The organism is Streptomyces sp. MGP-BFMKR1, from assembly GCF_057766585.1.
Genome location: NZ_CM173408.1, coordinates 5,802,994 through 5,917,922, shown reverse-complemented (window position 1 = coordinate 5,917,922; position 114,929 = coordinate 5,802,994). Strand labels below are relative to the sequence as shown.

General features: G+C 74.3%; 92 protein-coding genes and 4 tRNA genes (2 of these 96 only partly in view). 47 read left to right on the top strand and 49 right to left on the bottom strand.

The features are described from left to right. A protein-coding gene (locus tag AC3CHW_RS23465) for an FG-GAP-like repeat-containing protein (protein ID WP_488471146.1) crosses the window boundary here: on the top strand, positions 1–1,354 show its 3' portion. 1,088 nt of this gene lie to the left of the window's left edge; 1,354 of the gene's 2,442 nt are visible here — the last part of the coding sequence; its start codon lies off the left edge, out of view; the stop codon is at positions 1,352–1,354. A gap of 127 nt (positions 1,355–1,481) precedes the next feature. Here AC3CHW_RS23465 and AC3CHW_RS23460 read toward each other — a convergent pair whose 3' ends face one another. The 5 genes from AC3CHW_RS23460 to AC3CHW_RS23440 form a co-directional block, all read right to left on the bottom strand. Further along, positions 1,482–2,975: a CoA-acylating methylmalonate-semialdehyde dehydrogenase gene (locus AC3CHW_RS23460; protein ID WP_398607402.1), complete on the bottom strand. Its 1,494-nt coding sequence runs from the start codon at positions 2,973–2,975 to the stop codon at positions 1,482–1,484. 133 nt (positions 2,976–3,108) lie between these two features. Continuing rightward, the gene (gene iolD, locus AC3CHW_RS23455; RefSeq protein WP_488467756.1) at positions 3,109–4,986 is read right to left on the bottom strand and encodes a 3D-(3,5/4)-trihydroxycyclohexane-1,2-dione acylhydrolase (decyclizing); all 1,878 of its coding nucleotides are present in this window, start codon (positions 4,984–4,986) and stop codon (positions 3,109–3,111) included. Further along, positions 4,983–5,954, bottom strand: coding sequence for a 5-deoxy-glucuronate isomerase (gene iolB, locus AC3CHW_RS23450; RefSeq protein WP_488467755.1), 972 nt, complete (start codon positions 5,952–5,954; stop codon positions 4,983–4,985). Before iolB ends, iolD begins: the two co-directional genes overlap by 4 nt. A gap of 278 nt (positions 5,955–6,232) precedes the next feature. After that, positions 6,233–7,120, bottom strand: a complete 888-nt coding sequence (locus AC3CHW_RS23445) for a Cgl0159 family (beta/alpha)8-fold protein (protein WP_488467754.1) — start codon at positions 7,118–7,120, stop codon at positions 6,233–6,235. A gap of 126 nt (positions 7,121–7,246) precedes the next feature. Beyond that, the gene (locus tag AC3CHW_RS23440) at positions 7,247–8,302 is read right to left on the bottom strand and encodes a 5-dehydro-2-deoxygluconokinase (RefSeq protein ID WP_488467753.1); all 1,056 of its coding nucleotides are present in this window, start codon (positions 8,300–8,302) and stop codon (positions 7,247–7,249) included. 274 nt (positions 8,303–8,576) lie between these two features. Between AC3CHW_RS23440 and AC3CHW_RS23435 the strand changes: the two genes are divergently transcribed. The 7 genes from AC3CHW_RS23435 (at position 8,577) to AC3CHW_RS23405 (ending at position 16,267) form a co-directional block, all read left to right on the top strand. Further along, complete coding sequence (locus tag AC3CHW_RS23435) at positions 8,577–9,500, top strand: sugar phosphate isomerase/epimerase family protein (protein WP_176161756.1); 924 nt, start codon at positions 8,577–8,579, stop codon at positions 9,498–9,500. Positions 9,501–9,679: 179 nt separating this feature from the next. Further along, complete coding sequence (locus AC3CHW_RS23430; protein WP_488467752.1) at positions 9,680–10,699, top strand: Gfo/Idh/MocA family protein; 1,020 nt, start codon at positions 9,680–9,682, stop codon at positions 10,697–10,699. 72 nt (positions 10,700–10,771) lie between these two features. Continuing rightward, positions 10,772–11,788, top strand: coding sequence for a Gfo/Idh/MocA family protein (locus AC3CHW_RS23425; RefSeq protein ID WP_488467751.1), 1,017 nt, complete (start codon positions 10,772–10,774; stop codon positions 11,786–11,788). 188 nt (positions 11,789–11,976) lie between these two features. Beyond that, positions 11,977–12,177: a helix-turn-helix transcriptional regulator gene (locus AC3CHW_RS23420; protein WP_176161759.1), complete on the top strand. Its 201-nt coding sequence runs from the start codon at positions 11,977–11,979 to the stop codon at positions 12,175–12,177. 423 nt (positions 12,178–12,600) lie between these two features. Next, a complete protein-coding gene (locus AC3CHW_RS23415) occupies positions 12,601–12,858 on the top strand; it encodes a heavy-metal-associated domain-containing protein (protein ID WP_176161760.1) in 258 nt (85 codons plus the stop codon). Positions 12,859–13,752: 894 nt separating this feature from the next. Beyond that, complete coding sequence (locus AC3CHW_RS23410; protein ID WP_488467750.1) at positions 13,753–15,297, top strand: MFS transporter; 1,545 nt, start codon at positions 13,753–13,755, stop codon at positions 15,295–15,297. A 406-nt stretch (positions 15,298–15,703) separates the two neighbouring features. Then, positions 15,704–16,267 (top strand): TetR/AcrR family transcriptional regulator, encoded by a 564-nt coding sequence (locus tag AC3CHW_RS23405; RefSeq protein ID WP_387590374.1) that lies wholly within the window; start codon positions 15,704–15,706, stop codon positions 16,265–16,267. A gap of 270 nt (positions 16,268–16,537) precedes the next feature. On the opposite strand, the gene AC3CHW_RS23400 is transcribed toward AC3CHW_RS23405, so the two are convergent. Together AC3CHW_RS23400 and recD2 are read right to left on the bottom strand one after the other, a co-directional pair. Beyond that, on the bottom strand, positions 16,538–17,827 hold the full coding sequence (locus tag AC3CHW_RS23400) for a citrate synthase (protein WP_176161763.1): 1,290 nt from the start codon (positions 17,825–17,827) through the stop codon (positions 16,538–16,540). A 102-nt stretch (positions 17,828–17,929) separates the two neighbouring features. Continuing rightward, positions 17,930–20,221: an SF1B family DNA helicase RecD2 gene (recD2, locus tag AC3CHW_RS23395; RefSeq protein ID WP_488467749.1), complete on the bottom strand. Its 2,292-nt coding sequence runs from the start codon at positions 20,219–20,221 to the stop codon at positions 17,930–17,932. Positions 20,222–20,943: 722 nt separating this feature from the next. Here recD2 and AC3CHW_RS23390 point away from each other — a divergent pair. Further along, on the top strand, positions 20,944–22,119 hold the full coding sequence (locus AC3CHW_RS23390; RefSeq protein ID WP_488467748.1) for a LacI family DNA-binding transcriptional regulator: 1,176 nt from the start codon (positions 20,944–20,946) through the stop codon (positions 22,117–22,119). 327 nt (positions 22,120–22,446) lie between these two features. Then, positions 22,447–23,325: a sugar phosphate isomerase/epimerase family protein gene (locus tag AC3CHW_RS23385; protein ID WP_488467747.1), complete on the top strand. Its 879-nt coding sequence runs from the start codon at positions 22,447–22,449 to the stop codon at positions 23,323–23,325. Here the strand turns inward: AC3CHW_RS23385 and AC3CHW_RS23380 are convergent. Beyond that, positions 23,282–24,307 carry an EamA family transporter gene (locus AC3CHW_RS23380; RefSeq protein ID WP_488467746.1) on the bottom strand — a complete coding sequence of 342 codons (1,026 nt, stop codon included), beginning with the start codon at positions 24,305–24,307 and terminating at the stop codon, positions 23,282–23,284. The two genes, AC3CHW_RS23385 and AC3CHW_RS23380, sit on opposite strands and share 44 nt — an antisense overlap. A gap of 158 nt (positions 24,308–24,465) precedes the next feature. On the opposite strand from AC3CHW_RS23380, the gene AC3CHW_RS23375 reads away from it, so the two are divergent. Next, positions 24,466–25,374 carry a LysR family transcriptional regulator gene (locus AC3CHW_RS23375; RefSeq protein ID WP_187063242.1) on the top strand — a complete coding sequence of 303 codons (909 nt, stop codon included), beginning with the start codon at positions 24,466–24,468 and terminating at the stop codon, positions 25,372–25,374. Positions 25,375–25,501: 127 nt separating this feature from the next. Here AC3CHW_RS23375 and AC3CHW_RS23370 read toward each other — a convergent pair whose 3' ends face one another. Beyond that, a complete protein-coding gene (locus AC3CHW_RS23370) occupies positions 25,502–26,953 on the bottom strand; it encodes a S28 family serine protease (protein ID WP_398607415.1) in 1,452 nt (483 codons plus the stop codon). Between the two features lie 168 nt (positions 26,954–27,121). Between AC3CHW_RS23370 and AC3CHW_RS23365 the strand changes: the two genes are divergently transcribed. Further along, positions 27,122–27,580, top strand: a complete 459-nt coding sequence (locus tag AC3CHW_RS23365) for a hypothetical protein (protein WP_187063240.1) — start codon at positions 27,122–27,124, stop codon at positions 27,578–27,580. 61 nt (positions 27,581–27,641) lie between these two features. On the opposite strand, the gene AC3CHW_RS23360 is transcribed toward AC3CHW_RS23365, so the two are convergent. Beyond that, positions 27,642–31,940, bottom strand: a complete 4,299-nt coding sequence (locus AC3CHW_RS23360; RefSeq protein WP_488467745.1) for an ABC transporter ATP-binding protein — start codon at positions 31,938–31,940, stop codon at positions 27,642–27,644. A gap of 251 nt (positions 31,941–32,191) precedes the next feature. Beyond that, complete coding sequence (locus tag AC3CHW_RS23355) at positions 32,192–32,479, bottom strand: helix-turn-helix domain-containing protein (protein WP_488467744.1); 288 nt, start codon at positions 32,477–32,479, stop codon at positions 32,192–32,194. A gap of 188 nt (positions 32,480–32,667) precedes the next feature. Between AC3CHW_RS23355 and map the strand changes: the two genes are divergently transcribed. Further along, positions 32,668–33,435, top strand: a complete 768-nt coding sequence (gene map, locus AC3CHW_RS23350; RefSeq protein ID WP_398612043.1) for a type I methionyl aminopeptidase — start codon at positions 32,668–32,670, stop codon at positions 33,433–33,435. Positions 33,436–33,489: 54 nt separating this feature from the next. Here the strand turns inward: map and AC3CHW_RS23345 are convergent, their stop codons facing one another. The 4 genes from AC3CHW_RS23345 to speB all read right to left on the bottom strand — a co-directional run bounded on the left by AC3CHW_RS23345 (position 33,490) and on the right by speB (position 40,223). After that, positions 33,490–34,935 (bottom strand): extracellular solute-binding protein, encoded by a 1,446-nt coding sequence (locus AC3CHW_RS23345; RefSeq protein WP_488467743.1) that lies wholly within the window; start codon positions 34,933–34,935, stop codon positions 33,490–33,492. A 95-nt stretch (positions 34,936–35,030) separates the two neighbouring features. Further along, the gene (locus AC3CHW_RS23340; protein ID WP_488467742.1) at positions 35,031–38,201 is read right to left on the bottom strand and encodes a substrate-binding domain-containing protein; all 3,171 of its coding nucleotides are present in this window, start codon (positions 38,199–38,201) and stop codon (positions 35,031–35,033) included. 5 nt (positions 38,202–38,206) lie between these two features. Beyond that, entirely contained in the window at positions 38,207–38,596 is a 390-nt protein-coding gene (locus AC3CHW_RS23335) for a hypothetical protein (protein WP_187063214.1), read from the bottom strand. Positions 38,597–39,248: 652 nt separating this feature from the next. Next, positions 39,249–40,223: an agmatinase gene (gene speB / locus AC3CHW_RS23330; RefSeq protein WP_488467741.1), complete on the bottom strand. Its 975-nt coding sequence runs from the start codon at positions 40,221–40,223 to the stop codon at positions 39,249–39,251. Between the two features lie 404 nt (positions 40,224–40,627). On the opposite strand from speB, the gene AC3CHW_RS23325 reads away from it, so the two are divergent. Further along, entirely contained in the window at positions 40,628–41,437 is an 810-nt protein-coding gene (locus AC3CHW_RS23325) for a phosphatase (protein WP_277324278.1), read from the top strand. A 51-nt stretch (positions 41,438–41,488) separates the two neighbouring features. Here AC3CHW_RS23325 and AC3CHW_RS23320 read toward each other — a convergent pair whose 3' ends face one another. Then, complete coding sequence (locus AC3CHW_RS23320; RefSeq protein ID WP_398612012.1) at positions 41,489–42,385, bottom strand: acyl-CoA thioesterase; 897 nt, start codon at positions 42,383–42,385, stop codon at positions 41,489–41,491. 19 nt (positions 42,386–42,404) lie between these two features. Beyond that, positions 42,405–43,562, bottom strand: a complete 1,158-nt coding sequence (locus AC3CHW_RS23315; protein WP_398612013.1) for an acyl-CoA dehydrogenase family protein — start codon at positions 43,560–43,562, stop codon at positions 42,405–42,407. 407 nt (positions 43,563–43,969) lie between these two features. On the opposite strand from AC3CHW_RS23315, the gene AC3CHW_RS23310 reads away from it, so the two are divergent. Beyond that, positions 43,970–44,212 carry a helix-turn-helix transcriptional regulator gene (locus AC3CHW_RS23310; RefSeq protein ID WP_187063209.1) on the top strand — a complete coding sequence of 81 codons (243 nt, stop codon included), beginning with the start codon at positions 43,970–43,972 and terminating at the stop codon, positions 44,210–44,212. 98 nt (positions 44,213–44,310) lie between these two features. Here the strand turns inward: AC3CHW_RS23310 and AC3CHW_RS23305 are convergent, their stop codons facing one another. The 4 genes from AC3CHW_RS23305 to AC3CHW_RS23290 form a co-directional block, all read right to left on the bottom strand. Further along, complete coding sequence (locus tag AC3CHW_RS23305) at positions 44,311–44,592, bottom strand: DUF7848 domain-containing protein (protein ID WP_488467740.1); 282 nt, start codon at positions 44,590–44,592, stop codon at positions 44,311–44,313. Next, positions 44,589–45,197, bottom strand: coding sequence for a hypothetical protein (locus AC3CHW_RS23300; protein WP_488467739.1), 609 nt, complete (start codon positions 45,195–45,197; stop codon positions 44,589–44,591). Before AC3CHW_RS23300 ends, AC3CHW_RS23305 begins: the two co-directional genes overlap by 4 nt. A gap of 67 nt (positions 45,198–45,264) precedes the next feature. Then, a complete protein-coding gene (locus tag AC3CHW_RS23295; RefSeq protein WP_488467738.1) occupies positions 45,265–46,509 on the bottom strand; it encodes a helix-turn-helix domain-containing protein in 1,245 nt (414 codons plus the stop codon). A 349-nt stretch (positions 46,510–46,858) separates the two neighbouring features. Beyond that, positions 46,859–47,473, bottom strand: a complete 615-nt coding sequence (locus tag AC3CHW_RS23290; RefSeq protein ID WP_488471145.1) for an SACE_7040 family transcriptional regulator — start codon at positions 47,471–47,473, stop codon at positions 46,859–46,861. Between the two features lie 116 nt (positions 47,474–47,589). Between AC3CHW_RS23290 and AC3CHW_RS23285 the strand changes: the two genes are divergently transcribed. The 7 genes from AC3CHW_RS23285 to glmS all read left to right on the top strand — a co-directional run bounded on the left by AC3CHW_RS23285 (position 47,590) and on the right by glmS (position 57,266). Further along, on the top strand, positions 47,590–49,236 hold the full coding sequence (locus tag AC3CHW_RS23285) for a carboxyl transferase domain-containing protein (RefSeq protein WP_187084888.1): 1,647 nt from the start codon (positions 47,590–47,592) through the stop codon (positions 49,234–49,236). Between the two features lie 217 nt (positions 49,237–49,453). Continuing rightward, a complete protein-coding gene (locus AC3CHW_RS23280) occupies positions 49,454–51,583 on the top strand; it encodes an acetyl/propionyl/methylcrotonyl-CoA carboxylase subunit alpha (RefSeq protein WP_488471144.1) in 2,130 nt (709 codons plus the stop codon). Positions 51,584–51,595: 12 nt separating this feature from the next. Beyond that, complete coding sequence (locus AC3CHW_RS23275) at positions 51,596–52,561, top strand: hydroxymethylglutaryl-CoA lyase (protein ID WP_488467737.1); 966 nt, start codon at positions 51,596–51,598, stop codon at positions 52,559–52,561. Positions 52,562–52,563: 2 nt separating this feature from the next. After that, positions 52,564–53,730: an acyl-CoA dehydrogenase family protein gene (locus tag AC3CHW_RS23270; RefSeq protein ID WP_488467736.1), complete on the top strand. Its 1,167-nt coding sequence runs from the start codon at positions 52,564–52,566 to the stop codon at positions 53,728–53,730. A 73-nt stretch (positions 53,731–53,803) separates the two neighbouring features. Next, the gene (locus AC3CHW_RS23265; protein WP_488467735.1) at positions 53,804–54,733 is read left to right on the top strand and encodes a DUF4429 domain-containing protein; all 930 of its coding nucleotides are present in this window, start codon (positions 53,804–53,806) and stop codon (positions 54,731–54,733) included. Positions 54,734–54,852: 119 nt separating this feature from the next. Then, entirely contained in the window at positions 54,853–55,152 is a 300-nt protein-coding gene (locus AC3CHW_RS23260; RefSeq protein WP_398612017.1) for a hypothetical protein, read from the top strand. 296 nt (positions 55,153–55,448) lie between these two features. After that, complete coding sequence (gene glmS / locus AC3CHW_RS23255; RefSeq protein WP_488467734.1) at positions 55,449–57,266, top strand: glutamine--fructose-6-phosphate transaminase (isomerizing); 1,818 nt, start codon at positions 55,449–55,451, stop codon at positions 57,264–57,266. Positions 57,267–57,899: 633 nt separating this feature from the next. On the opposite strand, the gene AC3CHW_RS23250 is transcribed toward glmS, so the two are convergent. Further along, a complete protein-coding gene (locus tag AC3CHW_RS23250) occupies positions 57,900–58,421 on the bottom strand; it encodes a universal stress protein (RefSeq protein ID WP_176161785.1) in 522 nt (173 codons plus the stop codon). Between the two features lie 1,416 nt (positions 58,422–59,837). Here AC3CHW_RS23250 and AC3CHW_RS23245 point away from each other — a divergent pair. The 3 genes from AC3CHW_RS23245 (at position 59,838) to AC3CHW_RS23235 (ending at position 61,952) form a co-directional block, all read left to right on the top strand. Further along, entirely contained in the window at positions 59,838–61,172 is a 1,335-nt protein-coding gene (locus AC3CHW_RS23245; protein WP_176161786.1) for a helix-turn-helix domain-containing protein, read from the top strand. A 4-nt stretch (positions 61,173–61,176) separates the two neighbouring features. After that, the gene (gene orn / locus AC3CHW_RS23240; RefSeq protein WP_488467733.1) at positions 61,177–61,785 is read left to right on the top strand and encodes an oligoribonuclease; all 609 of its coding nucleotides are present in this window, start codon (positions 61,177–61,179) and stop codon (positions 61,783–61,785) included. Between the two features lie 94 nt (positions 61,786–61,879). Next, a tRNA-His gene (locus AC3CHW_RS23235) sits at positions 61,880–61,952 on the top strand. 157 nt (positions 61,953–62,109) lie between these two features. Here the strand turns inward: AC3CHW_RS23235 and AC3CHW_RS23230 are convergent. The 6 genes from AC3CHW_RS23230 to AC3CHW_RS23205 form a co-directional block, all read right to left on the bottom strand. Further along, positions 62,110–62,334, bottom strand: a complete 225-nt coding sequence (locus tag AC3CHW_RS23230; protein ID WP_488467732.1) for a hypothetical protein — start codon at positions 62,332–62,334, stop codon at positions 62,110–62,112. A gap of 215 nt (positions 62,335–62,549) precedes the next feature. After that, entirely contained in the window at positions 62,550–63,605 is a 1,056-nt protein-coding gene (locus AC3CHW_RS23225) for a LacI family DNA-binding transcriptional regulator (protein ID WP_398612046.1), read from the bottom strand. A 721-nt stretch (positions 63,606–64,326) separates the two neighbouring features. After that, entirely contained in the window at positions 64,327–65,121 is a 795-nt protein-coding gene (gene fabG, locus AC3CHW_RS23220; RefSeq protein ID WP_488467731.1) for a 3-oxoacyl-ACP reductase FabG, read from the bottom strand. A gap of 66 nt (positions 65,122–65,187) precedes the next feature. After that, a complete protein-coding gene (locus tag AC3CHW_RS23215; RefSeq protein WP_488467730.1) occupies positions 65,188–65,955 on the bottom strand; it encodes an MFS transporter in 768 nt (255 codons plus the stop codon). A 53-nt stretch (positions 65,956–66,008) separates the two neighbouring features. Continuing rightward, positions 66,009–67,049 carry a spermidine synthase gene (locus AC3CHW_RS23210; RefSeq protein ID WP_488467729.1) on the bottom strand — a complete coding sequence of 347 codons (1,041 nt, stop codon included), beginning with the start codon at positions 67,047–67,049 and terminating at the stop codon, positions 66,009–66,011. A 75-nt stretch (positions 67,050–67,124) separates the two neighbouring features. Further along, on the bottom strand, positions 67,125–67,547 hold the full coding sequence (locus tag AC3CHW_RS23205) for a hypothetical protein (protein ID WP_398612047.1): 423 nt from the start codon (positions 67,545–67,547) through the stop codon (positions 67,125–67,127). A gap of 610 nt (positions 67,548–68,157) precedes the next feature. Between AC3CHW_RS23205 and AC3CHW_RS23200 the strand changes: the two genes are divergently transcribed. After that, positions 68,158–69,948 carry an NsdA family TPR-like regulatory protein gene (locus AC3CHW_RS23200; protein WP_488467728.1) on the top strand — a complete coding sequence of 597 codons (1,791 nt, stop codon included), beginning with the start codon at positions 68,158–68,160 and terminating at the stop codon, positions 69,946–69,948. Between the two features lie 89 nt (positions 69,949–70,037). Here the strand turns inward: AC3CHW_RS23200 and AC3CHW_RS23195 are convergent, their stop codons facing one another. Further along, positions 70,038–70,655 carry a histidine phosphatase family protein gene (locus AC3CHW_RS23195; protein WP_488467727.1) on the bottom strand — a complete coding sequence of 206 codons (618 nt, stop codon included), beginning with the start codon at positions 70,653–70,655 and terminating at the stop codon, positions 70,038–70,040. 273 nt (positions 70,656–70,928) lie between these two features. Here AC3CHW_RS23195 and AC3CHW_RS23190 point away from each other — a divergent pair, with 273 nt between their 5' ends. The 4 genes from AC3CHW_RS23190 (at position 70,929) to AC3CHW_RS23175 (ending at position 76,615) form a co-directional block, all read left to right on the top strand. After that, a complete protein-coding gene (locus AC3CHW_RS23190; RefSeq protein WP_488467726.1) occupies positions 70,929–71,966 on the top strand; it encodes a phosphatase PAP2 family protein in 1,038 nt (345 codons plus the stop codon). After that, positions 71,911–73,287, top strand: coding sequence for a hypothetical protein (locus AC3CHW_RS23185; protein WP_488471143.1), 1,377 nt, complete (start codon positions 71,911–71,913; stop codon positions 73,285–73,287). Before AC3CHW_RS23190 ends, AC3CHW_RS23185 begins: the two co-directional genes overlap by 56 nt. Then, positions 73,278–75,176, top strand: a complete 1,899-nt coding sequence (locus tag AC3CHW_RS23180; RefSeq protein ID WP_488467725.1) for a hypothetical protein — start codon at positions 73,278–73,280, stop codon at positions 75,174–75,176. The genes AC3CHW_RS23185 and AC3CHW_RS23180 overlap by 10 nt, the downstream gene beginning before the upstream one ends. Before the next feature lie 155 nt (positions 75,177–75,331). Continuing rightward, positions 75,332–76,615: an AAA domain-containing protein gene (locus tag AC3CHW_RS23175; protein ID WP_488471142.1), complete on the top strand. Its 1,284-nt coding sequence runs from the start codon at positions 75,332–75,334 to the stop codon at positions 76,613–76,615. A 46-nt stretch (positions 76,616–76,661) separates the two neighbouring features. Here AC3CHW_RS23175 and AC3CHW_RS23170 read toward each other — a convergent pair whose 3' ends face one another. Further along, positions 76,662–77,459, bottom strand: a complete 798-nt coding sequence (locus AC3CHW_RS23170) for an SDR family NAD(P)-dependent oxidoreductase (RefSeq protein ID WP_488467724.1) — start codon at positions 77,457–77,459, stop codon at positions 76,662–76,664. 147 nt (positions 77,460–77,606) lie between these two features. Between AC3CHW_RS23170 and AC3CHW_RS23165 the strand changes: the two genes are divergently transcribed. From AC3CHW_RS23165 to AC3CHW_RS23150, 4 genes are all read left to right on the top strand, one after another. Beyond that, positions 77,607–78,215, top strand: coding sequence for a TetR/AcrR family transcriptional regulator (locus AC3CHW_RS23165; protein WP_459249136.1), 609 nt, complete (start codon positions 77,607–77,609; stop codon positions 78,213–78,215). 236 nt (positions 78,216–78,451) lie between these two features. Continuing rightward, the gene (locus tag AC3CHW_RS23160; RefSeq protein ID WP_187059542.1) at positions 78,452–78,820 is read left to right on the top strand and encodes a hypothetical protein; all 369 of its coding nucleotides are present in this window, start codon (positions 78,452–78,454) and stop codon (positions 78,818–78,820) included. A gap of 945 nt (positions 78,821–79,765) precedes the next feature. Next, positions 79,766–80,566, top strand: coding sequence for a bifunctional DNA primase/polymerase (locus AC3CHW_RS23155; RefSeq protein ID WP_488471141.1), 801 nt, complete (start codon positions 79,766–79,768; stop codon positions 80,564–80,566). Between the two features lie 65 nt (positions 80,567–80,631). Further along, positions 80,632–80,705, top strand: a tRNA-Lys gene (locus AC3CHW_RS23150). A gap of 84 nt (positions 80,706–80,789) precedes the next feature. On the opposite strand, the gene AC3CHW_RS23145 is transcribed toward AC3CHW_RS23150, so the two are convergent. Continuing rightward, positions 80,790–82,070, bottom strand: coding sequence for a M6 family metalloprotease domain-containing protein (locus AC3CHW_RS23145; protein ID WP_488467723.1), 1,281 nt, complete (start codon positions 82,068–82,070; stop codon positions 80,790–80,792). Between the two features lie 421 nt (positions 82,071–82,491). Between AC3CHW_RS23145 and AC3CHW_RS23140 the strand changes: the two genes are divergently transcribed. Next, positions 82,492–84,525 carry a putative bifunctional diguanylate cyclase/phosphodiesterase gene (locus AC3CHW_RS23140; protein WP_488467722.1) on the top strand — a complete coding sequence of 678 codons (2,034 nt, stop codon included), beginning with the start codon at positions 82,492–82,494 and terminating at the stop codon, positions 84,523–84,525. Positions 84,526–84,670: 145 nt separating this feature from the next. Here AC3CHW_RS23140 and AC3CHW_RS23135 read toward each other — a convergent pair whose 3' ends face one another. The 3 genes from AC3CHW_RS23135 to AC3CHW_RS23125 all read right to left on the bottom strand — a co-directional run bounded on the left by AC3CHW_RS23135 (position 84,671) and on the right by AC3CHW_RS23125 (position 87,828). Then, positions 84,671–85,762: an LLM class flavin-dependent oxidoreductase gene (locus AC3CHW_RS23135; RefSeq protein ID WP_488467721.1), complete on the bottom strand. Its 1,092-nt coding sequence runs from the start codon at positions 85,760–85,762 to the stop codon at positions 84,671–84,673. A 213-nt stretch (positions 85,763–85,975) separates the two neighbouring features. Then, positions 85,976–86,710, bottom strand: coding sequence for a maleate cis-trans isomerase family protein (locus tag AC3CHW_RS23130; protein WP_488467720.1), 735 nt, complete (start codon positions 86,708–86,710; stop codon positions 85,976–85,978). Between the two features lie 242 nt (positions 86,711–86,952). Continuing rightward, entirely contained in the window at positions 86,953–87,828 is an 876-nt protein-coding gene (locus AC3CHW_RS23125) for a maleate cis-trans isomerase family protein (RefSeq protein ID WP_488467719.1), read from the bottom strand. 203 nt (positions 87,829–88,031) lie between these two features. On the opposite strand from AC3CHW_RS23125, the gene AC3CHW_RS23120 reads away from it, so the two are divergent. Both AC3CHW_RS23120 and AC3CHW_RS23115 read left to right on the top strand, forming a co-directional pair. Beyond that, the gene (locus AC3CHW_RS23120) at positions 88,032–88,976 is read left to right on the top strand and encodes a D-2-hydroxyacid dehydrogenase (protein WP_488467718.1); all 945 of its coding nucleotides are present in this window, start codon (positions 88,032–88,034) and stop codon (positions 88,974–88,976) included. 83 nt (positions 88,977–89,059) lie between these two features. Then, complete coding sequence (locus AC3CHW_RS23115; RefSeq protein WP_488467717.1) at positions 89,060–90,472, top strand: amidase; 1,413 nt, start codon at positions 89,060–89,062, stop codon at positions 90,470–90,472. A gap of 13 nt (positions 90,473–90,485) precedes the next feature. Here the strand turns inward: AC3CHW_RS23115 and AC3CHW_RS23110 are convergent, their stop codons facing one another. Next, the gene (locus AC3CHW_RS23110) at positions 90,486–91,025 is read right to left on the bottom strand and encodes a DUF3830 family protein (protein ID WP_488467716.1); all 540 of its coding nucleotides are present in this window, start codon (positions 91,023–91,025) and stop codon (positions 90,486–90,488) included. Between the two features lie 130 nt (positions 91,026–91,155). Between AC3CHW_RS23110 and ehuB the strand changes: the two genes are divergently transcribed. The 6 genes from ehuB (at position 91,156) to AC3CHW_RS23080 (ending at position 95,651) form a co-directional block, all read left to right on the top strand. After that, positions 91,156–92,064 (top strand): ectoine/hydroxyectoine ABC transporter substrate-binding protein EhuB, encoded by a 909-nt coding sequence (gene ehuB, locus AC3CHW_RS23105; RefSeq protein WP_398612039.1) that lies wholly within the window; start codon positions 91,156–91,158, stop codon positions 92,062–92,064. After that, the gene (gene ehuC / locus AC3CHW_RS23100; protein WP_488467715.1) at positions 92,061–92,828 is read left to right on the top strand and encodes an ectoine/hydroxyectoine ABC transporter permease subunit EhuC; all 768 of its coding nucleotides are present in this window, start codon (positions 92,061–92,063) and stop codon (positions 92,826–92,828) included. Before ehuB ends, ehuC begins: the two co-directional genes overlap by 4 nt. Next, complete coding sequence (ehuD, locus tag AC3CHW_RS23095; protein WP_398612041.1) at positions 92,825–93,475, top strand: ectoine/hydroxyectoine ABC transporter permease subunit EhuD; 651 nt, start codon at positions 92,825–92,827, stop codon at positions 93,473–93,475. The genes ehuC and ehuD overlap by 4 nt, the downstream gene beginning before the upstream one ends. Positions 93,476–93,497: 22 nt before the next feature. Then, positions 93,498–94,268 carry an ectoine/hydroxyectoine ABC transporter ATP-binding protein EhuA gene (ehuA, locus tag AC3CHW_RS23090; protein WP_398612051.1) on the top strand — a complete coding sequence of 257 codons (771 nt, stop codon included), beginning with the start codon at positions 93,498–93,500 and terminating at the stop codon, positions 94,266–94,268. Positions 94,269–94,595: 327 nt separating this feature from the next. After that, entirely contained in the window at positions 94,596–95,357 is a 762-nt protein-coding gene (locus AC3CHW_RS23085; protein WP_488467714.1) for an IclR family transcriptional regulator, read from the top strand. A 220-nt stretch (positions 95,358–95,577) separates the two neighbouring features. After that, positions 95,578–95,651, top strand: a tRNA-Lys gene (locus AC3CHW_RS23080). Between the two features lie 154 nt (positions 95,652–95,805). On the opposite strand, the gene AC3CHW_RS23075 is transcribed toward AC3CHW_RS23080, so the two are convergent. The 5 genes from AC3CHW_RS23075 to AC3CHW_RS23055 all read right to left on the bottom strand — a co-directional run bounded on the left by AC3CHW_RS23075 (position 95,806) and on the right by AC3CHW_RS23055 (position 102,542). Next, positions 95,806–96,396, bottom strand: coding sequence for a lytic polysaccharide monooxygenase auxiliary activity family 9 protein (locus tag AC3CHW_RS23075; RefSeq protein WP_176161807.1), 591 nt, complete (start codon positions 96,394–96,396; stop codon positions 95,806–95,808). 130 nt (positions 96,397–96,526) lie between these two features. Next, positions 96,527–97,360, bottom strand: coding sequence for a nucleoside/nucleotide kinase family protein (locus AC3CHW_RS23070; RefSeq protein WP_488467713.1), 834 nt, complete (start codon positions 97,358–97,360; stop codon positions 96,527–96,529). A 179-nt stretch (positions 97,361–97,539) separates the two neighbouring features. After that, positions 97,540–99,051, bottom strand: a complete 1,512-nt coding sequence (locus AC3CHW_RS23065) for a hypothetical protein (protein WP_488467712.1) — start codon at positions 99,049–99,051, stop codon at positions 97,540–97,542. 5 nt (positions 99,052–99,056) lie between these two features. Next, positions 99,057–100,745, bottom strand: coding sequence for an SPFH domain-containing protein (locus AC3CHW_RS23060; protein ID WP_488467711.1), 1,689 nt, complete (start codon positions 100,743–100,745; stop codon positions 99,057–99,059). Between the two features lie 366 nt (positions 100,746–101,111). After that, complete coding sequence (locus AC3CHW_RS23055; RefSeq protein WP_488467710.1) at positions 101,112–102,542, bottom strand: peptidoglycan-binding protein; 1,431 nt, start codon at positions 102,540–102,542, stop codon at positions 101,112–101,114. A 504-nt stretch (positions 102,543–103,046) separates the two neighbouring features. Between AC3CHW_RS23055 and AC3CHW_RS23050 the strand changes: the two genes are divergently transcribed. Then, positions 103,047–103,120, top strand: a tRNA-Lys gene (locus AC3CHW_RS23050). A gap of 101 nt (positions 103,121–103,221) precedes the next feature. After that, complete coding sequence (locus tag AC3CHW_RS23045; protein ID WP_488467709.1) at positions 103,222–103,947, top strand: FadR/GntR family transcriptional regulator; 726 nt, start codon at positions 103,222–103,224, stop codon at positions 103,945–103,947. A 311-nt stretch (positions 103,948–104,258) separates the two neighbouring features. On the opposite strand, the gene AC3CHW_RS23040 is transcribed toward AC3CHW_RS23045, so the two are convergent. From AC3CHW_RS23040 to AC3CHW_RS23030, 3 genes are all read right to left on the bottom strand, one after another. After that, positions 104,259–105,278 (bottom strand): glycoside hydrolase family 6 protein, encoded by a 1,020-nt coding sequence (locus tag AC3CHW_RS23040; RefSeq protein WP_488467708.1) that lies wholly within the window; start codon positions 105,276–105,278, stop codon positions 104,259–104,261. Between the two features lie 401 nt (positions 105,279–105,679). Next, positions 105,680–106,351, bottom strand: coding sequence for a class F sortase (locus AC3CHW_RS23035; RefSeq protein WP_459249121.1), 672 nt, complete (start codon positions 106,349–106,351; stop codon positions 105,680–105,682). Positions 106,352–106,365: 14 nt separating this feature from the next. Next, positions 106,366–107,010 carry a hypothetical protein gene (locus AC3CHW_RS23030; RefSeq protein WP_488467707.1) on the bottom strand — a complete coding sequence of 215 codons (645 nt, stop codon included), beginning with the start codon at positions 107,008–107,010 and terminating at the stop codon, positions 106,366–106,368. A 340-nt stretch (positions 107,011–107,350) separates the two neighbouring features. Here AC3CHW_RS23030 and AC3CHW_RS23025 point away from each other — a divergent pair, with 340 nt between their 5' ends. Together AC3CHW_RS23025 and AC3CHW_RS23020 are read left to right on the top strand one after the other, a co-directional pair. Beyond that, positions 107,351–107,482: a hypothetical protein gene (locus tag AC3CHW_RS23025; RefSeq protein WP_261801446.1), complete on the top strand. Its 132-nt coding sequence runs from the start codon at positions 107,351–107,353 to the stop codon at positions 107,480–107,482. Beyond that, positions 107,479–108,624 carry a methyltransferase domain-containing protein gene (locus AC3CHW_RS23020; protein WP_488467706.1) on the top strand — a complete coding sequence of 382 codons (1,146 nt, stop codon included), beginning with the start codon at positions 107,479–107,481 and terminating at the stop codon, positions 108,622–108,624. Before AC3CHW_RS23025 ends, AC3CHW_RS23020 begins: the two co-directional genes overlap by 4 nt. 108 nt (positions 108,625–108,732) lie before the next feature. On the opposite strand, the gene AC3CHW_RS23015 is transcribed toward AC3CHW_RS23020, so the two are convergent. The 6 genes from AC3CHW_RS23015 to AC3CHW_RS22990 all read right to left on the bottom strand — a co-directional run. Then, positions 108,733–109,512, bottom strand: coding sequence for an HAD-IIA family hydrolase (locus AC3CHW_RS23015; RefSeq protein WP_176161815.1), 780 nt, complete (start codon positions 109,510–109,512; stop codon positions 108,733–108,735). Positions 109,513–109,662: 150 nt separating this feature from the next. After that, entirely contained in the window at positions 109,663–110,631 is a 969-nt protein-coding gene (locus tag AC3CHW_RS23010) for an alkaline phosphatase family protein (protein ID WP_488467705.1), read from the bottom strand. Between the two features lie 170 nt (positions 110,632–110,801). Then, positions 110,802–111,875 carry a 2-aminoethylphosphonate ABC transporter substrate-binding protein gene (locus AC3CHW_RS23005; RefSeq protein ID WP_488467704.1) on the bottom strand — a complete coding sequence of 358 codons (1,074 nt, stop codon included), beginning with the start codon at positions 111,873–111,875 and terminating at the stop codon, positions 110,802–110,804. A gap of 164 nt (positions 111,876–112,039) precedes the next feature. After that, on the bottom strand, positions 112,040–112,837 hold the full coding sequence (locus AC3CHW_RS23000; RefSeq protein ID WP_398610729.1) for an ABC transporter permease: 798 nt from the start codon (positions 112,835–112,837) through the stop codon (positions 112,040–112,042). Continuing rightward, a complete protein-coding gene (locus AC3CHW_RS22995) occupies positions 112,824–113,846 on the bottom strand; it encodes a 2-aminoethylphosphonate ABC transporter permease subunit (protein WP_488467703.1) in 1,023 nt (340 codons plus the stop codon). Before AC3CHW_RS22995 ends, AC3CHW_RS23000 begins: the two co-directional genes overlap by 14 nt. Beyond that, positions 113,839–114,929: the 3' portion of an ABC transporter ATP-binding protein gene (locus tag AC3CHW_RS22990; protein WP_488467702.1), read on the bottom strand. 154 nt of this gene lie beyond the right edge of the window; the window shows 1,091 of its 1,245 coding nt (coding positions 155–1,245); its start codon lies beyond the right edge, outside the window; it ends in the stop codon at positions 113,839–113,841. The genes AC3CHW_RS22995 and AC3CHW_RS22990 overlap by 8 nt, the downstream gene beginning before the upstream one ends.

The window sequence follows — 114,929 nt, the reverse complement described above, 5'->3', positions numbered from 1 at the left end:
CAACGTCATCACGCTCATTGCCGGCGGCAACGACGTGATCTACAACATTCAGATGGATGGCGCGATCGGCCGGCTGGAAAAACTGATTGACCAGATCACCGATGACGTCCCGGGGGCCACGGTGCTGGTGGCTGGAATGCAGCCCTTCCACGACCCTGCCAAGAACGCGAGGGGAGAGGCGTTCACCGCCCAGATCCCCGCTCTCGTAGACCGGTTCGTGGCACGCGGTCTGTCGGTGGTGTACACGGACACCACCGCACTGGAACCCGCCGACATCCACACCTATGACGGCATCCACCCCACCGATCGGGGCTACGACAAGATCGGCGCGGCCTTCATCAAGGCGGCCAACGTGGCCAACGACCGGGGTTGGATCCTGGAACCGGTGGGACAGGATCCTGAAACAGCATCCGACGCCTGTCCGACAAAGGACGACGGCACCGGCGTCGGTGACAACGGCTCCAGCCAGCTGGGGCCTGACTGGGAGGACCGCGGCGTCATCCAGGCCCAGCAGTTTCCCTCCACGAATCGGTTCTTGATGGTCGACGTGAACAAGGACCGCAAGGCCGAGTTCGTGACGGTCGACGAGAAGCAGAATTTCCGATTCTGGTGGAACAGCGGCCCCTCCGGCAAGAACTGGATGCCTTTCGTTGAAGGCAGTAACTCCTATACACCCCCCGCCGGGGCGGTCGGCAATCAGCTACGCTTCGGCGACCTCGACGGTGACGGATTCCCGGACTGCGCCGTAGTCGATTTGAAAGGGCGGATACACGCCTACACCTGGAAGGCCGAGAACCCGGCTGGTCAGCGCATGTGTATGAACAAGTACAACGGCCACGCCCATGTCTATGACGAGGGGTCGCAAGGGGAAATCCTTAACACCGACCCGACCACCAAGATCCGGTTCGCCGATGTCACGGGGGGAGGCCGGGACGACTATCTGCTGATCAAAGCGGACGGCACGACGACCGCCTGGCTCAACAGGGGCTTCCAGAGCGAAACTGGCCGTACATGGCTGGACTGGACGCCTCCCCAAACCATCGGCCGCGCCCTGCAGAAGCCCAGGGAGATCAGATACGCCGACATCAACGGGGACAGTCGCGCCGACCGGATACTGATCACTCCCAGGGGCGGCGCCAGAGCTTGGATCAACGAAGGGGCAACAGGCGCGAGCGGAACCTACCGCGACATCGGCAAAATCGCCGCTGACGGGGATCTTCCGCCGAAGGACATCCAGTTCGCCGACCTCGACGGCGACGGCAAGGATGACTTTATGCGCATCGGCTGGACCGGCGTCACCCACGCCTGGCTCAACAAACTCCCGGCAAACTACTTCAACTCCTTCCACCCGTAAGGCACGCCTCGCCCCGCCGACCGGGGGGACGGGTCGGCGGGGCGAGGGGGGAGGGCCCGCCGCCAGCGGCAGGGGCGCTGCGGCGGCGGGCCGGGGAGCCGGTGGGTGAGCGGGGGGCTCGGGCGGGTCAGCGGTGGCTGGGGAAGCCCAGGTCGACGCCGGCGTCCTCGGGGTTGGGCCAGCGGGTGGTGATGACCTTGCCGCGGGTGTAGAAGTGCACGCCGTCGTTGCCGTAGATGTGGTGGTCGCCGAAGATCGAGTCCTTCCAGCCGCCGAAGGAGTGGTAGCCGACCGGGACCGGGATCGGCACGTTCACGCCCACCATGCCCGCCTCGATCTCCAGTTGGAAGCGGCGGGCGGCGCCGCCGTCGCGGGTGAAGATCGCGACACCGTTGCCGTACGGGGAGGCGTTGATCAGCTCGACGCCCTCCTCGTAGGTGTCCACCCGCAGCACGGACAGGACCGGGCCGAAGATCTCGTCGCGGTAGGCGTCGGAGTCCACGGAGACCTTGTCGAGCAGGGACAGGCCGATCCAGTAGCCGTCCTCCTTGCCCTCGACCGTGAAGTCCGTGCCGTCCAGGACCACTTCGGCGCCCTGGGCGCTGGCGCCGTGCACGTACGAGGCGACGCGGTCCCGGTGGGCCCGGGTGATCAGCGGGCCCATCTCGGAGGTCGGGTCGCCGCCGGGGCCGATCTTGATCTTGGCGGCGCGTTCGGTGATCTTCTCGATGAGCGGGTCGGCGGTGGCGCCGACGGCGACGACCGCGGAGACGGCCATGCAGCGCTCGCCGGCCGAGCCGTAGGCCGCCGAGACCGCCGCGTCGGCCGCGGCGTCCAGGTCCGCGTCGGGCAGCACGAGCATGTGGTTCTTGGCGCTGCCCAGGGCCTGTACGCGCTTGCCGTTGGCGGTGGCGGTGGCGTGGATGTGCCGGGCGACCGGGGTCGAGCCCACGAAGCTGACGGCCGCCACGTCGGGGTGCTCCAGGAGGCGGTCGACGGCCACCCGGTCGCCGTTGACGATGTTGAGCACGCCGTCCGGCAGGCCGGCCTGGGCCGCGAGTTCGGCCAGCCGGTACGCCGCCGACGGCACCTTCTCGCTCGGCTTGAGCACGAACGTGTTGCCACACGCGATCGCCAGCGGGAACATCCACAGCGGCACCATGGCGGGGAAGTTGAACGGCACGATGCCGGCCACCACGCCCAGCGGCTGTCGGATCGCCGCCACGTCGACCCGCGTGGCGACCTGCGAGGACAGCTCGCCCTTGAGCAACTGCGGGATGCCACAGGCCAGTTCGACGATCTCCAGGCCGCGGGCCATCTCGCCGAGGCCGTCCGCGTGCACCTTGCCGTGCTCGGCGGTGATCAGGTCGGCGATCTCGTCGCGGTGCGCGTCGAGCAGCTCGCGGTAGCGGAAGAGGACCGCGGTGCGCTGCGCGAGCGACGAGGTGCCCCAGGTGGCGTAGGCGGCCTTGGCCGCGGCGACGGCCGTGTCCACCTCGGTCGCCGACGCGAGCGCCACCCGCGTGGTCTGGACGCCGGTGGCCGGGTCGGTGACCGGCCCGTACGTGCCGGACGTGCCCTCCACGGGCTTGCCGTCGATCCAGTGGTCGATGGTCTGCATACCAGGGAGACCTTTCTCGTGAGGCGGCACGCGGGGCGGGAGCGGGGCGCCGCGGGTCGGGGGTGGGTCGCGGGTGCGCGGGCTGTGGGGGGACGGCTGGCGGGTCGGGACGGGGGCGGCGGGCGGGGCGGGGTCACAGGTGGCGGCGGCGGGCGGTCGCCCGGCGGTCGTACTCCTCGCGTGCGCTGGCCGCCGCCGGTCGGGTCGCCGTCTCGGCCACCGGAACATCCCACCACGCGTGGGTGCCGGGCGCGCTGGACACTGTGTCGGCCGTTTCGGTCTCCACGTAGACACATGTGGGCCCCGCCGTCTCGCGCGCGGTGGCCAGCGCGGCGCGCAGCTCGCCGACCGTGGCGGCGCGCAGCACCCGGGCGCCCAGGCTGGCCGCGTTGGCGGCCAGGTCCACCGGCAGCGGCGGGCCGGTGAACGAGCCGTCGGCGGCCCGGTAGCGGTAGGCGGTGCCGAACCGCTCGCCGCCGACCGCGTCGGACAGGCCGCCGATGGAGGCGTAGCCGTGGTTCTGGATCAGTACGACGTTGATGTCGACGCCCTCCTGGACCGCGGTGACGAGTTCGGTCGGCAGCATCAGATACGTACCGTCGCCGACCAGCGCCCACACCGGCCGGTCGGGGGCGGCGAGGCGGACGCCGATGGCGGCCGGGATCTCGTAGCCCATGCAGGAGTAGCCGTACTCCAGGTGGTACTGGCGCCGGGAGCGGGCGCGCCAGAGCTTGTGCAGGTCGCCGGGGAGCGAGCCGGCCGCGTTGATCACCACGTCGTCGTCGCCGACGACCGCGTCCAGCGCGCCGATGACCTGCGTCTGGGTGGGCCGGGCCGCCGCGTCCGGCGCGGCGTACGCCCGCTCGACCACCCGTTCCCAGCGCCGCTTGCCGGCCGCGTACTCCGCCTCGTACGCCGCCTCCACCCGGTACGCGGCCAGCGCGGCGGTCAGCGCCTCAAGACCCGCGCGGGCGTCGCCGAGCAGCGGCAGCGCGGCGAGCTTGTGCCCGTCGAAGGAGGCGATGTTGAGGTTCACGAAGCGGACGGCGGGGTCGGCGAAGAGGGTGCTGGAGGCGGTGGTGAAGTCGGAGTAGCGGGTGCCGACGCCGATGACGAGGTCGGCGGCGCGGGCCAGGTCGTTGGCGGCGGCGGTGCCGGTGTGGCCGACGCCGCCGACGTCGGCCACATGGTCGTGGCGCAGCGATCCCTTGCCGGCCTGGGTCGAGGCGACCGGGATGCCGGTGGCGTCGGCGAGGGCGCGCAGCGCGTCCTCGGCCTCGCTGTGGTGCACGCCGCCGCCGGCGACGAGCAGCGGGCGGCGGGCCCGGCGGACGGCCTCGGCGGCCTCGGCCAGCGCGGCGGGGTCGGGCGCCGGGCGGCGCACGTGCCAGACGCGTTCGGCGAGGAACTCCACGGGCCAGTCGTACGCCTCTACCTGCACGTCCTGCGGCAGCGCGAGGGTGACCGCGCCGGTCTCGGCCGGGTCGGTCAGCACCCGCATGGCCGCCAGCGCGGCCGGGATCAGCGCCTCGGGGCGGGTGACGCGGTCGAAGTAGCGGCTGACCGGGCGCAGCGCGTCGTTGACGGAGATGTCGCCGGCGTAGGGCACCTCGAGTTGCTGGAGGACCGGGTCGGCGGGGCGGGTGGCGAAGGTGTCGCCGGGCAGCAGCAGCACGGGCAGCCGGTTGATGGTGGCCAGCGCCGCGCCGGTGACGAGGTTGGTGGCGCCGGGGCCGATCGAGGTGGTGACGGCCTGGGCGGCGAGCCGGTCGCACTGTCGTGCGTAGCCGACGGCGGCGTGCACCATGGCCTGTTCGTTGCGGCCCTGGAGATAGGGCATGGCGGTCGGGCCGGACTCCAGCAGTGCCTGGCCGACGCCGGCGACGTTGCCGTGCCCGAAGATGCCCCAACAAGCCGTGATGAGGCGGCGTCTGTGACCGTCGCGCTCGGTGTGCTGGGCGGCCAGGAAGGCGATCAGGGCCTGGGCTACGGTCAGCCGGCGGGTGCTCATCGGGCCTCTCCCGGGGGTGGTGTGGCGGGCCCCGTGCCGTCGGCGTGGGGCGCGGCGTACAGCGGCAGTCTGGGGTCGACGGGGGTACTGGGCCAGGTGTCCCGGATCCAGGCGTGTTCGGGGTGGTCGCAGATCAGCCAGGCGCGCTCGGCACCGGGGCCCGCCATCACGTTGAGGTAGTACAGGTCGTGGCCCGGGGCCGCGATGGACGGGCCGTGCCAGCCGTCGGGGATGAGCACGGCGTCGCCGGTGCGCACCTCGGCGAGCACGTCGGTCTCCTTACCCGGCCCAGAGGGCGTCACCCGCTGGTAGCCGAGCCCCGGGGTGCCGTGCGCGGCGGCGACCTCGAAGTAGTAGATCTCCTCCAGCTCGGACTCCTGGCCCGGGCGGTACTCGTCGTGCTTGTGCGGCGGGTAGGAGGACCAGTTCCCGCCGGGGGTCAGCACCTCGACGGCGATGAGCTTGTCGCACGCGAAGGCCCCGGCCGCCGCGAAGTTGTTGACCTGTCGGGAACAGGCGCCGCTGCCGCGCAGCTCCACGGCCACATCCGCGGCGGGCCCGTAGCGGGCGGGCAGCGCACGCTCGCAGCGGGCCCCGGTCAGCGCGAACCGGCCGCCGGCGGCGCTGGTGACACGGGCGTGGGCGTCGCGCGGCAGGTAGGCGAAGTCGGTGACGCCGCTGAACACGCTCTCCCGGCCGTGCAGGGTGAAGAGTTCGCCGCTGTCGTTGCCGTCGTTGCTGGCACTGCTGGCACTGGCGACGGCCACGGTGCACGCGCCGGCCAGCGGCAGCACGATCCACTCGCTGTCGCCCGTCCCCCACGCGTGCTCGCCGCCGGCCGGCAGGTCGAGGACGCGCAGCGACGAGTAGCCCCAGCCGGCTCGCTCGGGGTCGATGGCCAGCGCGTACGGGCCGTCGGCCGCGCTGCCGGCCGGCAGGTGGAAGGTGCGGGGGGCGGTGGGGGTCATGGGCTCGGCGTCTCCTACGGAAGGCGGTGGTGGCGGCGGTCGTACGAGGGTCGTACATCGGTCGTACGACGGGTGCGGCGGCTCTGCGCGGCGGCGGCTACGGCGGAGGTGTTACGGGTCCTCCGGCGGTCGTACGGGGGGGTCGAGCGGAGGTCGTACGGGGTCGCCGGCGGGGTAGCGCCAGCGGGGGGACGTACGGAGATCGAGCGAGGGCCGTACGGGGATCGCCGGCGGGGTGGCGCCAGCGGGGGTTCGTCGGTGGGGCGGCGGCGGTGGGGTCACAGCAGCCCCACGGCGGTGTCGACGGCGGCGGCCACGTCGCCGTCGGCCGGGTAGAGCAGCGCGCGCCCGGCCACCAGGCCCTGCACGGTGGGCAGCTTCAGGGCGTGCCGCCACTTCTCGTACGCCCGCTCCTGGTCCCGCGCGCCCTGGCCGACGTCGCCGCCGAGCAGCACGGCGGGCAGCGTGGAGGTCTCCATGACGCGCGCCATGTCCCGCGGGTCGTCGGTGACCGGGACCTTGAGCCAGGTGTAGGCGGAGGTGCCGGCGAGTCCGGAGGCGATGGCCAGGGAGTGGGCGACGGCGCCGGCGGAGAGGTCGGTGCCGACCGTGCCCGCCGTGCGGTGGCAGATGAACGGCTCCACGAAGACCGGCAGTTGGTGGGCGGCCATGTCGTCGATGGCGCGGGCGGCGGAGAGCAGCGTGTCGAGCGAGCCGGGGTCGTCGTAGTCGATGCGTAGGAGCAGCTTGCCGGCGTCGAAGCCGAGCCGGGCCAGGTCCCGGGCGCGGTGCCCGGTGAACCGGTCGTCCAGCTCGAACGCGGCCCCCGCCAGCCCGCCCCGGTTCATCGAGCCCATCGCCACCTTGTCCTCAAGGGCGCCGACGAGCAGCAGGTCCTCCAGGATGTCGGCGGTGCCGAGCACCCCGTCGACGCCGGGCCGGGACAGCGCGAGGCACAGCCGTTCCAGCAGCTCCGTGCGGTTGGCCATGGCCAGCTCACGGCCGCCGACGGAGAGCGCGCCGCGCGCCGGATGGTCCGCGGCGATGATCATGAGCCGCCCGTTGGCCCCGACGAGCGGCCTGCGGGCCCGGCGCGCGGCGGCCTCCGCGATGGCCTCGGGATGCCGGGCCCGCACCTTCGCGAGGTCGGAGATACGAATGGTCAAGGGGGTCGCTCACTCTCAACTGGTCAGAACGGGCCGCGGGCGGGTGGCGTACGTGGGGGGCGTGCGGGCGGGACCGAGGGGGTGGGGCGTGCGCGGGGGCGCGGGTGAGGGGGCGGGCCGGGGCCGTTACGGGGTGGCGAGGAGGTCCGTCACCTCGTCGGGCGTGGGCATCGCGGACGAGCAGGCCAGGCGGGAGGCGACGATGGCGCCCGCGGCGTTCGCGTACCGCATGACGCGCTCCAACTCCCAGCCCGCCAGCAGCCCGTGGCAGAGCGCGCCGCCAAACGCGTCGCCCGCACCGAGCCCGTTGACCACCTCGACGGGGACCGGTGGCACCTCGGCGGTGGTGCCGTCGCGGTGCACGGCGAGGACGCCGGCCGGGCCCTGCTTGACGACGGCCAGCTCCACGCCGGCGGCCAGCAGCGCGTCGGCCGCCGCGCGCGGCTCCCGCTGGCCGGTGGCCACCTCGCACTCGGCGAGGTTGCCGACGGCGACGGTGGCGTGTTGGAGCGCCTTGGCGTAGTACGGCCTGGCCTCGTCCGGGTCGCGCCAGAACATGGGCCGCCAGTCGAGGTCGAAGACCGTGGCGCGCGGGGCGTGGGCGCCCCCGAGGTCGGCGGGGCCGGGGGCGGCCGGCTGGCCGGGGGCTGGTCGGGAGGTATCTGGCTGGCCGGGGGCTGGTCGGGACGCGGCCGGCTGGTCGGTGGAGCGGGCGGCGAGGGCGGTCAGCGTCGCCGCGCGGCTGGGCTCCGCGCACAGGCCGGTGCCGGTCATCCAGAAGATCCGGGCCGCCCGCACCGCGTCCAGGTCCAGTTCCTCCGGTCGGATCTCCAGGTCGGGGGCCTTGGGCTGGCGGTAGAAGTACAGCGGGAAGTCGTCGGGCGGGAAGATCTCGCAGAAGGTGACCGGCGTCGGGTACGCGGCGACCGCGCTGACCCACCGGTCGTCCACGCCGAAGTCGCGCAGCGCCTCGTGCAGATAGGTGCCGAACGGGTCGTCCCCGGTACGGGTGATCACGGCCACCCGGCGCCCGAGCCGGGCCGCCGCCACCGCGACGTTGGTCGCCGAGCCCCCCAGGAACTTGCCGAACGTCTCGACGCGCGCCAGCGGCACGCCCGTCTGGAGCGGGTAGATATCGACTCCGATCCGGCCCATCGTGATCAGGTCGTACGGCTGCGTCATGCTCGCCCTTCCGCTCCGGCCGGCAAACTCAACAACAGGTCTAACGGCGGCTCACGCAGCCTGTCAACATTTTGTCCTGACATACTGACGTCTTCCATGAGGACGCACGACGCGGGGGGTTTTGACGTGACGTCCTTATGTCAGGACGAAGCCTTGACAGGGTGTGGGGCGGCCGGAAAGCTACCCAGCGAGGCCGTCCGTCCCCGATACGCCCCGGCCCCGCCGGGAACCCCACGGTCCGGTCAGCGCCGACCGGCGAGAGGAGCGCGCGCCCATGGCCGCTGCCCACCAGCCCCTCCCCACCGCCCTGGACCGCATCCGCGTCGGCTCGGCGCCCGACTCCTGGGGCGTCTGGTTCCCCGACGACGCGCGCCAGGTGCCGTGGCGGCGCTTCCTGGACGAGGTGGCCGAGGCCGGGTACGCGTGGATCGAGCTGGGCCCGTACGGCTACCTGCCCACCGACCCGGCGCGGTTGACCGACGAGACCGCCCGGCGCGGCCTCACCGTCTCCGCCGGCACCGTCTTCACCGCCCTGCATCGCGGCCCGGCCGTCTGGGACGCCACCTGGCGGCATGTCGCCCAGGTGGCCGAGCTGACCCGCGCCATGGGCGCCCGCCACCTGGTCGTGATCCCGGCGTTCTGGCGCGACGACAAGACCGCCGAACTCATCGAGAGCCCCGAGCTGACCTCGGCCCAGTGGCGCGACCTGGCCACCGGCATGGAGCGCCTGGCCCACCAGGTGCGGGAGACGTACGGCCTGGAGATCGTCGTCCACCCGCACGCCGACACGCACATCGACGGCGAGGCCAACGTGGCCCGCTTCCTCGACGCCACCGACCCCGACCTGGTCCGCCTGTGTCTGGACACCGGGCACTACGCCTACTGCGGCGGCGACAGCGTGAAGCTGATCGAGACGTACGGCGACCGCATCGGCTATCTGCACCTCAAGCAGGTCGATCCGGCGATCCTGGCGACCGTGGTCGAGCAGGGGGTGCCGTTCGGACCCGCCGTCCAGCGCGGGGTGATGTGCGAGCCGCCCGCCGGGGTACCCGCCCTGGAGCCCGTGCTGACCGCGGCCCAGGGGCTCGGCATCGACCTGTTCGCGATCGTGGAACAGGACATGTACCCGTGCCCGCCCGACCAGCCCTTCCCCATCGCCCAACGCACCCGCCGCTACCTCCGCGGCTGCGGCGCCTGACCGGCCCCGCTCCCTCACCCGTCGCCCCCGCTTCCGCTTCCGCTTCCGCTTCCGCCACCTCCGCCGTACGCCCGCGCATCCGCGCCCCGCGTACGCGCCCGTGGGCCACGGCGCACGCGCCCGCAACCGCACCCGCCTTCGCACCGCACCACACCCGCACCACAGAGGAGCACCAGCACATGCCGCAGCAGCCACCGCTCGGGGTCGCCGTCATCGGCACCGGCCGCATGGGCGCCGACCACGTACGCCGCATCGACGAGGTCATCCACGGCGCCCGGGTCGCCGCGGTCGTGGACGTCGACGCGGAACGGGCCAAGGCCGTCGCGGGGCGCGTCGAGGGCTGCGCCGCGTACACCGAACCCGCGGCGGCCATGGCCTCCTCCGACGTGGACGCCCTCCTCATCGCCTCCCCGGGGCCGGCCCACGAGGCGGCGCTGCTCCAGGCGTTCGAGCACGACCTGCCCGTGCTGTGCGAGAAGCCGCTGACCCCGGACCCGGCGGCGGCCCTGCGGGTCCTGGAGGCCGAACAGCGCCTGGGCCACCGCCGCGTACAGGTCGGCTTCATGCGCCGCTACGACGCCGGGTTCATGCGCCTCAAGTCGGTCCTGGACGCGGGCGAGTTCGGCCGCCCGCTGATGCTGCACTGCCAGCACCGCAACGCCAGCACGCCGCCCGGCTTCACCAGCCAGATGATGATCAACGACTCGGTGGTGCACGAGATCGACACCACCCGCTGGCTGCTCGACCAGGAGATCACCGCCGTCACCGTGCTGCGGCCCGCCCCCTCCACCGCCGCCCCCACGCACCTGAGCGACCCGCAGCTCGTGCTCTTCGAGACCTCGGGCGGCGCGGTCGTGGACGTCGAGATCTTCGTCAACTGCGGCTTCGGCTACCAGGTGCGCTGCGAGGCGGTCTGCGAGTCCGGCAGCGCCCGCACCGGCGAGGAGGCCGGCCTGGTGACCCACTCGGCGGGGCGCTGGGGCGGAACGATCCCGCAGGACTTCGTGCCCCGCTTCGCCGAGGCGTACGACCGGCAGGTGCAGCGCTGGGTGGACGCCACCCGCCGCGGCACGGTCGAGGGCCCGAGCAGTTGGGACGGGTACGCCGCGGCGGCCGTCTGCGAGGCCGGCGTGACCGCCCAGGCCACCGGCCGGCGCACCACCACCGAACTCGTCGAGCGCCCGGCCCTGTACACCTGACGCCCCGTCGCCCGGCCACACGGCGGCTGGCCCCGACGCGACCGCCGCCGCCCACGGAGGGACGCTCACCCCATGCGCATCGGATTCCTTGGCGCCGGCCGCATCGGCGCCTTCCACGCCGCGACGCTGGCCACCCTGGACGGCGTCGGCGACCTGGTGATCGGCGACGCCGACGAGGCCAGGGCCCGCGCGCTCGCCGAGGCCGTGGGCGCGCGGGCGGCCAGCGTGGACGGGGTGTTCGCGGCGCGGCCGGACGCCGTGGTGATCGCCACCGCGACCGCGTCGCACGCCGAACTCGTCACCCGCGCGGCCCGCGCCGGGCTGCCCGCCTACTGCGAGAAGCCCGTCGCGACGGACCTGGCCGGCACCATCGCCGCCCTGCGCGCGGTGGAGGCCGCCGGCACCCTGCTCCAGGTGGGCTTCCAACGCCGGTTCGACGCCGGGTACCTGGCGGCGCGTGCGGCCGTGCGCGCGGGCGCGTTGGGGCGGCTGCACACCATCCGCGCCGTCACCTCGGACCCGACCCCGCCGCCGCCCGCGTTCCTGCCGCTGTCCGGCGGGCTGATCCGGGACTGCCTCGTGCACGACTTCGACGCCGTGCGCTGGCTGACCGGGCGCGAGGTGCGCGAGGTGTACGCCACCGGCTCGGCGGGCGGGGCCGACTTCTTCCGCGCCGCGGGCGACGTGGACACCGCCGCCGCCCTGCTCACCCTGGACGACGGCACGCTGGTCACGGCGACCGCGACGCGCTACAACGGCGCGGGGTACGACGTGCGCACCGAACTCGCGGGCGAGCGCGCCCAACTCGTGGTCGGGCTCGACGCCCGTACCCCCTTCGCCTCCGCCGAACCCGCCGGCCCGAGCGGCCCGGCCCGCCCGTGGGCCGGCTTCTGGGACCGGTTCGAGGCCGCCTACCGGGCGGAGCTGGCGACCTTCGTCCGGGCGGTACGGGGCGAGGTGGCCAACCCGTGCTCGGGCGAGGAGGCGCTCAACGCCCTCCTGGTGGCCGAGGCGTGTGAACTCTCACGCGCGGAGCACCGCCCCGTACGCCTCACCGAAATCAATGAGCGCGTCCGTGACGTTTCGTAGCGTCCGTCGCCTCTTGGTCACATTCGTCACGCTTACCCGGCCCTTCTGTCACAGACCATCAACAGGTGTTCGCGGACGGTCACTCAGTGTCGTTCACCGGGCGCAGCTCAAGTGATCAACGACAGTTACACCGCGACTCCCCCGACGGTTCCCCCGCCGTGGCCGCGGTGCTCTGGGAGGCGCGAGACATGACTGATCGCAGGCTCTGGTCGTACAAGGAAATCGCGGCACACATCGGCGTCCAGACAGACACCGTGCGCTCCTACCGCAAGCACGGGCTGCTGCCGGCGCCCGACGTCGTGGAGGGCGGCAAGCCCTACTGGCTCGCGGACACCATCCGGGCCTGGGTCCTGCGCCGGCCGGGCAACCGCTCGCGCCGCGACACCTGACGCCCGGCGCGCACCGCCGCCCGGGCCGGCCCCACGCCGAACGCCCACACCGAAGCCCATGCCCATCAAGGCCCCGCACCCGCCCCATGGAGTGCGGGGCCGTCGCGTGACGCGCGCCGGGAGGGGGCGGCCCGGGGGCGCTTCGCGGGTGGGGTCGGTGCGGCGGCGGGCGGAGTCGGGGGCCGAGACGGGGCCGGTGGCGGGACGAGGCGGGGGTGCACAGGGGGCGGCGTCGCGGGTCGAGGTGGGGCCGGCGACAGGCGCGGGCGGCGACACCGGGTGCCACTCTGAGGCGGTACGCGTTTCCGTGGCGAGCCCCCCTGTCGTCATACCCCCCTGGGGTATAACATGACGCTTGTGGGGGCGCCGGACGAGACTCCGGGGCTCCGACGCCAGCAGGCCACCTTCCCCAAAGGAGAACCCATGACCTCCGAGACGCCCACCGAATCGCGCCACTCCGCCGACGGCATCACCACCGTGTACACGGTCACGGGCATGACCTGCGGTCACTGCGAAGGCGCGGTCACCGAAGAGGTCTCGGCGCTGGACGGCGTCACGTCCGTCAAGGCCGAGGCCGCCAGCGGCCAAGTGACCGTCGTCTCGACGGCCGCCCTCGACGACGAGGCCGTCCGCGCCGCCATCGACGAGGCGGGCTACGAGCTGACCGGCCGGGCCGCCTGACCGCCGCCCCGCCCACCGGCACCTCCCGAGGCCGGGTCGCACGGAGCCGCCCAGCGGCGTTCCGTACGGCCCGGCCTCCGCACGCTCCGGCCCGGGCGGGTTTCCGACGTGGCGGGTTCCCGACGTCACGACCGTCGCCCCGACGGGTGGTCGCGGGAGCGCTTCACACATGCGGACCGCCGCCGGATCGTGACGCGACGCCGACCTCGGGACCGGTTGCGGCGAGGCGCCCGCTCGAACGTCTTCACGAAATCCCCATAGGGTGCACAACACCCATACGTGAGCGCCCGGAAATTCAAATGGAGATCCTTGCCCAACTACGCCCCCATATGGCAAGAGACGCAGATCACACGAGAAGCGGGGTAACCATTCGCGGGGGTCGCGAGTCTAACTGGGTGGTGCTGGGACGTCTTGGGGGACGTTTCCAGACTGCGCGTGGCCGGGGCGACGTACCGGGGAGCTTTGAGCGGCCCTCCCGCATGTACGCGTCCCGGCAGATCGCGGGCGCCTGGCCCTCGTGGCCAGCAAGGCTCCCGGCCGGATCCCGTGGGGGGAATCCGAACCGGGGAACAGAAAGCGCCCCGCTCCGACCCGTGGGGGGATCGGTAGCGGGGCGCTTTCGCATGCCCGGCCCGCCCTGATCCCGGCCCGCCGCGCCGCCCGTAGCCCCAGCCACACCACCCGCGCGCGGGCAGGTCAGAGCGCGGGCCAGCACCCCGATACGTCTCACACCGCGCCCCCGCAGGCCGGTTTCCGTTTCTTCACGCGCGCCCCGTCGACACCGCCCCGACACCCGGCGCCGCACCACGCTCACGCCACGCGACCTCACCCGCCAAGACCGAGTCCGTGATAGAAACTTGGACGATCGTCTCACTTTCTCTGTCAGGAGTAGCGATGGCCAATCCCTACGGCGCGCTCTTCGCCGCGCCGGGCGCACGGGCCTTCACGGCCGCCGGTTTCGTCTCCCGGATGCCGCTGTCGATGACCGGCATCGGCCTCATCACGATGCTGTCCGAGCTGCGCGGTCAGTACGGCGTCGCCGGTGCCGTCGCCGCCACGTTCACGCTGGCCATGGCGCTCATCGGCCCCCAGGTCTCCCGGCTGGTGGACCGGTACGGCCAGGGCCGGGTGCTGCTGCCCGTCACCGGCGTGAGCGTGGTCGCGCTCGGACTGCTCCTGCTCTGCGCGCACTACGACGCGCCCGTGTGGACGCTGTTCGTGCTCGCCGCGCTCGCGGGCTCCATGCCGAGCATGGCCGCGATGGTCCGGGCCCGCTGGACCGAGCTGTACCGCGACTCCCCCAGGCTGCACACCGCCTACGCGCTGGAGGCGGTGGTCGAGGACGTCACGTTCATCGCCGGCCCGGCGCTCTCGGTGCTGCTGTGCACGACGTTGTTCCCCGAGGCCGGGCCGCTGGTCGCCGGCGGACTGCTGGCCGTCGGCGTCGCGCTGTTCGTCATGCAGCGCGACACGGAGCCGCCGGCGCGGGGAACGGCCCAGACCGTGGAGCGGTCGGCGCTGCGCGACGGGTCGCTGCGGGTCCTGGTGCTCGCGCTGGTCGCCGGTGGCGCGATCGTGGGCACGGTGGACGTGGTGAGCGTGGCGTTCGCCGACGAGCAGGGGCAGCCCGGCGCGACGGGGCTGGTGCTGGCCGTGTACGCCGTCGGGTCCTGCGCCGCCGGCCTCGCCTTCGGGGCCATGACCCCGCGTATGCCGCTGCCGCGCCTGCTGGTCCTCGGCATCCTCGGGACGGCCGCCACCACGTTGCCGTTCCTGCTGGTGAACAGCGTCGTCGGGCTGACGGTCGCGGTCTTCTTCGCGGGCGTCTTCTTCTCGCCCACCATGATCACGATCATGAACCTGATCGAGCGCATCGTGCCCGCGCACCGGCTGACGGAGGGCATGACCTGGGCCTCGACGGGGCTCGCCATCGGCGTCGCGCTGGGCTCCTCGCTCTCCGGCGCGATGGTCGACGCGTTCGGCCCGCGCGGCGGCTTCGCCGTGGCCATCACGGCGGGCGCCCTCTGCGTCGCCGTCGCGGCGCTGGGCTACCGCCCGCTGGTGGCCGCCGTCTCCGCCAGGCCGGTCCCGCCGCCGCCCGGCGGCGACTTCGCGCCGAAGGCCGGCCAGGACGCCGCGCCGGGAGGCGATGGGGGTACGGTCACGGTGGCTGCCGCCACGGACCGTACCGACGGGGAACCGGGGAGCGCCCCGCGCGGCGCGGACTTCTCGGACGGGGTGTCCGCCGCGCACCACGGCCCCGGCCTCCCTGGTCAGGGCGTGGAGGTCGCGGGCCGCGCGGATGCGGGCCGGGCCGGGGGCGCGGACGCCGTACTCACCGCCTCCGGCGCGTCGGACCCGGCGTCGCCCGACGGCCCCGCCGCGCACGCGGCACGGGAGGCGGACGAGCGGCAGCAGTGCTACGTCGACTGCGGCTGAACGCACCGCGTTCCGGCCGCCCGGGCCACGGGAGCTTGCCCTGAACGAGCGTGAAGCCGCGCACCAGTCCGGCGACGGCGACGCCACCGCCGACGCCCACCGGTCGCCCGACCCTGCGGTGGCGGGCCAACCCCCTGCCGCCGCGGGCCCGGGCCGCGTTCCCGGCCCGGGCGACCCCGCCGGATCGGGCAGCGCCGCCGGAGCGAGCAACGCGGCCGGATCGGGCGGCATCCCGAGCCCCGGCGGCCCGGCGACCGCGGATGACGCGGGCCCCGGCGACCCCGTGACCAGGTATGACGCGGGCGCCGGAGAGGGCCCGGGTCCCCAAGAAAGCGCGGCCCCTGGAGAGGGTGCGCGGCGGAAGGCGGCTGCGGGGCGGGCCCGGTCCGGGCGGGCCGAGGGGGGCGTGCCCGCGACGGACGGGCGGCGCGTCAAGGGCGAGCGGCGGCGGCAGACGCTGATCGAGGCGGCGCTGCGGGTGGTCGAGCGGGACGGGGCCTCGGGCGTCAGCCACCGGGCGGTGGCCCGCGAGGCCGAGCTGCCCAACGCGTCGGCCACCTACTACTTCCGCAGCATCGACGACCTGCTGTGCGCGGCGCTGACCAGCGTGATGCACGAGGACGCCGCCCGCATGCGCCGACTGGCCCTCGCGACGGACGGCGGCCTTGACAGCCGCCGCATGCTGGCCCAGCTCATGGCCGACGTGGCGGCCGAACCCGGTCGGCTCCTGGCCGAGTACGAGCTCTACCTCCAGGCCGCCCGGCGCCCCGAGCTACGCGAGGTCACCCAGGTGTGGCTGGACGCGGCGGCGGACTTCGCCCGCAAGTACACCGACGATCCGGTGCGGGTACGCATCGTCGTCGGCGCCATCGACGGCCTCCTGCTTCAGGCGCTGCTCACCGACGACCCGCCGGGCGTGACGGAGTTCGACGAGATGCTGCGCGCGCTGCTGCCCTGCTCGGACGAGTGAGACGAGTAGGCCGAGCCCCGCTCGGGCGGGCGGGGCTTTGCCCTGCTCCGACGGGTGGGGCGGGTGGGACGGGCCGACCCGCTCGCCCGCGCCGCGCGGGGCGGGCGCGGGCCGGGCAGCGGCACGCCGGGCAGGGCTGGCGCGGGCCGGGCAGCGGCACGCCGGGCAGGCCCCTTCGCGGCCTGCCCGGCGTGGCGGGGCGTCGGGGCGGGCGGGGTGCGCGTCCGCACGCGGCGGGCGGATGGCGCCCCGCCGCCCCACTGCCTCCGGTTAGCGCTGCTCCACGGGGACGAAGTCGCGCTCGACGACGCCCGTGTAGATCTGGCGGGGGCGGCCGATGCGGGAGCCGGGCTCCTTGATCATCTCGTGCCACTGGGCGATCCAGCCGGGGAGCCGGCCGAGCGCGAACAGCACGGTGAACATCTCGGTCGGGAAGCCCATCGCCCGGTAGATGAGGCCGGTGTAGAAGTCGACGTTCGGGTAGAGCTTGCGCTCCACGAAGTAGTCGTCGGCCAACGCGTGCTCTTCGAGCTTGAGCGCGATGTCGAGCAGCTCGTCGGACTTGCCGAGGGCGGAGAGGACGTCGTGCGCCGCCGACTTGATGATCTTCGCCCGGGGGTCGAAGTTCTTGTAGACGCGGTGCCCGAAGCCCATGAGCTTCACGCCGTCTTCCTTGTCCTTCACCTTGCGGATGAAGGTGTCCACGTCGCCGCCGGAGTTCTTGATGCTCTCCAGCATCTCGAGGACCGACTGGTTGGCGCCGCCGTGCAGCGGGCCCCACAGCGCGCTGATGCCCGCCGAGATCGACGCGAACATGTTCGCCTGCGAGGAGCCGACCAGCCGGACCGTAGAGGTCGAACAGTTCTGCTCGTGGTCCGCGTGCAGGATCAGCAGCTTGTCCAGGGCGCTGACCACGACGGGGTCCAGGTCGTACTCGGCGGCCGGCACCGAGAACGTCATGCGGAGGAAGTTCTCGACGTAACCCAGGTCGTTACGGGGGTAGACGACCGGGTGACCGACGGACTTCTTGTACGCGTACGCGGCGATCGTCGGCAGCTTGGCCAGCAGCCGGATCGTCGACAGGTGGCGCTGCTTCTCGTCGAACGGGTTGTGGCTGTCCTGGTAGAACGTGGACAGCGCGCTGACCACGGACGACAGCATCGCCATCGGGTGGGCGTCGCGGGGGAAGCCGTCGTAGAACCGCTTCACGTCCTCGTGGAGCAGCGTGTGCTGGGTGATCTCGTTACGGAAGGTAGCCAGCTCGTCAACGGTCGGCAGCTCCCCGTTGATCAGCAGGAACGCCGTCTCCAGGAAGGTGCTCCGCTCCGCGAGCTGCTCGATCGGATAACCGCGGTAGCGCAGGATGCCCCGCTCACCGTCGAGGTAGGTGATCGCGGACTTGTACGCGGCGGTATTGCCGTATCCCGAGTCCAGGGTCACCAGACCGGTCTGGGCGCGGAGCTTGCTGATATCGAAGCCGCTGTCGCCGACGGTGCTCTCGATCACCGGGTAGCTGTATTCGCCGTCCCCGTGCCGCAGTACTACAGAGTTGTCGCTCACGTCATCCCTCACCGACGTTGTGCCTCTTCTTCGAGGTGCCCTGACTAGCTCTACCTTCCCCCATTTGGACGATGAACGTGCACTCGGGGTCGGCCATCGGGCCTAATTGCGGCACTCAGTGCCGCCATCGTGTCCATCCTGCCCCCTTACTGCCGATTCCGGAAACCCGGCGGAAGCGGAACGCGGGGCTTCGCCGCCGAGCCGATGGTCGAGCGCGGTGCAGCGGCGCCCCGCGGAAACCGTGCGGACGGCCTGCCCCAACGCCTTGCGCGAGCCGACCAGCACGACGAGCCGCTTCGCTCGCGTCACCGCCGTATAGAGCAGGTTGCGCTGGAGCATCATCCACGCTCCGGTCGTCACCGGGATCACCACCGCCGGGTACTCGCTGCCCTGCGAGCGGTGGATGGTCACGGCATAGGCGTGCGCCAACTCGTCCAGCTCGTCGAAGTCGTACCCCACCTCCTCGTCCTCGTCCGTGCGCACCGTCAGCCGCTGCTCCTCGTTGTCGAGCGCGGTGACCACGCCCACGGTGCCGTTGAAGACGCCGTTCGCCCCCTTCTCGTAGTTGTTTCTGATTTGGGTGACCTTGTCCCCGACGCGGAAGGTCCGGCCGCCGAAGCGGCGCTCGGGCAGGTCCGGGTGGGCGGGCGTGACGGCCTGCTGGAGCAGCCCGTTGAGCGCGCCCGCGCCGGCGGGGCCGCGGTGCATCGGCGCGAGCACCTGCACGTCGCGGCGCGGATCGAGGCCGAACTTCGCCGGAATGCGGCGGGCCGCCACGTCGACCGTGAGCCGCCCCGCCTCCTCCGTGTCGTCCTCCACGAAGAGGAAGAAGTCCGGCAGGCCCTCGGTGATCGGCGGCACCCCGGAGTTGATCCGGTGCGCGTTGGTGACCACGCCGGACTGCTGGGCCTGCCGGAAGATCCGGGTCAGCCGCACGGACGGGACCGGGCTGCCCGGCGCGAGCAGGTCGCGCAGCACCTCGCCGGCGCCCACGGAGGGGAGTTGGTCGACGTCGCCGACGAGCAGCAGGTGCGCGCCCGGCGGCACGGCCTTCACCAGCTTGTTGGCCAGCAACAGGTCCAGCATCGACGCCTCGTCCACCACGACCAGGTCGGCGTCCAGCGGCCGGTCCCGGTCGTACGCCGCGTCGCCACCCGGCTTGAGTTCGAGGAGGCGGTGCACCGTGGACGCCTCGGCGCCGGTCAGCTCGGCGAGCCGCTTGGCGGCCCGGCCCGTGGGCGCCGCCAGCACCACCTTGGCCTGCTTCGCGCGGGCCAGCTCCACCACGGAACGCACCGTGAACGACTTGCCGCAGCCGGGGCCGCCCGTGAGCACCGCCACCTTCTCGGTCAGCGCGAGCTTGACCGCCTCCCGCTGCTCGGGGGCGAGGTCCGCGCCGGTGCGCCGGCCGAGCCAGGCCAGCGCCTTGTCCCAGTCGACGTCCCGGAAGCCGGGCATCCGGTCCTCGTCGCCGCGCAACAGCCGGCGCAGCGAGCCGGCGAGCGACAGCTCCGCGCGGTGGAAGGGGACCAGGTACACGGCCGTGACCGGTTCGCCGTCGGCGGGCCCGGGCACCGCCTCCCGGACCACCCCCTCCGGATCCTCGGCCAACTCCCCCAGGCACTCGATCACCAGGCCCGTGTCCACCTGGAGCAACTTGACGGCGTCCGCGATCAGTTGCTCCTCGGGCAGGTAGCAGTGCCCGTTGTCGGTGGACTGGGACAGCGCGTACTGCAGGCCCGCCTTGACGCGGTCCGGGCTGTCGTGCGGGATGCCGACGGCCTGGGCGATGCGGTCGGCGGTCAGGAAGCCGATGCCCCAGACGTCGGCCGCGAGGCGGTACGGCTGGTTGCGCACGACGGAGATGGAGGCGTCGCCGTACTTCTTGTAGATACGCACCGCGATGGAGGTGGAGACGCCGACGCCCTGGAGGAAGACCATGACCTCCTTGATGGCCTTCTGCTCCTCCCAGGCCGCGCCGATCATCCTGGTGCGCTTGGGGCCGAGGCCGGGCACCTCGATCAGCCGCTCCGGGTGCTGCTCGATGACGTCCAGCGTCTCCACGCCGAAGTGCTCGGTGATCCGGTCGGCGATGCGCGGCCCGATGCCCTTGATGAGCCCGGAGCCCAGATAGCGGCGGATGCCCTGGACGGTGGCGGGCAGCACCGTCGTGTAGTTCTCCACGGTGAACTGCTTGCCGTACTGCGGGTGGGAGCCCCAGCGGCCTTCCATGCGCAGCGACTCGCCCGGCTGGGCGCCGAGCAGCGAGCCCACCACCGTCAGCAGGTCACCGGAGCCGCGCCCCGTGTCGACCCGCGCGACCGTGTAGCCGTTCTCTTCATTGGCGTAGGTGATCCGCTCCAGGACCCCTTCGACCACCGCGAGCTTGAACATGAGGCGACCGTACCGCCGCCGTCCGACACCCGTGCGAGCCTGTGGATAACTCCGAACGGGCCGCCCCCACAAGGGCCGTGCGCCCGCCTCCCACCCCCGAGGTCCCCCCTGCGACGGCCGCCGCGCGCGGGGCCCGTACGCCACGAGGGGCCCGGTCCACGGACCGGGCCCCTCAGGCTTCCCCCTCCACTGGCTCCGCTCGAAATCCCCCCAGATTCCCCTCCGCGGAAGCCCGATGACACATACGACCCGTTGCGGGCGGGAAGGGTTGCACGATTTCCCGCTGTTATTCATCCGTGACGAGTGGTGCGTGGTCGGGGGCTCGCGGCGCACCCGGCCGACCCGGTTCCCGCCCGTGGGCCTGGCCCGGCTACCCTGCGGTGCCCCGGGGTACGCGGGCCCCGACGTGCTGCCGCGGCGGCGTCGGCGGACTCCCGGTTCGCCGCCGCGAGGGCGCGGTGCCGTCGGCGACGGGCGGTTTGCGCCGGGGCATAACACCAACGGCCCACGACAGCCACCGCGGCGCCACGGACGGCGGCGGCGCGAGCGGCGCCGTACGAACGGGCCACGGGCTGGGGCGCGGTGACCACCTCGGCGACGGCGGCAGCGGAAGAGAACAAACGAACAACAGCGGCGACGGACAGCGGCGCCAACGGACAGACGCCAGCTAACGGCGGCGGCAGTGCTCGCGAGGGCGAAGGACGGCGGATGGAGCGGAAGCGATGACGGTGACCCTGGCCGACGTAGCGGCGCGCGCCGGGGTGTCGCCGGCCACCGTCTCCCGGGTGCTCAGCGGGAACTACCCGGTCGCGGAGGCGACCCGGGCCCGGGTGCTGCGGGCCGTCGACGACCTGGACTACGTGGTCAACGGGCCGGCCAGCGCGCTGGCGGCGGCCAACTCGGATCTCGTCGGCATCCTCGTCAACGACATCGCCGACCCCTTCTTCGGGATCATGGCGGGGGCCATCCAGTCCGAGATGGGCCCCGCCGTCCCTCCCGCCGCCGACGCGTGGGGGCCGGGCCAGGCGCCCGGCGGGCCGCAGGGCAGGGTCGCGACCGGACCCGCCGGCCCGGCGCCGGCGGCCGAGAAGCTGGCCGTCGTGTGCAACACCAACGGCTCCCCCGAGCGCGAACTCACCTACCTCACACTGCTCCAGCGCCAGCGCGCCGCGGCCGTCGTCCTCACCGGCAGCGCGGCCGACGGCCCCGAGCACACCGAGCGGCTGGCGGCCAAGGTGGCCAGGCTGGTCGCCGCCGGCACCCGGGTGGTGCTGTGCGGGCGGCCCCCGGTGGCGGGCGCGCTCGCGCTCACCTTCGACAACCGGGGCGGCGCCAGGCGGCTGACCGAGCACCTGCTCACCCTCGGCCACCGCCGCGTCGGCTACATCGCGGGCCCCGCCGAACGCACCACCACCCGCCACCGGCTTGAGGGACACCTCGCCGCGCTGGCCGCGCACGGCCTCCCGGCCCAGGCGCCGGGGACCCAGCCGGGCGGGGACCCGGCGGCGGCGGCCGAACCGCCGCCGCTGGTCGTGCACGGGGCGTACGACCGGGCCAGCGGTTACGACGCGGCCTGCGAGCTCCTGCGCCGCGAGCCCGGCATCACCGCGCTGGTCGCGGCCAACGACACGGTCGCGCTCGGCGCCTGCGCCGCGCTGCGCGACATGGGGCTCAGCATCCCCCGGGACGTGTCGGTCACCGGCTTCGACGACCTGCCGTTCAGCGCGGACGCGGCCCCGGCGCTCAGTACCGTACGGCTGCCCCTGTACGAGGCGGGCGCGCGGGCGGGGCGGCTGGCGCTCGGGCGGGAGGCCCCGCCGCCGGGCGGGGTGGCCATGATCCGCGCCGAGCTGATGATCCGCGACTCGACCGCGCCACCCCCCGCCCCCGGCCGCTGAACCGCGCCCGACCAGGGCGGCCCTCGGGCGGGGGCGCCTTGGACGGGCAGCGCTGGGCGGCGCTGGGCAGCGCTCGCCCAGGTGGCCACGGTCGAGGACGCCTGTCGGGCAGGAGGGGGCCTCCGCGTCGGAGGGACTGACGCCGCTCGGGCACGAAGGACACCCGAAGGACACCCGAAGGACCCCGCTCCCGAGAGGGCATCTCGCTCGGGAATACGGGAAGCCGGAAAAGGGGCCGACCGGCCCCCGTGGCGGGTTTGACCTGGTCGCGTTCGCTGCCTAGCGTCGCCGTGCCCGCCCGTGCGCACCGACCGCTCAGGAGCCCGCGTGAAGCTCGCCTTTTCCACCCTCGGCGTGCCCGGCCTGCCGATCCCCGACGTCGTACAACTCGCCGTGGACCACGGATACCAGGGCGTCGAACTGCGGGCCCACCCCGAGGAACCGGTCCACGTCGGCATCGGCGCGGCCGAACGGGCCGACGTCGCGGCGCGGTTCCGCGCCGCCGGGCTGACCGTGCTCGCCGTCGCCGGCTACGTGCGGGTCGCCGAGGCCGGCGACGACGGCCCGGTCCTCGACGCGCTGCGCCAACACCTCGCGCTCGCCCGCGACCTCGGCGCCCCGTACGTGCGCGTCTTCCCCGGCGGCGGCGACCAGGACCCCGCCGAGGCCGACGCGACGGCCGCCCGCCGGCTGGCCGCCGTCGCGCCGTACGCGCACGACCTCGGCGTACGGCTGCTGCTTGAGACCCACGACTCGCACCGCACGGCGGCCGACGCCTGCCGGGTGCTCGGCCTGGTCGGGCACCTGAGCGTGGGGGCCGTCTGGGACGTGCTGCACACCTGGCTCGGCGGCGAGGACCCGGTGGCCTCACACGCCGCGCTCGCCCCGCACCTGGGCTACGTGCAGGTCAAGGACGTGGCCTCGGCCGAGGACACGTCCCCGCTGCCGCTCGGCCGGGGCACTCTGCCGCTGGCCGCGATCCTGACCGCGCTCGTACGGGCCAACTTCGCCGACGCCGCGCAGGACGCGCCGGCCGAGGGCTGGGTGAGCTGGGAGTACGAGAAGCGCTGGCACCCGGAGGCGCCCGGTTTGCCCACGCTGCTCGACGCGGGCCGGGACCACCTGCGCGGGCTGCTGGCCGCCGCCGCTGGCACGGGGTCCGTCACGCGGGAGAGCCAGCGGCGGAAGCCGGGCCAGCACCCGTAGCCGGGGCCACGGCCGGAGCGACCGGGCCAGGTGCCGCGACCGGATTCGGGTCCGGTTCCAGGGCGGGTTTCGGGGCCGGGTCCGGGCCTGAGTCCGGGCCCGGCGGCGGGGTGGTGGGGCGCCCGCCGCCGACGCCCGCGAACGAGGTCAGCGCGACGCCGCCGACCAGGAGCGCGGCGGCCACCCAGCGCAGCGGACTGATCCCCTCGCCCAGCAGCAGCGCCGCGGACGACATGCCGAAGACCGGCACCAGGAGCGAGAACGGCGCGACCGCCGACGCGTCGTAGGTGCGCAGCAGGAAGCCCCAGGCGCCGAAGCCGAAGAGCGTGGTGCCCCAGGCCACGAACGCGATGGCGCCCAGACCGCTCCAGTCGAGGCCCCGCAGCGCCTCCACATCCCGCTGCGGGCCCTCGAAGACCAGCGACAGGGCCAGCAGCGGCAGCACCGGGACGACGCTCACCCAGACCATGAACCGCAGCCCGTCGGGCGGTGCGGCCTTGCGGGTCAGTACGTTGGACACGCCCCAGAACGCGGCGGCGGCCACCACCAGCGCGAAGCCGAGCACCGGCCCCGACGTCCCCTCGTCCACGGCCGCGACCACGATGCCGCCCAGCGCGACGCCCATCCCGAGCAGCCGCACCGGCCCGGGCCGCTCGCCGAGCGCGAACGCGGCGAACAGGGCCGTGAACACCGCCTGCACCTGGAGCACCAGCGACGAGAGGCCGGCCGGCGCGCCCTGGTTCATGCCGACGAACAGCAGGCCGAACTTGGCCAGGCCGAGCGCCAGCCCCACGCCGATCACCCAGCGCCAGGGCACCTGGGGCCGGCCCAAGAAGAACACGGCGGGCAGCGCGGCGGCCGTGAACCGCAGCGCGCAGAACAACAGCGGCGGGAAGTGGTCGAGGCCGACCTCGATGACGACGAAGTTGACGCCCCAGGCGGCGGTGATCAGCACGGCCAGGGCGAGGTGAGCGGGTCGCATGGGTTCGAGCATCGACGCAGTGAACCTTGTAGCACCAGCGCGAGTATCTGCATGATTGGTTGAAGCAGTGCTACAAGCAGCAGCCGCCACGGCCGCGGGCGAGCCGCGCCGTGGCGCGCGGCTCGCCGTCGTCGCGGCGCCGATCCCCTGGGGGAACCATGTTGGACCTGGCCCGGTTGCGGGCCCTGCACGCGGTGGCCGTGCACGGGTCGGTCAGCGCGGCGGCCGTCGCCCTCGGCTACACCCCGTCGGCGGTGTCGCAGCAGATAGCGAAGCTGGAGCGGGAGACGCGGACCACGCTGCTCGAACGGCGGGGCCGCGGCATCGCCCTGACCGACGCGGCCCAGCAGTTGGCGGACACGGCGCAGCGGTTGCTGGCCATCGTGGAGCGCGCGGAGACCACGTTGGAGGAGCGGCGCGGGCAGCCGTCGGGGCGCCTGGTGGTGGGCGCGTTCGCCTCGGCCGCGCGCGGCCTGCTGCCCTCCGTGCTCGCCGAACTCACCGCGCGGCACCCGGGGTTGGACGCCCGGCTGACCGAGGTGGACCCGCACCTGTCGCCCGACCTGGTGGCCCGCGGGGTGATCGACCTGGCCGTCACGCACGACTGGGACATCTCGCCGCTGCCGGCCCCCGAGGGCGTGCAGCGGGTCGTGATCGGCGACGACCCGTCGGACATCCTGGTGCCCCGCGACCACCCGCTCGCCGGCCGCCGCGTGCTGGGCCGCGCGGACCTGACCGACCAGCGGTGGATCTGCCAGCCGCCGGGCACCGTGTGCCACGACTGGCTGGTGCGCACGCTGCGCGCCTCCGGCCACGAGCCGGACCTCGCGTACCAGGTCGCCGAGTACCACACGCAACTGGCGCTGGTCTCCGCCGGCCTCGGCATCGCGCTGGTCCCCCGGCTCGGCCGCGGCCCGGTGCCGGACGGCGTGTCCGTCGTACCGCTCGAACCGACGCCGCTGCGCCGCCTGTACGCGCTGTGGCGCCCCGGCGCCGCCCGCCGCCCGTCCATCACCGAGGCGGTGCGCCTCCTCCAGGAGCACTGGCCGCGTCGCGACGCCGCCTGAACCACGCGAGGGGGCGCCCGGGATCTACCGGGCGCCCCCTCGGTCACGCCAGCGCCCACAACGGCGACGGCGGACGTCCGCCCACCGGCCTGGCGCTACGGGACTACGGCACTACGGCACTACGGCACTACGGGCGCAGCAGGGACTCGCGGGAGACGTCCCGGCGGTCGAGCTGCTTGTCGAAGGGGGCCAGCGGCTTCGCCGTCTGGTCGCCGGACTTCACGGCCGCCGGCTGGACGCCCGCCCAGTCCAGGACGCGCGCGGTGGCCTTCGCCTTCTGCTCGGCGGGCAGCGCGGCGATGTTGGCGCCGTGGTTGGCGCCCGGCGCCGTGTAGACGTAGGAGTCGTTGCGCTTGCCCACGCGGAACGGCTCGGCGCCCCACGGGTCGTTCTGGCCGTTGACGAACAGCATCTGCTCACCGTCGTGGCGCACCCAGGAGTCCACGTCCCGCATCGTGCGGGAGTCGAACGTCATCGGGATCTCGGCCGGCACGGCGTGCCGCGGCGCGTCGATGCCCGGGTACCGCAGCAGGTCCTTCAGCTGGCCGTACCGCACCGTCGGCCAGCCCAGTTGGGTGCCCGCCTGGTAGTAGTACGGCGTGTAGCCCTGCAGGCCCTGGTCGGTGGTGGAGTCGAAGCCGGAGATCTTGTCGACGTAGTTGTACAGCACGTCGTCGGAGGCGGTCGGCGCCGGCACGTCCGCGCAGTCCTTCTCCAGGCTGTACTGCCAGAACGCCCAGGCCAGGCTGATCACGGCGTTCTCGTACGCCTTGTCGGCGCTGCCCATCACCTTGAACGTGCGGCCCTGCTCGTCCGCCCACTTCTCGTAGCGGGCCACGAGCCGGTCGCGGCGCTCCAGCGCCTCGCGCTGCACGGCCGTCAGGCTGGCGCGGCACTCGCGGTTGCCCACCCGCGCGAAGAACCGGTCGTACGCCGAGTCCTCCTTGTTGACCACGTCGTTGGGGGCCACGTACGCGACGGTGCCGTCCATGTCGTTGGGGAAGAAGCGGCGGAAGTAGGTGGCCGTCATGCCGCCCTTGCTGCCGCCGGTGGCCAGCCACTTCTTGCCGTAGATCGGCTTGAGGGCCTTGTAGAGGCGGTGCTGGTCGCTGGCGGCCTGCCAGATGTCGAGCTTCTTCCAGTCGGCCGGCTGCGGGCGCGAGGGGGTGAAGAAGCGATACTCCATGGAGAGCTGGTTGCCGTCGATGATCTGCGTCGGCTCGCTACGGCGCGGCGTCGTGCTCACGTTGTAGCCGGAGGTGAAGAAGACCGAGGGGCGGTCGACGGACTTGTGCAGCAGCGTGATCCGCTGCTTGAACGTCCCCTTCGACGGGCGCCGGTGGTCGATCGGCTGCTCGTAGTTGAGAACGAAGAAGCGGTACCCGTCGTACGGCTTCTCCTCTATGAAGCTCATCCCCGGTATGCGGAGGATGCGGTCCTTTATGTCCTCCGACTGCGCGGCCGTGGTGCTCCGTTCGTCCGGCTGCGCGGCGGTGGCCGTCCCTGCCGAAACGCTGCCCACGCCCACGGTGCCGATGAGCACCGCCAGCGCGAGCAGCGATCTGAGCGACTTGTGCATGCTGATCTCCCAGGAGTTCGCAGTGGTCGCCGTGAACCTACAAGCGGTCGGGCCCGGGGGCTAGCCCCAGCTCATGCCATCGACGGGGGCTCCTTCGCGCCCGCCCGGCACCCGATGCGCCACGCCGCCCCCTCCCCTCCGCGCATGAGATGACTCATGCTGGTCGGCATGGACCGAGAGGAAAGCCAGGGGCCGGGCGGCCCCGAGCCGAGCGAACGGGCCGAACGACTGCGGCGGTACCTGAGCGAGCTGGAGCAGCGCGTCGACCCGCGCTCCCTCGAACTGCTGATGCGGCTGCTCCGCGAGCTGAGTGTCTCACCGGCCGTGCGCGGCGGCACGTACGAACTCGGCATGGGGCCCGAGGAGCGGGAGCTGTTCACGCCCGCCCTGCAGGCCGAACTGCTCGTGCTGTTCGGCCTGCTCACCTCGCACGACGAGCGGGTCGTGGTCGACCTGGGGGACAGCCCGCACGCGAAGGGCATGAAGGTGCTCGTCCCCCGCGAACGGGCCGACGACCCGGACTTCCTGCGCCGGCACAAGCAGCGGGTGGCCGCCGAGGCCGCCGAGCGGGAGGCGGACCGCCGCGAGGTGGAGGCCATCGCGCGGGCCAGCGGCATGGAGCCGTAGCCGGCCGTGTCCGCCAGTGGAGTGACGCGCCGCCCCGGTCGGCCGAACCCGGGGCGGCGGCTCAGCCCAGCACGCCGGCTGTGGCCATGTCGCTGCCCGTGAAGGCGTGCCACAGCCGGGCGTAGCGACCGCCCAGGGCCAGCAACTCCTCGTGGGTGCCGTCCTCGACCACCCGGCCGTCGTGCAGCACGACCACCCGGTCGGCGCGCGCGGCCGTCGTCAGCCGGTGGGCCACCACCAGCGTGGTGCGCTGCCCGACGAGCCGGTCGGTGGCCTGGTTGACCAGCGCCTCGGTGGCCAGGTCGAGCGCGGCCGTCGCCTCGTCCAGGAGCAGCACGTCGGGGTCGACGAGTTCGGCCCGGGCCAGCGCGATCAACTGGCGCTGCCCCGCGGAGAGGTTGCGTCCGCGCTCGGTGACCTCGTGCAGGTAGCCACCGTCGAGGAGGGCGATCATGTCGTGCGCGCCGACCGCCCGGGCCGCGGCCTCCACCTCGGCGTCGGACGCGGTGGGGCGGCCGTAGGCGATGGCGTCGCGCACCGTTCCGGGGAAGAGGTACGACTCCTGCGGCACCACGCCGAGTCGGTGCCGGTACCCGGCCAGGTCCAGTTGGCGCAGGTCCACGCCGTCCACGGTCACCCGGCCCGCCGACGGGTCGTAGAACCGGGCCACGAGCTTGACCAGGGTGGACTTGCCCGCGCCGGTCTCGCCGACGAAGGCGACGGTCTGGCCGGCCGGGATGCGCAGGTTGACGCCGGACAGCGCCTCCTCGGGCTGGTCGGCCGGGCCGTAGTGGAAGGACACGTCCTCGAACGCGATGTCGCCGCGCAGCTCCCGCACCTCGCGCGGCGCCTGGGCGAGCGGCGTCGTCGTGGGCTCGCGCAGCAACTCCTGGACGCGTCGCAGCGAGACGGTGGCCTGCTGGTAGCCGTCGAACACCTGGGAGAGCTGTTGCACGGGGGCGAAGAACAGGTCGATGTAGAGCAGGTACGCCACGAGCGCGCCCGCCGTGAGCGTGCCGTCGCTGACCCGGCCGGCGCCGACGATCAGCACCAGCGCGGCGGCCACCGACGACAGGAGCTGGACGAACGGGAAGTAGATCGAGATCAGCCACTGGCCGCGCACCCGGGCCCGCCGGTACGCGTCGCTGCGCTCGGCGAACCGCTGGCGCCCGCTCTCCTCGCGCCGGAACGCCTGCACGATGCGCAGCCCGGCGACGTTCTCCTGGAGGTCCGCGTTGACGGCGCTGACCCGGTCGCGGGCCAGTTCGTACGCCTTGACGCTCTGCCGGCGGAAGAAGACGGTGCCGATGACCAGCACCGGCAGCGTCGCGAAGACCACCAGGGCCAGTTCCAGGTCGATGACCAGCAGCGCGACCAGGATGCCGAAGAAGGTGAGCAGGCTGACCAGCGCGGTGACCAGGCCGGTCTGCAGGAACGTGGAGAGCGCGTCGACGTCGGTGGTCATCCGGGTCATGACCTTGCCGCTCAACTCGCGCTCGTAGTAGTCGAGGCCGAGCCGCTGGAGCTGCGCGAAGATCTTGACGCGGAGCGAGTACAGCACGCGCTCACCGGTGCGGCCGGTCATCCGCGTCTCGCCGACCTGCGCCGCCCACTGCACGAGCACCACCAACAGCGCGAGCCCGGAGGCGGCCCACACCGCGTTCAGCGCCATCTCCTGGACGCCCTCGTCGATGCCGTGCCGGATCAGCACCGGCAGCAGCAGCCCGGCCAGGGCGTCCACCGAGACGAGCAGCAGACACAGCGCGAGCGGCTTGCCGAAGCCGCGCAGCAACTGGCGCAGCCCGTAGCTGCTCTCCGCCCGGGTGGCGGCCTGCTCGTCGACGCCGGGGCTGTCGTTCGCGGGCGGCAGGGCGGCGACCTTGGCGAGCAGTTCGGGTGTCGCGGGCATCCCGGCCATCGCGCCGGCGGTGGTCGCGGGCGGGGCGGCGGGCGCGGCGCCCTTGCCGGCACCGGGGGTGGCCGGGGCGTCGGCGTCTACGGCCGTGCGCGGGGCGTCGTCCTTACGCACCCACAGCTCGGGGGTGACGGTACCGGCGGTGGCGCGCTCCAGGCGGGCCCGCCCGACGGCGTCGGCGTGGGCCGCGGGGATGTTCCCGGACGCCGTCTCGGCCGCCGATATCTCGGATATCTCCTCGATCTCCTCGGCCAGCCGGAAGTCGGCGTCGGCGTCGGGTATGCGCTCGGCCGACGCGCCGGTGGCCGCGCGCCGCTGGGCGGTGCGGTGGTGGCTCCCGTGGCGGCCGGCTTCCCGGCCGTCGGGGTCGCCGTCGGGGCGACCGTCGAGGCCGCTGTCGGGGCCCGTCGCGCCGGAGGGCCCGGCGGCGGGGCGGTCAGCGGGCAGTAGCAGCCCGGCCGCCGCCGCCTCGCCGCCGAAGGCGCCGGCGATGGCGGAGCCACGGGCGTCGGGGGCGGCGCCGTCGGGCCCGGGGCCGCGCACGCCGCGGCCGGCCGCGTCCCGTGGCACGTCGCCCAGCTCGTCCGGGTCGGTCAGCAGGCGGCGGTAGAGCGCACAGCGCTCGGTCAGCTCGTCGTGCGTGCCGACGTCGACCAGGTGGCCGCGGTCGAGCACGGCGATCCGGTCGGCCAGCGCCAGGGTTGACTGGCGGTGGGCGATGAGCAGCGTCGTCCGCCCGGCCATCACGCCGCGCAGCGCCTCGTGGATCTCGTGCTCGACGCGGGCGTCCACGGCCGAGGTGGCGTCGTCCAGGACCAGCAGCCTCGGGTCGGTGAGGATCGCCCTGGCCAGGGCGATGCGCTGGCGCTGGCCGCCGGAGAGGGTCAGGCCCTGCTCGCCGACCTTGGTGGCGTAGCCGTCCGGCAGCTCGCTGATGAAGCCGTCGGCCTGCGCGGCCCGCGCGGCCGTGCGGACCTGCTCGTCGGTGGCCTCGGGCAGCCCGTACGCGATGTTCTCGCGCACGCTGTCGGAGAAGAGGAAGCTGTTCTCCGGCACCAGGCCGATGGCGGCGCGCAGCGAGTCGAAGGTCAGGTCGCGCACGTCGTGCCCGCCGATGCGGACCGCGCCACCGCTCACGTCGTAGAAGCGCGGCAGCAGCAGCGACAGGGTGGACTTGCCGCTGCCGGACGCGCCGACGACGGCCAGCGTCTCGCCGGGCTCGATGCGCAGCGACACGTCACGCAGCACGGGCCGCCGCCCGGGGCCGGGCGCATCGGGGTCCGTCTCCTTCGCGGCGCTCGGGTCGCCCGCGGTGGTGTCCGCGCCGGCGGTGGCGTCCGTGGCGCGCGCGTCCTCGCCCGGGGCGTCCTCGGTGGCGCCGTAGCCGAAGGTGACGTGGTCGAACTCGACCGTCGCGGGCGCGTCGGCGGGCAACTGGCGGGCATCCGGCCGCTCGGCTATGCCGGGCTCGGTGTCGATCAGCTCGAAGACGCGCTCGACGCCCGCGCGGGCCTGCTGGCCCACGGTCAGCATCATGGTGAGCATCCGGACCGGGCCCACCAACTGCGCCAGGTAGGTGGAGAAGGCGACGAACGTGCCCAGGGTGATCTCGCCACGGGTGGCCATCCAGCCGCCGAGCGCGAGCATGGCGACCTGCCCGAGCGCGGGCACGGCCTGGAGCGCCGGCGTGTACCGGGAGTTGAGGCGGATGGTGCGCATCCTGGCGGCGAACAGTCGGCGGCTGACCTGGCGGAGCTTGCCGGTCTCCTGCTCCTCCTGGCCGAAGCCCTTGACCACCCGGACGCCGGTGACCGCGCCCTCCACGACGCCGGCCACGGCCGCCGCCTGCCCCTGCGCGTACCAGGTGGCGGGGAAGAGGCGGTCGCGGCTGCGGGAGGCGATGAACCACAGGGCGGGGGCCACGGCCAGCGCCACCACGGTCAGCAGCGGGGACAGCACCACCATGACGACCAGCGAGATGATGAACAGCAGCACGTTCCCGATCATCATCGGGAGCATGAACAGCAGGCCCTGCACCAGTTGCAGGTCGCTGGTGCCACGGCCGAGCACCTGACCGGTGCTCAGCTCGTCCTGTCGGCGGCCGTCGAGGCGCGAGATGGACTGGAACATCTCGGTCCGCAGGTCGTGCTGCACGTCGAGGGCGAGCCGGCCGCCGTAGAAGCGGCGGAGGTAGGTCAGCCCGTAGACCGCGAGGGCGGCGACGATCAGCAGCGCCGCCCAGGGAGCCAGCGGCCGGTCGCCGGCGACGATCACGTCGTCGATGATCAGCTTCGGCACGAGCGGCACGAGTGCCGTGACGGCCATTCCGGCGAGGGACGCGCCGAGCGCGAGGACCACGTTGCGCCGGTACCGCCAGCAGTAACGGGTCAGTCTGCGCGCCCAGCCCTCTTGCCCTGCGCTGGTCGTCGCGGCTGTCGCTGTCACTCCCGGCCTCCCCGTCTCATGGTCATCACCGGAAGGCTGCAACGCCGTGGCGTGCGGATTTCATTCCGCCGTTACAAACCAACGCGCGCACGGGAGGCGCACAAGCGATCGATTAACGCGCCCGCGCCCCCGCGAGCGCCCGGCCGCGCCCCCACGCGGGGGCGCCACGAAAACCCCGCCCGCGCACCGGCCACGGGCGGGGTCGCCGGCGGGGCCGTCCGGCGGCGGACGGGCGCGGCGCCGGCGCGGTGCTAGGCCGCCGCGGCGCCCACGGGCGACTCGTCGGCGGCCAGCTCGACGGCGGCGCAGTGCGCCGCCACATCGTCCAGCCGCAGCCCGAGGGCCACGGCGAGCGTCGCGATGGTGAAGAAGGCGGGGGTCGGCGCCCGGCCGGTCTCGATCTTGCGCAGGGTCTCGGCGGAGATCCCGGCCGCGGCGGCGACGTCGGTCATGCTGCGTTCGCCGCGCGCCTGGCGCAGCAGCGCGCCGAGGTGACGACCGCGCTCGCGTTCCAGCGGAGTGAGGGGTGTGCGCACCATGCGGGCCATTCTAGTACCGCCGCCGGTAAAGCTAGCCGGTATAGTTATAACGGTATTGAAATTGGCGTGCCGCGAACCGGCGACGCCCCTCCGTCGTGCCCGCGGCTCCTCGAAACAGTGGGCCGGGGCGGCGCGGGGCGGGCCCCGGCGCCGGGCCGCCGTACCCACTCATGAAGGGCCTTGCGGAGATGGTGGAGATCAAGACCGACGGCGAGCTCGACGCGATGCGCGAGGCCGGCCGCGTCGTCGGGCAGGCGCTGGCCGCCGTGCGGAAGGCGGCGTCGATCGGCGTACGGCTGACCGAGCTGGACCAGGTGGCGCGCGACGTGCTGCGGGACGCGGGCGCGGGCTCCCCTTTCCTGAACTACCAGCCGCGGTTCGCGCCGAGCCCGTTCCCCGCCGTGATCTGCGCGTCCGTCAACGACGCGATCGTGCACGGCATCCCGAACGGCTACCGGCTGCGCGACGGCGACCTGGTCAGCATCGACTGCGGCGCCATCGTGGACGGCTGGGCCGGCGACGCCGCCGTCAGCTTCACCGTGGGCACCCCGCGCCCCGCCGACCTGCGCCTGATCGAGGCCGGCGAGGCGGCCCTGGCGGCGGGCATCGCGGCGGCCGTGCCGGGCGCGCGCATGGGCGACATCGGGCACGCCATCGGCAGCGTCGGCCGGGCCGCCGGCTACGGCATCCCCGACGACTTCGGCGGCCACGGCATCGGCCGCCAGATGCACGAGGACCCGCCCGTGCCCAACACGGGCCGACCGGGCCGGGGCTACGTGCTGCGGCACGGCCTCGTCCTCGCGCTGGAGCCGATGTTCCTGGCCGGCGGCTCGGGCGCGTACGTGGCCGACCCGGACGGCTGGACCCTGCGCACCACCGACGGCAGCCGCGCCACCCACAGCGAGCACACGGTGGCCATCACGGACGACGGGCCGCGCGTCCTCACCCTGCCGTGACGACGGGCCGCGCGTCCTCACCCTGACGTGAGCGCACCCGGCGCGGGCGCCGGCTCACCGGTCCGCGGGCAGCGCGCGTCGCAGCGCGCGGTGCAGATCGCGCGCCACCTTCTCCGGCGCGTCCGGATCGTCACCGGTCAGCCGGCTGAGCTGGCCGGCGAACACCTGGGTGAACGCGCCGTACAACGGGGTGCGGGGGCGGAGCACCGCGCTGTGGAGGGCCTTGCGCACGACGGCGTACGACCGGGGCCGGCCGTCCTCGGTGCGCGGCATCGGGTCGGCGTCCTCGCCCGTGGGGGACGGCGTGGCCGAACGCGCCGGGCCGCGCGGACAGCGCGCCCCGCCCTCCTCGTAGGCGCTCGCCCGGGTCGCGGCGAAGCCCGCTTCGAGCAGGCACCGTTCGCTGTTCCGGCCGGTCAGGAAGCGCAGCAGGTCCTCGATGGCGTCGAGGTTCTGCGCCGGCGCGTGCCGCGTGACGGCGAGGTTCTGCCCGCCGAGCACGGCCTTGCCCGGCAGCGCGGCCAGCCCGAGCCGCCCGTCCCGCAGGTCCTGGTGGAGCACCCCGTACGCGTACGGCCAGTGCCGGAGGAAGGCCGTCCTGCCGGCGGCGAAGTCGGCCAGCAGCCGGGCCTCGTCGGACTCCTGCGCGCTGTCCAGGGTGTACGCGCGGTCGATGCGCCGGGTGAACTCGCCGAGCCCGAGGCGCAGTTGTTCCTCGGTCCCGACGTAGCGCCCCTCGTCGTCCACCAGCGGGGCGTCGCCGCCGCTGGCCCCCACCGTGGCGAACGCCTCGACGCCGTTGACCGTGAGCCCCTCGTACGAGCTGAGTTGGGTGGTCCACGGCATCGCGTACGCGGCGGGGAGTTCGCCTCGGCCGTGCGCGCGCAGCACCGCCTGCTTCAGGTTCCTGAAGCCGACCCAGGTGGTGGGCTCGGGGCCAAGCCCTGGCGCGTTGACGCCGGCGGCCCTGAGGTAGTCGGGGCGGTAGTAGAGGAGCCCGACGTCGCTGTTGAACGGTACGGCGTACGTCGAGCCCCGCCAGCGGCCGGTCGCCGCGACGGAGGGCAGCACGTCGCCGTCCAGCAGCGAGTCGTCCAGCTCGCGCACCAGGTGCCCGTCGGCGAACTCCGGCACCCAGGTCACGTCCAGGTTGACGACGTCGTAGTGCGAGCTGCCCGACTGGAGCGCGCCGAGCAACTGGCTGCGCTGCTGGTCGGCGGTGCCCGGCAGCTCCACGAGCCGGGCCCGCAGCGGGGACCCCGAGCGCCGGCTGCGTTCGTTCCACGCGTCGACCAGTTGCTGCCGCACCCCGCCACGACCGGTGATGTCCCGGCCGCTGGCGATGACGATGGCGTTGGGGTCGCCGTCGCTGGTGAAGGCGCCGTCGTCCGCCCCGTCGCCCGACCCGCCGTCCCCCGTGGTGCAGCCGCCGACCGTGGCCAACGCCGCCAACACCGTCAACAGCGCGGCGAGGAGGGCCACCGGCCGCGGCCGGCCCACGCGCCCGGCGTGCCCGGCCCGCGACGCACGCCCCCCGCGCCCGGCGCGCGCCGCGCCGGGCCGGCCGACGCCGCGCCCCGTGCGCCGTGGTCTCCTCATGCGGCATCCCCCTGATCGCCCTCGACGGTCTGCGCCACCGCGTCGCGCAGCCCCGCCATCTGGTCGTCGCGCTGGTCGAGGCAGGTGCCGTCGGAGGCGTCGGCGATCCGCCGGTCCGGCTGGCCCGCGTCGCAGCCGCGACTGCTGAAGGAGACCACCGCCACCGGCACCCCGTGCTCGCGCACCGCCTCCAACAGGCCGGCCAGGTCCACCCGCGCGCCCTTGCGCCCGTTGTCCTCGTCGTCGGTGAGCAGCACGACCACGCCGGGCCGCTCGTCGCCCGCGCCGCGCCGGGCCACCTCGGCGACCGCGTCCCGCAACGCCCCGTACGGGTCCGCCTCGTGCTCCGTCGGCCGTACCCGCTCCATCAGCTCGCGCTCGACGGCGGCCCGGTCCTCGTGCGTGCCGAACTCCAACAGGCCGGTGTCGTACGGGCGCTCGGCATTGTCGGGCGCGGCCACCCGCCACGCGCCGTACTCGTCCCGGGGCCCGAGCCCCTCCATGGAGCGCGCGAGCAGCGCCGGCCCGCCGTCCGGGTCGTCCCACACGCCGGTCATGGACGGGGAGGTGTCGAGCAGGTAGAGGACGCGCCCGGGGCCGCTCGCCGCGCGGTAGCGCTCCAGGACGCGGCCGAGGTCCGCGCCGGTGGGCCCGGTGCGCGACGGCAGCACGCCGGGCCCGCCGGGCACGCGCTCGCCGCCGGGCGGCGGCTCCTCGTCCTTGCTCCAGAAACCGGCCGTCCGGAGCGTGCGCTGTCCCTCGGGGCCGGTGAGCCAGTCGCTGAAGCTTGTGATCCCCGCGGCGCGAGCGCGCGCCGTGGCGGAGTCCTGGTCCGCCCCCTCCCAGGCGAGCGAGACGGCCACCGGGGCCAGGGCCGGCACGTCGTCCGGGTAGACGACCCGGCGCGGCACCCGGGTCTGGGCCCCGCACTCCAGGGCGCCGGAGCGCAGCAGGTACTCGGGCACCACCGCGGCGGTGCCACGGTCGGCCTCCCGGTCCCCGGCCAGCGCGCACAGCAGCCCGGCGCCGTCGGGGGCCAGCGGCCCGGCGTGCGCCAACCGCCGCTCCACGGCACCGGCCTGCTGGGCCCCGTACAGCGCCCGCGTCGCGAACAGGGCCGCGTCGGCCGACTCGGGGTCGGGCCGCCGTACGTGCCGGCCGTCCCCGCCGTCCAGGAACGCGTCGACCAGGTCCGCCAGCCGGCCGCTCCGCGGGCCCGTCTCGCGGCTGCCGGGCGGCGCGGGCAGGGCGAGGACCGTGGGCGAGTAGCCGATGGGGCGGGACGTGTTGACGAACCGTACGTCCTGACTGGCCTGGTGGGCGCGCTCCACGTCCGCCACGCTCGCCGGAATCCACAGGTCGGGCTGGGCCCCCACGTCGCGCTGCGGGTCCAGCGGCGCGGCGGACGGCTCGGCGCCCGCACCGGCGGCGCCGGCGGAGGCGCCGCCCGTGGACGCGCCAGCGGTGGCGGCACCGTCAGTCGGAGCGCCGTCGGTGGGGCGGGCGGCCTGGCCCGGGGGCTTCTGCCACACGTTGGACAGGTCGTGGAAGGCGGTGATCACATCCGAGGTACGGGCCGCGTACACGGTGATCCCGACCCGGGCACACGCCCCGTCCGGGTGGTTCGCCCGGGAGAGGGTGTAGCTCTGGGCGGCCTCGCGCACGACCCGGTGCAGATCGGGATCGGTCAACACGCGCAACTCCTGCGGCGGGGCGCACGCCCGCGCGGCGGGGCCGTCGCCGGCCGCGTGCAGCAGCGTCCCCAGCAGGGCCAGCACCGCGGCGGCGGCCGACGTGGTCACCGCCCAGCGCCGCGACCAGCGCGGGCGCGACCAGCGGCGGCTCACCCAGCGCGGTGCGGGGCGGGGCGCCCAGCGCCGGCGCGTCCGGCCACCAGGCGACGAGGGCTCGGCTGGCGAGGGCTCCGCTGTCGGGGGCTCGGTGGTCGCGGGCTCGGCCAGGGCGGGCTCGGCGCCCGTGGGGTGGGCGCCCGTGGGCCGGGTGCTCGAAGGCCCGCCGCTCGCGGGTCCGGCGCTCGCGGGCTGAGGAGTCGCGGGCCGGGCGCTCGCGGGCTGGGGGACGGCCCCGGGGTCGGGTCTGAGGTCGCGGCCGGGCTCGGGAACGGGATCGGGGCCCGGATTGGGGACGGGCTCGGACTCGGGCGGGGGTGGGGCCGGCGGCGCGGGTTGGCGCGCGTCCTGTCGTACGGCGGGCGGCCGGGTCGCGGCGGGGCGGGGCGCGGGGACGGGCTCGTCGTCGGCGCGGGCCAGCACGACGTCCGCGTCGGGGTCGCCCTGTCGGAGCTGCGGCACCCACGGCTCGCCCGAGAGGGTGCGGTGGCCGGCCATCCGCTTCCGCAGCGCGGGGCCGAGGGTGGAGAAGGTCACGGGGCGCCCCGGGGCCGCGCCGCGTAACACGTCGAGCAGCGCCGCCGTGAACGGCGTGGGCGTCTGCTCGGGCCCGGCGTCGATCCGTCGGTTCGCCTGGACCGCGGCGACCAGGAAGAACCGCCGCCGCTGCTCGAACCCCTCCAGGACGCGCGCGGCGTTGCCCGCGAAACAGCAGTCCAGGATCACCACGATCTGCCGCGCCGGCGAGGTGGCCAGCACGCTGAGCACCGTGGTCAGCGGGACCGAACCGACGAAGACCTGCTGCTCGCCCGGCACGGTGCGGGCCCCGGGCAGTTGCAGCCACAGCTCGTCGCCGGAGAACGGGACGGCGCCGTGCCCGGCGAAGTAGAACAGCAACACGCCCCGGGTCTCAGCGGCGGCCTGCCCCAGCAGCACGTGGAAGTCGTCCGTGCCGGACGGCTCCACCGACACGACGCCGGCGCCCCACCCGCCGCCACCGGCCCCGCTCCCACCGTCGCGAGCGTCGCGACCCGCACCGTCGTGGCCCCCACCGGCGAAACCGTCACCGTCGTGGCCCTCACCGGCGAAGCCGTCACCGTCGTGGCCCTCGCCGACGTGGTAGAGGCGGTCGCGACCAGCGTCCGGAGCGAACACGCCGCCGGCCCGCAGCGTCGCGGCCAACTCCACGAGGCTGGCGCGGACCGCGAGCAGGTCGCCCGGCACCACGCCGGGGTACTTCCCGGCCTTGTGCGCGTACTCGGGCACGCCCACGAGCAGCGCCCGGTTGCCCCCGCCCCGGGGGTCGCATGCCGGCATGAGCCCTACTCCCCGCCCTCCGCATCGGAGTCCGAGGCGTCGTCCGTCCACTCGTCGATGACCTGGGGCGGTGTGCCGCCCTCCACCTGATGGCGGTTCTCGCTCCAGGTCCTGACGCCCCGTTTGACCGCGTCGTACAGGTCGGCCAGGGCCGGCTGGGCCAGCAGGCCCAGCGCCACGATCAACAACTCGTTCGCGTCGCCCATCGGGTGGCCGTCGCCGTCCTCGACGGGAACCGTCCGCATCTCGATGCGGACCGCGCCCTGCCGCGTCCACTGCTCAAGAAGCTGCTCCCGCTCCAGCCACGCGCGGAGCGCGGCCGTCTCCCGATCGGTGTCGGGCCCACTCAGCCGGAGCCGCAACGCCGGTCGCCGCTGCTCATTTCTCTGCGTCATAAGTGCCCATACTCGCACCGCCCTTATGAGACCTCAGAGAAGTGCGTCGAAGAACGTAACCATGCTGTTACGGTGGGGCGTTTGTCGCGCATTCGCGGCCACCTTATCGCCGGGCGCGCGGAATGCGGCGCGACGGAAAAGCCCCGATCACCGGCGCGCTGTTGCGCACGTTCCCCCTGTGACGCAAGTGGCCCCCGCGTCCCCTGAGTTACCCACTCTGAGCAGCGGTTCCGCCGCCACTGGCCGGTCTCGTACGGTACATCGCCCGACCGTCGGAAAGAAGGCGTGCCGCAATGCGCACCGCTCCGACTCCGCCTCGCGCACCGCCCCGGCTCCGGCCCGGTCTCGCGCGGAATCGCTCTCCCATTCGCCCGTCGCTGTTTTCCCGCTAAAGGGAAAGTACGATTCCGATCCACGCCACGGATAAATTCCCCCTTCACGGCGAACCCGGGGCCGGCTGCGCCTCGTTTCCGTCGGCCGGTCGTCGGGGGCGGGGACACGTTCGGGGGACCACGGGACGACGAGGCGGGCCCGAGGCGGGCCCGGCTGCCGGCGCGGCGCGTTGGGCGAGCGGGGCACGGCCGGGCGGCGGGCGGCCGAATCCCCCAGGCCCGGCCCGGGAACCGCCCGCCCGCCGCCAGCAACCAGGCGACTACTGCGCGCGGCCCGCCGCGATCTGGCGGGACATGATCGTCGTCAGCTCGTACGCCGTGTGCGAGGCCGCGACCGAGGTGATCTCCGCGTGGTCGTACGCCGGGGCGACCTCGACCAGGTCGGCCGAGACGAGGTGGCAGTCGGCCAGGCCGCGCAGGATCTCCAGGAGCTCGCGGGAGGTGAGGCCGCCCGCCTCCGGGGTGCCGGTGCCGGGGGCGTGGGCCGGGTCGAGCACGTCGATGTCGATGGAGACGTACAGCGGGCGGTCGCCGATGCGCTGCCGCAGTTGGTCCGTGACCTCGTCCACGCCGCGCCGCATCACGTCGGCCGAGGTGACGATGCCGAAGCCCATCTTGGCGTCGTCGTCCAGGTCCTTCTTGCCGTACAGCGGGCCGCGCGTGCCGACGTGCGAGAGCGCGGAGGTGTCCAGGATGCCCTCCTCGACCGCGCGCCGGAACGGCGTGCCGTGGGTGTACTCGGCGCCGAAGTAGGTGTCCCAGGTGTCCAGGTGCGCGTCGAAGTGCAGCAGCGCGACGGGACCGTGCCGCTTGGCGACCGAGCGCAGCAGCGGCAGCGCGATGGTGTGGTCGCCGCCCAGGGTCATCATCCGGGCACCGGTGGCCAGCAGGTCGTCGGCCGCGGCCTCGATGGTCTCGACGGCCTCGTTGATGTGGAACGGGTTGGCCGCGATGTCACCCGCGTCGGCGACCTGCGCGAGCGCGAACGGCGACGCGTCCTGCGCCGGGTTGTACGGGCGCAGCAGCCGCGACGCCTCCCGGATCGCGTTGCCGCCGAACCGCGCGCCGGGCCGGTAGGAGACCCCGCTGTCGAACGGGACGCCGACCACGGCGACGTCCGCCGTGCCGCCCACCTCGTCGAGGCGGGGCAGCCGCGCGAAGGTGGCGGGCCCGGCGAAACGGGGCACGCGGGACGAGTCGACGGGGCCCACGGGCTCCGGGGTGGCGCTGCTCATACGACGGCCTCTCCTGTCTTGGGGGCGGCGCGGCCCGGTCGGGCGCGCGGCTCTTGCGGCGACGTGGCTCATCCGGACGGCGTAGCTCGCGGGTCGCGCGGGCCGGCCCGAGTCTTCCCCGCGCAGCGCCCCCGCGCGCGTGCCTCCGGCGCCCGCGCCGGCGGACTCGCGCGGACGCTGTGGATGGGTGACCCACCGGCGTACCGGCGCGGCTTCTGGAGGGTACGACCCGCGCGCTCCGCTCCGACATGTACGTTTCGAAGCGGGCCCCGGGTCGTTTACGCCATGGTGTCCATGACGCCGGTCACGCGCGCGCCGGCGCCGCCCGGCGCGGGGCGCGCCCCGGCCCGTTGAGGCCGCGTATTGATCAGACGTTCAGCCCATCTCGGGCCGCGCGCGGCACAATGGTCAGCATGCCGATACCCAGCCCCGTGCCCGACCGGGCCGCATTGGTCGACCATCTGGTGCGCACCCGCATCGCGGGCAATGTCGCCACCCCACGCGAGAACAACCTCTCCCACTACCGCAAGCTGGCAAACGGCGACCGTCACTACTGGCTCGGTCTGGAACTCGGTGACCGCTGGAGCGACGAGCAGGACGTGCTGGCCGTGATGGCCGAGCGGTGCGGGGTGATCGACGACCCCGAGTACCGCACGGGCCAGGACACCATCGACCCGCAGCTCACGGTGGACGCGCTGGACCGCAAGGCGGCCGTGCTGCGCAAGGCCGCGGAGAGCCAGAGCCGCGTGCTGTTCGCGACCGGTCACCCGGGTGGCCTCATCGACGTGCACCGCAGCGTCGCGGCGGGGCTGCGCGCGGCGGGTTGCGAGATCGTGGAGATCCCCGGCGGGCTCCAGGCCGACGAGGGGTTCGTCTTCCAGTTCGCGGACGTGGCGATGCTGGAGCGCGGCGCCACGCTGTGGCACACCCACTCCCCCGAGCCGATGGCCGCCATCCTGGACGGCCTGACCAGGGAGGGCCGCCCGCTGCCCGACCTGGTGGTCGCCGACCACGGCTGGGCCGGGTGCGCGGGCCAGCGCGGCATCGACGCCGTCGGCTACGCGGACTGCAACGACCCGGCCCTCTTCATCGGCGAGGCCGAGGGCACGCTGGCGGTCACGGTGCCGCTGGACGACCACGTCACCAACCCGCGCTTCTACGACCCGATGACGGCCTACCTGCTCGACGCGGCGGGCCTGGCGGCGCTCCCGTAACCACCAGCACCCCGTCAGCCCCCGCGCGGTACCGTCGGCCCGGACTCGGGGTTACGGCCGGCGCGGGGCGCGGGGCGTGCGGATCAGCCCCTCCTGGATCACCGAGACCGCCAGCCGCCCGTCGGCCGTGTAGATGCGGCCCTGGCCGAGCCCCCGGCTCCCGGACGAGGACGGGCTCTCCTGGTCGTACAGCAGCCACTCGTCCGCGCGGAACGGGCGGTGGAACCACATCGCGTGGTCCAGGCTGGCGCCCACCACGTCCCCGATCACCCAGCCGCCCCGGCCGTGCGCGAGCAGGATCGAGTCCAGCAGGGTCATGTCGGAGACGTAGGTGACCAGGCACACGTGCAGGAGCGGGTCGTCATGCGCGCCGGCCAACTTGCCGTTGGTCCTGAACCACACCCGCGAGTGCGGCTCGCGCACCTGGCCGGCGCTGACGAACGGCGGGTCGGCCACGTACCGCAGGTCCACCGCCGCCCGGGCCGCCGCCAGGCGCGGCAGCACCGTGGGGTCGGGGAACCGGTCCGCGTGCTGGGCCAGCATCTCCTCGGTGGTCGGCAGGGTCAGCGGGTCGGGCGCGGCCGGCATCTGCGCCTGGTGCTCCAGGCCGTCCTCGACCTGCTGGAACGAGGCGGAGAGGTGGAAGATCGGCCGCCCGTGCTGGACGCCGACCGCGCGCCGGGTGGTGAAGGACAGCCCGTCGCGGATGCGGTCGACGGTGTAGACGATCGGGGCGCCCGGGTCGCCGGGACGTAGGAAGTAGGCGTGCAGCGAGTGCGGCGGGCGGTCGGCCGGCACCGTACGGCCCGCGGCCACCAGCGCCTGGGCGGCCACCTGCCCGCCGAACACCCTCGGCACCAGGGACGGGCGGCTGGTGCCGCGGAAGATGTCCCGGTCGATCCGCTCCAGGTCGAGCAGGGCGAGCAGGTCCTCGAGTGCTTCGCTCATGGCGTTCGCTCGAACCCGCCTACAGGCCCATGGACTTGGCCACGATGGAGCGCATGACCTCGCTGGTGCCGCCGTAGATGCGGCTGACCCGGGTGTCCGCGTACAGGCGGGCGATGGGGTACTCCATCATGTAGCCGTACCCGCCGTGCAGTTGCAGGCACTTGTCGATGACGACGGCCGCGCGCTCGGTGGTGAACAGCTTGGCGGACGCGGCGTCAGCGGCGGAGAGTTCGCCGGCGTCGTGCGCGTCCAGCGCGCGGTCCACGACCGCCTGCAGGGCGTCCACGTCGGCCTTGCAGTCGGCCAGCACGAACTTGGTGTTCTGGAACGAGGCCACCGGCTTGCCGAAGACCTCGCGCTCGCGCACGTACCGCTTGGCGAACTCCACCGCCGCCGCGGCCTGGGCGTACGCGCCGACCGCGATGCCCAGCCGCTCCTGCGGCAGGTTCTGCCCGAGGTAGGAGAACGCCTTGCCCTCCTCGCCGAGCCGGTCCTCGACGGGCACCCTGACGTCGGAGAAGGACAGTTCGGCGGTGTCGGAGGTCTTCAGGCCCAGCTTCTCCAGCTTGCGGCCGACGGTGTACCCCTCGGACGTGGCGTCCACGACGAGCAGCGTGATGCCCGCCCGCCGGTCCTCGGGGGTCGGCTGGGCGGTGCGCGCGCAGACGATGACCCGGTCGGCGAGCACGCCGCCGGTGATGAACGTCTTGGCGCCGTTGAGCACGTAGTGCGTGCCGTCGGCCGACAGCTTGGCGGTCGTCCTCATCCCCGCGAGGTCCGAGCCGGTGCCGGGCTCGGTCATGGCGATGGCCGTCATCATCTCGCCGGTCACGAACGGCGGCAGCCAGCGCCGCTTCTGCTCCTCGGTGGCGTACGCGAGCAGGTACGGCAGGCACAGCGCGGTGTGCACGCTGGAGCCGCCGAAGCTGACGCCGGCCCGGGCGCACTCCTCGGTGATGACCGCGTGGAACTTGAAGCTGGTCTCGCCGGCCCCGCCGTACTCCTCGGGCACCTCGATGCCGAAGACGCCCAACTCGCCGAGCTTCTTGTAGAACTCGCGGGGGACCTGACCGGCCTCGATCCACTGGTCGTAGACCGGCACGACCTCGGCCGCGATGAAGTCGCGGATCGTCTGCCGGAACGCCTCGTGGTCCTCGTTGAACACCGTACGGCGCACGCTGCCTCCTCAGTGCGGCAAAACCCTCCCCGGCCGACACCCGCCCGGGGCTCGCGCGGGCACGGTCGCCGGCCCCGCAGGTTGACTAAGCGCTCGCTCAGAAAAGTTACCTGCGGGTTGTGGGGGCTGTCCAGGGGGTGCCGTGGCGACGGCGCGGCCACCCATGCCACGGAGCACCCCGGGCGAGTGAGTAACGGGACTCGAACCCGCGACATCCGGGACGAGGGACGGGTGGCGGGCGCACGACCCGGCCGCTCCACGCGGCACACCCGCACGGGGACGAGCCTACGGGAGCACGGCGGGGCGCCTGGGGGTGGTGTCCTGCGACGGAGCTTGAGGTGCCTCACGACAGCATTGCTTCACATGTGATGCAGACATAGCGATCTTGGTGCCTTGGGCTTGCATGCGTGCAAGACGATCCCCGCCACGCTCGCGCCCACGCCACCCGCCACCGGGTCGGCGCGCGCATCCGGGCCCTGCGGGAGGAACGCCGCTGGTCGCAAGAGCATCTGGCCGAGCGCGCCGGCATCAGCAGACAGACGATGTACCGGACGGAGCTGGCGACGCACGCGGCCACCATCGACGTGCTCGCTCTCATCGCCGATGGCCTCGGTGTCTCGCTCACCGACCTCGTACGCGACAGCGAGTAGGTCGACCGCCGCCGGCCTCGGGGCGGACGCGGCAGCGGCCTGGGGGTGGCCGCGGCGAAGGCGGGGCGGGCGCGCCTCGCGCGCCATGGCCGGCCGGCTCAGGAGTCGGCGAGCGGGCCTATGTCCTGCGTGGGAGTGACGACCCAGCGCAGGACGGCGGTCGCGGTGAACCGAGTGTGGCGGCCGTCGGCGTGATCGCGGCCCGTGTGACGCGCGCACCAGTCCTGAGCGGCGGCGTACTGCCGCTCCAGATCCTGCCCCTCCTCGGGTTCCGGTGACCGCTCGGCGCAGGTGACGCACGCGGCGCGGACGGCTGGCGGAGGGCGGCTCTCGTCGGTGTCGATCACCATCTCGACGTAGCGATGGGCGCTGCGCGTCACTCGCCGCCCCCGATGCGCACTGCTTCGCGCACGTCCCGCACCAGGGAGTGCCCGTGCGGGAGGGCCAGCGGGCCGCCAGTGCGCTCGTCCCAGGGAGGCGTGTCCCAGCGCGCGCCGTGTGAGGGCGGCAGGGCCAGCCACTCGCCCGCGCCCGTGAGCACCGTGGCCGCCGACACGCCGCCGAGCACCGACGCGGTGCCTGGTTGCACCAGCAGGGTGACGGAGTCGGGGCCGACAAGGCACGGGGCCCGCATCCGCCGGTCGATCGAGACCATCGCCATCATGCCGATCGCCCGGGGCAGGATGACCGCGCCGAAGCCGAGAGCGGGAGCGATCACCCCGACCCCCGGCTGGCCGAACTCCTCCTCGGGCAGCTCGTCGGCCCTGGTGGCCACGGTCCAGCGCGCGGGCGGATGCGCCCCGGGGGTGGGGCACCCCGGGACCCCGCAGGTGCAGCCCAGGCGAGGGCGGTACCGATGCCCGGGCGCTACGGGCCACCCGAGGCGTTCGGTGTACGCGCGGGCGTATGTGAGGGCGTCACAGGTGGCCGGTAGCAGCGCGTCCATGCTGTCTCCCATGGCGATCGTCCGGGTGTGGTGCTTCACATATGAAGCTTCGCGCGTCCGGCTCGACTCGACCCCCAGGAATCCTGGGGGCTCTTCCCAGTGACGGCTAGCGCACCAGTTCCATGTTTCTGATCAGCGAGGACAGGACCGCCGCCTGGGAGGGCACACCGACGTGCGCGAGGTCGGCGACCAGTGCTCGCGCCATGGGGTCGGCGTACGTGTAGTAGGGCGCGCTCTGGCCGGCGGCCCGAAGCGTCAGCGTGGCTGCCGACAGCCTGCCCATCTTCCGGTACGCCCTGGCGCGGTCGATCTCGTAGTGCGTGCGCCGCTCCTTCGACGGCACCGTGCTGATATCGGCTTCCGGGACGGCGGTCAGTCCGCGGTCCGGTTCCTCGACTTCGACGCCGACCTCGGCCGCGTGCACGGCGACCGTTCCCCGGCCGAAGACGGTCTGCGCGTCGATGTCGTGCCAGGTCGGGCCGAGCCGGTCGGCGTCCGCCAGCGCTTCCTGGATACGAGCCCAGGCGCCGTCGGGGCGCGATCCGCGAGCGTCGGCGATCGCGCCGCGCAGCATCAGCGCTCCGCGCAGGGACAGCACCGCGGGCTCGGGGTGGGCGCGGCTGGCGAGCGGTTCCAGGTCACGCAGGGCCGCCTCCGCGACGGCCAGCGTCTCGGGGATGGCGGCCTGGTGGAGCAGTGCGCCGCACCGGTCCCAGACGACAGCGGCCTTCACGACCGGGTCGTCGAGGGCGGTGGCGGAGCCGGCGGCGACCTCGGCCGCCACCCATGCCAGGTCGGGGTAGCCCAAGCTGTTGAGGCACATGCGGGCGGTGCGGGCGACGTCGACCATCAGCCGTAGCGTCTTCGCCCGGCCGGCCCCCTCTTCCACGAGGAGCGCCGTGTTCACGTCCTCGACCAGGGCCGGCAGGAGGCGTGCGACCGCCGGCAGGTCGGCGGCCTGTCGGCGAAGGTTCACCGCGACGGTGCGCTCGCGTAAGGACAGCGTGTCCGCGGGCGCGGCCTGCGGGGCCAGGCCCGGATGCCCGGACAGGATGAGGCCCGAACGACGCAGACCCGAGCGCAGGGCGGGTACGTAGGCGTGCGCCTGCTCGGGGCTGTGGCGCAGCCGGTACGGCTGGCCGAGGAGCCAGACGATGTCGACGTCGGTGAGGTCGGCGATGGCGATGATCAAGCTGTACCGGTCGAGAGCGAGCCGGCCAGCCTCGACGTCCTGCACCCAGTGCTCGGATCGGTCCAGGAAGTCACCCATCGCGGACTGGGTGAGGCCGGCGGCGAGGCGGGCGACACGTACGCGCGCGCCGATGTGGTCGGGGGCAGGCTGGGACGGCATGCTCGCGGCACCCTCCGTGTCGTGGTCGCTCGTGAAACGGTACGCACCAACACCCCTGCCCGACACGGGCGAGGGCCGTCGCGTTGACGCCGCACGCACTCCGGCGCGTGGACCCGCCTCACACCCTCACCGCCCTCCAGCGCGCCGCCGCCACCCGGCACGAGCGGCTCGACGTCCTGCCCATCGGCGCGGCCTGGCCAGCACCGCACCACGGAACACCCCGGGTGGGTGAGCAACGGGACTCGAACCCGCGACATCCGGGACAAGGGACGGGTGGCGGGCGTACGACCCGGCCGCTCCACGCGGCACACCCGCGCGGGGACGAGCCCACGGGAGCGGCCCGAGATCGTCAGAGCGCCCCCAGCGCCCCGTGGGCCAGCCGGCGCAGGAGGGCGGCGGTGGCGGCGCGGCCGGGGAGGGAGTGGGCCGAGCCGAGGTGCGGCGTGGAGTTGAGCAGGCCGAACACGGCGTGCACGGCGGCCCTGGCCTCGCCCTCCGAGGCGTCCGGGCGCAGCGCGCGGACGACGTCCACCCACAGTTCGACGTACTGGCGCTGGAGCTGGCGCACCAGCTTGCGGTCGCTCTCCCGGAGCTGGCCCAGCTCGCGGTCGTGCAGCGTGATCAGCGGGCGGTCGTCGAGGGCGAAGTCGATGTGCCCGTCGATGAGCGAGTCGAGCACGGCCGCGGGCTCCGCCGCCACCTCGGCCGCGGGCCCCGCCGACCGGTTGGCCTGGGCCACGCGCTGCTTGCCGCCGGCGAGCAGCCGCTCGCTGATGCCGACGAGCAGTTCGGCGAGCATCGCGTCCTTGCCCGCGAAGTGTCGGTAGAGGCCGGGGCCGCTGATGCCGACCGCGGCGCCTATCTCGTCCACCCCCACGCCGTGGAAGCCGCGCTCGGCGAAGAGCCGGGCGGCCTCGGCGAGGATCTGCTCCCGCCGGGTGGGGGCGGGGGCCTGCGTGGTCAGGGCTGGTTCGCTCACCTTTCCATTCTAGACAGCGACGTTAGTGGCCGTTAACCTGAGAGTCACAGTTAACGCTCATTAACCACGGCTCACACTCACGAGCAAGGGAGCTCGACCGCATGGGGCAGGCACCAGTGCTGGCCAGCAGCGTCGATCCGACGTCTGACGCCTGGCGGACCAACGAGGCGGCGCACCGGGAGCTGGCGGCGCGACTGCGCGAGAAGCTCGCGGCGGCGCGGCTGGGCGGCGGCGAGCGCGCCCGCGCGCGGCACACGGCGCGCGGCAAGCTGCTGCCGCGCGACCGGGTGGACACGCTGCTGGACCCGGGCTCGCCCTTCCTCGAGCTGGCGCCCCTCGCGGCGGACGGGATGTACGACGGGGCGGCGCCGGCCGCCGGCGTCATCGCGGGCGTGGGCCGGGTCGCGGGCCGCGAGGTGGTGGTGGTCGCCAACGACGCCACCGTCAAGGGCGGCACGTACTACCCGATGACGGTCAAGAAGCACCTGCGGGCGCAGGAGGTGGCGCTGGAGAACCGGCTGCCGTGCCTGTACCTGGTGGACTCCGGCGGGGCGTTCCTGCCGATGCAGGACGAGGTCTTCCCCGACCGCGACCACTTCGGCCGGATCTTCTACAACCAGGCCCGGATGTCCAGCGCGGGCATCCCGCAGATCGCCGCGGTCCTCGGGTCCTGCACGGCCGGCGGCGCGTACGTGCCGGCCATGAGCGACGAGGCGGTCATCGTCCGCGGCCAGGGCACGATCTTCCTGGGCGGCCCGCCGCTGGTGAAGGCGGCCACGGGCGAGGTCGTCACGGCGGAGGAGCTGGGCGGCGGCGAGACGCACTCCAGGACCTCCGGGGTCACCGACCACCTCGCCGAGGACGACGCGCACGCCCTGCGCATCGTGCGCTCCATCGTCTCCACGCTGCCCGAGCGCGGCCCGCTGCCCTGGTCGGTGGAGCCGGTCCGGGAGCCGGTGGTGGACCCGGCGGGGCTGTACGGGGCGGTGCCGACGGACTCGCGCACGCCCTACGACGTGCGCGAGGTGATCGCCCGCACGGTGGACGGCTCGGAGTTCCAGGAGTTCAAGGCCGAGTTCGGCACGACGCTGGTGACCGGCTTCGCGCGCATCCACGGCCACCCGGTCGGCGTCATCGCCAACAACGGCATCCTCTTCTCCGAGTCCGCCCAGAAGGGCGCCCACTTCATCGAGCTGTGCGACCAGCGCGGCATCCCGCTGGTCTTCCTGCAGAACATCTCCGGCTTCATGGTCGGCAAGCAGTACGAGGCGGGCGGCATCGCCAAGCACGGCGCCAAGATGGTGATGGCCGTGGCCTGCGCCCGGGTGCCGAAGCTGACGGTGGTCATCGGCGGCTCCTACGGGGCTGGCAACTACTCGATGTGCGGGCGGGCGTACGGGCCGCGCTTCCTGTGGATGTGGCCCAACGCCAAGATCTCGGTGATGGGCGGCGAGCAGGCCGCCTCGGTCCTCGCGACGGTCAAGCGGGACCAGTTGGAGGCACGCGGCGAGCAGTGGAGCCAGGAGGACGAGGAGTCCTTCCGCGCCCCGGTCCGCGCCCAGTACGAGGCGCAGGGCAACGCGTACTACGCCACGGCGCGGCTGTGGGACGACGGGGTCATCGACCCGCTGGAGACCCGCACCGTGCTCGGCCTGGCCCTGACCGCCTGCGCCAACGCGCCGCTGCCCGGCACCCCCGGCTTCGCGAGCGCGGACGCGGCCACCGGCTACGGCGTCTTCCGGATGTGAGGGGCGCACCATGACGCGTACGGACCCCACGGCAGGGCCCACGACGGGCGCCGCCCCCGGCCCGGCCGGCACCGCACCGGCGACGGGCGGCGCGGAGACCCCGGCGGGTGGCGCCCGGGCGGGCACTCAGACGACACAGCGGGCCGCCGGTCAGGTGGCGGCCCACCACAGCCCCGGCCGCGCGGCCGGGCGGGAGGCGGAGCGGGTGACAGCGGCGATGTTCGACACGGTGCTGGTCGCGAACCGAGGCGAGATCGCGGTCCGGGTCATCCGTACCCTGCGCGAACTCGGGGTGCGGTCGGTGGCCGTCTACAGCGACGCGGACGCGGACGCCCGGCACGTGCGCGAGGCGGACACGGCCGTGCGCATCGGCCCGGCGGCGGCGGCCGAGAGCTATCTGTCCATCGAGCGGCTGCTGGACGCGGCGGCGCGCAGCGGCGCCCAGGCGGTGCACCCGGGGTACGGGTTCCTGGCCGAGAACGCCGCGTTCGCCCGCGCGTGCGCCGACGCGGGGCTGGTCTTCATCGGCCCGCCGGCCGACGCCATCGAGCTGATGGGCGACAAGATCCGGGCCAAGGAGACGGTGCGGGCGGCGGGCGTGCCGGTCGTGCCCGGTTCGTCGGGCAGCGGCCTCAGCGACGAGCAACTCATCGAGGCGGCCCGGCAGATCGGCACCCCGGTGCTGCTCAAGCCCTCGGCGGGCGGCGGCGGCAAGGGGATGCGCCTGGTGCGGGACGAGGCGCTGCTGGCCGACGAGATCGCGGCGGCCCGCCGCGAGGCGCGCGGCTCCTTCGGCGACGACACGCTCCTGGTGGAGCGCTGGGTGGACCAGCCCCGGCACATCGAGATCCAGATCCTGGCCGACGGGCACGGCAACGTCATCCACCTCGGCGAGCGCGAGTGCTCGCTCCAGCGCCGCCACCAGAAGATCATCGAGGAGGCGCCGAGCCCGTTCCTGGACGAGGCCACCCGGTCCGCGATGGGCCAGGCCGCGGTACAGGCCGCGCGCTCGTGCGGGTACACCGGGGCCGGCACGGTCGAGTTCATCGTGCCGGGCGACGCGCGGTCGGGCGGCGGGGACGGTCAGGGCCCCGGCGACTACTTCTTCATGGAGATGAACACCCGGCTCCAGGTCGAGCACCCGGTCACCGAGCTGGTCACCGGCCTGGACCTGGTCGAGTGGCAGCTCCGGGTGGCGGCCGGCGAGCAACTGCCGTTCTCGCAGCGGTACATCACGCTGACCGGGCACGCCGTCGAGGCCCGCATCTGCGCCGAGACCGTGCGCGCCACGGCCGACGGCGAGCGGGTGGACTTCCTCCCCTCGGCCGGCACCGTGGCCGCCCTCGGCGAGCCCACCGGCGAGGGCGTGCGGGTCGACTCCGGGCTCTCGGCCGGCAGCGAGGTCGGCACGGCGTACGACCCGATGCTGGCCAAGGTCATCGCGTACGGCCCGGACCGCGCCACCGCGCTGCGGCGGCTGCGGGCGGCGCTCGCCGAGACGACGATCCTCGGTCTGGACACCAACACCGGCTTCCTGCGCCGGCTGCTGGCCCACCCCGACGTGGTCGCCGGCGCGCTGGACACGGGCCTGGTGGACCGGGAGGCGGCTGCGCTGACGCCGGCGTCGATACCGCCGGAGGTGTACGGGGCGGCGGCGCTGCTGCGGCAGGCGGCCTTGGAGCCGGCGGCGGAGCCGGGCGCGTGGACGGACCCGTTCTCGGTGCCCACCGGCTGGCGGCTGGGCGGGCGCGACGCGGCGACGGTCCACCCGCTGCGCGTGCCGGGCCACGACCCGGTGACCGTGCGGGTGCGCGGCCGGGCGCACGACGCCGAGGTCACGGTGGGCGACGCGGAGCCGGTCGTGGCCCGGCTGCTCCCGACGGGCGCGGCGAGCGGCGAGCTGCCCGGCGCGTCCCGGGTGCTCGTGGAGTGGGCGGGCGTGACGTACGCGTTCACGCACGCCGCCGAGGCCGGGGCGGCCGGCTCCTGGCTGGCCCGCGAGGGCGACGCCTGGCGGGTGACCGACCACGACCCGGTGGAGGCCGCGCTGCGCGGCGGCGTCGCGGGCGCCGGGGCCGGCGCGCTGACCGCGCCGATGCCGGGCACCGTCACCGTGGTCAAGGCCGCCGTCGGCGACCGGGTCAGCGCCGGGCAGGGGCTGCTCGTCGTGGAGGCGATGAAGATGGAGCACGTCATCGCCGCCGCCCACGACGGCACGGTCACCGAGCTGGACGTGACGCCGGGCAGCACGGTCGCCATGGACCAGGTGCTGGCCGTGGTCACCCCGCACGAGGCGGCCGAGGCCGAGCCGGCCGGGCCGGACACCGCCACCCCCGCGAAGAGCTGAGGAGGGCACGCGATGATCGACGGACTGCCGATGGGCGTCCCGGCCGCGGGGCTGCCGCGGCGGGTGCGCATCCACGAGGTGGGCGCGCGCGACGGGCTGCAGAACGAGAAGGCGATCGTGCCGGTCGAGGTCAAGGCGGAGTTCGTCCGCCGCCTGGCCGCCGCCGGCCTGACCACCATCGAGGCCACCAGCTTCGTGCACCCCAAGTGGGTGCCCCAACTGGCCGACGCCGAGCAGTTGATGCCGCTGCTCGCCGGGCTCGGTGACGCGCCCGAGACCGGCGGCGCGGGCCTGCGACTGCCGGTGCTGGTGCCCAACGAGCGCGGCCTCGACCGCGCGCTGGCGCTCGGCGTGCGGGAGGTCGCCGTCTTCGGCAGCGCCACCGAGTCGTTCGCCAAGGCCAACCTGAACCGCACCGTGGACGAGGCGCTGGCCATGTTCGCGCCGGTGGTCGCCAAGGCGGCGGACGCCGGGGTGCACGTGCGCGGCTACCTGTCGATGTGCTTCGGCGACCCCTGGGAGGGCCCGGTGCCCATCGAGCGGGTCGCGGACGTCAGCCGCCGCCTGCTCGACCTGGGCTGCGACGAGCTGAGCCTCGGCGACACCATCGGGGTGGCCACGCCCGGGCACGTCACGGCGCTGCTGACGGCGCTGAACGAGGCCGGCGTGCCGACCGAGCGGATCGGCGTGCACTTCCACGACACGTACGGCCAGGCCCTGGCCAACACCCTCGCCGCGCTCCAGCACGGCGTCACCACCGTCGACGCCTCCGCGGGCGGGCTCGGCGGCTGCCCCTACGCCAAGAGCGCCACCGGCAACCTCGCCACCGAAGACCTCGTGTGGATGTTGCACGGCCTCGGCATCGACACCGGGGTCGACCTCGGCCAACTCACCGACACCAGCGTGTGGATGGCCGACCAGTTGGGCCGCCCGAGCCCCTCCCGCACCGTTCGTGCCCTCTCCCACAAGGAGTCGTAGCCATGTCCCTCGACCACCGCCTGTCCGCCGAGCACGAGGAGCTGCGCAAGACCGTCGAGGCGTTCGCGCACGACGTCGTCGCACCCAAGATCGGCGAGTACTGGGAGAACCACCAGTTCCCGTACGAGATCATCCGCGAGATGGGCCGCATGGGCCTGTTCGGGCTGCCCTACCCCGAGGAGTACGGCGGCATGGGCGGTGACTTCCTCGCCCTGTGCCTGGCCATCGAGGAGCTGGCCCGGGTCGACTCCTCCGTCGCGGTCACGCTGGAGGCCGGCGTCTCGCTCGGCTCCATGCCGATCTTCCGCTTCGGCACCGAGGAGCAGAAGCGCGCCTGGCTGCCCGACCTGTGCTCGGGCGCGGCCCTCGGCGCCTTCGGGCTGACCGAGCCGAGCGGCGGCTCGGACGCGGGCGGCACCCGCACCACGGCCCGGCTTGACGAGGAGAGCGGCGAGTGGGTGATCAACGGCACCAAGTGCTTCATCACCAACTCGGGCACCGACATCACCTCGCTGATCACCGTCACCGCCGTCACCGGCCACAAGCCCGACGGCCGCCCGCTGATCTCCTCGATCATCGTCCCGGCCGGCACCCCCGGCCTCACCGTGGCCGCCCCGTACTCCAAGGTCGGCTGGAACGCCTCGGACACCCGCGAGCTGTCCTTCGACGACTGCCGGGTGCCGGCCGCCAACCTGCTCGGCGAGCGGGGGCGCGGGTACGCGCAGTTCCTGCGCATCCTGGACGAGGGCCGCATCGCCATCTCCGCGCTGGCCACCGGCCTGGCGCAGGGCTGCGTGGACGAGTCGGTGTCGTACGCCAAGACCCGCGAGGCGTTCGGCAAGCCGATCGGCGCCAACCAGGCCATCCAGTTCAAGCTCGCCGACATGGAGATGCGCGCCCACACGGCCCGCGTCGCCTGGCGGGACGCGGCCTCGCGGATGGCACAGGGCGAGTCGTTCAAGAAGGAGGCGTCGCTGGCCAAGCTGTACAGCTGCGACGTGGCGGTCACCAACGCGCGCGAGGCCACCCAGGTGCACGGCGGGTACGGCTTCATGAACGAGTACCCGGTGGCCCGCATGTGGCGCGACTCCAAGATCCTGGAGATCGGCGAGGGCACCAGCGAGGTCCAGCGCATGCTGATCGCCCGCGAACTGGGCCTGGAGGACTGACCGGCCTCCGGTACGACGGCACCATCCCCGCGGCCCGCCGACCACCGGCGGGCCGCATGGAAGAATCCGGACCATGGCGGAGATCACCCAAAAGGACGGCACCTGGACCTTCGACGGGGAGGCCGTACGGATCGTGCCGGGCCGGGACAAGAGCGTCGGCCCGGCCCGAGTGGCCCTCGGCGAACTGGTGGTGCCCCTCCAGGCGCTGAGCGGGATCGCCTTCGAGGCGGGGCGCAAGTCGGGACGGTTGCGGCTGCGGCTGCGCGAGGGCTCGGACCCGCTGCTGCAGGCCGTCGGCGGGCAACTGCCGGACGCCGCCGACCCGTACCAGCTCTCGGTGGAGGCGGACCGCTCCGGCGTCGCCGAGTACTTCGTGGACGAGGTGCGCAACGCCCTGCTGCTCGATCAGGTGCCCAGCACGCCGTGCGACCGCTACCTGCTGCCCGGCCCGGCGGTCCCGCTCTCGGCCTCGGCGGGCGACGCCACGGCCTCCTTCGACGGCGAGACCATCCGCCTGGAGTGGAACTGGAAGACGGAGGAGTCCAAGAAGTCCGCCGGCACCCAGGTGTTCTCCGTCGCCGACGTGGACGCCGTGGAGTGGCTGTGGCCGGGCGGCCTGGAGAACGGCTACCTGCGCTTCGTCATCGCCAAGGCGCCCACCAAGGCGCCGCCGAAGTACGACCCGCGCGCGGTCGAGATCTACGGCTTCAAGAAGGACCCGCTGATGGCGCTGGTCGCGGCGGCGGTGACCGCCCGCATGCCGCACCCGGCCGCGCCCCCCGCGACCGCCCCGGCCGCCATCGCGCCCCCGTCCGCGCCCGCGGCTCCCGGTTCCGTCGCGCTGCCGGGCCCCGCCGCGCCGGCCGCCGCCGCTGGCGGCAGCGGCAGCGATCATGACGCGCTGCTGCGCCGGCTGCGCGAGCTGGGCGAACTGCACCGGGACGGGATACTCACCGACGAGGAGTTCACCGTGGCGAAGCAGGCCCTCCTGCGCCACTTCTAGACCCTCCCGGAGCCGCTCCCGCACCCCTTCTCCGCATCCGGCGCACACTTTCGCCCCTCCCCTGCCCGATATCGGGCAGATTTCTTGCGAAACCGGCCGTTGCCGCGCAGTATCAACGGGTGCTCGATCGCCGTAACCGACATCCCGACGCCAGCCCGACCACCCACGACGACCTCGTCGACCACCTCGTGCGCAGCTCACCGCTGGGCCGTGGCGAGGCGGCCCGGGTGGTGCTCGACGTGCTGGCGTACTTCGACGAGAGCGCGGAGGAGTTCGTCCGTCGCCGCCACCGCGAACTACAGTCGGCCGGCCTGACGAACCCGGACATCTTCGAGCGCATCGGGGCCGAGCTGCCGCACCGCGCGGTGGCCCCGCCCGAGCTGTCCCTACGCCAGCTCCGCCGCATCGTCTACGGCTGAGCGACCGACGCCGCGCCACGGCGCCACCCGAGCACCACCGCCCCACGCCACCCGCGGGGCACCCGGCGCCCGCACACCACCGGAGCGCCACCCCGAGCACCACCGCGACGCGGACGAGCCCGCGACGCGAACGACACCGGAGAGCGGGACCGCGACCCCACGCGACCCGCCCCACCGGTCGCCGGGCACCGACAACGGGCCGGCGGGGCGGCGCCGACACCGGCGCCGATGCCACCCCGCCCGGCCCCCGGCCGGCGACCGCGTACGACACCCTCACCAGACGGAAGGAACCGCCCATGTGCGGCATCGTCGGATACATCGGCAAGCGCGACGTGGCGCCCCTGCTCCTCGAAGGGCTCCAGCGCCTCGAGTACCGCGGCTACGACTCCGCGGGCATCGCCGTCACCGGCCCCAAGGCCACCGGCCTGAAGATGGTCAAGGCGAAGGGCCGCGTCCGCGACCTGGAGGCGAAGGTCCCCGCCCGCTTCAAGGGCACCACCGGCATCGCCCACACCCGCTGGGCCACGCACGGCGCCCCCTCCGACGAGAACGCCCACCCGCACATGTCGGGCGACGACAAGGTCGCCGTCGTCCACAACGGCATCATCGACAACGCCTCCGAGCTGCGCGCCAAACTGAGCGCCGACGGCGTCGAGTTCCTCTCCGAGACGGACACCGAGGTCCTCACCCACCTCGTCGCCCGGGCCCAGGCCGACACCCTGGAGGAGAAGGTCCGCGAGGCCCTGCGCCACGTCGAGGGCACGTACGGCATCGCCGTCCTGCACGCCGACTTCAACGACCGCATCGTCGTGGCCCGCAACGGCTCGCCCGTCGTCCTCGGCATCGGCGAGAAGGAGATGTTCGTCGCCTCGGACGTCGCCGCGCTCGTCTCGCACACCCGCCAGGTCGTCACCCTCGACGACGGCGAGATGGCCACGATCAAGGCCGACGACTACCGCACGTACACCACCGAGGGCTCGCGCACGACGGCCTCGCCGACCACCGTGGAGTGGGAGGCCGAGTCGTACGACATGGGCGGCCACGACACGTACATGCACAAGGAGATCTTCGAGCAGCCCGACGCGGTGGACCGCGTCCTGCGCGGGCGCATCGACGACCGCTTCTCCACCGTGCACCTCGGCGGCCTGAACCTCGACGCGCACGACGCCCGCAAGGTGCGCCGCGTCAAGATCCTCGGCTGCGGCACCTCGTACCACGCGGGCATGATCGGCGCCCAGATGATCGAGGAGCTGGCCCGCATCCCCGCCGACGCCGAGCCGGCGTCCGAGTTCCGCTACCGCGACCCGGTCGTGGACCCCGACACCCTCTACATCGCGGTCTCCCAGTCCGGCGAGACGTACGACGTGCTGGCCGCCGTCCAGGAGCTGAAGCGCAAGGGCGCCCGCGTCCTCGGCGTCGTGAACGTGGTCGGCTCCGCGATCGCCCGCGAGGCCGACGCGGGCGTGTACGTCCACGCGGGCCCGGAGGTCTGCGTCGTCTCCACCAAGTGCTTCACCAACACCACCGTCGCCTTCGGCCTGCTCGCCCTGCACCTGGGCCGCATCCGCGACCTGTCGGTCTCCGACGGCAAGCGGATCATCGAGGGGCTGCGCAGGCTCCCCGGTCAGATCTCGGAGATCCTCAAGCAGGAAGAGGAGATCAAGAAGATCGCGAAGGGGTACGCGGAGGCCCGCTCGATGCTCTTCATCGGACGCGTACGCGGCTACCCCGTCGCCCGCGAGGCTTCCCTCAAGCTCAAGGAGGTCTCGTACATCCACGCCGAGGCGTACCCGGCCTCCGAGCTCAAGCACGGCCCGCTCGCGCTCATCGAGCCCGCGCTCCCCACGGTCGCGATCGTCCCGAACGACGACCTGCTGGAGAAGAACCGCGCCGCCCTGGAGGAGATCAAGGCCCGCAGCGGCAAGATCCTCGCGGTCGCGCACCAGGAGCAGGAGAAGGCCGACCAGACGATCGTCGTGCCGAAGAACGAGGACGAGCTGGACCCGATCCTCATGGGCATCCCGCTCCAACTGCTCGCTTACCACACGGCGTTGGCGCTCGGCCGGGACATCGACAAGCCGCGCAACCTCGCCAAGTCCGTGACGGTGGAGTAGCCGGGCCCGCGACCGGTGCTGGACGGAGGGTGGCCTCCCGCGCGTGCCACCACGCGCGCGGGAGGCCACCCTCCGGTGCCGACGCCGCCCATGCGTCGGCAGGCAGCCGCCCCGACCGGGACCGTCACTCCCCGAAAGGGCGGCACGTCGCTCCCCCGCGTGTGGGGTGTGTACCCGTCGCCACGCGTAATGCACCTCCGCGCCGCGACGAACTCACTCTCCGTCAGGCGGCGCACCGCTGCCGCTCGTTGGGCCCCGGAGGAATCACCCGAAGGAGTGGGCGCCCACGCGCGGACCGCCCGCCACCCCCGCCCGCGCCGCCCGTCGTCGCAACCGCAACCGTTCACGCCCGCGCAAACCGCCTCGCCCCGCACCCCGGCCCCACGCCCCGAACCACCCGCCGCCGCGCCCCCCGCTCGGGCGCCCCGGACCCCGATCGCGGCCCGCCCGGCGACCCGTGGGCGAGCCGGCGAGCCGGCGGGCCGAGCCGCCGGGCCCAGCCGAAAGACGGCGCGCGAGCACCTTGCGCGGGGAACCATCCGAGGCCACGCGAGGAACCACGCGGGCTGCGCGGGTGTCCGGAATCCGGCCCACCACCCGCGCCACGACGCCGCCGCCCGGGCGGCCTGGGCGCTACGGGATGACGACGACCGGGCGCTGCGCGCGGCGCGCGAGCCGCCCGGCGACGGAGCCGAAGATGCGGCCCACCAGGCCGTGCGTGGAGCCCACGACGATGGCGTCGGCCGCGTACTCCCGACCGACCTCCTCCAGCTCGTGACAGATGTCGCCGCCGCGCTCGACGAGGATCCACGGCACCTCGGAGAGGTGGTCCGCGCAGGCCAGTTCGAGGCCGAGGACCTCGGTGCGGTGGTCGGGGACGTCCACGAAGACGGGGGGCTCACAGCCCGCCCAGACGGTCGTGGGCAGGCGGTTGGCGACGTGCACGATGATCAGCCCGGAGCCGGAGCGGCGGGCCATGCCGATCGCGTAGGCGAGCGCGCGCTCGCTGGAGGTGGAGCCGTCGAAGCCGACCACCACTCCGTGCTGGAACGCCGGATCGCAGGCATGGCGCGTCTCTTCCGCCGCTTCGGGGTGCGCCGTCGAGTCGGCGACCCGCTTGCGGTCCGCGGGTTCGGGGATTTCGTAACCGGCCATCTGTTGTCTCGGCGAAGAAAGTCCTGTTGCGGAGGGGTTCGGCGGGGGGCTACTTGCGAGGAAAGACGGATTGTGGGAGGACCGGCGGGCCCGGAGGGAAATCGTCCGGGATTCACCTTTCCAAGCCCACACCCCCCAGGGTACGGCGCCACTCGCCCCCTGCCCAGGGACCACCTCGGGAGGGGCCGGCCGAGGCGAGCTTCATCGGAGCATGCCGGAGGGCCGCGCGGAGCGCAATGCCCCAAGTGGCCCCCCGGCGTACGCCGTGCAGTGACCCGACGGCAAACAAGACGTTGTAGTACCCGCTAGCCACCCCCGGAGGGACTTCCGCCCCAGGAGGGAAGATTTCGTGCCCCGACTCAGCGAGTACACCCCCACCACCCCCTCCGCCGCACCCCTCGACGCGCTACGCCACGCAACTGAGGCATCGCGTTCCGCCTCCGCCGCCCCCGCGCTCCCGGCCGCCCCCGCGCACGCCGCCGCCCCAACCAACCCACGCGCCGCAGAGGCCGCCCCCTCCCCCACAACGCGCCCCACCTCCGCCGCGCGCCAGGTCCCCGGATCGTGCTCGGACGCCGCGCGGCCCGGCCGCGGCCCGGCCGCGGCGGGGTCGGGGGCGACGCGCGCGCGGTTGTTCACCGCGGACCGGGTCGCCACCACGGGCCCGCGCTCCGCGCCGCGCGTCACCCCGCGCGCGCGGAGCCTCGCACCGACCGGGCTCGCGTGCCGGGGAGCGCACGCCGCGCGGGGCACCGAACGGCCGGCTTCCGTCGCCACGGCCGACCGGGGCGGCTGGGGCGTCTTCTGCTGGGCACTGGTGCCGGTCGCCCTCCTGCTGTGCGGGGCGTCGTTCGGCGGCGCGGCGGGCACCGCGATCGGGCTCGCCGCGGTCACCGCGACCTGCCGTGCGCTGCTGCGACGGGCCGAGCGACGGGCGGCGCGGATGACCGATGAGCGTCGGCGCGGGGCGTGCCGCGGAAGGGCCCGTACGGCACCCGCTGGGCCCGTTGTTGACGCCCCGTCCGAAGCGCATACGCCCGTCGACTGACGCGATCGTACGTTTGCGGCCAACTGTTTTCAGCCAACTTCGGAACAAGTTGTCCCTGTTGCCGAAGACCCCCCCAAACCCGCGTCTGACCAGCTAGGAAAGGAGTGTTGAGGGTCCGTACCCCCTACGGGGAGTGGGCATCGGCGAAAGGCGCACTTCCCTACAGGCGCTCCGAGTGCAACGCTTCGTGATCGAATGCTTTACGCCAAGTTGTCATGTCGACTTACGGGCGAGTGGTGAACTGGTCACGGTGACCACACGCGACACAGTAGATTCGATCTTGGCCATGACCGGCGGGGGAACCGTTCAGGACCGAGGGGAAACGTGCAGGACCGAGAGGACGCGACCACCCAGGGGGGCTTAGTTCCATGAGCCAGGACTCCACAACCGTACCGGAGGCCGCCCGAAAGCTCTCCGGACGCCGCCGCCGGGAGATCGTCGCAGTGCTGCTCTTCAGCGGCGGCCCCATCTTCGAGAGCTCCATACCGCTCTCCGTCTTCGGCATCGACCGGCAGGACGCCGGCGTCCCCCGCTACCGATTGCTGGTGTGCGCGGGCGAAGACGTACCGCTTCGCACCACGGGCGGACTCGAACTGACCGCGCCGTACGGCTTGGAGGCCCTCTCGCGGGCGGGCACCGTCGTCGTACCGGCATGGCGGTCGATCACCCAGTCGCCACCCGCCGCCGCGCTCGACGCACTGCGCCGCGCGCACGAGGAGGGCGCTCGCATCGTCGGGCTGTGCACGGGCGCCTTCGTACTCGCGGCGGCCGGACTGCTCGACGGGAGGCCGGCGACGACGCACTGGATGTACGCGCCGACGCTCGCCAAGCGCTATCCGTCGGTCCACGTGGACCCGCGGGAGCTGTTCGTCGACGACGGGGACGTACTGACGTCGGCGGGCACCGCCGCCGGCATCGACCTGTGCCTGCACGTCGTACGCACCGACCACGGCGCGGACGCGGCCGGGGCGCTGGCGCGCCGGCTCGTCGTACCGCCGCGCCGCTCGGGCGGGCAGGAGCGCTACCTCGACCGGTCGCTGCCGGAGGAGATCGGCGCCGACCCGCTGGCCGAGGTCGTGGCCTGGGCGCTGGAACACCTCCACGAGCAGTTCGACGTCGAAGCGCTGGCGGCCCGCGCCTACATGAGCCGACGGACCTTCGACCGGCGGTTCCGCTCGCTCACTGGGAGCGCTCCACTCCAGTGGCTGATCACCCAGCGGGTGCTCCAGGCCCAACGGCTCCTGGAGACCTCCGACTACTCCGTGGACGAGGTCGCCGGGCGCTGCGGGTTCCGCTCCCCGGTGGCGCTGCGCGGGCACTTCCGGCGGCAGCTCGGCTCGTCGCCGGCGGCGTACCGGGCGGCGTACCGGGCCCGCAGGCCACAGGGTGGACCCGGCGACCGCCCGGAGCGGCACGAGCGGGCCGAACGGCCGGACCTGATCGAACAGCGCTCCGGCGAGGCGGTGCCGGTCCGGCGCGGGTCCATGGCCACGGCGGGCGCGCACGGCGGCCCGTCCGGCGCCACGGCGCTCGGGCACGGCGGCATGTCGCACTCCGGCATGAACCACGGCGGGCCGGCGCACGGCGACCGGGACCCCGGCAAGCCCGACTCGGACGCCTACGCGCCGCGGCTACCCGAACAGTCGAGCCGCGCCCCCGGCCGCGCCAGCCTGCCCGGCCAGCGGGAACGCCCCGTAGGGTGACGTCATGAACGATCGCATGGTGTGGATCGACTGCGAGATGACCGGCCTCTCGCTGTCCGACGACGCGCTCATTGAGGTGGCCGCGCTGGTCACCGATTCCGAACTGAACATCATCGGCGACGGCGTGGACATCGTGATCCGTCCACCCGCCGAGGCGCTGACCACCATGCCGGACGTGGTGCGCGAGATGCACACCGCGTCCGGGCTGCTCGACGAGCTGGACGGCGGCACCACGCTCGCCGACGCCGAGCAGCAGGTCCTGGCCTACGTGAAGGCCCACGTGGCGGAGCCCGGCAAGGCTCCGCTGTGTGGAAACTCGGTGAGCACGGACCGGGGCTTCCTGCTGCGCGACATGCCCACGCTGGAAGGCCACCTGCACTACCGGATCGTGGACGTGTCCTCGATCAAGGAGCTGGCCCGCCGCTGGTATCCGCGGGCGTACTTCAACAGCCCCGAGAAGAACGGCAACCACCGGGCCCTCGCCGACATCCGGGAGAGCATCGCGGAGTTGCGGTACTACCGCGAGGCGGTCTTCGTGCCGCAGCCGGGCCCGGACTCGGACACGGCGAAGGCGATCGCGAGCAAGCACGTCCTGCCCACGCGGCAAGCGTGAGGCGGCTCGCTCCCGGCTCTCCACAAGCCGGGAGCGAGCACCCCTTCGGACCCTGTACACTTTTTCTCGGCCGGCAAGGAAAGCGCCGGTCATGGTGGGTATAGCTCAGATGGTAGAGCACCTGGTTGTGGTCCAGGATGTCGCGGGTTCGAGTCCCGTTACTCACCCTGAATGATCGAAAGCCCCCGGTCCGCGCAAGCGGCCGGGGGCTTCGTCGTGTTCTGCCGTACTTCGTCGGGTGCCTCACGTCTCGTCGGGTCTCGTCGGTTCTCGTCGGGTCTTCCGGGGTGCGCGGTGTTCGCGCGGTACGGGTCGGGGGCCGCGTCAGTCGGTGGGGGCGGGCCAGTGGTCCATGTCACCGCCCCGCCACTCGATCTGTTCGGGGTTGTCCAGCGTCAGGTCGTCCGGGTCCTCGATGCCGGCCCGGCGCAGGAACTCGGCGACGTCCCCCCGGCCGTGGGCCAGGCCGACGATGACGCCGCGGATCGTGACGCGGCGCCCACCCGACGCGGTGGGCGGGTGGACGATCACGGGCGGGTGCTCAACCATGCTTCCAGCGTGCGCCCCGGGCCGCGCCGTCGCACATCGGGCCCCGGGCCGGGGCCCGACCGGCCGCTCTCCGCGACGCGGAGTGGGGCTCGCGGGGCAGGGGGCTCGCGGGGCGAGCGGGCTCGCGGGGGTGGGCGTGCTCGCCGGGCGGGCGCCCGGGCAGGGAGGCGCGGTCAGGAGAAGGCGTGGTCAGGAGGAGTGGCCAGGAGTCGCGGTCAGGAGGAGTCGCGGGGGACGAGTTCGGCGGGCAGCACGAGGTGGGGGCGGGCGCCCGGGGCCGTGGTCGGGGTCTCGCGGGTCGCCATCTGCTCCAGCAGGACCCGCACCATCGCGCGCCCCATCTCCTCCGTGGCCTGCCGGACGCTGGTCAGCGGCGGGTCCATGTGGCGGGCCACGGGCGAGTCGTCGTAGCCGACCAGGGCCACGTCGTCGGGCACCTTGCGACCGTGCTGGCGCAGTACGCGGCGGGCGCCGGCGGCCATGACGTCGGAGGCCGCGAAGACCGCGTCCAGGTCGGGACGGCGGGCCAGCAGTGCGGCCATCGCCCGCCGGCCGCCCTCCTCGGTGAAGTCGGCCCGCTCGACGAGGTCGGGGTCCCGGGGCAGGTCGGCGGCATCCAGTGCCTCGCGGTAGCCGTCGAGGCGGCACTGGGCCGTGTACATGTCGAGCGATCCGGTGATGGTGGCGATCGTCCGCCGGCCCCGCTCGGCGAGGTGGGTCACCGCCGACCGCGCGCCGCCGAGGTTGTCGGAGTCGACGTGGGCGACGGTCTCGCGGGCCGAGCGCCGGCCGCCGAGCACGGCCGGTATGTCGATCCGCTCCAGCACGTCCGGCAGCGGGTCGGCCGCGTGCGCCGAGATCATCAGGACGCCGTCGACGCGGTGCGCGGCCAGGTAGTCGGCCAGTCGCTGGCGCTCCTTGGCGGTACGGACGAGGGTGAGCAGCAGTTGTAGGTCGGTGTCGGCGAGTTCGCAGGCCACGCCGCGGATGATGTCCGAGAAGTACGGCTCGGCGAACAGCCTGGTCTCCGGCTCGGGGATGACCAGCGCGACGGCGTCGGCCCGGTTGGCGGCCAGCGCGCGGGCCGCGCGGTTGGGCACGTACCCCAGGTCGGCGACGGCCTGCTCGACCGCGGCCCGGGTCCGGTCGCTGACCCGGGGCGAGCCGTTGATCACCCGGGACGCCGTGCCGCGACCCACGCCCGCGCGTGCGGCGACCTCCTCCAGGGTGGGCCTGCCCCGCCCGGCACCGCGCCGCCTGGCCGCCGCCATCCCCGTCTCCCCCCTCATGCGTCGGACCCCTCCGCCGCGCCGACGATCGCTGGACATTCAACAACAGCCAGATGTCGGCAGCCGCGCCACGCATCGCCCCGCGCGGCCCTGATCTGCGCCAATGCTTCAACTCCTCACAGCAAGGGGCCGCTTGGACCCTGGGGTGTGTTCACAACCCACCACCACGCCCCGTTCGTCCGCTCCCGCTCAGCGGGCCCACCCGTACGCGAGTTCTCCCCTCTTCGCGGCCGGTCACGCGCGACGTAACCGGGCAGTAACGTGTCCGCTCCGCCCGCCGCCGGCCCGGGGCGCACGCGGGCGCACGACCGGGCGCGGCACGAGGGCCCCGGCCGGGCGGCCGACGGCTGGCGTCGCGCCGTGCCAGCGGGTGCGCGGGGTACGGGAGTTGGGAGCGCGGGGGTGCGCCGGCGCGCGGGCTGGGCGGGGTGGGGCCGGCGCGACTGGTGGTGCGTGTGCGCGGGGGCGAGGTACGGGGAGGGGAACGTCCGCCCCGCGGCCCCGGCCGTGGGGCGGGCCTGGGGTGCGGGGCGGTGCGGTACGGGACGGCGCGGGCCGTCAGGTGGCGCGGGGCGTCAGACGGCGCCGGGCGGTGCGTCGTGGCGGTGCGGGGTTACGGGCGGTTCACCGTCGTGCGCGGCGTGCGCCGGGCGCTGCTCGGCGGGGTGGGCGGGATCGGGCGGGCCGCCCCGTACGCCGGTGGTCAGGGTTGGTGGGGGGTGGCGAAGGCGTCCAGGGACTCGGGGAGGGTCTGGCCGCCGTCGACGGTGAGCGTCTGGCCGGTGACGAAGGCGGCTTCGTCGGAGGCGAGGAAGAGGACGGCGTGGGCGATGTCGGCGGTCTCGCCGAGCCGGCCGAGGGGGACGGAGTCCGTCATCCTGCGCAGGTAGTCCGGCCCGAGTCCGGCCAGGCCGTCGGTGCGGACGTTGCCCGGCAGGACGGCGTTGACGGTGATGCCGTGCGGCGCGAGTTCGAGGGCGGCGGAGCGTACGAACCCCAGTTGGCCCGCCTTGCTGGCGCCGTAGTGGGACCACCCGGCGTACCCGGTCGTGGGGCCGGTGATGGAGGAGGTCACGACGATCCGGCCGCGGCCGGCCCGCTCCATGGCGGGCAGGCAGGCGCGTACGGACAGGATGGAGCCGCGCAGGTTGACCTCCAGGACCTCGTCCACGTCGTCGGCCGTCATCTCGCGCAGCGGACGCTCGGGGAAGATCCCGGCGTTGGCGCACAGCACGTCCACCCCGCCGTGCCGCCGCTCGGCCTCGGCGACCATGTGCTCGATCTGCTCCGGCTGCCGCATGTCCACCGCCATGCCCGCGACCCGCCCGTCGGTCCGTCGGGCCAGGTCGTCGGCCACGGTACGGGCGGTCTCCGCGTCCCGGCCCGTGAGGAGGACGGCGGCGCCCTGGCGGGCGAAGAGTTCGGCGATGCCGAGCCCGATGCCGCGGGTGCCTCCGGTCACGACGACGGACCGGTCCTGCCACTGCGTGAACGTCATTGCCCTGTGCCTTTCGCCGTTCTCGCTCCGCCGCCGGGCAACTCCCCGGCCGCCGACCTCGCCACGTTAGCCACATCGCTCCGCACGCCGCGGCCGGGACGACGAGGACCAGCCATCTCGGCGAGGGACGTCGTGGCGGGGCGCCTCGACCCGGGCCACGATCAGCAGGGCGGAGGCGAGCAGGACGAGGCCGGAGACCGTGAACACGGTGGTGACGCCGCCCATGCCGAACAGCACGCCACCCGCCGCGGCCCCGCCGGCAATGGCCGATTGCACACCCACCACCACGAGTCCGCCCGCGCTCTCCGCCTGGTCGGGCACCATCCGCGTCGCCCAGTTCGACCAGGCCACCGACACACCGCCGAAGGCCAGCCCCCAGAGGACCACGAGCAGGACGTACCCCACTCGCCCGGCGGGGAGGAGCGCCAGGCCCAGCGCGGCCACGCCCATCAGCACCGGCGTCAGCGCCAGGGTGAGGCGCAGGTTGACCTCCAGCAGCCATCCGGCCGCCAACGTGCCCACGAGGTTCGCCACTCCGAAGGCGAACAGCAGCAGCGTCAACGCGCCGGCGCTCACCCGCACCACGTCTTCCAGCGCCGGGCGGATGTAGGTGAACAGCGCGTAGTGCCCGACGTGGACGAGCAGCATCCCCGCGATGCCCACGCCGAAGCCCGGGCGCCGCAGCACCTCCCCCAGGGTGCCGAGCCGTGCCGTGCCGTGGGGCGCCATCCGGGGCAGTGCGAGGAGTTGGACCGGCCAGCCGCCCGGCGCCAGCAGGGCCACCTCGCGGCCCGTGGCCGCGAACACCGCGAACACCGCGAACGCCGCGAACATCGCGGACGTAGGGGGCTGACGCGGCGGACGCGCGTACCCCGTACGGAAGGCCGTTAGTCGAAGGCGGCGGGGGGCGGGGCAGGGGACGCCGTGGCGTCCGCGTCGGAGACCGGGCGCGCGCCGCCGGTGAAGTCGGCGAGGGCGCGGCCGTGTTCGACCCGTCCGGGGTGCGGGTCGCTGGCCGCGCGGCGGGTCAGCTCCGCGACGGGCAGCGCGCCGTTGCCGGCCAGCAGGACCGCGTTGCCGAAGCGCCGCCCGCGCAGCACGGCGGGGTCGGCGGTCAGGCAGGTCTCGGCGAACACGGCGCGGGCGGTGGCGACCTGGGCCCGGAGGTGGGCGAGCGGGGCGCCGTCGGCGATGTTGGCCGCGTACCACCCGCCGGGGCGCAGGGCGCGGCGCGCCTCGGCGAGGAACTCGGCGCTGGTCAGGTGCGCCGGGGTGCGGGCGCCGCTGAAGACGTCCGCGATGATCAGGTCGGCCCAGCCGTCGGGCACCTTGCCGAGCCCCGCGCGGGCGTCGCCCCCGCGCACCCGGACGCGCCAGCCGCTCTCCAGGGGCAGTTCGCGGCGGACGAACGCGACCAGCGGACCGTCCACCTCCACCACCTGCTGCGTGGAGCGGGGCCGGGACGCGGCGATGTAGCGGGCCAGGGTGAAGGCGCCGCCGCCGAGGTGCAGGGCCTGGATCGGCCGTCCCGGGGGCGCGACCAGGTCGGCCACGTGGCCCAGCCGGCGCTGGTACGAGAAGTCGAGGTAGCCGGGGTCGTCGAGGTCGACGTGGGACTGCGGGGCGCCGTCGATCAGCAGGGTGCGCCCGCGCGGCCGGTCCCGGTCCGGCACCAGTTCGGCGCGGCCACCGTCCACCCGCGCGCTGACCGGCTCCCCGGCGCGGGCCCGCCCGCGCGTGCGCCCACCGCGCGCCCGGCCGGTCGCCGCGTCGGCCGCACCCGTCGTGTCCGCTGTGTCTGCTGTGTCGGGCGCGTGCGCCGCGTCGTCGCCGCGCTCGTCGGCCCGCTCGTCCGCGGCCGTTCGGGCGCGGTCCGCGCGCCCGCTCCGACCCGCGTTGCCCTGCCGTCCGCGCTTGCCTCGTGCCATCCGACCAGTATCGATCACCGCTGGCCGGGCAGTCGGCCCGGTCAGCGGTGGACCCCGCGCGGGCGGGGCCGCGCGTCAGTGGCTGCGGTCGATGACCTCGATCACCCGGGCAGCCTCGCCGAGCGCGGCGCGGAGCACGGCGGGGTCGGTGGCGTCGCGGTACGCCTCCGCGGGCGGCACCAGCCAGCCGGCGCCCGGCACCGGGGGCGCGGCGTCCTCGGCCCCCGCCTCCCGCGCGCCGTACGGGGCCACGGTCCGGGCCGCTCGCGCGCCGGAGCGCGGGCCTCGGCCGTGCGCCCGCGTACACGCGCTGCCCGGTACGTCCCACCCCGCGGCCGTGCCGGGGGGGACGACGAAGCCGAGGGTGCGGCACGCGTCGTCGTGCAGGACCGGTCCGATACCGCCCGACGCGCGCAGCCGCAGCAGGTCCACGACCTCGAAGCCCTGCCGGGCGGGCACGGTGACCACGTCGCAGGCACCGCTCGCCGACTCGGCCACGGCCCGCGGCGGGGCGGCGTACTCCGGGTGCTCGGTGTGCTCGGGGTGGGGCGGGGGGCCGGTGTCGGCAGCGCGGGGCGTGCGGTCGGCGCGCTCACGCGCGTGCGTCGTGCCGGCGGGCTCGTCCGCCTCGACGGGGCGGCTGGCCTCGTGCGTGACGGGTCCGTCGAGCGGGGGGCTCAGGTCGCGGTCCCCGCAGTCCTCGGACACGTCACCGCCCGGTGCGGCGGCGTCGCGGCCGGCTCCCGGGTGTGACCGGGCGCCCGGAAGCGACGCGCTGCGCTCCTCGCTGGGGCGGTGGCGGAACTGTGCGGGCATCCGTGAGCCGTCAGCGTCTGCCCCGGTGGCTGGTGTGACGTCCGGCAAGGGGAACCCCTTCCTCCGCGTGACTGCCATGGTCTACAGGAACCAACGCAACAAAACGTCAACAGCTACGGCGCAACGCCGCCGCAAAGGATGGCACTTCATGGCAAATCACGGGTGAGATATCCGTTTTGTAGCTAAACCGCACGTGATCGCGCCAGCACAGTCGGTACGGTCGTGCCGTCGATCACGGCACCGGTCCGCTCGTGGCGCCGCCCGCAGCGGAGATCGCCAGGAGGGCACCACCATGGCCTCGGCATCCGAACCCTCGCCGCCGCGGCTGAACGCGGCTTTCAGACGCCTGCGCGGGCATCTGTCGCCGGGCGAGTTCGCGGCGCTCGTGCGACGCTCGGCCCGGGAGATCGGTGAACAGGTCTCCTGCGACGCCCGCTACATCGGACGCGTCGAGTCCGGCGCGATCCGCTGCCCCAACTACGCGTACGAGCGGGTGTTCCGGCACATGTTCCCCGGCCGCTCCCTCACGGACCTCGGCTTCGCCCCGCGCGCGAGCGTGCGCGGGCACGGCCCACGGGACGCCTCGGGGCGCGCGGACGCCGGCGCGCGCGAGGAGCCCGTAGCGGAGGACGCGAGCACCCCCGGCCCGCCCCCCGCGCCCCGACCTCGGCCCCAGCCGCAGGCCCAGCCGCCGACCCAGTCGCGAGCCCAGCCACCGGCCCGACCACCGGCCGCGCCCCCGGCTCCGCCCCGGTTGCCGGCCCAGGCCAAGCCGTGGCCCCAGACCCGGGCGCAGCCCCCGACCCAGGCTCCGGCGCCGCGCGCCGGGCAGCCGCCGGCGCGCCCGCCGGGGCCGCCGCCCTCCCCCGCCTCCCTCCCCAGGTACGCCCACCCGCGTACGCCGGAGGCTCCCGACTCCCCCGCCGGGCCGACGGCGGGCGGCCCACCCCACCGCCACGAGGAGAGCGATGTGCACCGTCGCGCCTTCATGACCATCGGCTCCGCCACGGTGGCCGCCGTCTCCCTGGAACTCGGCTCCGCCTGGGCCGCCGCGCCCGGCGACGGCGCGGGATCACGGGGCGCGGGCGCCCCGGGCGCCGCGCCGGGTGGTGCGCGGGCGGCCCGGGTGCCGCGCCGCGCGCCGATCCCACCGCTGCCGCGCGTGCCCCGGCCGCAGGGACGCGTCGGCGCGGCGGAGGCGGCGGCCCTGGAGGAGGCCGTACGGCACATCCGGCTCCTTGACGACCAGCACGGCGGTGACGGCATCTACCGTGGCGCGACCCAGCCGCTGAGCGCCGCCTACGAACTCCTCGACGCCGGCACCGAACGGCAGTCCGTCAGCGACCGGCTGCACCAGGCCGCGGGCGAGCTGGCCATCTCGGTCGGCTGGCTGGCCCACGACTCGGGCCGGATCGCGCGGGCGCGCTCGCACTACGCGGAGGCGCTGGCCACCGCGCGGCTGGCGGGCGACCCGGCGCTTGAGGCGCACGCCTTCTGCAACATGGCCTTCCTCGCCCGCGACGCGCGCCGGCCCCGCGAGGCCGTGCGGGCCGCGCAGGCCGCCGAGCGCGCGGCGCGCTCGCTGGCCTCGCCCCGGCTGCTGTCGCTGCTGGCCCTGCGCGAGGCCGGTGGCCGGGCCGGCCTCGCGGACCAGGCCGGTTGCGTACGGGCGCTGCTGCGCGCCCAGCGGCTGTTCGACCGGGGGCCCTCGGACGCCGATCCGGAGTGGATGTCGTTCTTCGGCGAGGCCGAGGCGGCGGGCCTCGAAGCGCAGTGCTGGTCGGCGCTGCGGAAGTGGGACCGGGCGGTGGAGCTCGCGCGGCGCTCGGTGGCCCTCCAGGGACCGCACTTCGTACGCAACCGGGCCCTGTTCACCGCGGAGCTGGCCACCGACCTGCTCGGCGGGCGGGCGCCCGACGAGGCAGCCGCCGCGGGCGAGCGGGTGCTCGCGCTGTCGGGCCAGGTGCGGTCCGCCCGCGTCCGGGCGATGGTCGACGAGTTGGCCCAGGGGCTGCGGCCGTGGCGCCGGGAGCCGGGCGTCGCGCGCTTCCTGGCCCGCCACCGCGAGGCCCAGCCCGCGTGAGCGGCTGACACCCGGCGCCCGCGCGGCGCCCGTGAGGGGCGCGGCGCGCCGTCGGGCCAGGTGGCCGCCGTCGGGCGGGATGGCCGCCGTCAGGCCAGGTGGCCCGTGTCGTTCCAGCGCTCGATGGCGGGTTCGCCGTACGCCCAGCCCAGGACGGACAGCGAGGTCGGGTCGAGGCGGATGCGGGCGCCGAAGGAGAGGTCGAAGCCCAGCCAGCGGGCGGCCAGCGCGCGCAGGATGTGGCCGTGGGCGAAGACGAGCACGTCGCGGTCGGCGGAGCGGGCCCAGGCCACGACGGAGTCGGCGCGCTCCGTGACGTCGGCCACCGACTCGCCAGGGGTGGCGGCGTCCGGTACGTCGGTGGGCACGCCGTCGCGCCAGATCAGCCAGTCGGGGCGACCCGCCTTGATCGCGTCGGGGGTCATGCCCTCGTACGGGCCGTAGTCCCACTCAAGCAGCGCGTCCCAGGGCGTCGCGCGGTCGCCGAAGCCCGCCAGTTCGCAGGTCTCGCTGGCGCGCACCAGGGGGCTGGTGCGCACCTCGACTCCCGGCAGCCCGTTCCACGGCCCGCGGCGCAGCCGCTCGCCCAGCAGCTTGGCGCCGCCGCGCCCCTCGTCCAGGAGCGGGATGTCCGTGCGGCCCGTGTGCTTCCCGGACAGCGACCACGCGGTCTGTCCGTGGCGGGCCAGCAGGATGCGTGCTGGCATGGCGGGGAGCCTTTCGCTCGTTCGGGGGGTTAGTGGGGCAGGTCCGGCATGCCGGAGACCCGTCGCCCATCATCGCCTACGAGTTCGATGAGCAACCCGCTGGGCCGCCGTGGCGTCTAGTTCCCTGCGCACCACGACCGAGGGAAACCCCAACAACGGGTAAACGTGGCGTTTCGCCGCACTCGCCGGGGGTGGTGCGCGGGTTGTCGCACGGAGACCGTACGGTTGACTGCGCGCCTTTGGCCGCCTGATCACACTTGGGAGACCGACCGGATGCCCCACACCGCGCCCCGTACCGGGACACCACAGCGCACTCAGCCCCGCTGGTGGGCCGAGCTGCCGCTGATCGCCATGGTGTACGCCGCGTACTCGGCCGGCCGACTCCTGGCGCGGGGCTCCGTGTCCAGCGCGGTCGACCACGGCCTCGGCATCCTGGAGTTCGAGCAGGCGCTGCACATCGACTTCGAGACGCCGCTGAACGACTTGTTCACGAAGCACGCGTCGCTCGGCATACCGGCCGACTTCGCGTACGCGTCGCTGCACTACATCGTCACGCCCGCGATCCTGGTCTGGCTGTGGAAGCGGCGCCCCACCCAGTACCGGGTGATGCGCACCTGGCTGATGCTCTCCACGCTCATCGGTCTCATCGGTTTCATCACCCTGCCCACCTGCCCGCCCCGGCTGCTCGACGCCAGTCACGGCTTCGTGGACACGATGGCGCAGTACGGGTCGTACGGCTGGTGGGGCGGCGAGGCGAGCGCGCCGCGTGGCCTCGGCGGGCTGACCAACCAGTACGCGGCGATGCCGAGCCTGCACGTGGGCTGGTCCCTGTGGTGCGGCATCGCGCTGTACCGGCACGGCAGGTCGGGTTGGGCCAAGGCCGCCGGCGTCGCGTACCCGCTGCTCACCACGATCATCGTGATGGGCACCGCGAACCACTACTTCCTCGACGCGGCGGCCGGCGCGGCCGTGATGGGCCTCGGCTTCCTGCTCGCCCGGCCCGCGCTGCGGCTGACCGACCGGGTCTGGGCGCGGTTCACGGCGCGCCGGACGAACGGCGCGCCGGCCGACGCGGGCCTCGGGGCGGCGGCCGGTGCCGAGCCGGCCGCGGCTGACCTGGTGGCCGCCGACGCGCCCAGGGCCGAGCTGGTCGCCGACGCTGCCGCCGATCCCGATCTCGGGGTGAGCGCGCCGAGTGTCAGTGGTGGGTGCGAGACTTCGGCGGGTGAGCACATCCCTCAACAGTCGACGCGAGATGCCGACCGAAACGCCACCGCCCCAGCGGACGGCGCTCCGGCAGCGGCTCGCTGAACTGCGGGGTCCACGGGTCGCCCCGCGGCCCCTGGACGCCCGCGCGCTGGCGGCGCTCGCGGCCAACCCCGGCTGCCGCCGCCGCGCGCTGCTCGACGGCGCGGGAGTGGACAAGCCGGCCCTGGCCAGGGCGCTGGGCTCGCCCGCGCCGTTCGGCCAGTCGCAGTTCGCCCACCAGCGTGGCCACGTCTTCGAGGCCCGCGTCACCGCGGACGGTGGCGAGCAGCTCGTCGCCCTGCTGCGGGAGCGGCTGAGCGACCCCGGGCCCCCTCCCCCACGGGACGGCGTCGACGCGCCCGAGCTGGTGGCCGACGGCCCCGCGGGGCGCACGGAGCGCACCCGGCTCGCGCTCGCGCAGGCCACGGCCGCCGGCCGGTGGGCCGTGCTGCGGCACCCCATGGTGAGCGTGGAGGTGGCCGGCTCGCCCGCGTATCTGGAGCCGGACGCGCTGGTGGTGCACCCGGACGGGAGCTGGACCGTCGTGGAGATCAAGTCGTTCCCGGTGCTGGACGGCTCGGCCGACCCGACGAAGGTGGGCGCGGCGGCGCGACAGGCGGCGGTGTACGTGCTGGCGCTGCGTGAGCTGGCCGAAGCGGTGGCCGCCGAGGGCGGCCCCGTGCGAGGTGTGCCGGCCGCGCGGGACGACGCGCCGGCCGGGGCCGACGCGGGGCTGAGCGGGCCGCTGGACGGCACCGTGGGGGCGGCCGGCCTGGTGCGGCAGCGCGCGCTGCTCGTGTGTCCCAAGGACTTCTCCAACCTCCCGACGGCCGAGCTGATCGACGTCCGCAAGCAGCTCTCGGTGACCAGCCGCCAGCTCGCGCGGCTGACCCGGATCGAGGAGATCGCCGCCGAGCTGCCGGGCGACGCGACGTTCGACCTCCGGCTCGCGGACGACGGCAAGACGCCGACGCGGCCGGTGGCGGAGCTGACCGCCACGGTGGACGCGGTGCCGGCGGCGTACGTACCGGACTGCCTGGCCTCGTGCGAGCTGGCCTTCCACTGTCGGCAGGCGGCGCGGGCCGCGGGCGCGGTGGAGGTGCTCGGCCGCGGCGTGCGGGGCGAGCTGGGCGGCCTGACCACGGTGGAGGCCGTGCTCGGGGCGGCGCTCGGCGAGCGACCCGCGACCGACCCGGCCGAGCCGTCGGACACGGCCCAGCCAGCCGATCCGGACCAGGAAGCCGACACGGACCAGGAAGCCGACCCGGCCGTGCGCGCCCTGCGCCGGGCGGCGGCGCTGCGCGCCCAGGCGCTGGCGGAGGCGGGCATGACCCCCGGGCCAGCCGGCCGGGTCACGGACTCCGGGGAGGTCGCATGGCGTTGATGACGACGCTGGCGCGGATGGAGGCCATGCGGAGCGGGCGGGCGCTGCCGACCACGACGGTGCGACACCGACACCTGGCGGACCGGCCGCTGGCCCTGGTGCCGCTGACCACCGCGGGCGAGGCGGGCGCGCCGCTCGGCGCGCTGGTCGGCACGGACCGGGACGCGCCGCGGCTGCTGGTGGTGCCCCAGCCGCGCGACCGCGACCTGCGTTTCGCCTTCCTCGCCGCGCTGGCCGAGGAGATGCTGCCGCACTTCGCCGCGGGCGCGGACGAGGTGGAGTGGGAGGAGCGCAAGGAGACCGACCCCGAGACCGGCAAGCGGGTCACGGTCCAGGTCGAGCTGTGCGCCGACGCCCCGCAACTGCTCGTGCCCAGCGGCCCCGGCATCGACTTCGTACGGCTGCTCGGCCGCTCGATGCGGTTCCGCCGGGCGGCCGAGCACGAGCCGGAGGACCGCACGGGCGCGCGCGAGGGCGCGCTGCTGGCGTCGGGCCCGGGCGCCGCCGAGCCGGGCGAGGGGCCGCGCGAGGCTGACGTGCCGCGGGCCGCGCCGGCCCGGGTGCCGCTGCTCGGGCGCTGGCTGACGCACTACGGGGAGCGGGCGCGGGTGCCCGGCTCCTCGCTGCTGCTCGCGCTGACCGACCTGCTGGGCCAGCACTGGGCGACCGGCCAGAGCCGGCTTGAGGACCAGCACCTGGGCGCGCTGCTTGCCTGGATCGACCCGCCGGCCGGGCTCGCGGGCCCGGAGGCGGCGCTGCGCGCCGAGACGGCCCGCGACGACCGGGGGCAGTTGCTGTGCCCGCCGGCCGGGCCGGCCACGGACCCGGCGTTCGACAACCGGTTGCTGGCCCCGGCCATGGCCCGGTACGACGCGGCGCGGACCCGCGGCGTGCCCGCCGACGTCGCGGCGGCCGAGGGCGAGGTGCGGGAGCTGGTCGCCAGCCAGCTCCGGCCCACCTGGGAGGCGCTGTGGCGCGGCGTCGACCTGCTGCGGGCGCTGCCGCCCGGGAGCAGGGTCGCCGACCGGTGGAAGCGCGACCGCTGGTCGTACACGGGCCACCGGGACCGGGTGCGGGCCGGCGAGCCGCCGCAGCCCAAGTGGGACGACGCGGTGACCGCCGCCCGGAAGCTGGCCGCCCGCGAGACCGCGCAGGCCCAGCTCGACGCCCAGGAGGCGCTGGACGACCCGCTGGTCATGGCGGCCCGGCGGCTGTCGGGCGAGGCGTTCGCGGGCGAGGTGGCCGAGGTCGTCATGGCGTACTCGCAGGCGAAGGTCCCGCGCCCGCGCCCGCTGGTCACCGTGCGCACCGACGACCGCCCGCTGCTCGACGAGGGCGTCAAGGTCTACCGCGCGCTGCCCGACGGCAGGACGCAGACGGCTGAGTTCGTGGCGTACGAGGCGCACGGGACGGGCGAGGCGCACGGCACGGCGGGCGGCTCCGACCCGGCGGCGGGTGGCGAGGCGGCGCCGCTGGTGGTGCTGCGGCTGACCGGGGGCATGGGGCGGGGCAGGGAGCCGGAGCCCGGTTCGGTGCCCGAGGAGGGCGACCGGGTGTGCTGGACGCTGTTCGAGCACGCCCCGCGTGGCGGCCCGGAGCTGCCCGACCCCGAGCAGACCCCGTGGACGCACGGCGGCCCACCGCTGCGCACCGAGCCCGCCGCCCCGCTGGCCGAGCCCGCCGCCCCACTCGCCGGGGCCGGCGCCCCACTGGCCGGGGCCGGCACCACGGCCTCGGGTGACGGCGCGGCCTCGGGTCACGCGGCCGGCGCCGCTGACGCGGCCCGTGACGCGGACGCGGGCGCCACGGCCCTGGTCGGCGCCTCCGGCGCGCCACCGTTCGACCCCGCCTACCAACCCGACCCCGTGACTGACGAGGACTTCCTGTGAGCGACGCCGACGCCGCCGCCCCCGCACGCCTCGCCGACCCCACTGGCCCCGCTGTCCCCGCTGGCCCCTTCGATGCCGATTCCGTCGGCCGCGCGGACCCGGCCGGCCGGGCGGGGTTCGACCCCGGGGCCGCCGCCGCGGCTGCCACGGCCGCCATCCTGCGGGACACGATGGCCGGTGCCGAGCGCGGCGTGGTGGTCGACTCGCCGCCCGGCGCGGGCAAGTCGACGCTGGTGGTGCGCGCGGCCCGTGAGCTGGCCGCCGCCGGCCGCCCGTTGATGGTCGTCGCGCAGACCAACGCGCAGGTGGACGACCTGGTGATCCGGCTGGCCGAGGCGGAGCCCGAGCTGCCCATCGGCCGGCTGCACAGCAGCGACGCCACGGCGTACGACCCCGCGCTGAACGCGCTGCCCGCGGTGCGCACCTCCGCGAAGGTGGGCGACCTCGCCGGGCTCGACGTGGTGATCTCGACGGCCGCGAAGTGGGCGCACACCAAGAACGTCGAGCCGTGGCAGCACGCCATCGTGGACGAGGCGTACCAGATGCGCTCGGACGCGCTGCTCGCCGTCGCCGGACTCTTCGAGCGGGCGCTGTTCGTCGGCGATCCCGGACAGCTCGACCCGTTCAGCGTGGTGGGCGCCGAGCAGTGGTCCGGGCTCTCGTACGACCCGTCGGCCAGCGCCGTCACCACGCTCCTGGCACACAACCCCGGCCTGCCGCAGCACCGGCTGCCGGTCTCGTGGCGGCTGCCCGCGTCGGCCGCGCCGCTGGTCTCGGCCGCCTTCTACCCGTACACGCCCTTCCGCAGCGGCACCGAGCACGGCGATCGGCGGCTGTCGTTCGGGGTGGCGTCGGACGGTTCGGGCGTGGACCGGGTGCTGGACGCGGCGGCCGAAGCGGGCTGGGGCCTGCTGGAGCTGCCCGCCCGGCACACTCCGCGCACGGACCCGGAGGCGGTGCGCGCGGTGGCCCTGGTGGTGCGCCGGCTGTTGGACCGGGGCGGGGCCGCGACCAGCGAGCGTTCCCCCGATCCGGTGCCGCTGACGGCGGCCCGGATAGCGGTCGGCACGGCCCACCGCGACCAGGCGGCGGCCGTCCGCGCGGCCCTGGCCGACCTGGGCGTCTCCGGCGTGGTGGTGGACACCGCGAACCGGCTCCAGGGGCGGGAGTTCGACGTCACGGTGGTGTTGCACCCGCTGTCGGGCCGGCCCGACGCCACCGCCTTCCACCTGGAGACGGGCCGGCTGTGCGTGCTCGCCTCCCGACACCGGCACGCGTGCGTCGTCGTGTGCCGGGCCGGGGTGCCCGAGCTGCTGGACGACCACCCGTCGACGGAGCCGGTGCGGCTCGGCGTGAGTATGAAGTTTCCGGACGGCTGGGAGGCCAATTACGCCGTCCTGGCCCACCTCAACGAGCACCGGGTGCGCTGGCGCCCCTGAGCCCGAGCCGCCCCGCCCCTGGTCAGGCGCGCCCGCCGGGGGTCGCTCACCCGGCGTGGTGGCGGGCGCCCGGCGGGGCGGCCAGGACGGCGACCCCCGTCCGGCCGCCGTCGACGTCGAGGACGGTTCCGTGCACGAACTCGGCCTCGTAGCCGGCCAGGTAGAGCGCGGCGGCGGCGATGGCGTCGGGGTGGCCGCTCCGGCCGGCCGGGGTGCCCGTCATCAGGTCCTCGCCGGGGTACGTCGCGTCCGGCGCGAGGTCCGGGGGCCGGATCACGCCCGGCGACACCGCGTTGACCCGGATGCCGAGCGGGCCGAACTCGGCGGCCCAGGCCCGCGTCAGCGTCTCCACCGCGCCCTTGGTCGAGCTGTAGAGACCGCCCACCGGCAGCCCGAGGCGGGCCACCCAGCTCCCGAGGTTGACGATCACCCCGCCGCCGTTGTCGATCATCTCCGGCACCACGGCCTGGGTGAGGAAGAAGGGCGCCTTGACGTTGACCCCGTACACCCGGTCGAAGGTCGCGTCGTCCGTCTCCAGGGTCGTGGCGGGCGGGAAGACGCCGGCGTTGTTGACCAGGACGTCGAGTGGGCGGCCGAGCGCGGCGCGGGCGGCGGCGGCGAGCGCCCGGCTCGCGGCGGAGCCGCCGTCGAGGTCGGCGGGTACGAAGTCGGCGCGCCCGCCGTCGGCGCGGATCGCGGCCACGACCGCGTCCCCTCGCGTGGCGTCGCGCCCGGAGACGATCACGTGCGCGCCCTCGGCCGCGAAGAGGCGGGCCACTGAGCGGCCGATGTTGCTGGTCGAACCGGTGATGAGGGCCGTCTTGCCGGCCAGTCGCTGTGTCATGGCGGCGAACGTACGGAGCTGTTTTTGGACTCTCAAGTCCAAACCGCCCCCTCCCGAAACCGGTCACGGCCCGGCGCCGTCTCGCCATCCGGTCACGAGCCGTCCCGTCGTGGACCGCTTGATCCACCGCGTCGTAGGCTGCGCGGCATGGCGTTCACGGCCAAGGGGCGGGCGACCCGGCAGCGCATCATCGAGGGCGCCGCCGGCTATCTGCGCGGCGACGATCCGGGCAACGTCACGCTCGACGACATCCGCGCGGCCACCAGCACCAGCAAGAGCCAGCTCTTCCACTACTTCCCGAACGGTAAGGAGGAGTTGCTGCTCGCGGTGGCCCAGTACGAGTCCGACCGGGTGCTGGCCGACCAACAGCCCTTCCTGGGCTCGCTCGACTCGTGGGACGCGTGGGAGCAGTGGCGGCGGGTGGTCATCGGGCGGTACCGCGCCCAGGGCCCGCGCTGTCCGCTCGCCGCGCTGATCGGCCAGGTCAGCACCGTGCCGGGGGCCGCCGACGTGACCGCGTCGCTGTTGCGGCGGTGGCAGGAACACCTGCGGCGGGGCATCCTCGCCATGCAGGAGAACGGCGAGGTGGGCCCGCACGTGGACGCGGACCGCACGGCCGCGGCCTTCGTGGCCGGCACCCAGGGCGGCGTGATCGTGCTCCGCTCGACCGGGGACACCTTCCACCTGGAGGCGGTCCTCGACGCGCTCATCTCCCACCTGCGCGGCGGCGGCCCGGCCCGCCCCGCCGCCGAGTGAGCACCCCGCCCCCTGGGCAACACCCGCGTGACCCCGCCCTGAGCCGGGGCCACGGCCCGCCCTGAGCCGCGCCCACACGCCAGCCCCACCCACCACACCCGTACGCCTCTCCGCAGGCCATCGCCGCACCCGCTCCCCGTACGCGGGGCCGGCACGCCGTGCCCGTACGCCGGGCCGGAGCGCTCTTGCGCGGGGCAGGACAATGGAACGCGGCACTCAACGCTGGAGGTAGATACATGTCCGAGCCGCATTCGGCTACCAACCCGCGCACCAGCCCGGGGCGGCGCCTCAAACCCGCACCGCTGCTCTTCGAGCCCTCCGAGGCCACCGCGGACCCCGAGCACTTCTTCGACCTGGAGTCGATAGAGGACCCGCGCGAGCTGTTGGCCCGCTCGACCGAGCTGACCCTCGCGTTCCGGGCGGCGGCGGACCGGGCCACCGAGTTCCAGGCGGTGGCGGCGGCTCAACTCGCCGACCCCCAGCGGTTCGACCGGCTCTCGACGGCCATGATCGCCGAACGGGCGGACTGGACCGAGGACTACGCGCGGAAGATGGTCGAGTACGGCCGCGAGCTGATGCGCGCCGGCACCATCACGGAGGCGTGACCGGGACCGGCGGGCCGCTCCTCGCCGCGGCGGCCCGGGTCCGGCGCCGTCCGGCCCCGGCCTCGCCGGATCGGACACCGTTTCGAATGCACCAGTGGCACATGCCCGCCAGGTAGTCGGGGGCGCAAGATACTCCGTACTGCCCCGCCCTGTCCTGGTTTCCGGAATTCACCCAAAACGGAAACTGAACGCCCGGTAAGTATGTCCGCCATGACCAGTACCAGCGACAGCGCGCATAGCGGCGGCAGGCACGGCAGCGAGACGCGACGGCCCCGGAGGTGCGAGGCCGGGCGGGCCACGCGCAGCGGGGCGGGGAGCGGCGCCCGGAACGGGGCCGGAAGCGGCGCCGGCGGCGAGGACGTACCGCCCGGCGACGCCCCCCGAACGGAGCGCACCGGCCACCCGGGCCGACCCGACACCGACCCGCGCACTGGTCAACCCCACACCGCCGCCCCGGCCACCACCCCCATCCCCACCAGCGACAGCGCGCAGCGCTCCGCCGACGAGACCACCACCGCCACCGCCACCCAGCCCCCCGCGCGGGCCGCCACCCGGACCGCCCCGAAGCCAGCTCCGGAACCCACCCCGCGGCCCGCTCCGAAGATCGCTCCGAGGCCCGTCCCGAGGCCGCCCGCGCGGCCCGCCGCCCGCCCCGCCCCGCAGCCCCAACCGGCACAGCGACCCGCGGCGGCACGGTCCGGCGCACAGCGGCCCGAGGCGCGGCAGCCCGACGCGTGGCAGCCCGAGGCGCAGCAGCCCGACGTGCGGCAGTACCCGGCGGAGCAGCCCGGCGCGCGCCTCCCCGTGCGGTCCCGCGTGACCGCCCCCGGCGGCGGCCCGCGGCGCGTGGCGCCGACCGTGGCCGAGGCCGCGCGCGCCGGCCGCCCGGACGCCCCCGCCCGGCCCGACGCGCCGCGTCCCGTGGCCCGGGAGCGGCGCGGGCCGGTGGGTGAGGCGCGGTACGGGGCGGCCTCGGTGACGCCCGCCGGGGCGGACTGGCTCGCGTCGGCGAGCGCATTCCCGCGGAGCGTGCACGCGCTGTGGGCGGCCCGGCCGACCGCGCCCAGCGTGCTGCCGTGCGGCATCGCGTTCGACGTCGTCAGCGCGCCCGCCCTGTTCGGGCGGCGGATGGTCGATCGGCTCTGGGGCGAGGGGCCGGGGTCGGGGCCGGTGGCGGTGCAGCGCGGGCGGGTGCTGCTGTTCACCAGGCCCGGCGTGGCTCAGCGGCTGCCGTCCCTGCTGAGCTGGGAGGAGTGGGGCGCGGGGGTGGTGCCGCCGCTGCTGTGTCACGGCGCCGGCGACGCGGTGACCATCCCGCCGCTGCGCGCGCCCGAGCCGGCCGGGTTCGGGGACCTTCCGGAGGCGGCCGACCCGTTCGCCGACCCGTTCCTCGCGCGGCGCCCGGGGGCCGAGGACGGGCCGTACCGGGAGGGGGCGTACGAGGAGGCGGCGTACGCGGCCGGGGCGTACGGGGCGCGGGAGGTGGGTTCGTACGCCGGGGCGGCCGATCCGGACGCGGGCGCCCTGGCCTCCGTGGCGTCGGCGGCGGGTGGGGCGGACGCCGGGCGGCGGGCCGCCGGAGCGGGCGGCGGGTCGCGCTGGCTGGTGGCGCCCGACGTGCGGCACCCGTGGCTGCCCGGCCCCGACGTGCTGCTGTGGGCGTGCGTGCGCGCGGCCCGTGGGCAGGCGCGCGGCGCGCGGGCCGACACGCCCGTGACCAGGGCGAGCCCGTCCGGACGCGGCTGATCACGGCGGGCGTAACCGATTTTCATTCCGCCGGACCCTGGTGTTAAGGTTTTCCACGTCAGCGAGCGCCGCTAGCTCAGTTGGTTAGAGCAGCTGACTCTTAATCAGCGGGTCCGGGGTTCGAGTCCCTGGCGGCGCACCTGAGGAAGGGCCCTCGTACTTCGGTACGGGGGCCCTTCGCCATGCCCGGCGGGCACGGTCCCTCGCGCGCCGCAGGCCCGGGTCAGCCCCCGGGGTCGTGGGTGACCTTCACCGTCCAGGTGGCGCCCCGCCCCTCGGGGCCGCCCTCGGTGTACGCGTCGGCGACGGTGGCGTCCTCGACGCTGACCCGAACGCCGTCCTCGGGCGCGGCGTAGCTCTCGCCGACGTCGAGCGGCGCGTCCGCGAGGTCCGGGTAGACCGAGGCGCTCTCGCAGGCCCCGGCGTCCGGGTGCCCGTCGATGACCTTGACCGGGCCTTCGGCGGAGGCGGTCCCGCTGCGCACCCGGTAGATCAGCACGCCCTCGGAGCAGGTGCCCGCGTCGTTGCCGTACGCCCCGCGCGCCTCGATGACCAGCGCGCTCTCCGGGCCGGTGCGCACCACCACCACGCGCGGGTGGCCCGGGGCGCCGGGGGTGCGCGGGGCGCCGAGCGGGTCGAGGGTGTGCAGGGTGGTGCCGGGGCGGTGGACGCACACGACCTCGCGCCCGCCGAGCCAGCCCAGCTTCCACTTGTGCCAGCCGAACGGCTCGGGCGCCATGCCGAACTGGCTGCCCATCAGGTCCCAGTCGCCGACGTGGGTGTCCCAGTCGCCCTTGCCGTCGCTGGGGCGGTGGTAGAGGTCGGGCAGGTCGAAGACGTGGCCGGTCTCGTGGGCCAGGACGTTGTGGTCGGGCGGGTGCTGCTCGAAGACGGTGACCAGGCGGCGCAGCTTGGTGCCGTCCACGGTCAGCGGCCGGTCGAGGTTGACGACCTTGGTGGCGTCCGCGTCCACGCCCGGCGCGCCCGGGTCGGCGACCAGGTAGACCAGGTCGTACCGGCTGAAGTCGACGGCGGGATCGGCGGTGGCCAGCGCGTCGCGCAGGTAGGCGGCGCGCCGGTCGCTCTCCCAGTCGCGCTGGATGGCGTACGTGGTGGAGGGGGCCGGCATGGCCAGCCAGCGCCGCATGGGGTGGACCCGCAGGTCGAACTTCCCGTACGAGGCGCGCGCGAAGAACTGCGCGGTACCCGGGAAGTGGTCGGCGGCCAGCGCGGTTGGAGTGAGGGTGGGGCGTGCGTCGGGGAAGGACAGGAAGATCATCGCGGCGTCGAGGGTGCCGAGCGGGCGGGGATACTCCGGGTTCCAGGTGTCCAGGCCCTCGGAGTGGTGCGCCCCGGTGCGCTCCAGCGCGCACGGCCCGCCAGGGCCGACCGCGACCGCGGGGCCGGTGACCACGGTGGTGGCGATGACCGCGCTCAACGAGGTCAGCACCGCCGCCGCGCGGCGCAGGGGCCCGGCCCTGGCGGGTGCACGCGAACGCGCCACAACGACCTCCCCGGGTGGACGAGAGGACACCTCAACCACCTTGTGCGGGTTTGTCGGGGTACGCCCTGTTCCACTCAACCAGTCGAGTGACAAGCCGACCTGGCGGGTATGTAACAGAAAGTCACAGCCGGTCAATTGAAAGCTGGGATCGTGCACGGTCCGCCAAAAGCAATCATTCTCTTACCCGGGCCCCAAGGTGACGCCGATGATCGCGGCGGCGTCGCTGGAACGGCCGAAGAGCAAACCTCTATGATCGCCACATTTCCAGCGCGAATTCCCTCCCCGGGCCGCCTGCCCTGGCTGCCCGCCGCCCGGTATGCGACTGACCCACACCCTGTACGAGACGAGCGCTTTGCGGGAGCGAGCGGTGAGCGGATCTCTCGACGGCCACAGCGGCGCGCCTAGCGCGACCCTGCCGACGATGACGGAACGTAACGCACCACTGAGTGAGTACCGCGCCGCCTTTCATGCCGCGCATGTGGCGATGGCTGTCGTCGACCACGAGGGGGTGGTGCACGCCGCGAACGCGGCTCTCGGAGCGCTGCTCGGCGCCGACCCCGAGCGGTTGCGCGGCGCCAACGCCGCCGACCTCGCCGACCTGCGCGAGGACCCGCGGCTGTGGTCCGCCTACGGCGAGGTGCTGTGCGGGCGACACGACCGGCTGCGCTGCACGCGACGGCTGCGGGAGCACGACGGGCGCGCCCGCTGGGTCGAGGTCACCGTGGTCCCGCTGGCCGGGGACGTCGACCTGGCCGCCGACCTGACGGCCGCGCTGCCCGCGGACCGGCGCCGCCGGCGGCGCGCCGACCGGCGGGCCGCCGCCCGGGCCGACCGGTGCGACCAGCACCCGGAGGGGCCGGCGGAGCGGCGGGCGGTGCTGCTGACCATCGTGGACGTGAGCGAGCAACACGACCTCCAGGCCCGGCTGCGCCACCTCCAGATGCACGACCCGGTGACCCGGCTGCCCAACCGGAGCCTGTTCTTCGAGCGGCTGGCCAGCGCGCTGGAGTCGGCCACGGTGGCGCCCGGGGCGGCCCAGGTCCCGCATCCGTCGGGCGGGCCGGCCGCGCCGCACGGCGACGGGGACGCGGCGCGCACGGGGGCCGGGCACACGGCCGGTGGCATCTCCGGCGGCGGTGGCGAGCCGGGCCCGCAGCGCGGTGGTGACGCCCAGCGCGGTGGCGGGGCCGGGATGGCGGCGACGGGCAGGCGGCGCAGTGGCCGGGTCGGGCTGTGCTACCTCGACCTCGACGGCTTCAAGGCGATCAACGACACGCTAGGGCACCGGGTCGGGGACGAGTTGCTCGGCGCGGTCGGGCAGCGGCTGGCCGAGTGCGCCGCGCCCGACGGGCACCTGGTGGCCCGGCTCGGCGGCGACGAGTTCGCGCTCCTGGTGACCGACTCGACCGGCACCGACCAGCTCACCGAGTTGGCCCACGCGCTGCTCGTCGCCCTCCAGCGGCCGTTCGACGTGGCCGGGCACCGGCTGACGGTCTCGGCGAGCATCGGGGTCGTGGAGCGGCTGGCCGCCGAAACGCACACCACCGCCCTGATGCAGGCCGCCGACACCACGCTGTACTGGGCGAAGGCGGACGGCAAGGCCCGGTGGGCGCTCTTCGACCCGGAGCGCAACGCGCACCGGATGACCCGTCAGGCGCTCTCCAGCACGCTGCGGCAGGCCGTCGAGCGGGGCGAGTTCATGCTGGAGTACCAGCCGCTCGTCGGTCTGGAGGACGGCGTGGTGCGCGGCGCGGAGGCGCTGGTGCGGTGGCGGCACCCGCAGTTCGGGCTGCTGGCGCCGAATCGGTTCATCGGATTGGCGGAGGAAAACGGCGCCATCGTGCCGCTGGGCCGCTGGGTGTTGCGCACCGCGTGCTGGCAGGCCAGGCACTGGCAGGTGGCCCACCCCACCCGGCCGTTGCGGGTCAGCGTGAACGTGGCGGTGCGGCAGGTGTGGGACTCGGACCTGGTCGCGGACGTGGCGGCGACCCTCGCGGAGACGGGGCTGCCGGCCGAGCTGCTGCAACTGGAGCTCACCGAGTCGGCCGTGATGGGCTCGGCCGGCCGCCCGTTGCAGGCGTTGCAGCAGCTCAGCGACATGGGCGTGACCATCGCCATCGACGACTTCGGCACCGGCTACTCCAACCTGGCCTATCTGAGCCGGTTGCCGGTCTCCTCGCTGAAGCTGGACGGCTCGTTCGTCCGTGGCTTCCGCGCCGAGGAGCACCCGAACCCGGCCGACGAGACGATCGTCGAGGCGTTGGTGCAGCTCGCGCACCGGCTCGGGCTCACGGTGACCGCCGAGTGCGTGGAGAGCGCGGAGCAGGCCGAGCGGCTCGGGCGCATCGGCTGCGACACCGGGCAGGGCTGGTTCTTCTCCCGCCCCGTGTCGCCCGAGCAGATCTCGGCCCTGCTCCGCGAGGAGGGCACGGCCGAGGGCCGGGCGGAGGGCTGAGCGGAGGGCACGGCCGAGGGCCGAGCGGAGGGCTGAGCCGCGCCCGCCGGCCGGCGCGTCCCTGTAGCGCGGCGCGCCCCGCCCCGGGCCCCGCGCCCGGCCGGGGCGGGACCCGTACGACGGGGGTCGCGGCGGCGGCCCGTGGTCAGGGCGTGGTCGGCGCCGGCAGGCCGTACGCGTCGGCGATCAGCTCGTACGAGCGCAGCCTGGCCCGCGGGCTGTGCACGTTCGCCGTGATCACCAGCTCGTCCGCGCCGGTGCGCTTGACCAACTGGTCGAGGCCGTCGCGCACGGCGTCCGGCGTCCCGTGCACCACGTTGGCGACGTGGCTGTCCACGAACTCCCGCTCGGCCGGGGCGAACGCGTACTCCTCGGCCTCCTCCGGCGTCGGGATCAGGCCCGGCCGGCCGAGCCGCAGTCGGATCATGGACAGGGCGCCGGTCATGACCTGGCGGCGGGCCTCCCGCTCGTCATCGGCGGCCAGCGCGCCGACCCCGATGGACGCGTACGGGGCGTCCAGCACGGCCGACGGGCGGAACGAGGAGCGGTAGAGGTCGAGCGCGGGGATGGTGTTGGCCGCCGAGAAGTGGTGCGCGAAGGAGAACGGCAGCCCGAGCGCGCCGGCGAGCTGGGCGCTGAAGCCGCTGGAGCCGAGCAGCCAGATCGCGGGCCGGTCGGCGGACTGCACGCCGCCGGGGACGCTGCCCTGGATGGGCCCGGGGATGGCGTGGATGCGCGCGTACCGGTGGCCGTCGGGGAAGTCCGCGTCCAGGAACCTGGTCAGCTCGGCGAGCTGGCGGGGGAACTCGTCGGCGCCCTCGTTCAGCCGGTCCGAGCGGCGCAGCGCGGCGGCGGTCGCCCCGTCGGTGCCGGGCGCGCGTCCGAGCCCGAGGTCGACCCGGCCCGGCGCCATCGCCTCCAGGGTGCCGAACTGCTCGGCGATGACCAGCGGCGCGTGGTTGGGCAGCATGACGCCGCCGGAGCCGAGCCGGATGCGGTCGGTGTGGGCGGCGAGGTGGGCGAGGATGACCGCGGGCGACGAGCTGGCGACGCCCGGCATCGAGTGGTGCTCGGCCACCCAGAACCGGTGGAAGCCGCGCCGCTCGGCGAGCTGGACCAGCTCCACGGAGGTGCGCAGCGCGTCGCTCGCGGTCAGCCCGCTGCCGACGGTCGCCAGGTCCAGCACGGAGAGCGGTACGGGTGCGGTGCCGCTCGCCGTTCCTCGAATCGTGTCCACCGGCGTCGTGCCTCCTGAGATCGCGTACGTAGCAGAAGACCGTAACCGGAGATGGCATCCGGTTATTCCCGGGGTCTGCCACGCGACCTCGCGGGTCTCCTCGTACGGGCCACGGTACGAACCACGGCACGGACCACGGCAACGGACCCGGTACGACCCTCGCGCCCGCCGCCGATCGCGCCCAACTACCCTACGGCGAGCGCCTGTTACGCCTCACGCGGCCGGGCGCTCGGTCTCCGCCGCGAACAGTCGGCCGAGCCCGGGGCGGGTCACCGTGCGGCCGAGGAGGCGCAGGCCCTCCCAGACGGTGACCTGGTTGGCGGTCAGTACGGGCTTGCCGACGGCGGCCTCCAGGGCGGACAGGTGGGCCGCGGTGTGCAGGGCGGTGTCCGGCAGCAGCACCGCCCGCGCCCCCGGGTGGTCGCCGGCGCGCGCCAGGCCCAGCACCTCCGCCTCGCCCCAGGTGCCGACCTCGGCCGCGGTGATGACGCCGCTGGCGCGCGCCCGGACCACCTCGATGCCGGCCGCCTTGAGGAAGGCCGTGAAGCGGTCGGCGACATCCCGCGGGTACGTGGCGGCCACGGCCACCCGCTCGGCGCCGATGGCGCGCGCCGCGCGGGCGAAGGCGAAGGACGTGCTGGACGCCGGGGTGCCGGCGGTGGCCGCCAGCTCGCGCACCTGCGCGCCGGCGCCCTCCCAGCCGAAGACGAAGCTGGCGCTGGTGCAGGCCCACACGACCGCCTCCGCGCCGCGCCGGCGCAACTCCCCCACCCCGGCCGCGAGCCTGGCCGCCGAGCCCATTTCCACCAGGGCGTCCACCCGGTGCGCGTCCTCGCCGATATCGGTATGGACCAACGGCAGTCGTATATCACCGCCGAGCAGCTTCTCCAGACGCGGATAGTCGTCCTCCGCCGAGTATCCGGGGTAAAGAAATCCGACCGTCGCCACGCGCCACCTCCTGATCGATCGCTGTTCTCTCACCGGGCCACGCCACACTGTTCCGTGTCCGCTATTCGACGCCCCGCGCCCGGGAGCCGACCATGACGTCGTTCGGCCCCTTCCGAGCGCACGCGGGCCGCTGTTTCCTTCCCGCCAATTCGCCCCGCCCCCGCGTTCCGCTTCAGGGCCGACGCGGCCCGGAAACGGAACCCGTCCGCGCTGGGCGGCGGCCTCTCTGCCCGCCCCGTCGGCTAGCTGGTCGGGCCGCCGTACTCGTCCGGGGAGGGCGGCGGATCGAGGCGGTCCGGGAGGTCCGGCTCCGGGGCGCCGGACGAGCCGGCGTACGCCTCCTCCGGCGGCGGGTCGGGCGGCAGCGCGACCGGGCCCGAGCGCGCGGCGGGGTCGACCAGCGCCTGGTAGGGGCCGACGGCCCGGGCGCCCATCGTCCGCAGCGCCGACCACATCGTCACCTGGTTCGCGGACAGCACCGGCATCCGCAACTCCGCCTCCAACTGCGGAATCACGTCGTAGGTGGGGAGGTTGGTGCAACTGATGAACAGCGCGTCGGCGGAGCCGACCACCGCCAGCCGCGCCATGTCCACCACGTCCCGGTAGGGCACCCGCCAGATCTCCCTGGTCAACCCCAGGTAGGCGCGGCCCACGACGGCGATCTCGGCCGCCGCCAGGTACTCCTCCAGGGCGTCGGTGACCGACTTCGTGTACGGCGTGACCAGGGCGATCCGCCGCGCGTCCAGCTCGTCAAGGGCCGCGAGCAGCGCGCCCGACGTGGTCAGCGACGGCACCTCACCGGCCTGGGTCATCGCCGCGCACATCGCCCGCTCGCCCGGCACGCCCCCGACGAAACTGCCCGACGCGCACGCGTACGCCACCACCTCGGGCGTGACGGCGCACAGCGCCCGCACCGCCGCGTGCAGCGTCTCGTGCTCGCTGACGACGCGCGCCAGGTCGAGGCTCACCTCGACCGGGACGAACGGCGTGCGGGTCAGATGCAGCGACACCTCATCCGGAACCCAGCGCCACAGTTCGCGATCCAGCGCGAAGTCGAACGGAGCGACGACACCCACGCCACGCTGTTGCCGCGGGCCACCCAGAAAAGAGACGTCCATTTTCGAGCCCCCATACGAAACGCCGGGGTGCGGCCATTGGCCAGGGGAAAGAGAGCCGGTGAATGCCGGGACGTCGGGATAAGGAACCGTTGTTGACGACGGTAGTTTCTGCTGCCTAGCGTGGTCAATCTTCATATCCACGGTGACGTACCGCTCGCGAGGAACTTCCTACCCGCTCGACGTTTCGGAACGGTTTCCCGCCCATGCCTGAATACACCGTCGTGGTCCTTGGCGACACTCCCCCCGTACGGCTCGACCGGCTCGCCGGCCGTGCCCGCGTCCAGGTCAGCGACGCCGCGTCGCTGCCCGCGCTGCTGCCGGGCGCCGACGTGCTGCTCGTGTGGGACTTCCAGTCCGACGCGCTGCGCGACGCCTGGCCGGGTGCGGGGCCCAGGCCCGGGTGGGTGCACACGGCCAGCGCCGGCGTCGACCGACTGCTCCTCCCCGGCCTGGTCGAGTCCGAGACGGTGCTGACCAACGCGCGCGGCGTCTTCGACCAGCCGATCGCCGAGTACGTCGGCGCGCTCGTGCTGGCCTTCGCCAAGGACCTGTCCGGCACCTGGGAGCTCCAGCGCCAACGCCGCTGGCGGCACCGCGAGACCCGGCGGCTGGCCGGCACCCGCGCGGTGGTCGTCGGGGTCGGGCCGATCGGCCGGGCCATCGGCGAGTTGCTGCGGGCGCTCGGCGTGCGCGTGGAGTGGGTGGGGCGCACCGCGCGCGCGGGCGTGCGGGGCGCGGACGAGCTGCCCGACCTGTTGCCGGACGCCGACTGGGTGGTGTGCGCCGCGCCGCTGACCCCCGCGACCCGCGGCATGTTCGACCGCGCGGCGTTCGCCCGGATGGCGCCCTCGGCGTACTTCGTCAACGTGGGCCGTGGCCCGCTCGTGGTCACCGACGAGCTGCGCGCGGCGCTGCTGGAGCGGCGCCTCGCGGGGGCGGCCCTGGACGTGTTCGAGCAGGAGCCGCTGGCGTCGGACAGCGCGCTGTGGGACACGCCCGGGCTGCTGGTCTCGCCGCACATGAGCGGCGACACCGTGGGCTGGCGCGACGACCTGGCCCGGCAGTTCGAGGACAACTTCGACCGGTGGGCGGCGGGCGAGCCGCTGTTCAACGTGGTCGACAAGCGGCTCGGCTACGTGCCCGGATGAGGTACCGCGCACGAGGTCACCGCACCACCGCCCGGTGGGCCGGCCGGCGCCACCGATCGCCCGAGTGAACCCGGAGGGGCCGGATGACCGATCTGTGCGACCTGAAAGCCGTTCAACTCGTCGAGAGCTACGCGGCGCGCACCGTGTCGCCGGTCGAGGCCACCCGGGCCGCGCTGGCCCGGGCCGAACGGATCCAGCCCCTGGTGCGCGCCTTCACCCGGCTGGACGCCGAGACGGCGCTGCGCGAGGCCGCCGAGTCCGCCGCGCGGTGGGCGCGCGGCGAACCGCTGGGCCTGCTGGACGGGGTGCCGGTGTCGATCAAGGACATCCTGCTGCTGCGCGGCGGGCCCACGCTGCGCGGCTCGCTCACCCTCTCCGAACGGGGCCCGTGGACGGAGGACGCGCCGGCGGTGGCCCGGCTGCGCGAACACGGCGCGGTCTTCCTCGGCAAGACCACCACGCCCGAGTTCGGCTGGAAGGGGGTGACCGACTCGCCGCGCGAGGGCGTCACCGGCAACCCGTACGACCCCGCGCGCACCTCCGGGGGCTCCAGCGGGGGCAGCGCGGCGGCGGTGGCCTGGGGCGCCGGGCCGCTGAGCCTGGGCACCGACGGCGGCGGCTCGGTGCGCATCCCGGCCGCGTTCTGCGGCACCTTCGCGCTGAAGCCGACGTACGGGCGGGTGCCGCTGTACCCGGCGAGCCCGTTCGGAACGCTGTCGCACGTGGGCCCGATCACCCGGGACGCGGCCGACGCGGCGCTGCTGATGGACGTGATCAGCGGCGCCGACTGGCGGGACTGGTCGCAGCTCGGGGCGCCGGGCGACGGGTTCAGGGCCGGGCTCGACGAGCCGCTGACCGGGTTGCGGGTCGCCTACAGCCCCACGCTCGGCGGGGTTTCGGTGGACCCGGAGGTGGCCGTGGCGGTACGGCGGGCGGTGGAGCTGCTGGCCGAGCTGGGCGCCGTGGTCGAGGAGGCCGAGCCGGGGTTCGCCGATCCGGTGGAGGCGTTCCACGTGCTGTGGTTCAGCGGGGCCGCGCGGGTGGTGCAGCCGCTGGACGAGGAACGGCGGGCGCTGCTCGACCCGGGGCTGCGCGAGGTGTGCGAGCGGGGCGCGGCGTACAGCGCGCTCGACTACCTGGCGGCGGTGGACGCGCGGATGGCGCTCGGCCACGCGATGGGCCGCTTCCACACCCGCTACGACCTGCTGGTCACCCCGACGCTGCCGATCACCGCCTTCGCCGCCGGCGTCGAGGTGCCGCCAGGATCGGGGCTTGAGCGGTGGACCGGCTGGACGCCGTTCACCTACCCGTTCAACCTCACCCAGCAGCCGGCCGCCTCCGTGCCGTGCGGGCTCTCCTCCCGGGGGTTGCCGATCGGCGTGCAGTTGGTGGCGGCGCGGCACGCGGACGCGCTGGTGTTGCGCGCCGCGCACGCGCTGTACGGGGCGGGCGTCGCCGACGCGGTACGGCCGCCGGCGCCGGGGGCCGGGGCGTGAGCCGTGCCGGCCGTCACGCGCGGCGGAAGCTGAGGGTCTCCCCCAGCGCGCCGGCGCGCCACAGGTCCTGGCAGGCGTCGGCCATGCGGTCCAGCCCGTCGACCACGGCGCCCCAGACGATGCCGGGCACCCAGCCGGCGTCGCCGTTGATCAGCAGGTTGTTGCGCTCGTAGAACAGCGCGAGGTCGACCACTTGGGACTGGAGGGGCCGCGCCGGCGCGGGATCGGTGCCCGCGCCGCGCGCGGTGGCCGCCCGCGCCGCCTCGTAGCCGTAGGAGGCGGTGCCCAACTGGGTGTCGGTGAACGTGAAGTAACACAGGTCGCCGGGGATGGGGGTGATGGTCGGGTTCTCCAGGGGTGGCTCCTGTGGGGCGAACGGCGGCACGAGCGTGTAGATCTCGTTGCGCGCGTACTTCGCGTGGTAGACGTCGCCGCCCAGCGGGAGCGCGTTCCACACGGCGTCGCAGGTGCGGGGGGCGCGGTCGTCGAGCAGCTTCGCCGTGCAGCGCACGCCGCGCCTGTCGAGTGAGACCTCCAAGAACCGGTCGGTCACCGACTGCTCCTCTCGTCGCTTTCCGGAATCCATCGTGCCGCGCCCCTCCAGGTCACGGCCTGCCCGCGGGCTACGTCAAGGGCTGGAAACGATCGGCATAACTTCAACCAACTCGGGTAGCCGCGCGGCCATGGCTCGACCACGAGGGAACGACAAGGGAAAAGGGCTGGCACGGCGCTCGCTGCTCGCGGGCGGCGCGGCTCTGGGGCTGCTGGGGGCGGCCGGCTGTAGCCGAGTCTCCAGCGCGGACGCCAAGGACGGGGGAAATCTGCTGGACCGGCTCAAGACGCAGGGCACGGTGCGGCTGGGGATCGCGGGGGAGATCCCCTTCGGGTACATCGACAAGGACGGGGAGTTCACGGGGGAGGCGCCGGAGATCGCCAAGGTGATCTTCAAGCGGCTCGGGGTCGGCAGCGTGCAACCGGTACCGACGGAGTTCTCCTCACTCATTCCGGGGTTGCGCTCTCAGCAGTTCGACGTGGTCTCGGCCGGCATGTACATCGACCCGGTCCGCTGCGAGCAGGTGATCTTCTCCGATCCCGACTACAAGATGCTCGACGCGTTCATCGTGGCCAAGGGCAATCCGAAGAACCTGCACAGCTACAAGGACATCGTGCGCGCCGGCGCGCGGATGGCCAGCGGCACCGCGTACGCCCAGATCGGCTACGCGGTCACGGCGGGCGTCAAGCGCTCGGAGATCACCGTGCTGCCCGACCAGCTCGCGGGGCTGCTCGCGGTGGAACAGGGGCGCGTGGACGTGTTCGCCGGGACCACCGTGACCGTGCACAACGTGGTCAAGCAGCGCGGCAGCCGCAAGGCCGAGGCGACCGAGCCGTTCCAGGCGCTGGACGCCGACGGCAAGCCGGCGATCGGCGCGGGCGGGTTCGCCTTCCGCCCGGCGGAGACCAAGCTCCGGGACGCCTTCAACGTGGAGCTGCACAAGATGAAGAAGAGCGGCGAACTCCTGCGCATCATGCGGCCGTTCGGCTTCACCGAGACGGAGATGACCGATCTCACGGCCAAGGAGTTGTGTTCATGACCGCGGGACTGTGGGAGCACTGGCTCCTCCCCGGCATCTGGATCACCGTGCAGCTCACGCTCTACAGCGCGGTCTTCGCCACCCTGGTGGCCTTCGGCGTCGGCATCGCGCGCACCTCGCGGCTGTGGATCGTCCGCTTCCTGACCGGCTTCTACGTGGAGGTCTTCCGCGGCACCTCGGCCCTGGTGTTGATGTTCTGGTTGTTCTTCGTGATGCCGCTGGGCTTTGAGTTCCAGCTCGTCCCCATGTGGGCCGCGGTGCTGGCCCTGGGCCTTACGTACGGGGCGTACGGCTCCGAGATCGTGCGCGGCGCGCTGGCGGCGGTGGCCCCGGCGCAGCGTGAGGCGGCCATCGCGCTCAGCTTCTCGCCGGCGCAGCGGATGCGGCGGGTGGTGCTGCCGCAGGCCATCCCCGAGATGATCCCGCCGTTCAACAACCTACTGATCGAGCTGCTGAAGGCGACCGCGCTGGTGTCGGCCGTGAGCGTCGCGGACATCACCTTCGCCGCCCAGCTCTCGCGCCTGGCGACCGGCGACAGCCTGGAGATCTACTCGATCATCCTGGTCCTGTACTTCGTGCTCGCCTTCCTCCTCACCCGGGCGATGCGACTCCTTGAGCGCAAGGCCAAGGCGAGCATCGGGCAGGCGCCGCCGCCGGGCAACGGCCTGCTGGCCAGGCTGACGAAGGGGCCGGACAAGGCCGCGGCGAAGCGTTCCGCCATGCCGAAGTCCGCTGACGCCCTGACTCCGGGAGGTGCCAAGTGACCTGGAACTGGGACGTCGCCAGGGACTTCCTGCCCGAACTGCTCGACGGGCTGCTCATCACGTTGCAGGCCACCGCGCTCGGCTCGGTGCTCGCCTTCGCGCTCGGCCTGGTGTGGGCGCTGGCCCTGCGCTCGCCGACGCGCTTCGTGCGCTGGCCGGTGGGCGTCTTCGTGGAGTTCATCCGCAACACGCCGCTGCTGGTGCAGCTCTTCTTCTTCTACTGGGTGCTGCCGAGCTGGGACATCAAGTTCTCCGCGCTCACCACGGGCGTGATCGCGCTCGGCCTGCACTACTCGACGTACGTCGCCGAGGTCTACCGCGCCGGCATCGACGGCGTACCGGTCGGCCAGTGGGAGGCGGCCACCGCGCTGAACATGGCGCGCGGGCGGACCTGGTTCGTGGTGATCCTGCCGCAGGCCATCCGCCGCGTGGTGCCGGCCCTGGGCAACTACGTCATCGCGATGCTGAAGGACTCCCCGATGATCGCGCTGATCGGCGTCGCCGACATGCTGCAGAAGGCCCGGTCGGAGGGCGCGACCTCGTTCCAGTACATCGAGCCCTACACGATGGTCGGCATCGCCTTCATCCTCATTTCGTACCCGGCATCCCTGTTGATGCGAGCCCTGGAGCGTCGTCTTGGCCACTGAACCCCACACCCAGAACCCCGCCGTGGACGGCTCCGAGCTGATCCGCTTCGACCACGTCACCAAGCGGTTCGGCGACAACACCGTCCTGGACAACCTCGACTTCACGGTCGCCTCCGGCAAGCACGTGACCCTCATCGGCCCGTCGGGCTCCGGCAAGACGACGATCCTGCGGCTGCTGATGACGCTGCTCAAGCCTGAAGAGGGCACGATCATGGTGGACGGCGACTACCTCACCCACGAGGAGAAGAACGGCAAGCTGGTCCCTGCCGGCGAGAAGCACACCCGTGAGGTGCGCAAGAAGATCGGCATGGTCTTCCAGCAGTTCAACCTGTTCCCCAACATGCGCGTGCTACGCAACATCACCGAGGCCCCGGTGCACGTGCTCGGCATGAGCAAGGACGAGGCCGAGGAGCGCGCCCGGGGCCTGCTCGACCTGGTGGGCCTCGGCGACAAGCACGACGCGTACCCGACCCAGCTCTCCGGTGGCCAGCAGCAGCGCGTCGCCATCGCCAGGGCGCTGGCGATGCGCCCGCAGGTGCTGCTCCTCGACGAGGTGACGTCGGCGCTCGACCCGGAGCTGGTCGCGGGCGTGCTGGACGTGCTGCGGGACCTGGCGCACACGACGGACATCACCATGTTGTGCGTGACGCACGAGATGAACTTCGCCCGGGACATCTCGGACGACGTGTTGATGTTCGACGCGGGGCGCGTCATCGAGTCGGGCTCGCCGGAGAAGATCTTCAGCGAGCCGGAGCACGAGCGCACCCGCGAGTTCCTGAGCGCCGTGCTCTGAGCGCGGCACTCCGGGCCGGTCCGTGCGCCGGGCCCGGAGCGCCGTCGGCGGCTCGGTGACGATGGGGGCCCGCTGCGCGCCGCGAGCGCGGCGGTCCCCCGAGCTGATGATCCGATCCGTGACACTGGCATATGCCACCGTGGCGCGTCGCTGTTGAGCCGGGTCTCCGGCGACAGCAATTCACCCAACACCCCCGTCATGGCAACCGCTTGACGGCTATCGTGGTACGAAGCTCCGCTGCCCGAGGTCGCGCCGCGCTCCACCCATCGGCCGTGACCTGCAGCGACAGCGACACCGCAAGCGGTCACAACCTGGTAGGGGGAAACCGTGGCGCCGAAGCCCGAGCCGACCGCCCCACAGCACTCGGTACGGCATGCCCTCCGCGTGCTGGAGATGGTCTCCAAGCACACAGGTGGCGTCACCGACGTCGAGATCGCCCGTCGCATCGACGCCTCCAGCGCCCAGCTCGCCGAACTCCTGGCCATGCTGCGTCGCGAGGGGTACGTGGAACAGACGAGCGACGGGGCCTACGTCAGCGGGGAGGCGCTGCTCGTCCTCGGCGGCAGCGGCGCCAACCGCCAGCAGGCCCTGCACGCCAAGCTCCAGCGCACGCTCACCGTGCTGCGCGACACGGTCGGCGCGGCGGTCTACATCAGCCGGTACATCGACGGCGAGGTGAAGATCACCCAGTACGCGGACGGCCCGAACGCGCCGAGAGTCAACGAGTGGGTCGACTTCAGAGTCGCCGCCCACGCGAGCGCGGTCGGCAAGTGCCTGCTCACCCAGCTCGACTACGACGAGCGCCGCGAGCACCTGTCGCGCCACAAGATCGTACGGCTCACCTCCCGCACGACCACCAGCGAGCGGGTGCTCTTCAGCCGCCTGGACAGCCAGCCCGCCACGGTGCCCGTGCTCGACCTCCAGGAGTACGCGGTGGGCACCGTGTGCGCCGCCGTGCCGATCACGGCCGGCCGCGCGGTCGGCTGCCTGGCCCTGTCGCTGCCGGTGGAGCACGCGCACCGACTCCGACAGGCGGCGTACGCGCTGAACCGCGAGGCCGCGCCGGTGCTGCTGTCGCTCACGCTCTAGTCGTACTGACCACGAGCGCTCTGGCGGGGCCTCGCCGACCCGGCGGCTCGCGGCCGGGCGACCTGCCGGCTCACGGCCGGCGCGCCGCGCGGCTCGTGGCGGGCGAGCGGGCGCCGGGCGGCCAGCGGCGGGCGAGCGGGGCAGGTCACGGCGGTGGGGGCGGGTCGGGCGGTGGTTCTGAGCACCCTCGATGGGCGGGTAAGATGGACTTCGTCAACGCGCGCCGCTAGCTCAGTTGGTTAGAGCAGCTGACTCTTAATCAGCGGGTCCGGGGTTCGAGTCCCTGGCGGCGCACTTCGTATGACGCACCAGACAGCGGGCCCCCGGAGTTCTCCGGGGGCCCGCTGTCGTGCGTGCGCCCGGCCGACTCAGGCCGAGAGCGCGCCCTCGTCCCGGGCCGGCCGGCGTGCGCCGAGCGTGCCCTCGGGCGGCGGGCCGTGGCGCGGGTTCAGAACTCGACGTCCGAGCAGGCGTAGAACGCGTTGCCCGTGTCGTTGATCGTCCAGACGGCCACGAGCACGTGCTTGCCGCTGCGCTGCGGCAGGGTGGCCGGGTGGCTCACGCTGGACGAGGGCTGCCGGCCGTTGTACGGGACGGTGTGGAACGGCGTCAGGTCCAGGCTGGCCCGGGTGACCGGCTTGGTCGGGTCGAAGCCGTCCTTGGTGAGGTAGTAGCGGAAGTCGGTGGTGGAGTGCGGCACCGGAATCCGCCAGGTGAGGTTGACGCTCTGCCCGGAGGCGAGCTTGGTGGCGGGCCACTTGCCGCCGCGGGGGTCGTCGAGGGGGGCCCATCGGACGTCGCCGCCGGCGCAGATCTTGCCGTCGGCGGGGCCACGCGTCGGGAAGCCCTTCGGGCCCTCGACGCTCTGCGGCTCCCACACGATCTGGCCGCAGTTCTTGACCTTGCCCTGGGCGCACAGGATTTGTCGGCTCGGGGGGTTGTCGCTGTAGCCGTGGCTGGTGGCGGCGCCACCGGTCATCAAGACGGACGATCCCGCGATGCCGAGCCCGAGAAGGGCCGCACTGATCTTCTTACGCATGCTTGGCTCCTGACAAGCGTGTGGGGAGTGCGTGGGGAGGCGGTGCTGGCGTGCGTGAAGCGGTGCGCGGGGGGTGGGTGCTGAGGCTGGTGCGCGTAGGGGGTGGGGGCGGTCTAGACCAAGTTCGAGACTAGTCCTGCCAACTGAACATGTCCATATCAAGTGGAACCAGAACGCGGTCGCAGCGCCGCCTCGATTCCTTGACCTGTTCACCGTTCGGTTGATCGTTGCCCACCACCCAGGCACGGGCCTGCTCGGCATCCCGGCCGCCCGCCAACTGCCGTTCCACCAACCGGTGTTCGCGTACCGCGTCCGCCGTCTCCAGGTACCAGACCTCGGCCAGCGACGCGCGCGCGGCGCGCCACCCCGGGGCGTCGCAGGCCAGGTAGTTCCCCTCGGTGATCACCAGTCGGGCCGACGGGGGCACCAGGTGCCGGGCCGCCACCGGCTCGTGCAGCGTCCGGTCGTAGTCGGGTACGTAGATCTCGCGCCGCCCCTCCCGTCGCACCCGGTCCAGGAGTGCGGCGTACCCCCAGACGTCGAAGCTGGGCTCCGAGCCCTTGCGGTCGGTCAGGCCGAGCCGGCGCAACTGCGCGTTGGAGAGGTGGAACCCGTCCAACGGCAGGTACGCGGCGCTGCCCGCGCCGTGCCGCTCCCGCACGGCGGCGACCAGGGCCCGGGCCAACGTCGACTTCCCGGCCCCCGGCGCGCCGGCGATCCCCAACAGCCGCCGCGACGGGACCGCGCCCGCCACCCCGTCGGGCGCGGCGGACCGCGCCGCGTCGTCGGCGACGAGCGACCATGCCTCGGCGGCGAGCGCGGCGAGGTCCAACGGCGGCGCGGAGCGCCCCGGGCGGGCGGCCCCGTGCCCCGGAGGCTCGGGTCGCTCCGGGGGCACGGGGCTCTGCGGGCCTGCGGGGAGGTCCGGGCCTGCGGGGTTCTGGGGTACGGGGAGGTCAGCCATGCCACGGCACGCTAGGCCCTCGACGCCGCCACGCCCCACCCACCCCACCCGCGCGCCGTGCCCCGGCCGCCTTGCCCGTACGCCGTGCCCGTACGCCGTGCCCGTACGCCGTGGCGCGCCCCGCCTCCTTCGTACGCCCCGCGCCGGGCGCCCCGCGCCGCGCCGGGCGCGTCGGCGGCTCAGGCGACCTGCCGTTCCCCGGTCTCCGGGGACGGGGACTGGGCCGTGTGCAGCAGGTGGACGTAACTGTGGCGCAGGGCGATGAGGGAGGTACGGGCCTCGTGGTACGCCGCCGAGACCGGGCCGCCGCGCGGGGCCAGGCCACGGACGGGGGCGCACTGCCGCTCCAGCGCGGTCAGCCAGGCGCGTTGGGTGGCGGGCAGGTGCCGGCGCACCGCCTGCCGGCTCGCCTCGCCCGTGCGCGCCCCCGTGCCGAGCGCGGCCTCCGCCGCCTGGAGCACGGGCGGTTCGAGGGTGGCCGGCAGGTGCGCGGCGCCCCGCCCCACCGCCCCTCCCCCGTCGCGCGCGGCCCGTGGCCCCACCGGGCGCGGGTCGGCCGAGCGCGGGCCGGGCGGGCGCGGGCCCACCAAGCGCGGGGAGTGGGGGCGCGCCCGGCCGGCGTGCTCGCCGGGCGAGGCCGCCGCGCGGGCGAGCGCGGCGATGACCGTACGCTGCTGCTCGCTGGCCGTCGCGTCCGCCACCGCCCGCTGCTCGTCCAGCAGTTGGGACCGCAGCGCGTGCAGCACCCGGGCCAGCCGGCGCAGGGCGGTGGCCGTCGCGGGCGCGTCCGGGCCCTGCGTGGCGAGCGTGTGGGCCAGCGCGTCGGCGAGCCGGAACAGCCACACGCCGTGCGCCTCAAGCCGGGTGGTGGCCAGCAGGAACCGATCCAGCCGGCCCAGTGGCTCGCCGGCCGGCGTCCAGCGCACCACCGGCACCAGGGCCTCCGCGCGCACCAGTTGGTCGATCGGCATGTGGCGGCGCGGCTTGCGGGCGGTGGTCCAGTTGTGCAGGGCGAGCGCGGGCAGCGCCACGAAGTGCGGCTGGTCGAGCCGGTGCCCGAGCGCGTCCCACAGGTCGGCCAGGCCCTCGCCGGCCCCCTCCGCCGGGTCCGCGCTCGTCGGGGCCAGGTGCGCCCAGTCGCAGGCCGCGGCCAGTACGGCGACGCGCATCGCCGCCGCCTCCGCGTGCCGGTGCGTCAGCCGGGTCACGCGGGCGCGCAGCGCGGCCAGTTCGCCGGCCCGCTCCGCGCGCTCGACCAGTTCGCGGGCGGCGTCCCGCGAGGGCGCGAGGGCGACCGACGAGGCCAGCTCGTCCAACCGGACCCAGGTGCCGATCATGGCCCGGACCGGCGGCCGTTCCGGCAGGAAACCGTGCGCCAGGCGCTCTCCGAGCCCGGCCGACGAGACCGGCCCCGCGCCGCCGCCCGGCCGCGCCGGGGAGCCGGCCGGTTCCCCGTACGGTTGCGACGCCTCGCACGGCCGCGCCCCCTCGCGCGGCTGGGGCGGCACGCCCGACTCCGTCACCCACCGCTCGCCCGGGGGCTCAGCGGCCGTGGGCGTGACCGCCGGTGTGGGCGCGGGGGCGGGCGTGCCCGCGCCCGCGCCCGCGTCCGTGGTCGTGGTCGCCGTCGTGGGCTTCGTACCTGCTCCGGTCACACCCGTCACCGCCGTCTCCCCTTCCCTGCCGGGCATCCCTGTCACCTGCTCTCCGGCGCCGCGCCGCGCGCCGTGTAGAAGGCCACCGTCAGGTCCTTGACCAGGGCCTTGCGTTCGTAGTCGTCGAGTTCCACCAGGCCGCGCGTGGTGAGCCGGTGCACGGTGTCGTCCACCGCGTCCACCACCGCCGTCAGCACGCTGTCGCGGTGCCGCGCGTCGATCGCGGCGAGCTGGCTGCGCTGCATGGCGGCGGCCACCTCGGGCGCGTACGCGAGGCTGATCGGCTGGGCGGAGTACACCGTCAGGCCCACCGGTTCGCAGCGCGCCGCCAGCACCCGGGTCAGGGCGTCACCGACCGCCTGCCCGTCGCGCAAGGTGGCCGGCGCCGCGCCGTCGGCCGGGCCCGAGGCGGGGTGCGCCTGCCCGGCCGCGCCGGCGCCCGGCGCCTCGCCGTAGGTGTCGGCGGGCAGCCGGGAGAGCACCCGCGCCACCGTGGCCTCGACCTGTTCCCGCAGGTAGCCGACGTGGTCGTCCACCGAGAGCACCGCCCGGGCGGTGTCCCGTACCCGCCAGACGACGAGCACCACCACCCGCAACTCCACGCCACGCGCGTCCACCACCGGCATCGGCTCGCTGCGCCAGTGCCGCAGCCGTACGTCCACGCGCCGGCGCAGCACCAGCGGGCTGATCCACACCAGGCCGGTCCTGCGCACGCTCCCCCGGTAGCGGCCGAACGCGCTGAGCACCCACGCGCTGCCCACCCGTCCCCGGCCGAGCCCGCCGAAGGCGAGCAGGGCGACGGCGCCCGCGACGGCGACCGCCGCCCACAGCCACGGCGGGGTGCCCGACCGCCGGCGCACGGGCAGCCCCAACGCCTCGACCCCGCGCGCCGGCAGTGCGCCGGCCCACCACAGCAGCGCGCCGCCCGAGGCCAGCGCGACGAGGCCGGCCACCACCGCGCACCAGCCGGGCAGCGCGGGCCCCGGCCGCTCCCGGGGCTCGTACGCGTACGCGTCGGGGGCCGTCGCCCCTACGGCGCTGTCCCACTCCGCGTCGTCGGCCGCCATCCGCCGTGGCGCGCCGGCGGTGCCCGGCGTCGGGCGAGCGCCGCGCGCCGTGCGGGGCCCCGCTCCGCCCACCGTGACGGTCGGTTCGGGCGCGCGTCTCACCTCGCGCAACACGCCGGTCGCGGCGCCCAGCTCCACCACCTGCCGCCCCCATGGTTCGCCGACGCCGCCGGGTCTCCCGGTCAGGAGCGGTCCGCCTGCGACCACCGACCCGCCCGCGTCGGGCCGCTTGGCCGCGCCCGCCTCCAGGACCATGCCGAACTGCCGCTTCTGGGTGGGGTGTTGGGTGACGTCGAGCCGCTGGGCCGCGTCGGGCCGGGGGGTCGTCGGGTCGGCGCGCTGGGCCGGGTCGGGCCGGTGCGCCGCGTCGGGGTGCCGGATCGCGTCGGACTGCCGGGTCGCGGCGGGCTCGCGCGCGGGGGTGGGCTCGCGGAGCGCGTCGGAGGGTGGGGCCGCGCCGGGCGCGTGGAGCGCGCCGGGCCCGTCGAGTAGGCCGGGCCCATCGAGCGCGCCGGGCCCGTCGATTGAGTCCGGCCCGTCGAGCGGGGCGAGCCCGTCGAGCGCATCGGGCCCGTCGAGTGGGTCGGGGTGCCGGGTGGTGCCGGCCGGGTGGGCGTGCGGTGGCGCGTCGCGCGCCCCGGGTGTCCGCGTCGTTGATTCCATAGACCTCTCCGTCAGACCTCTCCGTCAGCCCCCGTACCGGCCCCACGCCGGCCGTCCGCCCGTACGGCCTCCGGCTTCCGTACGGCGCGGACGGCCGCCCGCTTCGCCTCCCCCGCCCCTTCCGTCCCAGCCGCGCGCTCCGTCCTCCGCTCCCGCTCGGACCACTCACCTGCCCGTGAGTACCCGCGCCCATGTCGCGCCGTTGCTCACGCCGGCGCGGGCGAGCCGGCGGGCGGGCCCGTGGGCGGGCGTGCCGCCCGTGCGGGGCGTGCGCCGGAACCCCCGCCTCCGACTACCCGCCCGGCGGGCACTCGCGCACGCGCCGGGGGCGCGGCCGAGCCGGCCGGAGCGGCCCGCGCGGAGCGCTCACGCGAACAGCCGGCGCCAGGTCTCCGGGCCCGGGTAGCCGTTGGCGTCGGCGCCGCGCCACCCCTGGGCACGCTGGAACGCCTCGACGTTCCGGCGGTCGCTCTCCGACCAACGGCGGCTCGGGCCCTGCGCGTAGTGCCGGCCGAACCCCTTGCGCACCAGCCGCTGGCCGAGCTGCTCGACGTGCGCGTTGGACTGGCCCGGCCGGAAGGCCCCCACACCCGGGAACGCCGGCACCCGGTGACCGCCCGTACCGCCGGACCCACTACCGGACCCACTGGAGCCGCTGCCGGAGCCGGCGCCGATGTCCCGGCCCCCGCCGGTGACGAGGTAGCGCCAGGTGCTCGGCCCCGGGATGCCGTCGGCCTCGGCGCCGCGCCACCCCTGGGCGAGTTGGAAGGCCCGCGTCGCGCGGCGGTCGGCCTCGCTCCAGCGCGGCCCCGGCCCCGACGCGTAGTACTTTCCCGCGCCGCGCCGCACCAACATGCGGCCGAGTTCCGTCACATGGGCGTTGTGCGCGCCCGGCCCGAAGGCGCGCGTACCGGGAAAGGCGGTGCCGTGCTCGCCGCCGCCGGGATTCCCCGGCATTCCGCCGTCACGCACCCCGCGATAGCGGTACGCCACGTATCTGCTGGAGTTATTCCAATAGGCGTAGGGCGTCGAGCGTTTGACGGTGTGCGGGCGCGTCTGCTCGTACGCGATGTAGCGGGTCCTCGCCGCGTCGACCCAGCCGCCGAAGAGCGTCACGTGCGAACCGGCCGTGGGGTTGGCGGCGTTGTGGAAGAGCAGCATGTCCCCCGGTTCGAGCTGGCTCCTGGAAATCCGTACGGCAAAGCCGGAAAGGCTGCCGGTCCACTGGTTGCTGCCCAGGTTCCAGGCCATGGATATGAAGCCCGAACAGTCGCGCCGATAGCCGTCGGCCGCGTAACCGCCCATGCTGTACGGCACCCGCTGGTCCACCCAGCGCTGGGCCCGAGCGAGGATCGCGGCGCGGGTGATGGTGCGGCTCGACGCGGCCGTGACGGCGTGCCCGCCGCCGGGCGCGGGCTCCCCGCCGCCGTACAGCGGGCCCGGCGCGCCCTGCGGCGCATCGCCCGCCACCAGGGCCAGCGCCCCGGCGGCGGCCGTCGCCGCGTCGGCATCCGCCGCGTCCCCGGCCGCCTCGGGGTGCTCCGCAGCGCCCGGCGTGCGGGCGCCCGGCGTGCCCGGGCCGGCGGGTCTGTCGGCCGCCCCGACCCCGTGGCTCGCGGTGCCGAGCACCGTGCCGGCCGCCGCCACCAGGACCATGGCCCGCCGCGCGCCGTGGGCCGCCGGGTGACCGCCCGCGCGCGGGGGCGCCGCGTTCGGCAACGTCCTGCGGCGATCGACACATCCCGCGCACGGGCAGTCGACGGGGGGCTCGTATTCGTGGAAAACCGGCGCTGGCATACCCATCCCCTCCGAGGTCCTGCGAACACTTCACGGCGCTGCGCGCGCTTCTCAGCTTCTCAACTACCGGGACAAACCGCATGTTGACGGAGTAACTGGTGACATGAGCAACGGAATGATCTTCACAGAGCGAAACCCGACAACCGGCAGTCCAAAGTCCCGAAAGCCCGGGACTTTCGGCCCGAGAACTCGACCGCGACCATGCGATAGGGGGGCGACAAAGCGAGCGACAAGGAGGCGCGGAGAAATGCGAGCGACCGCCGGTCGCCCACGTGTTTCACGTCACAAAGCCCGGCGGTTCGCCCCCGGAAGCGCCGGCGACGGGAAATGCGGCCGGCGCCGCGCGGCCCCCGTACGGCCCGGCGGCGGGCGGCCTTTCGGGATATCCGGGCGGCCCGCCGCAAGCCTCTCGCGGGCGACGCCGGGAGCCCTGACCGGCGCCGGGCGGCGCGACGGCGGTCGAAAGCACGCTCCGGCGTCGGGTAAGGTTTCCGATGTCAGCGCGCGCCGCTAGCTCAGTTGGTTAGAGCAGCTGACTCTTAATCAGCGGGTCCGGGGTTCGAGTCCCTGGCGGCGCACGTCACACTGTGGGCCTCCTCGTCATCGACGAGGAGGCCCACAGTCGTTCCGTCAGTCACCACGGCCGTCCGCGCCGGGTCCCTGGCCGCGCGTCCGGGGGATGGCCAAATCGGAGGTGGCGGTGCACAGTCGCAAAGTGGCGAGCGACATCCAGGAACGCATCAAACGGCTGATCATCGACGGACGCCTGCCCTCCGGGGCCCCGCTGCCCACCGAGGCGGAGCTGATGGAGTTGCTGGGCGTCAGCCGGAACTCGGTGCGCGAGGCGCTGAAGGCGCTCCAGGCGATGGGCATCGTGGAGATCCGGCACGGCTTCGGCACCTACGTCGGCGCCATGTCGATGGCCCCGATGATCGAGGGGCTGACCTTTCGCACCGTCGCCGGGCACTACCGGGGCGAGGACAGCCTGCTCCAGCTCCTCGAACTGCGCGAAGCGCTGGAGACCGGGCTGCTGACCCGGCTGGTCGGCCGGGTCCCGGACGCCGACCTCGCCACCCTGGACGCGCTGGTGGAGCGGATGGCGGCGGAGGCGGAGCGGGGCCCGGTACGCGCCGAAACGGACCGCGCCTTCCACGCCGCGCTCTACCGGGGTCTGGACAACCAGTTGCTCAGCGAGGTGCTTGAGGCGTTCTGGGACGCCTTCCACCGGGTGCGCACCGACCTGGTGGACGGCACCCCCGATCCCCAGGTCACCTGCGAGCAGCACCGCGAGATCCTGGCGGCGGTCCGCTCCGGCGACACGCTGCGCGCCGAGGCCGCGATCCGCGACCACTTCGGCAACATCAGGACCCGCCTGCGCTCGGCCGCCCGCCCCGCATCCGACTGATCCCGGCCCCTTCCTTCCTTCCTTGGCATCGTCGCCGTCGGCCGCCGCACCGGAAAGCAGAAGCCGGGAGACGGGACCCGCCGACCGGGCGGGCGTGCCCGTACCCGGCGGGCGTGCCCGTACCAGCGGGCGTACCCGTACCCGGCGGGCGTGCCCGTACCCAGCGGGCTGGCCCCGTACCCGGCGACCGGGCCGCGACCACCCGGCGTCACGAGCCCCGGCGGGCAGGCACGGAACGCGCCCCGCGCCACCACGGGTCCCGTCGGGCGAGTCGGGAACGCGCCCGGCGCCACCGGCGGCCCCGTCGGGCGCTACGAGCCCCGGCGCGCGTTGCGGGCCAGCTCCAGGGCGTACTCCGGCCACCACGCGCCGGCCCGGGGGCCGCCCTTGCAGGTGCCGTCCGACTCGCCGGGGCGCTTGACCCACAGGTAGGCGTCCACGCGCTCGTCGCCGGTGTGCGTGGTGGGCGGCTCGCCCAGGGCGCGCTGCCCCGGGTTGCACCACGCCTGCGGATCGTCCGCGCCGGGGGCCGGCCCGCGGCCGTTGCGGCTGGTGTCGATCACGAAGTGCTTGCCGCCGACCAGGTCCGACAGCTTCTTCCCGTACTCCGTGTTCTCCCGCGTGGTCTGGTAGTTGGCGATGTTCAACGCGAAGCCGTCGGCCGCGTCGATGCCGGCCCGCCGCAGCGGCCCGGCCATCCGCCGCGGGTCGGTGATCCAGTGCGGGTTGCCGGCGTCCAGGTACACCTTGGTACGCGGCAGCCCGCGCAGCCGGTGCACCGCCTCGGCGAGCAGCGCGAACCGCTCCTCGTGGAACTTCTCCGGCGTACAGCCGTCCTCCACGTGCGGCAGCGCGTCCGGTTCCAGGATCACCGTCGCGGGACGGTCCCCGATGCCGGCGATCACCTGGCCGAGCCAGCGCCGGTACGCGTCGCCGTCGGGCGCGCCACCCTTCGAGTACTGGCCGCAGTCGCGGTGCGGGATGTTGTAGAGCACCAGCAGCGCCTCCCGGCCGGCCGCCACCGCCGCCTCCGTGAAGCCGCGCGCCCGCCCCCGCGGGTCCTCCACGCCGATCCACTCGGCGACCGGCTGCCGGGCGATGCGCTCGATCAGCTCGGCCTCCTCGGCCCGGTCGTCCGCACGGTAGGCGGCGAGCTGCCGGGCCGCGTTGCCCCGCGGGTTGACCCAGTACGGCACGACCGACGCCGGCCGCTGCGCGATCGGCTTGGCGACGTCGGCCACGCGCCGCTGGCCGCCGTCGGAGTCGGCCGGCGCCGAGCACGCCGACACCAGCAGCAGCGCCACCCCGACGGCCGGCACCAAGCGGGCCACCGCGCGCCGGCGCCCACCGCGACGACCCGACCGCGCCCACCGGCGCGCGCCGCGCCACACCCCCGCCGCTCCCCGCGCCGCGCCGCGCCGGGCCGCGCCGGTCTCCCCGGGGGACACGTTTGGTCGCTTCAATGCCTGCACACCGTCCCTGCCCGAGCCGTGTCCGTAGGCACCCTGTTGTACCGCGACGGCGCCCCGCGAGCGCGCGGCGACATGGCCCCCTCGCCCGTCCTCCTCGCCGACCGCCACGACCGGCCCACCCGCGACACCCACCCGACCCCGAACGGCCCCACCCGGCCACCCCGCCCACCGGCCCCGCGAGCCGCCCCGGCGGAACCCGTCGTACGCGCACGGCCCGCGCACCTCACCCGCGCCCCCGACACACCGTCCCGGGCAGCGGGTCAGCCGGGGTGGCGTACCGCCGTCAGATACGCCGAGACCACGACGTTGGCGCTGTACGTACGGGTGGCGCGGTCGAAGGTGCCGCCGCAGGTGATCAGGCGCAGCTCGGCCCGGCCCGCCCGGCGCGGCCCGTACACCCGGTGGGCGTCGAACCGGTCACGGGTGACGACCGCGACGTCTTCCACCGTGAACTCGGCCACCGCCCCGTCCGCCCGCGCCACCCGCACCCGGTCCCTGGGCTCCAGCGCGCTCAGGCCGTGGAAGACCGCCGGCCTGGACGCGGTGTCCACGTGCCCCACCAGCACCGCGGCACCCGCCTCGCCCGGGTGCGGGCCCGCGCGGTACCAGCCGACGTCGCCCGGCCTGTCGTACGGCGGCGGCTCCACCGCGCCCACCGCGTCGAGGCCACGGCCGACGACGCGGGCCCGGCGCACCTCGGCGGCCGGCGCGTCGAGCGCGCGGGGCGCGGCGGCGGACAGCGGCGGGTGCGGCGGCGGCAGGGCACGCCCACCGGGGCGGCCCACCGCCGCCACGTCGCCGGTGGTCGGCGCCGCTCCGACGCCCGCGCCACCGTCCTTGCCCCACAACCACAGCGCCACCACCACCGCCGCCCAGGCCAGCCCGACCAGCAACCGGCCGCGCCCGGCACCCGGCGTGGCTGCCGCACCCATCCGCGCCGCGCCGCTCAGCCGCTGGGGCGGCCGGCCCGGCCGCGCCGGTGCAACGCCATGCCGCCGAGGGTCAGCGCGGTGCCGCCCGCGAGGGCCAACCCGTACGCCTCCGCCACCCCGACGTCGCCGTCGCGCGGCACCTCCTCCTCGGCGGCGGCCACCGCGCGCGGCTCGCCCGCGGTGCCGCCACCCCCGGCGCGGACCGGCGCGACGGGCGAGCGGGCCGGCAGCGGCAGGGCGTGGTCGCCGGCCCGGTCGGGGCGCGTCGCGTCGGGCACGTCGCCGGGACGCTGGCCCGCGGCGCCGACGTGCACCCGGCCGACGGCCACACCGGCGCGCCCGTCGCAGCGCACGGTGACGTCGTAGGTGCCGCCGTCGGCCGCGCTGCGGATCATCGCCTCCGCGAAGAGCCCGTCCCCACCCTTCGGCTCCGGCGCGAGCCGCCCGTCCACGACGAACGCCCGCGACGCGACGACCCCGGCACGCCCCTCACACCCCCAGGCCCGCACCTCCACCTCATCGCCCGACCTCGCGTGGGCCGGGCTGACGACGAGCGTGGGGCGCGGTGACTCGTTGGCCGCCGAGCCGATGGCGAGCACGGCGACGACCGCCCCGACGGCGATCACCGCGGCGCCCAGCGTGCGGGGGACGAAGCGCATGGTGAACCTCCTGGCCCCAGCGTTCGCCGTCCCCCACCCACCCGCATCCGCTCCGCGCCCGTGTTGGTCCGTTCGCGTGGGCGAACGGACCCGACGCGGGGACGGGAGGAGGGGGCGTGGGTGGGGTGGGGTCGTTCGGGTCGGTGCACGGGCCTCCGGTGTCACGCGGCACTGGCCCGCGCTCATCGCGGGTCAAGCTCACGTTCGAGATGTCACTCTCGGCGCCGCGAACTCGCCCGACCCACTGCGGAGTTGGCCCTGTTCGCCGGCACTTTCGTCACCTCGACCGCGTGACGCCGCCGGCCCACCGGGGGCTTCCCCGACGAAGGGAGACACAGCCATGGCTGGACAGCACGGAAAGCCGGAACCGCAGGAGCCGCCGCAGGGGCCGCCCGGTGACACCGACGGGCAGAGCCCCACCATCGGCGGCGGTGACTCCGGGACGCACCGCAAGGACGACAGCGACTCGTGACCGCTGACGACCACGCCCCCCTCCGCCAGCGGCTCGCCGAGTCGCTGGCGGCCAGGGGGCTCTTCACCGAGCCGTGGCTGCGCGCCGCGTTCGACCGCGTTCCCCGTCACCTCTTCGTCCCCGAAACCGTGTGGACGTTCCGTGACGGTCGATGGCACCCGCTGCGCCGCGCGGATGCCCCGCGCCAGTGGGCGGAGCTCGTCTACCACCGGGACGACGCGCTCGTGACGCAGGTCGACGACGGCGCGGTGGCGGCCGATGGTTCCGGGCTGGTCCCGACGAGTTCCATCAGCTCACCGGCGGCCGTACTCAACATGCTCGCCTCGCTCGCCCCCCAGCCGGGCGACCGGACACTCGAGATCGGCACCGGGACCGGGTACAACGCCGCGCTGCTCTGCCACCGGGTCGGCGGCGACAGCGTCACCACCGTCGAGGTCGACCGCTCGCTCGCCGACCGCGCCCGGACCGTGCTCCAGCGGGCCGGCTACACCCCCGAGGTGATCTGCGCGGACGGCGAGCGGGGACTTCCGGAGCGTGCTCCGTACGACCGGGTGATCTCGACGGCTTCCGTCCGGCGCGTGCCGGCAGCCTGGCTGGAGCAAACGAGAGCGGGGGGAGAGATCGTGACCCCGTGGCTACCCAACGATCAGGCGCTCGGACTGCTCTGGCTCCGGAAGGGTGCGGCGGGGGGCGCACGCGGGTGGTTCCACGGCGGGGAGACGTTCATGGCGCTGCGGGGCCAGCGCCGGCCCCGCCCCGATGTCGCCGCGCTGTGGTCGGCCACGCGCGACCGGGCCGAGGAGACCGGGGAGAAGCCGGACCTGTCGGCCCTGGCGTCAGTGCACGCGAGATTCGCCCTGGCCGCGGTGGTGCCGGGGGTCTCCTGCATGCGTCAGGGCACGGACGGAGAGTGGTTCTTCCTCTCCGCTGACCACACCTCCTGGGCGTGGGTTCGACAAGGTGCCGCCCAGCGCTTCGGGGCGCGCGACCTGCTGCGCGAGGTCGAGGACGCCCTTCACTGGTGGTCGAGCGTCGGCCGACCACCACTCACGGACTTCGGCATGTCCGTGGCACCCGACGGTCACCACACCCTCTGGCTCGGTTCCCCTACGGGCCCTGCCTGGGCTTTGCCCCCCTGCTGATCGCCGCGCCCCCCACCCGCATCCGCTCCGCGCCCGTGTTGGTCCGTTCGCGTGGGCGAACGGGCCGACACGGGGGGCTCACGGCGTGGCGGTGCGCCGGGGGTGGTGTCAGACCCGGTCCACCAGGTCCGCGATGGAGTCCACGACCCACGACGGGCGGAAGGGGTGGCGGTCGACCTCTTCGGGACGGGTGAGGCCGGTCAGCACCAGAAACGTTTCCATGCCCGCTTCCAGGCCCGCGAGGACGTCCGTGTCCATCCGGTCCCCGATCATCGCTGAGGTCTCGGAGTGGGCGCCGATCGCGTTCAGGCCGGCCCGCATCATCAGGGGGTTGGGCTTGCCGACGAAGTACGGCTCCTGGCCGGTGGCCTTGGTGATTAGGGCGGCGACCGAACCGGTCGCCGGCAGCGCGCCCTCGGCCGAGGGGCCGGTCTCGTCCGGGTTGGTGGCGATGAACCGGGAGCCCGCGTTGATGAGGCGGATCGCCTTGGTCAGGGCCTCGAAACTATAAGTTCGCGTTTCGCCCAAAACGACATAATCGGGCTCCGCGTCGCTCAGCACGTAGCCGATGTCGTGCAGCGCGGTGGTCAGGCCGGCCTCGCCGATGACGTACGCGCTGCCGCCCGGGCGCTGGTCGTCCAGGAACTGCGCGGTGGCCAGAGCGGAGGTCCAGATGTTCTCCACCGGCACCTCAAGCCCCATCCGTGACAGGCGGGCGTGCAGGTCGCGCGGGGTGTAGATGGAATTGTTGGTCAGTACGAGGAAGGGCTTGCCGGAGTCGCGCAGGCGCTTGAGGAAGGCGTCCGCCCCCCGGATCGGGGTGCCTTCGTGGATCAGCACCCCGTCCATGTCGGTCAGCCATGACTCGATCGGCTTGCGCTCTGCCATTACCGGACTCCTGCCGTACGACGTGTGCGGGACGCCGGCCGAACCGCGCTGTACGGCGGGCGTCCCCACAGCCTAATCAGCCGGAAGTGACCTTGACCCCCGCGGGAGCGGACCGCTGCACGACCCGATCCCGCGCCACGCTCCCCCAGGTCAGCGCAGCGGCGCCCCGTCCAGGTGCCACCTGGGGTCGATGGCGATGCCGAGGTGGGTCAGCAGGGTGGGGGCGACGTCGACCATGCGTGAGGTGCCGGTGGAGCCGGGGGCGAAGCCGGTGCCGTGGGCGATGACGAAGGTCTGCTTCTCGCGCGCCGAGGTCCCGCCGTGGCCGCCCGCGTCGGTGTGGCCGTGGTCGGCGGTGACCATGATCAGCCAGTCCTCGGCGGCGTGGGTGGGGCGGGTGGTGATGGCCGTCAGCATCTGGCCGACCTGGGCGTCGGCGCCCGCGATGGCCTCCAGGTAGGCGCGGCTCGCGCCGCCCGAGGCGTGGCCGGCGTGGTCGATGTTGTCGAGCTGGACGAAGCTGGCGTCGGGGGCGTCGGTCGCGGACAGGCGGGCCACGGCGTCCCGGGTGGTGCCCGCGTCGTACGCGGAGCCGGGCGGGGCCACGCGGACGTCGACGGCCGGCGAGAACAGCGGGCCGCCGCCGGTGGCCGAGGTGAGTTGGGGCCAGGAGGAGACGGCGTAGGTGCGCAGCGCCGGCCGGGCGTGCTCGACGCGGGTGAGGACGTCGGGGTAGGTGGCGAAGCGCTGGCCGCGGAAGGTGTTGTCGCGTACGCCGTGCTTGGTCGGCCAGACGCCGGTGGCCAGCGTGGACCAGCCGGGGCCGGAGAGGGTGAAGGCGTAGGGGATGGTGCCGGGGGCGCGCAGACCGCCCTCGATGAGGCGGTGCAGGTGGGGCGCGTTGGCCTCGGCGACGCGGTCGAGCATGCAGCCGTCGAGCCCGATGAGCAGGGCCTTGGGGGTGCGGGCGGCCGGCCGCCGGGCCGGCGTCGGCCGCGTGGCGGCGGCGTGGGCCGTACCGGTCGCGGCGGCGGTCATGGCCGCGGCGGCGGTCGCGGCGGCGCCGGTGAGCAGGGTGCGCCGGGTGGGGCGGGCGGGGTGGGCGGGCGTGTGCGACATGGGGTCCTCCGCTGGGGGTGGGGGCGTGGTGGACGGTGTCGAACGGGCGGTGTGCCGGGCGGCACACCGGGCCCGGGCCAAGCGTCGGCGCGGTGCGCCGGCGCTTGGCCCAGACCCGTTACCTTGGCAGGGCGCGTGGGGCCCGGGTGGGAACGGCCGGGTGTGGCGCGTCAGTTGCCGGTGGCGGACTTCCAGGCGTCGATGTACTCGGTGTAGTGCTCGTCGATGTCCTTCCAGTCCGGCTTGAAGACCTCGACGCCCTTCATGAGTTCGGCCAGCGCGGTGGCGTTGGGGTCGGTGGCGTCGATGTCGGTGCGGGCGGCGAAGCCGCCGCCGACCGCGCTGACCTGGCGCTGAGCTTCCTCGCTGAGCAGGTAGTCGAGGAACTTCTGGCCGTTGGCGCTGTGCGGGGCCTTGTTGACCAGGCCGGCGGCGTACGGCAGCGCGAAGGTGGTGCGCGGGCCGCCGTCCTTGGCCGGGAACCAGATGCCGAGGTTGGGCATGGACTTGGACTGGGCGTAGTTCATCTGCACGTCGCCGTTGGACACGAGCAGTTCGCCCTTGTCGACCTTGGGGGCGAGCTTGCTGGTCGAGGAGGACGGGCCGACGTTGTTGGACTGGAGGTCGCCGAGGTACTTCATCGCGGCGTCCTTGCCGCCGAAGTCGTGCATCGCCTTGATGACGACGGCCGTGCCGTCGCCGGCGACGCCCGGCGTGGAGTACTGGAGCTTGTTCTTGTACGTGCCCTCAAGCAGCTCCTCCCAGGTCTTCGGCGGCTCCTTGAGTTCCTTCTTGTTGTAGGCGAAGGAGAAGTAGTTGTTGACGACCGAGGTCCACTTGCCGTCGGCGTCCTTGTCGCTGGGCGCCACGGCCTCGGAGCCCTTGGGCGTGTACGCCTTCAACAGGCCCTTCTTGTCGGCCTGTTGGATGAAGGGCGGCAGCGTGATCAGTACGTCGGCCTGGGTGTTGGACTTCTCCCGGATGGCGCGCTGCACCATCTCGCCGGAGCCGCCCTCGACGTACTTGACCTCGATGCCGGTCTTCTTCTCGAACTCCTTGAAGACCGTGTCGTACCAGCCCTTGCCGTCCTCGCCCTTGAGGCCGTCGGCGCTGTAGACGGTGACGACCTTGGCGTTCTTGTCGGCGGTCTCGCTACAGGCGGACAGCGTCCCGGCGAGGAGGAGGGCGCCACCGAGGGCGGCGGTGGGCTTGAGGTACCTGCGGTAGCGGACGGGGGTGCGCATGGCTGGGATGTCTCCGTAACGGGTGAGGGTGGCGGGTGCGCGTGGGGGGACGTCGGTTGCGGGGAGGAGGGGGGAGAGGGGGAGGGAGGTTGGTGGGGCGGTGGTGAGGGGTCGTACGGGGGCCGCGGCGCGGGCCGGCGGGGGGCCGGCCCGGCGCGGGCGGGTCAGCGGTAGCTGGCGCGGGTGCGGACGCGGGAGACGGCCAGCAGGACCAGGAGCGTGCTGCCCATCAGCACCACGGCGACGGCGGAGCCGGTGAACAGGGCGCCCCGGTCGGTGGCGGTGAAGACGCGTACCGGCAGCGGCATCCAGTCCGGCGGGTAGAGCATCATCGTGGCGCTCAGCTCGCCCATGGACAGCGCGAAGCACAGCCCGGCCGCGGCGTTGAGCGAGGGCAGCAGCAGGGGCAGCTTGACCCGCCACAGCACCAGCCAGGGCCGGGCCCCGAGGCTGGCGGCGGCCTGCTCGTACGCCGGGTCGAGGCGGGCGAGCGCGGCCGAGACCGACTGGTAGGCGAAGGCGGTGACGAGCACGCCGTGCGCCAGGATGACGATCCAGCGGGTGCCGTTGAGCAGCATCGGCGGCTGGCTGAACGCGACCAGTACGGCGAGCCCGACAACCACCGACGGCACCGCCACCGGCAGCATGAACAGCGCGTCCAGGAGTCGCTTGGCGCGCCGGCCGAGTGCCGACGCGGCGAGCGCCGCCCAGGTGCCGACGGCCAGCGCGAGGACGCTGGCGGTCAGCGCGGTGACCAGGCTGGTGGTGAGGGCTTCCAGGGACTCGCCGCGTACCGCGGCGCCGTAGTGCTCGGTGGTCGGCCCGGAGGGGAAGGCGCCGCTCCAGTGGGTGGCGAAGGACGCGGCGACGATGACCAGGAGCGGCAGCGCGAACAGCGGCAGGAAGAGCGCGAAGAAGACGATCCAGGCCGTCCAGCGGCCACCTCGGCTATGCACCAGCACGGCGGGCCCCCTTGAGCAGCGCGCCCTCGCCGCCGCGCCCGGTGCGCGCGACCAGGGCCCGGTAGAGGCCGAACAGGCCCACCGAGATGGCGATGTTGACGACGGCGACGACGCAGGCGGCCGGGTAGTCGGACTCCAGGATCGCCTCGCTGTAGACCAGCATCGGCAGCGTGGTGACGCCCTTGGCGCCGGTGAACAGCACGATGCCGAACTCGTTGAGGCACATCACCAGCACCAGGCTGCCGCCGGCGGCCAGGGCCGGCAGCGCCTCGGGCAGGATCACCTGCCGCACGATGCGCGCGGGGCGCGCGCCGAGCGACGAGGCCACTTCGAGCTGGGCCGTCTCGATGCCGGAGAAGGCGGCGAGCAGCGGGCGCATGACGAACGGCGTGAAGTAGGTGATCTCCGCGAGGAGCACGCCCCAGGGTGTGTTGAGGAAGTCGAACGGGCCGCTGGCCGCGCCCGTCACGTCCGTGTACACGCCGTTGGCCATGCCGACCGTGCCGTAGATGAACAGCAGCGCCAGCGTGATCAGGAAGGACGGGAAGGAGAGGAAGACGTCGATGAACTTGGCGACGGCCTTGCCGCCGGGGAACGGGACGAACGCGATGATCAGCGCGAGGACGAAACCGAGGACCAGGCAGCCGATGGTGGCGCAGACCGCGATCCACACCGTCGTCCACAGCGCCTCGCGGAACGCCTCGGAGGCGAACACCTCGCGGTAGGGGGCCAGCGAGGTGCCGCCCTCGTCGGGGCTGAAGGACTGCTCGACGACCAGGTAGAGCGGGTAGAGGAAGACCAGGGCGAGGACGGCGACGGGCGGCAGCGCCCACAGCCAGCGGGTCAGCCCGGCCGCCCGCCCGCGGCGCCCCGCGCCCCGTTCCGGGTCGCGTCGGTCGGCGGGCGCGGTGGTGACTGGCTGGGCGTGGGTCGCCCGGGTGCCGGTCGGTTCCGTGCTGGTCGGTGTGGCGTGGGTCGCCGGGCGGGCCGAGGCGCTGGCGCTAGCCATCGGTCGCACCTCCCGCGCCGGGCGCCGCGCCCTTGGCCACACCGGCGGCGGCGAGGTCCGGGGCCGGGGTGGGGGCCGGAGTGGGGGCCTGGGGCGCGGCGGGGTCCGTGGCCTGGGGCGCGGTGCCGGCCGGGAGCAGTACGGCGTCGTGCGCGGCGAAGTGCAGCGCCACCGGCTGGCCGAGCGCCGGCGTCTCGCGCAGCTCGCGCACGTCGGCCTTGACGCGGTGGCCCGCGACGTCGACGAACAGCCGGTGCGTGGAGCCGCGCCACTGCACCTCGGCGATGGTGCCCCGCAGGGTGTTCTCACCCTCGCCGAGGCCGACCAGGTGCGGTCGGACGCACAGCGTGGCGTCGGCGCCGGGCGCCGGGCCGTGCCCCGGCTCGTCCGCGCCGGCCACGTTCGCGCCGGCCACGGTGAGTTCGGTGTCGGCGAAGCGTACGGAGCCGGGCGTGGCGCCGCCGACCGTGACCGGCAGCAGGTTGGCGTTGCCGACGAAGGAGGCGGTGAACTCGGTGCGCGGGCGCCGGTAGAGGTCCTGCGGGGTGCCGCAGTCCTGGAGCCGGGCCCGGTCCATGACGGCGATCCGGTCGGCCAGCGTGAGCGCCTCGACCTGGTCGTGGGTGACGTACAGGATGGACACGTCGGGCAACTCGCGGTGCAGTCGGGCGAGTTCGGCGAGCATGCCGGAGCGCAACTGCGCGTCGAGCGCGGACAGCGGCTCGTCCAGGAGCAGCACGCCGGGGCGGATGGCCAGGGCGCGGGCGATGGCCACGCGCTGCTGTTGTCCGCCGGACAGCTCGCGCGGGTAGCGCCTGGCGTAGTCGGCCATGCCGACCATCTCCAGCGCCTCGGTGACCCGCCCGGCGATCTCGCCGCGCGGTACCCGCTGCGCCTTGAGGCCGAACGCCACGTTCTGCGCGACCCGCAGGTGCGGGAAGAGCGCGTACTGCTGGACGACCATGCCGATGCCGCGCCGGTGCGGCGGCAGGGCGGTGACGTCGCGGTCCCCGATGAACACCCGGCCCGAGGCGGGCTGTACGAAGCCGGCGACCGCCCGCAGCGCGGTGGTCTTGCCGGACC

Excerpts from the sequence above, each read along its gene's own strand:
- AC3CHW_RS23460 (WP_398607402.1), bottom strand. The coding sequence starts at position 2,975 with ATGCAGACCATCGACCACTGGATCGACGGCAAGCCCGTGGAGGGCACG.
- iolD (WP_488467756.1), bottom strand. The coding sequence starts at position 4,986 with ATGAGCACCCGCCGGCTGACCGTAGCCCAGGCCCTGATCGCCTTCCTG.
- iolB (WP_488467755.1), bottom strand. The coding sequence starts at position 5,954 with ATGACCCCCACCGCCCCCCGCACCTTCCACCTGCCGGCCGGCAGCGCG.
- AC3CHW_RS23440 (WP_488467753.1), bottom strand. The coding sequence starts at position 8,302 with ATGACGCAGCCGTACGACCTGATCACGATGGGCCGGATCGGAGTCGAT.
- AC3CHW_RS23435 (WP_176161756.1), top strand. The coding sequence starts at position 8,577 with ATGGCCGCTGCCCACCAGCCCCTCCCCACCGCCCTGGACCGCATCCGC.
- AC3CHW_RS23430 (WP_488467752.1), top strand. The coding sequence starts at position 9,680 with ATGCCGCAGCAGCCACCGCTCGGGGTCGCCGTCATCGGCACCGGCCGC.
- AC3CHW_RS23425 (WP_488467751.1), top strand. The coding sequence starts at position 10,772 with ATGCGCATCGGATTCCTTGGCGCCGGCCGCATCGGCGCCTTCCACGCC.
- AC3CHW_RS23420 (WP_176161759.1), top strand. The coding sequence starts at position 11,977 with ATGACTGATCGCAGGCTCTGGTCGTACAAGGAAATCGCGGCACACATC.
- AC3CHW_RS23415 (WP_176161760.1), top strand. The coding sequence starts at position 12,601 with ATGACCTCCGAGACGCCCACCGAATCGCGCCACTCCGCCGACGGCATC.
- AC3CHW_RS23410 (WP_488467750.1), top strand. The coding sequence starts at position 13,753 with ATGGCCAATCCCTACGGCGCGCTCTTCGCCGCGCCGGGCGCACGGGCC.
- recD2 (WP_488467749.1), bottom strand. The coding sequence starts at position 20,221 with ATGTTCAAGCTCGCGGTGGTCGAAGGGGTCCTGGAGCGGATCACCTAC.
- AC3CHW_RS23390 (WP_488467748.1), top strand. The coding sequence starts at position 20,944 with ATGACGGTGACCCTGGCCGACGTAGCGGCGCGCGCCGGGGTGTCGCCG.
- AC3CHW_RS23380 (WP_488467746.1), bottom strand. The coding sequence starts at position 24,307 with ATGCGACCCGCTCACCTCGCCCTGGCCGTGCTGATCACCGCCGCCTGG.
- AC3CHW_RS23375 (WP_187063242.1), top strand. The coding sequence starts at position 24,466 with ATGTTGGACCTGGCCCGGTTGCGGGCCCTGCACGCGGTGGCCGTGCAC.
- AC3CHW_RS23370 (WP_398607415.1), bottom strand. The coding sequence starts at position 26,953 with ATGCACAAGTCGCTCAGATCGCTGCTCGCGCTGGCGGTGCTCATCGGC.
- AC3CHW_RS23365 (WP_187063240.1), top strand. The coding sequence starts at position 27,122 with ATGGACCGAGAGGAAAGCCAGGGGCCGGGCGGCCCCGAGCCGAGCGAA.
- AC3CHW_RS23355 (WP_488467744.1), bottom strand. The coding sequence starts at position 32,479 with ATGGTGCGCACACCCCTCACTCCGCTGGAACGCGAGCGCGGTCGTCAC.
- map (WP_398612043.1), top strand. The coding sequence starts at position 32,668 with ATGGTGGAGATCAAGACCGACGGCGAGCTCGACGCGATGCGCGAGGCC.
- AC3CHW_RS23340 (WP_488467742.1), bottom strand. The coding sequence starts at position 38,201 with ATGCCGGCATGCGACCCCCGGGGCGGGGGCAACCGGGCGCTGCTCGTG.
- AC3CHW_RS23335 (WP_187063214.1), bottom strand. The coding sequence starts at position 38,596 with ATGACGCAGAGAAATGAGCAGCGGCGACCGGCGTTGCGGCTCCGGCTG.
- speB (WP_488467741.1), bottom strand. The coding sequence starts at position 40,223 with ATGAGCAGCGCCACCCCGGAGCCCGTGGGCCCCGTCGACTCGTCCCGC.
- AC3CHW_RS23325 (WP_277324278.1), top strand. The coding sequence starts at position 40,628 with ATGGTCAGCATGCCGATACCCAGCCCCGTGCCCGACCGGGCCGCATTG.
- AC3CHW_RS23320 (WP_398612012.1), bottom strand. The coding sequence starts at position 42,385 with ATGAGCGAAGCACTCGAGGACCTGCTCGCCCTGCTCGACCTGGAGCGG.
- AC3CHW_RS23295 (WP_488467738.1), bottom strand. The coding sequence starts at position 46,509 with ATGCCGTCCCAGCCTGCCCCCGACCACATCGGCGCGCGCGTACGTGTC.
- AC3CHW_RS23285 (WP_187084888.1), top strand. The coding sequence starts at position 47,590 with ATGGGGCAGGCACCAGTGCTGGCCAGCAGCGTCGATCCGACGTCTGAC.
- AC3CHW_RS23280 (WP_488471144.1), top strand. The coding sequence starts at position 49,454 with ATGTTCGACACGGTGCTGGTCGCGAACCGAGGCGAGATCGCGGTCCGG.
- AC3CHW_RS23275 (WP_488467737.1), top strand. The coding sequence starts at position 51,596 with ATGATCGACGGACTGCCGATGGGCGTCCCGGCCGCGGGGCTGCCGCGG.
- AC3CHW_RS23270 (WP_488467736.1), top strand. The coding sequence starts at position 52,564 with ATGTCCCTCGACCACCGCCTGTCCGCCGAGCACGAGGAGCTGCGCAAG.
- AC3CHW_RS23265 (WP_488467735.1), top strand. The coding sequence starts at position 53,804 with ATGGCGGAGATCACCCAAAAGGACGGCACCTGGACCTTCGACGGGGAG.
- glmS (WP_488467734.1), top strand. The coding sequence starts at position 55,449 with ATGTGCGGCATCGTCGGATACATCGGCAAGCGCGACGTGGCGCCCCTG.
- AC3CHW_RS23250 (WP_176161785.1), bottom strand. The coding sequence starts at position 58,421 with ATGGCCGGTTACGAAATCCCCGAACCCGCGGACCGCAAGCGGGTCGCC.
- AC3CHW_RS23245 (WP_176161786.1), top strand. The coding sequence starts at position 59,838 with ATGAGCCAGGACTCCACAACCGTACCGGAGGCCGCCCGAAAGCTCTCC.
- orn (WP_488467733.1), top strand. The coding sequence starts at position 61,177 with ATGAACGATCGCATGGTGTGGATCGACTGCGAGATGACCGGCCTCTCG.
- AC3CHW_RS23230 (WP_488467732.1), bottom strand. The coding sequence starts at position 62,334 with ATGGTTGAGCACCCGCCCGTGATCGTCCACCCGCCCACCGCGTCGGGT.
- AC3CHW_RS23225 (WP_398612046.1), bottom strand. The coding sequence starts at position 63,605 with ATGGCGGCGGCCAGGCGGCGCGGTGCCGGGCGGGGCAGGCCCACCCTG.
- fabG (WP_488467731.1), bottom strand. The coding sequence starts at position 65,121 with ATGACGTTCACGCAGTGGCAGGACCGGTCCGTCGTCGTGACCGGAGGC.
- AC3CHW_RS23215 (WP_488467730.1), bottom strand. The coding sequence starts at position 65,955 with ATGTTCGCGGCGTTCGCGGTGTTCGCGGTGTTCGCGGCCACGGGCCGC.
- AC3CHW_RS23210 (WP_488467729.1), bottom strand. The coding sequence starts at position 67,049 with ATGGCACGAGGCAAGCGCGGACGGCAGGGCAACGCGGGTCGGAGCGGG.
- AC3CHW_RS23200 (WP_488467728.1), top strand. The coding sequence starts at position 68,158 with ATGGCCTCGGCATCCGAACCCTCGCCGCCGCGGCTGAACGCGGCTTTC.
- AC3CHW_RS23195 (WP_488467727.1), bottom strand. The coding sequence starts at position 70,655 with ATGCCAGCACGCATCCTGCTGGCCCGCCACGGACAGACCGCGTGGTCG.
- AC3CHW_RS23190 (WP_488467726.1), top strand. The coding sequence starts at position 70,929 with ATGCCCCACACCGCGCCCCGTACCGGGACACCACAGCGCACTCAGCCC.
- AC3CHW_RS23185 (WP_488471143.1), top strand. The coding sequence starts at position 71,911 with ATGCCGACCGAAACGCCACCGCCCCAGCGGACGGCGCTCCGGCAGCGG.
- AC3CHW_RS23180 (WP_488467725.1), top strand. The coding sequence starts at position 73,278 with ATGGCGTTGATGACGACGCTGGCGCGGATGGAGGCCATGCGGAGCGGG.
- AC3CHW_RS23170 (WP_488467724.1), bottom strand. The coding sequence starts at position 77,459 with ATGACACAGCGACTGGCCGGCAAGACGGCCCTCATCACCGGTTCGACC.
- AC3CHW_RS23165 (WP_459249136.1), top strand. The coding sequence starts at position 77,607 with ATGGCGTTCACGGCCAAGGGGCGGGCGACCCGGCAGCGCATCATCGAG.
- AC3CHW_RS23160 (WP_187059542.1), top strand. The coding sequence starts at position 78,452 with ATGTCCGAGCCGCATTCGGCTACCAACCCGCGCACCAGCCCGGGGCGG.
- AC3CHW_RS23140 (WP_488467722.1), top strand. The coding sequence starts at position 82,492 with ATGACGGAACGTAACGCACCACTGAGTGAGTACCGCGCCGCCTTTCAT.
- AC3CHW_RS23125 (WP_488467719.1), bottom strand. The coding sequence starts at position 87,828 with ATGGACGTCTCTTTTCTGGGTGGCCCGCGGCAACAGCGTGGCGTGGGT.
- AC3CHW_RS23120 (WP_488467718.1), top strand. The coding sequence starts at position 88,032 with ATGCCTGAATACACCGTCGTGGTCCTTGGCGACACTCCCCCCGTACGG.
- AC3CHW_RS23115 (WP_488467717.1), top strand. The coding sequence starts at position 89,060 with ATGACCGATCTGTGCGACCTGAAAGCCGTTCAACTCGTCGAGAGCTAC.
- ehuB (WP_398612039.1), top strand. The coding sequence starts at position 91,156 with ATGGCTCGACCACGAGGGAACGACAAGGGAAAAGGGCTGGCACGGCGC.
- ehuC (WP_488467715.1), top strand. The coding sequence starts at position 92,061 with ATGACCGCGGGACTGTGGGAGCACTGGCTCCTCCCCGGCATCTGGATC.
- AC3CHW_RS23075 (WP_176161807.1), bottom strand. The coding sequence starts at position 96,396 with ATGCGTAAGAAGATCAGTGCGGCCCTTCTCGGGCTCGGCATCGCGGGA.
- AC3CHW_RS23070 (WP_488467713.1), bottom strand. The coding sequence starts at position 97,360 with ATGGCTGACCTCCCCGTACCCCAGAACCCCGCAGGCCCGGACCTCCCC.
- AC3CHW_RS23065 (WP_488467712.1), bottom strand. The coding sequence starts at position 99,051 with ATGCCCGGCAGGGAAGGGGAGACGGCGGTGACGGGTGTGACCGGAGCA.
- AC3CHW_RS23060 (WP_488467711.1), bottom strand. The coding sequence starts at position 100,745 with ATGGAATCAACGACGCGGACACCCGGGGCGCGCGACGCGCCACCGCAC.
- AC3CHW_RS23055 (WP_488467710.1), bottom strand. The coding sequence starts at position 102,542 with ATGCCAGCGCCGGTTTTCCACGAATACGAGCCCCCCGTCGACTGCCCG.
- AC3CHW_RS23045 (WP_488467709.1), top strand. The coding sequence starts at position 103,222 with ATGGCCAAATCGGAGGTGGCGGTGCACAGTCGCAAAGTGGCGAGCGAC.
- AC3CHW_RS23035 (WP_459249121.1), bottom strand. The coding sequence starts at position 106,351 with ATGGGTGCGGCAGCCACGCCGGGTGCCGGGCGCGGCCGGTTGCTGGTC.
- AC3CHW_RS23030 (WP_488467707.1), bottom strand. The coding sequence starts at position 107,010 with ATGCGCTTCGTCCCCCGCACGCTGGGCGCCGCGGTGATCGCCGTCGGG.
- AC3CHW_RS23025 (WP_261801446.1), top strand. The coding sequence starts at position 107,351 with ATGGCTGGACAGCACGGAAAGCCGGAACCGCAGGAGCCGCCGCAGGGG.
- AC3CHW_RS23015 (WP_176161815.1), bottom strand. The coding sequence starts at position 109,512 with ATGGCAGAGCGCAAGCCGATCGAGTCATGGCTGACCGACATGGACGGG.
- AC3CHW_RS23010 (WP_488467705.1), bottom strand. The coding sequence starts at position 110,631 with ATGTCGCACACGCCCGCCCACCCCGCCCGCCCCACCCGGCGCACCCTG.
- AC3CHW_RS23005 (WP_488467704.1), bottom strand. The coding sequence starts at position 111,875 with ATGCGCACCCCCGTCCGCTACCGCAGGTACCTCAAGCCCACCGCCGCC.
- AC3CHW_RS22995 (WP_488467703.1), bottom strand. The coding sequence starts at position 113,846 with ATGGCTAGCGCCAGCGCCTCGGCCCGCCCGGCGACCCACGCCACACCG.